At 56.8% G+C, this 115,343-nt stretch carries 103 protein-coding genes (2 of these 103 cut by a window edge); 42 read left to right on the top strand and 61 right to left on the bottom strand.

The annotated features are described in order from the left end of the window. Positions 1-735: the 3' portion of an IS481-like element ISPca3 family transposase gene (locus PCAR_RS13595; protein WP_011342260.1), read on the top strand. Its footprint begins 243 nt before the window's first position; 735 of the gene's 978 nt are visible here — the last part of the coding sequence; its start codon lies beyond the left edge, outside the window; the stop codon is at positions 733-735. 130 nt (positions 736-865) lie between these two features. On the opposite strand, the gene PCAR_RS13590 is transcribed toward PCAR_RS13595, so the two are convergent. Beyond that, on the bottom strand, positions 866-2,212 hold the full coding sequence (locus tag PCAR_RS13590; protein WP_011342259.1) for an alanine/glycine:cation symporter family protein: 1,347 nt from the start codon (positions 2,210-2,212) through the stop codon (positions 866-868). A 67-nt stretch (positions 2,213-2,279) separates the two neighbouring features. Further along, positions 2,280-2,399: a rubredoxin-like domain-containing protein gene (locus PCAR_RS19170; protein ID WP_011342258.1), complete on the bottom strand. Its 120-nt coding sequence runs from the start codon at positions 2,397-2,399 to the stop codon at positions 2,280-2,282. A gap of 432 nt (positions 2,400-2,831) precedes the next feature. On the opposite strand from PCAR_RS19170, the gene PCAR_RS13585 reads away from it, so the two are divergent. Beyond that, positions 2,832-3,644, top strand: a complete 813-nt coding sequence (locus PCAR_RS13585) for a CheR family methyltransferase (RefSeq protein ID WP_052643444.1) — start codon at positions 2,832-2,834, stop codon at positions 3,642-3,644. A gap of 5 nt (positions 3,645-3,649) precedes the next feature. Here PCAR_RS13585 and epmA read toward each other — a convergent pair whose 3' ends face one another. Together epmA and efp are read right to left on the bottom strand one after the other, a co-directional pair. Continuing rightward, positions 3,650-4,564, bottom strand: a complete 915-nt coding sequence (gene epmA / locus PCAR_RS13580; RefSeq protein ID WP_011342256.1) for an EF-P lysine aminoacylase EpmA — start codon at positions 4,562-4,564, stop codon at positions 3,650-3,652. 3 nt (positions 4,565-4,567) lie between these two features. Further along, positions 4,568-5,131, bottom strand: coding sequence for an elongation factor P (gene efp / locus PCAR_RS13575; protein WP_011342255.1), 564 nt, complete (start codon positions 5,129-5,131; stop codon positions 4,568-4,570). 273 nt (positions 5,132-5,404) lie between these two features. Here efp and PCAR_RS13570 point away from each other — a divergent pair, with 273 nt between their 5' ends. Both PCAR_RS13570 and PCAR_RS13565 read left to right on the top strand, forming a co-directional pair. Continuing rightward, positions 5,405-5,983: an OsmC family protein gene (locus tag PCAR_RS13570; protein ID WP_041531382.1), complete on the top strand. Its 579-nt coding sequence runs from the start codon at positions 5,405-5,407 to the stop codon at positions 5,981-5,983. 305 nt (positions 5,984-6,288) lie between these two features. Beyond that, a complete protein-coding gene (locus tag PCAR_RS13565) occupies positions 6,289-8,064 on the top strand; it encodes a B12-binding domain-containing radical SAM protein (protein ID WP_011342253.1) in 1,776 nt (591 codons plus the stop codon). Positions 8,065-8,073: 9 nt separating this feature from the next. On the opposite strand, the gene PCAR_RS13560 is transcribed toward PCAR_RS13565, so the two are convergent. Continuing rightward, on the bottom strand, positions 8,074-8,799 hold the full coding sequence (locus PCAR_RS13560) for a lytic transglycosylase domain-containing protein (RefSeq protein ID WP_011342252.1): 726 nt from the start codon (positions 8,797-8,799) through the stop codon (positions 8,074-8,076). A gap of 122 nt (positions 8,800-8,921) precedes the next feature. Between PCAR_RS13560 and PCAR_RS13555 the strand changes: the two genes are divergently transcribed. Continuing rightward, positions 8,922-9,275: a hypothetical protein gene (locus PCAR_RS13555; RefSeq protein WP_011342251.1), complete on the top strand. Its 354-nt coding sequence runs from the start codon at positions 8,922-8,924 to the stop codon at positions 9,273-9,275. 54 nt (positions 9,276-9,329) lie between these two features. Here PCAR_RS13555 and PCAR_RS13550 read toward each other — a convergent pair whose 3' ends face one another. The 4 genes from PCAR_RS13550 to PCAR_RS13535 form a co-directional block, all read right to left on the bottom strand. Continuing rightward, the gene (locus tag PCAR_RS13550) at positions 9,330-10,457 is read right to left on the bottom strand and encodes a metallophosphoesterase (protein WP_011342250.1); all 1,128 of its coding nucleotides are present in this window, start codon (positions 10,455-10,457) and stop codon (positions 9,330-9,332) included. 105 nt (positions 10,458-10,562) lie between these two features. Continuing rightward, positions 10,563-10,922 (bottom strand): sulfite exporter TauE/SafE family protein, encoded by a 360-nt coding sequence (locus PCAR_RS13545; protein ID WP_011342249.1) that lies wholly within the window; start codon positions 10,920-10,922, stop codon positions 10,563-10,565. Between the two features lie 15 nt (positions 10,923-10,937). After that, positions 10,938-11,219: a hypothetical protein gene (locus PCAR_RS13540; RefSeq protein ID WP_011342248.1), complete on the bottom strand. Its 282-nt coding sequence runs from the start codon at positions 11,217-11,219 to the stop codon at positions 10,938-10,940. A gap of 15 nt (positions 11,220-11,234) precedes the next feature. Further along, positions 11,235-11,894: a YigZ family protein gene (locus PCAR_RS13535; protein WP_011342247.1), complete on the bottom strand. Its 660-nt coding sequence runs from the start codon at positions 11,892-11,894 to the stop codon at positions 11,235-11,237. Positions 11,895-12,171: 277 nt separating this feature from the next. Here PCAR_RS13535 and PCAR_RS13530 point away from each other — a divergent pair, with 277 nt between their 5' ends. Further along, positions 12,172-12,501: a hypothetical protein gene (locus PCAR_RS13530; RefSeq protein ID WP_011342246.1), complete on the top strand. Its 330-nt coding sequence runs from the start codon at positions 12,172-12,174 to the stop codon at positions 12,499-12,501. A gap of 48 nt (positions 12,502-12,549) precedes the next feature. Here the strand turns inward: PCAR_RS13530 and PCAR_RS13525 are convergent, their stop codons facing one another. The 8 genes from PCAR_RS13525 to PCAR_RS13490 all read right to left on the bottom strand — a co-directional run bounded on the left by PCAR_RS13525 (position 12,550) and on the right by PCAR_RS13490 (position 19,642). Beyond that, positions 12,550-13,143 carry a hypothetical protein gene (locus tag PCAR_RS13525; RefSeq protein ID WP_011342245.1) on the bottom strand — a complete coding sequence of 198 codons (594 nt, stop codon included), beginning with the start codon at positions 13,141-13,143 and terminating at the stop codon, positions 12,550-12,552. Then, positions 13,115-13,930, bottom strand: a complete 816-nt coding sequence (locus tag PCAR_RS13520) for a ParA family protein (protein ID WP_011342244.1) — start codon at positions 13,928-13,930, stop codon at positions 13,115-13,117. Before PCAR_RS13520 ends, PCAR_RS13525 begins: the two co-directional genes overlap by 29 nt. A gap of 158 nt (positions 13,931-14,088) precedes the next feature. Next, entirely contained in the window at positions 14,089-14,667 is a 579-nt protein-coding gene (locus PCAR_RS13515) for a hypothetical protein (RefSeq protein ID WP_011342243.1), read from the bottom strand. A gap of 19 nt (positions 14,668-14,686) precedes the next feature. Then, complete coding sequence (locus PCAR_RS13510; protein WP_011342242.1) at positions 14,687-15,199, bottom strand: 4-vinyl reductase; 513 nt, start codon at positions 15,197-15,199, stop codon at positions 14,687-14,689. Positions 15,200-15,213: 14 nt separating this feature from the next. Continuing rightward, complete coding sequence (locus PCAR_RS18015; RefSeq protein WP_011342241.1) at positions 15,214-15,990, bottom strand: DUF4388 domain-containing protein; 777 nt, start codon at positions 15,988-15,990, stop codon at positions 15,214-15,216. Between the two features lie 88 nt (positions 15,991-16,078). Beyond that, positions 16,079-17,422, bottom strand: coding sequence for an FIST signal transduction protein (locus PCAR_RS13500; protein ID WP_011342240.1), 1,344 nt, complete (start codon positions 17,420-17,422; stop codon positions 16,079-16,081). A 234-nt stretch (positions 17,423-17,656) separates the two neighbouring features. Further along, on the bottom strand, positions 17,657-18,256 hold the full coding sequence (locus PCAR_RS13495) for an ACP phosphodiesterase (RefSeq protein WP_011342239.1): 600 nt from the start codon (positions 18,254-18,256) through the stop codon (positions 17,657-17,659). A gap of 60 nt (positions 18,257-18,316) precedes the next feature. Beyond that, on the bottom strand, positions 18,317-19,642 hold the full coding sequence (locus PCAR_RS13490; protein ID WP_011342238.1) for a M23 family metallopeptidase: 1,326 nt from the start codon (positions 19,640-19,642) through the stop codon (positions 18,317-18,319). A 255-nt stretch (positions 19,643-19,897) separates the two neighbouring features. On the opposite strand from PCAR_RS13490, the gene PCAR_RS13485 reads away from it, so the two are divergent. Then, positions 19,898-21,034, top strand: coding sequence for a M20/M25/M40 family metallo-hydrolase (locus PCAR_RS13485; RefSeq protein WP_011342237.1), 1,137 nt, complete (start codon positions 19,898-19,900; stop codon positions 21,032-21,034). Positions 21,035-21,047: 13 nt separating this feature from the next. Then, positions 21,048-23,582: an ATP-dependent helicase HrpB gene (gene hrpB / locus PCAR_RS13480; RefSeq protein WP_011342236.1), complete on the top strand. Its 2,535-nt coding sequence runs from the start codon at positions 21,048-21,050 to the stop codon at positions 23,580-23,582. 47 nt (positions 23,583-23,629) lie between these two features. Here hrpB and PCAR_RS13475 read toward each other — a convergent pair whose 3' ends face one another. Beyond that, the gene (locus PCAR_RS13475) at positions 23,630-24,439 is read right to left on the bottom strand and encodes a mechanosensitive ion channel family protein (RefSeq protein ID WP_011342235.1); all 810 of its coding nucleotides are present in this window, start codon (positions 24,437-24,439) and stop codon (positions 23,630-23,632) included. Positions 24,440-24,545: 106 nt separating this feature from the next. Between PCAR_RS13475 and PCAR_RS13470 the strand changes: the two genes are divergently transcribed. Next, on the top strand, positions 24,546-25,718 hold the full coding sequence (locus PCAR_RS13470; RefSeq protein WP_011342234.1) for an MFS transporter: 1,173 nt from the start codon (positions 24,546-24,548) through the stop codon (positions 25,716-25,718). Between the two features lie 62 nt (positions 25,719-25,780). Here the strand turns inward: PCAR_RS13470 and PCAR_RS13465 are convergent, their stop codons facing one another. Both PCAR_RS13465 and PCAR_RS13460 read right to left on the bottom strand, forming a co-directional pair. Next, the gene (locus PCAR_RS13465; protein WP_011342233.1) at positions 25,781-27,970 is read right to left on the bottom strand and encodes a methyl-accepting chemotaxis protein; all 2,190 of its coding nucleotides are present in this window, start codon (positions 27,968-27,970) and stop codon (positions 25,781-25,783) included. Between the two features lie 331 nt (positions 27,971-28,301). Continuing rightward, complete coding sequence (locus PCAR_RS13460; protein WP_011342232.1) at positions 28,302-29,024, bottom strand: winged helix-turn-helix domain-containing protein; 723 nt, start codon at positions 29,022-29,024, stop codon at positions 28,302-28,304. 312 nt (positions 29,025-29,336) lie between these two features. Here PCAR_RS13460 and PCAR_RS13455 point away from each other — a divergent pair, with 312 nt between their 5' ends. From PCAR_RS13455 to lspA, 13 genes are all read left to right on the top strand, one after another. Further along, positions 29,337-30,176 carry an HAD family hydrolase gene (locus PCAR_RS13455; protein ID WP_011342231.1) on the top strand — a complete coding sequence of 280 codons (840 nt, stop codon included), beginning with the start codon at positions 29,337-29,339 and terminating at the stop codon, positions 30,174-30,176. A gap of 13 nt (positions 30,177-30,189) precedes the next feature. Next, a complete protein-coding gene (locus PCAR_RS13450) occupies positions 30,190-30,729 on the top strand; it encodes a DUF2284 domain-containing protein (RefSeq protein ID WP_011342230.1) in 540 nt (179 codons plus the stop codon). 26 nt (positions 30,730-30,755) lie between these two features. After that, complete coding sequence (locus PCAR_RS13445) at positions 30,756-31,364, top strand: flavodoxin family protein (protein WP_011342229.1); 609 nt, start codon at positions 30,756-30,758, stop codon at positions 31,362-31,364. A 36-nt stretch (positions 31,365-31,400) separates the two neighbouring features. Continuing rightward, positions 31,401-32,369: a D-2-hydroxyacid dehydrogenase gene (locus PCAR_RS13440; RefSeq protein ID WP_011342228.1), complete on the top strand. Its 969-nt coding sequence runs from the start codon at positions 31,401-31,403 to the stop codon at positions 32,367-32,369. Positions 32,370-32,489: 120 nt separating this feature from the next. Continuing rightward, entirely contained in the window at positions 32,490-33,362 is an 873-nt protein-coding gene (locus tag PCAR_RS13435) for a bifunctional 5,10-methylenetetrahydrofolate dehydrogenase/5,10-methenyltetrahydrofolate cyclohydrolase (RefSeq protein WP_011342227.1), read from the top strand. A 663-nt stretch (positions 33,363-34,025) separates the two neighbouring features. Next, positions 34,026-35,531 carry an FAD-dependent oxidoreductase gene (locus PCAR_RS13430; RefSeq protein ID WP_011342226.1) on the top strand — a complete coding sequence of 502 codons (1,506 nt, stop codon included), beginning with the start codon at positions 34,026-34,028 and terminating at the stop codon, positions 35,529-35,531. A gap of 33 nt (positions 35,532-35,564) precedes the next feature. Beyond that, positions 35,565-35,987: a hypothetical protein gene (locus PCAR_RS13425; protein WP_011342225.1), complete on the top strand. Its 423-nt coding sequence runs from the start codon at positions 35,565-35,567 to the stop codon at positions 35,985-35,987. 16 nt (positions 35,988-36,003) lie between these two features. Further along, positions 36,004-37,362 carry an NlpC/P60 family N-terminal domain-containing protein gene (locus tag PCAR_RS13420; RefSeq protein WP_011342224.1) on the top strand — a complete coding sequence of 453 codons (1,359 nt, stop codon included), beginning with the start codon at positions 36,004-36,006 and terminating at the stop codon, positions 37,360-37,362. 60 nt (positions 37,363-37,422) lie between these two features. Further along, on the top strand, positions 37,423-38,166 hold the full coding sequence (gene budA, locus PCAR_RS13415; RefSeq protein ID WP_245523292.1) for an acetolactate decarboxylase: 744 nt from the start codon (positions 37,423-37,425) through the stop codon (positions 38,164-38,166). Positions 38,167-38,313: 147 nt separating this feature from the next. Beyond that, on the top strand, positions 38,314-39,630 hold the full coding sequence (gene nhaA, locus PCAR_RS13410; protein ID WP_011342222.1) for a Na+/H+ antiporter NhaA: 1,317 nt from the start codon (positions 38,314-38,316) through the stop codon (positions 39,628-39,630). A gap of 264 nt (positions 39,631-39,894) precedes the next feature. Continuing rightward, positions 39,895-40,053: a plasmid mobilization protein gene (locus PCAR_RS13405; protein ID WP_011342221.1), complete on the top strand. Its 159-nt coding sequence runs from the start codon at positions 39,895-39,897 to the stop codon at positions 40,051-40,053. 253 nt (positions 40,054-40,306) lie between these two features. Continuing rightward, a complete protein-coding gene (ileS, locus tag PCAR_RS13400) occupies positions 40,307-43,090 on the top strand; it encodes an isoleucine--tRNA ligase (RefSeq protein WP_011342220.1) in 2,784 nt (927 codons plus the stop codon). Continuing rightward, entirely contained in the window at positions 43,087-43,572 is a 486-nt protein-coding gene (lspA, locus tag PCAR_RS13395) for a signal peptidase II (protein WP_011342219.1), read from the top strand. Before ileS ends, lspA begins: the two co-directional genes overlap by 4 nt. A 124-nt stretch (positions 43,573-43,696) precedes the next feature. Here the strand turns inward: lspA and PCAR_RS13390 are convergent, their stop codons facing one another. Then, positions 43,697-44,629: a rhomboid family intramembrane serine protease gene (locus PCAR_RS13390; protein ID WP_011342218.1), complete on the bottom strand. Its 933-nt coding sequence runs from the start codon at positions 44,627-44,629 to the stop codon at positions 43,697-43,699. Between the two features lie 212 nt (positions 44,630-44,841). Between PCAR_RS13390 and PCAR_RS13385 the strand changes: the two genes are divergently transcribed. Beyond that, positions 44,842-45,075 (top strand): DUF4911 domain-containing protein, encoded by a 234-nt coding sequence (locus tag PCAR_RS13385; protein ID WP_011342217.1) that lies wholly within the window; start codon positions 44,842-44,844, stop codon positions 45,073-45,075. 48 nt (positions 45,076-45,123) lie between these two features. Here PCAR_RS13385 and PCAR_RS13380 read toward each other — a convergent pair whose 3' ends face one another. Next, a complete protein-coding gene (locus tag PCAR_RS13380) occupies positions 45,124-46,266 on the bottom strand; it encodes a mechanosensitive ion channel family protein (protein WP_011342216.1) in 1,143 nt (380 codons plus the stop codon). A gap of 276 nt (positions 46,267-46,542) precedes the next feature. Between PCAR_RS13380 and PCAR_RS13375 the strand changes: the two genes are divergently transcribed. Beyond that, positions 46,543-48,477: an aconitate hydratase gene (locus tag PCAR_RS13375; RefSeq protein ID WP_011342215.1), complete on the top strand. Its 1,935-nt coding sequence runs from the start codon at positions 46,543-46,545 to the stop codon at positions 48,475-48,477. 94 nt (positions 48,478-48,571) lie between these two features. Beyond that, the gene (locus PCAR_RS13370; RefSeq protein ID WP_011342214.1) at positions 48,572-50,068 is read left to right on the top strand and encodes a sensor domain-containing diguanylate cyclase; all 1,497 of its coding nucleotides are present in this window, start codon (positions 48,572-48,574) and stop codon (positions 50,066-50,068) included. Between the two features lie 115 nt (positions 50,069-50,183). Here PCAR_RS13370 and PCAR_RS13365 read toward each other — a convergent pair whose 3' ends face one another. Beyond that, a complete protein-coding gene (locus PCAR_RS13365; protein ID WP_011342213.1) occupies positions 50,184-51,566 on the bottom strand; it encodes an NAD(P)H-dependent oxidoreductase in 1,383 nt (460 codons plus the stop codon). A 616-nt stretch (positions 51,567-52,182) separates the two neighbouring features. Between PCAR_RS13365 and PCAR_RS13360 the strand changes: the two genes are divergently transcribed. Further along, complete coding sequence (locus PCAR_RS13360; RefSeq protein WP_011342212.1) at positions 52,183-53,520, top strand: butyryl-CoA:acetate CoA-transferase; 1,338 nt, start codon at positions 52,183-52,185, stop codon at positions 53,518-53,520. Between the two features lie 354 nt (positions 53,521-53,874). After that, positions 53,875-54,165, top strand: coding sequence for a putative quinol monooxygenase (locus PCAR_RS13355; RefSeq protein ID WP_011342211.1), 291 nt, complete (start codon positions 53,875-53,877; stop codon positions 54,163-54,165). A gap of 157 nt (positions 54,166-54,322) precedes the next feature. Here the strand turns inward: PCAR_RS13355 and flgK are convergent, their stop codons facing one another. The 3 genes from flgK to PCAR_RS13340 form a co-directional block, all read right to left on the bottom strand. Continuing rightward, positions 54,323-55,564 carry a flagellar hook-associated protein FlgK gene (flgK, locus tag PCAR_RS13350; protein WP_011342210.1) on the bottom strand — a complete coding sequence of 414 codons (1,242 nt, stop codon included), beginning with the start codon at positions 55,562-55,564 and terminating at the stop codon, positions 54,323-54,325. A gap of 2 nt (positions 55,565-55,566) precedes the next feature. Continuing rightward, the gene (locus tag PCAR_RS13345) at positions 55,567-55,923 is read right to left on the bottom strand and encodes a flagellar biogenesis chaperone FlgN (protein ID WP_011342209.1); all 357 of its coding nucleotides are present in this window, start codon (positions 55,921-55,923) and stop codon (positions 55,567-55,569) included. Positions 55,924-56,382: 459 nt separating this feature from the next. Beyond that, a complete protein-coding gene (locus tag PCAR_RS13340) occupies positions 56,383-56,769 on the bottom strand; it encodes an iron-sulfur cluster assembly scaffold protein (RefSeq protein WP_011342207.1) in 387 nt (128 codons plus the stop codon). A gap of 370 nt (positions 56,770-57,139) precedes the next feature. Here PCAR_RS13340 and lat point away from each other — a divergent pair, with 370 nt between their 5' ends. From lat to PCAR_RS13315, 5 genes are all read left to right on the top strand, one after another. Beyond that, positions 57,140-58,501, top strand: coding sequence for an L-lysine 6-transaminase (lat, locus tag PCAR_RS13335; RefSeq protein ID WP_011342206.1), 1,362 nt, complete (start codon positions 57,140-57,142; stop codon positions 58,499-58,501). After that, on the top strand, positions 58,498-60,096 hold the full coding sequence (locus PCAR_RS13330) for an FAD-binding oxidoreductase (RefSeq protein WP_011342205.1): 1,599 nt from the start codon (positions 58,498-58,500) through the stop codon (positions 60,094-60,096). Before lat ends, PCAR_RS13330 begins: the two co-directional genes overlap by 4 nt. Further along, the gene (locus tag PCAR_RS13325; protein WP_011342204.1) at positions 60,090-61,439 is read left to right on the top strand and encodes a hypothetical protein; all 1,350 of its coding nucleotides are present in this window, start codon (positions 60,090-60,092) and stop codon (positions 61,437-61,439) included. The genes PCAR_RS13330 and PCAR_RS13325 overlap by 7 nt, the downstream gene beginning before the upstream one ends. A gap of 61 nt (positions 61,440-61,500) precedes the next feature. Then, positions 61,501-62,430, top strand: coding sequence for an inositol monophosphatase family protein (locus PCAR_RS13320; protein ID WP_245523291.1), 930 nt, complete (start codon positions 61,501-61,503; stop codon positions 62,428-62,430). Between the two features lie 78 nt (positions 62,431-62,508). Continuing rightward, positions 62,509-63,315, top strand: a complete 807-nt coding sequence (locus tag PCAR_RS13315) for a pyruvate, water dikinase regulatory protein (RefSeq protein ID WP_011342202.1) — start codon at positions 62,509-62,511, stop codon at positions 63,313-63,315. A gap of 47 nt (positions 63,316-63,362) precedes the next feature. On the opposite strand, the gene PCAR_RS13310 is transcribed toward PCAR_RS13315, so the two are convergent. Next, on the bottom strand, positions 63,363-64,439 hold the full coding sequence (locus tag PCAR_RS13310) for a lytic murein transglycosylase (protein WP_158447428.1): 1,077 nt from the start codon (positions 64,437-64,439) through the stop codon (positions 63,363-63,365). Between the two features lie 335 nt (positions 64,440-64,774). On the opposite strand from PCAR_RS13310, the gene PCAR_RS13305 reads away from it, so the two are divergent. The 3 genes from PCAR_RS13305 (at position 64,775) to PCAR_RS13295 (ending at position 68,517) form a co-directional block, all read left to right on the top strand. After that, on the top strand, positions 64,775-65,140 hold the full coding sequence (locus PCAR_RS13305; RefSeq protein ID WP_041531381.1) for a hypothetical protein: 366 nt from the start codon (positions 64,775-64,777) through the stop codon (positions 65,138-65,140). A gap of 275 nt (positions 65,141-65,415) precedes the next feature. After that, positions 65,416-67,812 carry a phosphoenolpyruvate synthase gene (gene ppsA / locus PCAR_RS13300; protein ID WP_011342200.1) on the top strand — a complete coding sequence of 799 codons (2,397 nt, stop codon included), beginning with the start codon at positions 65,416-65,418 and terminating at the stop codon, positions 67,810-67,812. A gap of 117 nt (positions 67,813-67,929) precedes the next feature. Beyond that, positions 67,930-68,517: a DUF2179 domain-containing protein gene (locus PCAR_RS13295; protein ID WP_011342199.1), complete on the top strand. Its 588-nt coding sequence runs from the start codon at positions 67,930-67,932 to the stop codon at positions 68,515-68,517. 46 nt (positions 68,518-68,563) lie between these two features. On the opposite strand, the gene PCAR_RS13290 is transcribed toward PCAR_RS13295, so the two are convergent. The 4 genes from PCAR_RS13290 to cysK all read right to left on the bottom strand — a co-directional run bounded on the left by PCAR_RS13290 (position 68,564) and on the right by cysK (position 71,368). Next, a complete protein-coding gene (locus tag PCAR_RS13290; RefSeq protein WP_011342198.1) occupies positions 68,564-69,076 on the bottom strand; it encodes a thermonuclease family protein in 513 nt (170 codons plus the stop codon). Next, complete coding sequence (locus tag PCAR_RS18815) at positions 69,073-69,501, bottom strand: hypothetical protein (protein ID WP_011342197.1); 429 nt, start codon at positions 69,499-69,501, stop codon at positions 69,073-69,075. Before PCAR_RS18815 ends, PCAR_RS13290 begins: the two co-directional genes overlap by 4 nt. Before the next feature lie 87 nt (positions 69,502-69,588). Then, positions 69,589-70,410, bottom strand: coding sequence for an ATP-dependent sacrificial sulfur transferase LarE (gene larE, locus PCAR_RS13280; protein WP_011342196.1), 822 nt, complete (start codon positions 70,408-70,410; stop codon positions 69,589-69,591). Between the two features lie 37 nt (positions 70,411-70,447). Then, a complete protein-coding gene (gene cysK, locus PCAR_RS13275; RefSeq protein WP_011342195.1) occupies positions 70,448-71,368 on the bottom strand; it encodes a cysteine synthase A in 921 nt (306 codons plus the stop codon). A 243-nt stretch (positions 71,369-71,611) separates the two neighbouring features. Here cysK and PCAR_RS13270 point away from each other — a divergent pair, with 243 nt between their 5' ends. Beyond that, a complete protein-coding gene (locus PCAR_RS13270; protein ID WP_041531380.1) occupies positions 71,612-72,010 on the top strand; it encodes a hypothetical protein in 399 nt (132 codons plus the stop codon). A gap of 81 nt (positions 72,011-72,091) precedes the next feature. Here the strand turns inward: PCAR_RS13270 and PCAR_RS13265 are convergent, their stop codons facing one another. The 3 genes from PCAR_RS13265 to PCAR_RS13255 all read right to left on the bottom strand — a co-directional run bounded on the left by PCAR_RS13265 (position 72,092) and on the right by PCAR_RS13255 (position 78,178). Continuing rightward, the gene (locus tag PCAR_RS13265) at positions 72,092-72,760 is read right to left on the bottom strand and encodes an ATPase (RefSeq protein ID WP_011342193.1); all 669 of its coding nucleotides are present in this window, start codon (positions 72,758-72,760) and stop codon (positions 72,092-72,094) included. 148 nt (positions 72,761-72,908) lie between these two features. After that, on the bottom strand, positions 72,909-74,090 hold the full coding sequence (locus PCAR_RS13260) for an acetate/propionate family kinase (protein ID WP_011342192.1): 1,182 nt from the start codon (positions 74,088-74,090) through the stop codon (positions 72,909-72,911). A 476-nt stretch (positions 74,091-74,566) separates the two neighbouring features. Further along, positions 74,567-78,178: a P-loop NTPase fold protein gene (locus PCAR_RS13255; protein WP_011342191.1), complete on the bottom strand. Its 3,612-nt coding sequence runs from the start codon at positions 78,176-78,178 to the stop codon at positions 74,567-74,569. Positions 78,179-78,322: 144 nt separating this feature from the next. Between PCAR_RS13255 and PCAR_RS13250 the strand changes: the two genes are divergently transcribed. Further along, positions 78,323-79,792, top strand: coding sequence for an IS4 family transposase (locus tag PCAR_RS13250; RefSeq protein ID WP_011342190.1), 1,470 nt, complete (start codon positions 78,323-78,325; stop codon positions 79,790-79,792). Positions 79,793-80,198: 406 nt separating this feature from the next. On the opposite strand, the gene PCAR_RS13245 is transcribed toward PCAR_RS13250, so the two are convergent. The 27 genes from PCAR_RS13245 to PCAR_RS13115 form a co-directional block, all read right to left on the bottom strand. Next, positions 80,199-81,035 carry an alpha/beta hydrolase gene (locus PCAR_RS13245; protein WP_011342189.1) on the bottom strand — a complete coding sequence of 279 codons (837 nt, stop codon included), beginning with the start codon at positions 81,033-81,035 and terminating at the stop codon, positions 80,199-80,201. 218 nt (positions 81,036-81,253) lie between these two features. Beyond that, a complete protein-coding gene (locus tag PCAR_RS13240) occupies positions 81,254-82,486 on the bottom strand; it encodes an LL-diaminopimelate aminotransferase (RefSeq protein WP_011342188.1) in 1,233 nt (410 codons plus the stop codon). Positions 82,487-82,629: 143 nt separating this feature from the next. Next, positions 82,630-83,433 (bottom strand): 4-hydroxy-tetrahydrodipicolinate reductase, encoded by an 804-nt coding sequence (gene dapB, locus PCAR_RS13235; RefSeq protein WP_011342187.1) that lies wholly within the window; start codon positions 83,431-83,433, stop codon positions 82,630-82,632. 25 nt (positions 83,434-83,458) lie between these two features. After that, entirely contained in the window at positions 83,459-84,340 is an 882-nt protein-coding gene (gene dapA, locus PCAR_RS13230; protein ID WP_011342186.1) for a 4-hydroxy-tetrahydrodipicolinate synthase, read from the bottom strand. A 69-nt stretch (positions 84,341-84,409) separates the two neighbouring features. Beyond that, entirely contained in the window at positions 84,410-85,663 is a 1,254-nt protein-coding gene (gene lysA, locus PCAR_RS13225) for a diaminopimelate decarboxylase (RefSeq protein WP_011342185.1), read from the bottom strand. Positions 85,664-85,756: 93 nt separating this feature from the next. Beyond that, positions 85,757-86,545: a fibronectin type III domain-containing protein gene (locus PCAR_RS13220; RefSeq protein ID WP_011342184.1), complete on the bottom strand. Its 789-nt coding sequence runs from the start codon at positions 86,543-86,545 to the stop codon at positions 85,757-85,759. 2 nt (positions 86,546-86,547) lie between these two features. After that, positions 86,548-87,933, bottom strand: coding sequence for an argininosuccinate lyase (gene argH / locus PCAR_RS13215; protein WP_011342183.1), 1,386 nt, complete (start codon positions 87,931-87,933; stop codon positions 86,548-86,550). 208 nt (positions 87,934-88,141) lie between these two features. After that, a complete protein-coding gene (locus PCAR_RS13210; RefSeq protein WP_011342182.1) occupies positions 88,142-89,362 on the bottom strand; it encodes an argininosuccinate synthase in 1,221 nt (406 codons plus the stop codon). Positions 89,363-89,502: 140 nt separating this feature from the next. Beyond that, the gene (locus tag PCAR_RS18465) at positions 89,503-90,315 is read right to left on the bottom strand and encodes an RDD family protein (RefSeq protein WP_011342181.1); all 813 of its coding nucleotides are present in this window, start codon (positions 90,313-90,315) and stop codon (positions 89,503-89,505) included. Between the two features lie 19 nt (positions 90,316-90,334). Then, positions 90,335-91,243: an ornithine carbamoyltransferase gene (gene argF, locus PCAR_RS13200; protein ID WP_011342180.1), complete on the bottom strand. Its 909-nt coding sequence runs from the start codon at positions 91,241-91,243 to the stop codon at positions 90,335-90,337. A 57-nt stretch (positions 91,244-91,300) separates the two neighbouring features. Continuing rightward, a complete protein-coding gene (locus PCAR_RS13195) occupies positions 91,301-92,491 on the bottom strand; it encodes an acetylornithine transaminase (protein WP_011342179.1) in 1,191 nt (396 codons plus the stop codon). Next, positions 92,488-93,378, bottom strand: a complete 891-nt coding sequence (gene argB, locus PCAR_RS13190; protein ID WP_011342178.1) for an acetylglutamate kinase — start codon at positions 93,376-93,378, stop codon at positions 92,488-92,490. The genes PCAR_RS13195 and argB overlap by 4 nt, the downstream gene beginning before the upstream one ends. Before the next feature lie 184 nt (positions 93,379-93,562). Then, positions 93,563-94,900 (bottom strand): ATP-dependent protease ATPase subunit HslU, encoded by a 1,338-nt coding sequence (hslU, locus tag PCAR_RS13185; RefSeq protein ID WP_011342177.1) that lies wholly within the window; start codon positions 94,898-94,900, stop codon positions 93,563-93,565. After that, entirely contained in the window at positions 94,897-95,430 is a 534-nt protein-coding gene (gene hslV / locus PCAR_RS13180; protein WP_011342176.1) for an ATP-dependent protease subunit HslV, read from the bottom strand. The genes hslU and hslV overlap by 4 nt, the downstream gene beginning before the upstream one ends. A gap of 441 nt (positions 95,431-95,871) precedes the next feature. Then, complete coding sequence (locus tag PCAR_RS13175) at positions 95,872-96,879, bottom strand: hypothetical protein (protein ID WP_011342175.1); 1,008 nt, start codon at positions 96,877-96,879, stop codon at positions 95,872-95,874. Positions 96,880-97,240: 361 nt separating this feature from the next. Continuing rightward, positions 97,241-97,585 carry a cupin domain-containing protein gene (locus PCAR_RS13170; protein ID WP_011342174.1) on the bottom strand — a complete coding sequence of 115 codons (345 nt, stop codon included), beginning with the start codon at positions 97,583-97,585 and terminating at the stop codon, positions 97,241-97,243. Between the two features lie 24 nt (positions 97,586-97,609). After that, positions 97,610-100,258, bottom strand: coding sequence for an alanine--tRNA ligase (alaS, locus tag PCAR_RS13165; RefSeq protein WP_011342173.1), 2,649 nt, complete (start codon positions 100,256-100,258; stop codon positions 97,610-97,612). Positions 100,259-100,269: 11 nt separating this feature from the next. Continuing rightward, entirely contained in the window at positions 100,270-100,731 is a 462-nt protein-coding gene (locus PCAR_RS13160) for a regulatory protein RecX (protein WP_011342172.1), read from the bottom strand. Then, positions 100,715-101,881: a type IV pilus twitching motility protein PilT gene (locus PCAR_RS13155; protein WP_011342171.1), complete on the bottom strand. Its 1,167-nt coding sequence runs from the start codon at positions 101,879-101,881 to the stop codon at positions 100,715-100,717. The genes PCAR_RS13160 and PCAR_RS13155 overlap by 17 nt, the downstream gene beginning before the upstream one ends. A gap of 1 nt (position 101,882) precedes the next feature. Then, positions 101,883-102,908: a recombinase RecA gene (recA, locus tag PCAR_RS13150; protein WP_011342170.1), complete on the bottom strand. Its 1,026-nt coding sequence runs from the start codon at positions 102,906-102,908 to the stop codon at positions 101,883-101,885. A 45-nt stretch (positions 102,909-102,953) separates the two neighbouring features. Next, positions 102,954-103,532, bottom strand: coding sequence for an RNA 2',3'-cyclic phosphodiesterase (gene thpR / locus PCAR_RS13145; protein ID WP_011342169.1), 579 nt, complete (start codon positions 103,530-103,532; stop codon positions 102,954-102,956). A gap of 17 nt (positions 103,533-103,549) precedes the next feature. Continuing rightward, positions 103,550-104,788 (bottom strand): competence/damage-inducible protein A, encoded by a 1,239-nt coding sequence (locus PCAR_RS13140; RefSeq protein ID WP_011342168.1) that lies wholly within the window; start codon positions 104,786-104,788, stop codon positions 103,550-103,552. A gap of 102 nt (positions 104,789-104,890) precedes the next feature. Then, positions 104,891-105,343, bottom strand: a complete 453-nt coding sequence (locus PCAR_RS13135; RefSeq protein ID WP_011342167.1) for a phosphatidylglycerophosphatase A family protein — start codon at positions 105,341-105,343, stop codon at positions 104,891-104,893. A 3-nt stretch (positions 105,344-105,346) separates the two neighbouring features. Beyond that, positions 105,347-106,531, bottom strand: coding sequence for a nickel pincer cofactor biosynthesis protein LarC (gene larC / locus PCAR_RS13130; protein WP_011342166.1), 1,185 nt, complete (start codon positions 106,529-106,531; stop codon positions 105,347-105,349). Beyond that, positions 106,528-107,286: a nickel pincer cofactor biosynthesis protein LarB gene (larB, locus tag PCAR_RS13125; RefSeq protein WP_011342165.1), complete on the bottom strand. Its 759-nt coding sequence runs from the start codon at positions 107,284-107,286 to the stop codon at positions 106,528-106,530. The genes larC and larB overlap by 4 nt, the downstream gene beginning before the upstream one ends. A gap of 164 nt (positions 107,287-107,450) precedes the next feature. Then, positions 107,451-108,344, bottom strand: a complete 894-nt coding sequence (locus PCAR_RS13120) for a substrate-binding domain-containing protein (protein ID WP_011342164.1) — start codon at positions 108,342-108,344, stop codon at positions 107,451-107,453. A gap of 55 nt (positions 108,345-108,399) precedes the next feature. Further along, complete coding sequence (locus PCAR_RS13115) at positions 108,400-109,494, bottom strand: AAA family ATPase (RefSeq protein ID WP_011342163.1); 1,095 nt, start codon at positions 109,492-109,494, stop codon at positions 108,400-108,402. Positions 109,495-109,817: 323 nt separating this feature from the next. Between PCAR_RS13115 and PCAR_RS13110 the strand changes: the two genes are divergently transcribed. The 5 genes from PCAR_RS13110 to PCAR_RS13090 form a co-directional block, all read left to right on the top strand. Continuing rightward, a complete protein-coding gene (locus tag PCAR_RS13110) occupies positions 109,818-111,773 on the top strand; it encodes a TonB-dependent receptor plug domain-containing protein (RefSeq protein WP_011342162.1) in 1,956 nt (651 codons plus the stop codon). A 356-nt stretch (positions 111,774-112,129) separates the two neighbouring features. Continuing rightward, a complete protein-coding gene (locus tag PCAR_RS13105) occupies positions 112,130-113,500 on the top strand; it encodes an ABC transporter ATP-binding protein (protein WP_011342161.1) in 1,371 nt (456 codons plus the stop codon). Then, a complete protein-coding gene (locus tag PCAR_RS18010; protein WP_011342160.1) occupies positions 113,487-114,188 on the top strand; it encodes an energy-coupling factor transporter transmembrane component T family protein in 702 nt (233 codons plus the stop codon). Before PCAR_RS13105 ends, PCAR_RS18010 begins: the two co-directional genes overlap by 14 nt. Before the next feature lie 12 nt (positions 114,189-114,200). Continuing rightward, positions 114,201-114,755, top strand: coding sequence for a hypothetical protein (locus PCAR_RS13095; protein ID WP_011342159.1), 555 nt, complete (start codon positions 114,201-114,203; stop codon positions 114,753-114,755). Positions 114,756-114,845: 90 nt separating this feature from the next. Then, positions 114,846-115,343: the 5' portion of a hypothetical protein gene (locus PCAR_RS13090; RefSeq protein WP_011342158.1), read on the top strand. The gene runs 243 nt beyond the window's last position; the window shows 498 of its 741 coding nt (coding positions 1-498); the start codon lies at positions 114,846-114,848; its stop codon lies beyond the right edge, outside the window.

Genomic DNA, 115,343 nt, shown 5'->3' with positions numbered 1-115,343 from the left:
CTCGATGATCTCCTGGTCGTCACTCGGGAATTTGTCAATGCTGACGTCTCTCGTGCGGGACTTGACCGTTGTTTGCGACGACATGGGGTATCCCGATTGGCGGACCTGATCCCGAAAGAGGAAACGGCCAACAACAAGCCCAAAACATTTAAAAACTACGATCCGGGGTTCGTTCATGTCGATATCAAATATTTGCCACAGATGCCGGACGAAACCTCTCGGCGTTACCTGTTTGTAGGCATCGACCGTGCTACCCGCTGGGTTTACCTGGAAGTGTGCAAGAGCAAATCCGCCCAAGCCGCAAAGGGCTTTTTGAATCGCCTGGTAGCCAAAGCGCCATTTGTGATCAAAAAATTGCTCACCGACAACGACAAGGCATTCACGGATCGATTTTCCACTGCTGGAGAGAGAAAGCCAACAGGGAATCATGTATTCGACAAAACCTGCGTTCAGCATGGTATTGAACATCGGCTTATTCCTCCACGCCACCCTCAGACCAACGGGATGGTTGAGCGATTCAACGGTCGCATCAGCGAGGTTTTGGCAACAACCCGGTTCGATTCCGCCGAAAATTTGGAGCAGACATTGTTACGTTATGGTTATCTATACAACCAGCATATTCCTCAGCGAGCGTTGGGGCATAAAACTCCCATACAAGCTCTGAAGGATTGGCAAAAAAAGAAACCAAAACTTTTCCGTAAACAGGTCAGGAATCATGCGGGACCTGACAGCTAGCCAGCAAAAAAAGCGGCCCGCCAGAAATGCTGGCAGGGCCGTCGGTTCTTCTGGCGGGCCTTTGGCAGGCTATTGGAAAACTGCCTGTGGTAGGCATGGATATACTTTTTCGGCATTCTGCCTATTCTGTTTAATGATCCGGATACATACGGCCGGGGTCACGGAAATAGATCCGGGTCTGGCGTACCACCAGGGGACAGAGCCAGAGCAGACCGACCAGGTTGGGCCAGGCCATAAGCGCATTGAAAATATCGGAGATGATCCAGACCAGTTCGAGACGGATGGAAGCGCCTACCGGCAAAAGCAGGCAGAACAGCACCCGGTAAGGCAACACGACTTTGCCTCCGAACAGGTATTCCACGGAACGATCGCCGTAGTAGGACCAACTCAGGGAGGTGGAAAAAGCGAAAAATATAATACCGATGGCGACTATGTATCCGCCCGGCCCCGGCAAACCGGTGTCGAAGGCCCGGGCGGTCAGGTCGGCGCCGCTCAGGCCGCTGCGATAGGCGCCGGTGTGAATGATCACCAGGGCGGTCATGGTGCATATGACCAGGGTGTCGATGAAGGGGCCGAGCATGGCGACCAGGCCTTCGCGCACAGGTTCTTTGGTGCGCGCCGCGCCGTGGGCGATAGGCGCACTGCCGAGCCCCGCCTCGTTGGAGAATACGCCGCGCGCAACGCCGAAGCGCACCGCCTGCGCTACGGCCGCTCCTGCAAAACCGCCGGCCGCGGCACTGCCGGAAAAAGCATCTTGCACGATGGTGACAAGCCCGGCCGGAATCGCCTGCCAATGGCGGGCCAGTACAAAAAGAGCCCCCAGCACGTAGAATGCCGACATGAACGGCACTAGGCAACTGGCCACTTTGCCGATGCGGCGGATGCCACCGACAGTCACGGCGAAAACCAGACCGCCGATAAACAGCCCGGTAAAAAGCTTGGGCACTCCGAACAGGGTCCGTACCGGTTCGGCCACGGAATTGGCCTGGGCCATATTGCCGAGGCCGAAGGATACCAGCACGGCAAACAGGGCGAACAGGCGACCGAGCCATTTGCAGCCCAAGCCCTTTTCCAGATAATACATGGGGCCGGCACTGATCGTGCCGTCACTGTGGATGGTGCGAAAGTGAAGGGCCAGCAGACATTCGGAAAATTTGAGTGACATGCCGAATATTGCCGTGATCCACATCCAGAACACCGCACCGGGCCCGCCCATGGCAATGGCGGTTCCGACCCCGGCGATATTGCCGGTGCCGATGGTGGCCGAAAGAGCCGTACTCAACGCTTGAAAATGACTGATCTCGCCGGCATCCTCGAGGCTGTCGAAGCGGCCGGAGACAAGTTGCCAGGCATAGCGGAACCGACGCAGCTGCACCAGGCCGAGCAGCGCGGTCATGAGCGCGCCGGTACCGACCAGCAGGACGATCGTGACCGGTCCCCACACCACATCCGCCACTTGTTGCAACAGGGCATCCACGCCGCTTTTTTCCCTCCCACTCGCCGGAAATTCCGCTGCCGGAATCGGCAATGCTAACTATTTCCGTTTAATTGATCTTGATAAAGCGATTGGATCTGGCGCCACATTTGGGACACATTTTAGGGGGCGCAGGGCCTTCAACGATCAAGCCGCAGACTGTGCATTGCCATCTTGGGACAGAGCTCATTGTTTTGTCCTTTTTTGGGGTTAACGTTTTGCCACCCTTATATTTTCCCGGCTCAGGGCTAAATTTCAAGGCGAACGGTTGAGAAACGCAGAAAACCTTTTTGCCATATGAATGATTGACGGAAATCTCCATAAACGCAGCGGGGTTCGAAAACGATGCCGATACGCTTCCATCCAGGCACTTTTTTTCTCAACCTGTTTATGGCTTCGCCCGGTTAGTTTTGAGTACATCTTACAAAACCGCAAACCAATACACCGGCCAAGGTCCTATCGGGGATGGCAGGGTGGTTTTAGAGAGTTGCAACCGGAGGAATGCCCGGTCGTTTGCGCCGGCTTAGAGGTATAATAGCTGGGAATAGGTTGCATATTGGCTCGAGCAGGATCGGTCCCCAATCCACCCCGGGCATTTTGCTTTTCCCTATGGATGTCCCTTATGCATTTTGATGCGTTTTTGAAGCAGATTTGTCCGCGCCTGGGTCTGGACTGGCGCAAATATCGTCGTCGCGCCGCCCGTCATCGGGTGCAGAAGCGCATGGCGGAACTCGGCCTGGAGAGTTACGAGCAATATCTTGCCTGTCTGTATGCGGACGCTGCCGAGGCTTCTGCTCTGGCGGAGCGCATGGCGGTGAGTGTCAGTCGGTTTTTCCGTGAGGCACAGGTGTGGGAAATGCTTGAAGGGCAGGTTTTACCGAAGTTGTTGGCGGGGGTTGCCGGGAGGCGTCCACTGCATGTGTGGAGTGTCGGATGTGCCGGCGGCGAGGAGCCTTACAGTCTTGCCTTGTTGTGGCTCGAGCGGCTGCGGTTCCGTTATCCGCAGCGACGTTTGCTGATTCTGGGCAGCGACTGTGATGCCGTTTCCCTGCGGCGGGCTCGGCAGGCCTGTTATGCCCCTTCTTCTTTGCGGGAACTTTCCGGTGCTCTGCGGGGTAGGTGGTTTTCCGTCTATGGGGGGCTGTGGCGGTTGTCCCCGCGTGTGACCGGCCGAGTGCGTTTTATTCACCACAATTTTATGCGTGATCCCCCGCCCGGAAGTTTCGATCTGATCCTGGCCCGTTATCTTCCCTTCACCTATTACCGGGGTGCGCGCCGTCTGCAGGCGGCGCGGCGTCTGTGGCGTGCCTTGCGACCCGGCGGAATGTTGCTGATCGGGGCCAGGGAGTCTCTGCGAGGTGAAGAGCTGCGGCTGTTCGCTCCCTGTCACGGAATGATGGGGTTTTATCGCCGGCGATCCGCGGGTGCGGGCTAAGACAGTTAAAGCAATTCGGGCGTAAAGGCCACGATCTCGTCGATGGTTTCGGCGCCGGTGATGAGCATCACCAGACGGTCTACTCCGAGGGCAATGCCGGCGGCTTCAGGCATGGCTTCAAGTTCCCGTAGGAATTTCTCCGGAGACGGGTAGGGGGGCTTGCCGGTGTCTCTGCGCATTGCTTCTTCGGCGACAAATCGCCCGCGTTGTTCAACGGGGTCGGTCAGTTCGGAAAAGGCGTTGGCCAGTTCCAGTCCGGCGATGTAGAGCTCGAAGCGTTCCGCCACATGGGGACGCTCCGGGTGCCGACGTGCCAGGGCTGCCAGCTCGGCCGGATATTCCATCAAAAAGGTCGGTTTGCCGATGCCGAGGCGAGGTTCGATTTCAAAGGAGATGATTTCGTCAAAACGGTCTTCGTCCAGAGCCTGTCGCAAGGATAGCGAGCCGTAGCGGTCAAAGGCCTCATCGACGGTAAGACGTTCCCAGGGGGGCGTCAAATCGATGGTTTGTCCCCGATAGGTGAGATTGCCGCCGGGCAGAAGCGTTGCCAGCAGGCTTTCGCATTGCTCCATCAGAGTATGGTAGTCGCAGCCGGCGGCGTACCATTCGAGCATGGTGAATTCCGGCAGGTGCCGGGAGCCGCGTTCGGCGGCGCGCCAGCAGCGGCACAGTTGGAACAATTGCGGATAGCCGGCGGCCAGCAGCCGTTTCATGCACAGTTCGGGGCTGGTATGCAGGAACCAGTCGTCGCTTTGCACCGCATCGATATGCGCCTCGGGGGCGTTGCCGGGGATCCGGTGCGGAGTTTCGACCTCCAAAAAATCCCGTCCAACGAAAAAGGACCGGATCGTTTGAACGATCCGGGCCCTTTGTTCGAGTCTGGTACGCTTCTTTGCCAGCGTCCAGTTGCCTTGCATCATGCTTTATTCCTTAACCCGGGTGACGTACTCGCCGGTGCGGGTATCGATCTGGATCAAAGTGCCTTCTTCAACGAAGGACGGTACCTGCAGATTGTAACCGGTTTCCACGGTAGCCGGTTTGTTGTTGCCGGCAGCGGTGTCGCCCTTGACCCAGGGCTCGGCCATGGTGACGCGCAGGTTGACGAAGTTGGGCAGGGTGATGCCGATGCCGCGATCGCCGAACATCAGGATTTTGACTTCCATGTTGTCGACCAGGAAGTATTTTTGATCGCCCAGGGCTTCTTCGCCGAGGGTGGTCTGCTCGTAACTCTTCTGGTCCATGAAGACATAACCGGTTTCATCCTGGTAGAGGTACTGCATGTCGCGTTCTTCCAGGGCGGCAGGTTCGAAGGATTCGCCTGAACGGTAGGTGCGATCGAACAGGGAGCCGGTGATCATGTTGCGCAGTTTGCATTTGTACAGGGCCTGGCCTTTGCCCGGTTTGGTGAAATCGAACTGGACGATGACATGCGGTTCGCCATCGATCATCAGTTTGGTGCCTTTACGCAGGTCGGAACAGGTCAGCATGGTTCTTTCTCCTCTAAATGTATAAGCCGTGTAAACGGCGGATCATTCAAACATGGCATTAAAGCACAGGAAAACCGCTGTTGTCATGGAAAAAGTGGTCTTTGTCGTGGGGGCGTTGCCACGCCCGGGGTCTGAACCAAGAATGTTAAGTCGGCCAGGTGTTGTCTGTAAATCAATGATTTAGGGTGTTTTTTTGAACAATGGGGACGGCCGCAGAGGTATAATGAATAGGTAAACCCTTACATGGAAGCACGCAAACCACAGGAGATGGATATGAAAGGAAAACAGACCTGCATCAATGGTGTAGATATAGAGCAATTGCGGCAGAACATATCCAATATAGAAAAAGACCCTTCTCTTGCCCACTGCCAGTTCAGGGCCACCAATCGATGGCAGGGCGGAGGGCATTCCCAGACGGTTATTCATGATTTTCATGGGGCCGGGCAGGAGATCACCCACCGGCATGATTTTCGGATGGATGCCGATGAACCGCCGTTGCTGCTGGGTGAGGATATCGGCGCCAACCCTGTCGAATATGTGTTGACCGCCTTGTCCGCCTGCTTGACGACATCGCTGATCTATCTTGCCGCAGCTCAAGGCATCACCCTGCGGGAAGTCGAATCGGATCTCGAAGGGGATCTGGATATTCGCGGTTTTTTGGGATTGTCGGAGGAGGTTCGTAACGGTTACGAGCACATCCGTGTGAACTTCCGCATCAAAGCCGATGCCCCCCAGGAGAAAATCGAGGAACTCATCCGTCTGGCCGTGCAGCGTTCGCCGGTATTCGATGTGGTGAGTAATCCGATTCCCGTCAGCGTCAAAGGGGAAAAGGTGGTTGAGACGGCGCACTGACGACCCCGGTTTTTCACTTGTGATATGGTCGGTGCCGGATGCTGATCCGGCATGCGGCGTAAAGGCAGGGCTTGTGATCCGGGCATCGCAAGCCCTGCGGTCATTTGTGTCGATAGCAGGGGGGGCGATCAGCCCTTGCGGCGGTATGTCGCGCACAGGGATAACTTGCTTCGCAACCCGATTTGCCGTATAGAAAGGGCTGAAATGCTGGCTGAGCAGGTCGGCGACTATCCACTTTAAGCCGATTATTGATGTGTCGACGGGCCTTGCTTCGGTTGGGCCGGCGTTCGTTGAAAGGCGATACCATGAATCTCACCCTTGTTTCCATGCATATTGAACCCTCGGCGCGGGCCGTGCCCTTGGCCACAGCGATGTTGGCGGCCAATCTCGGGCAGGCCTTTGCAGGGCGACTGCAAACGCGGCTGGCCGATTTTTACCTGGGCCAGGACCGCGCCGAATGCGTCGCTGAGATCCTGCGGCAGGATCCCGATGTGGTGGGGCTGTCTGTTTATGTCTGGAACCGGGAGGCGTTGCTGGCGTTGGCGACCGAGCTGAAGGCGCGTCGGCCGCAGTTGGTTCTTTTTGCCGGGGGGGCGGAGGTGACGGCTGCCCCGTCCGGGATTGAGCAACATCCCGCCATCGATTTCGTGCTGCCGGGGGAGGGCGAGGAGATCGTGGTCGCAGCCCTGCGTTTGCTGCAGGAGGGCTGCCTTCCCGCGCAGGTCGGTGAGCAGCTTAATCCCTCTCCGGTAACGGATCTGGCGACCCTGCCCTCTCCCTTCCTCACAGGGCTTCTCCCCCCCGAGCGCTATCCCGGTCTTTTGTGGGAGTTATCCAGAGGCTGTCCGTTCCGCTGTGATTTCTGTTTCGAATCCCGCGGCAGCGACAAAGTACGGCGTTTTCCCCCGGAACGCCTGCGGGCGGAACTGGAGTCCTTCGCGGCCGCTGGCGTCCGGCAGCTGTTCGTGCTCGACCCGACCTTCAATTACCATCAGCCGCAGGCCAAACAGATGCTGCGCATGATGGCGGAGCTGGCCCCGGAAATCCACTATACCATCGAGGTTCGCGCCGAGTTTATCGACGAAGAAATGGCCGGTCTGTTTGCCGACATCAACTGTGCTTTGCAGATCGGTTTGCAAAGCGCCGATCCGGCGGTACTGGCCCGTGTTCACCGGCAGTTCGATGCGGAGGATTTTACCGAACGCATTCTGTTGCTGCATGAAGCCGGGGTGATTTATGGGTTCGACCTGATCTACGGATTGCCCGGCGACACGCTGCAGGGTTTTATTGACAGCCTGGACTTCGCTCTCGGCCTGCGCCCCAACCATCTCGATATCTTTCCCCTGGCGGTGCTGCCCGGTACGCGCCTGGCTGAAACCGCCAACGGTTTCGGACTGCAGTACCGGCACCAGGCCCCTTACACCCTGTTGTCGTCCCCGCATTTCAGTGCCGATGACATGGAGAGCGCGGCGGGGATCGCCCGGGCCTGCGATCTCTTTTACAATCAAGGCCGTGCCGTGCCCTGGTTCGATCTGATGCTGGATAACCTGGAGATTACACCGGGGCAATTCTTTACCAGCCTGGCGGGTCTGCTCCCGGAGCATGATCCTGCCGGTGTGGCACTCATAGACTGGCAACAGCAGGTGCTGGCCGGAAAGTTCCGGTCCCAGGACAAGATGGTGGCTGCGGCTCTTGCCGCCGATGTCGTCGCCTGGTTCGGTTATTCTTCGGCGCTCATGTGCGGCGAGTTGGGACAAGACCCTGGGCCGAAGGAAGCAGGGCGGCTTTATCTGAACCCTGACAGCTGCTTCGTCTCCTTCGAGCGGAATCCCGAGGCCTTGCTGGAAAAACTGGAGATGGGCGTCACCGATCTGGAAGTGGTGGCCATGCTGGTTGCCGAGGAACCTTGCGAAGGGTTGCTGTACGTCCACCAGGGCAGTGTCGCCCTGGGGATTTTTTCTCCACAGGAATTGTCCTGGCTAAAGAGTCTGCAGGATTGTGGCGGCGTGCGTCCATCCGACAAGGAGTTGGCCGGGTTTTGCGATGCGGCCCTGGCCGAAGGTCTTATTGTGATGGGCTGACAGGGCTATTCAGGACTGGCGGACTCGAGCCAAATAGTTGCGGGTTTCTTCGGGCAGACGCTCAAGGCCGTGGCGGTCGACATTGCCCATGCCCCAGTTGTAGGCAGCCAGGGCATGGTCGAGGTCGCCATCGTAACGGTCGAGCAGCTGCCGCAGGTAACGGGTACCGGCCATGACGTTCTGTTCCGGGTCGAAGGGGTCGGTGACGCCCAGTTCGGCGGCGGTGTCGGGCATCAGTTGCATCAGCCCCTGGGCACCGGCCGGTGACTTCGCCTTTGGGTCGAAGGCGCTTTCGGTGCGAATCACCGAGCGGATCAGTTCGGGATCCATGTCGTGACTGGCAGCTGCCTGCTGGATGATCTGTTCCATGGCAGGCGATTGGACTCGTGGTGCTGCCGTTACCGGTGAGCTTGACCCTGTCAACGCTCTGCCATGTGTTGGCGGACTGTCAAAAATCCGCCTGTCCGTCAGGCCGTCCAGGCTGTCTTGTCCGCCGATGGGGATGGTTCCCGGCATGGCGTCCAGCTCCGCACCGTCCGTTTCTTCAAACAGGCTGCGGGCCAGCTCCAGTTGGCACATATGCATTTTAAGCTGGGCCTGGCGGGCCGCCGCGGCCTGAGGGCTCTGCTCGGCCAGAACCTGTCGCAACCGACCCTCGAAGTCGGTCGAGTTTTTTTTGTCGCTGACAGTGCGGGCAGCGGGCGGCAAACCGATGGACTCAATTTTGATACTCATGGCGACCTCCGGGCAGATAAGGTTTAGCGCAGGGAATATTTTTTTTGCAGCTTGTGTGCCCAGGTTGCTGTTTGTCCGATAAATAATCAAAGGGAAGCATCTTTCCAAAGCTTGGAGGGGGTATGGAGCGTGAGGATCGCCGGCGGGGTCCCGATATCCGGGTGCGCTCATTGCGTTATCTGGCTCTGGCTGGCTGGACGGCTTTAATCATCTGCTTTTTCATCTTTGGCCGGGCCAAACCTCAAGTCGAAACCTTTTTTGATCGTTATTACGATATTCACCTGCGGTTGTATTGGGACACGGCATGGCTTCGCCCTTTACTGTGGCTGCTGGTGGCGGGACTCGTGGTGAGCCTTGCCGGCCTCCTCGTTAACAGCCGTCGTCATCGGCGACGTAGCGACGAGTGGCGCGTTTCTCTTGTGTTGCCGGCGCTGTGCTGCATTGCGGGGATTTTGGCTTTTCTCTGGGCTTTTTAAAGTGGATAAAAGCATAGGCCAGAAGGCTGTTTCCCTCGGTTTCAGTAGGAGATTTCATGGTTTCGGACTTGGCGCGACAAGCTCGAACAAGGTGATTTCCGGCGGCGCGCCGATACGCATGGGGGGGCCCCAACTGCCGGTTCCGCGACTGGCATAAAGGATGTTGCCGGCCGGCAGTCGGTAAAGACCGTTCTGCATGGGGTAGGCAAGGTGCGTCAGCAGGTTGAAGGGGAAAATCTGGCCGCGGTGGGCATGGCCGGACAGCTGCAGGTCGAATAACCCGGTGGCCGCCACGTTGATAACGGGTCGATGTTTGAGCAGTATGCTGAAACGTTCTGTGGGGCCTCCCGCGAGCAGGGGGGATGCGGGTGGCGAGGCGAGGGCCGGGTCGTCAACACCGGCCAGCAGCAGCCACCGGCCTATCGGGACGCTGGTGTTACGCAGCAGGGTAAAGCCGCTGCGCTGGAGAAAGTCGAGGGACTGCTGTACGCCGGCATAGACCTCGTGGTTGCCAAGTACGGCATATTTACCCAGCGGCGGATCGATGCTACGCCACATATCGCTCAGACCGTTGAGGTGATCCATCTGCGCATCGACCATGTCGCCGGTGACCACCAGCAGATCCGGTTGCAGACGCTGCAAAATGGCGATGACCGGCGTCAGGGCTTTATCCCGATGCATAAGGCCCAGATGCAGATCCGAAATTTGGGCCACCCGTAGCGGTGGCGTGCCGGACGGGAGTTTGTTGCAGATCAGGATAATACGTTCAACGCGAAGATACGCTGCTTCGTAAAATCCATACATTCCCACGCCCAGGGTGACGACCAGAATGATGCCCGCGCAAACCGGACCGCGCAGGGAAAAACGCGCAAGGGCGGGATACCGACGTTGCCAGGCGTGTATCAGCAACTCCCAGCAAAAAACCGGCAGCAGCATGCTGAAGGCGATAAACAGTAGTCCCATCCAGCTGTAACCGGTCCAGGCCATGTAGCGGGCCAGAGCAGGGAAGCCGTGGCGATCGAGCAGCCGAACCATGATCGGGGCTACCAGCATCAGGGCCATCCATGCCCGGCCGGCATTGATCACGTTGCGGTTGCCGGCCAGCAACGGCACTAGCCCCCAGTAGACCAGGGTGTGCATGGCACCGTACAGGCACAGGAATGTCAGCAAAAACCAAACCATGCTTATCTCCACTCCACACCCTGGCATCAGGGTTGCCTGGGTGGCCCCAAGTATAGCACCTCAAAGGGGATTGCGCAGCGAGCCGCCAGGCTATCCGGCACCGATTTATTTCTGAAAGAACAGATAACCGGCCAGACCGAGCAGGATGCAGGCAAAGACGCGCTTGAAGCTGGCCGTCGATACATGTTCCAGGACACGTGCCCCCAGCTGTGCGCCGATGATGCCGCCGACGCCGAGCAGCAGGCCGACCCGGTAATCGACATTGGCCAGTTTGTTGTGGGCGAGCAATGCCGATGCGGAAATAACCAGGATCGCAAGGAAGGACGTTCCCACCGCTTTTTGCGCCGAAAAACCCAGAAACAGCAGCAGCGGAATCATCAAAAAGCCGCCGCCCAGGCCGCTGAAGGAAGCCCCGACTCCGACCAGGATGCCCAGCAGTGCCAATAAAAAAAAGTGCAATGTCATGACGGTTATTCCTGCTTATGGGGCTTGGCCCGGTTGCCAGTCTTCATCCACGACGGTAACCCGCCCCAGGAAACCGTAAGAAACCATGCTCATTTTAGTGGTGTCCTTGGTGGCCGATGCGATCAGGAAATTGGAATAGTCCAGGTCGCTAAAACGCGCAAGATTCTGCTCTTCGGAATAATACTGCCCGCCCGGAAGCTGGTCGGAAATAGCCTGCTGATGGGCGTCGAGGTCCGGGTTGGTGTAGGCGGCATAGCCGATGGCCGCTGCAATGACGAGCATCAAAAGTTTTTTCACGATTTTTCCCTCCCCTTATGGAATTGAATCCGGATGATCCGCAGCTGCGTCTGACTGCGAGGTAGCTTTGATTCGGATACGTCCCCGACAGCGATCCTGTACCCAGGTGCAAAAATCGGATACGCGGCAGCTGGGTAAATTCACGAACATCTCCACGGTTTGAGCATAACGGATATCCGCCAGAGTAAACCCCTTGTCGGCCACCAGACGCCTTACGGCATCTTCATCGGCGAAGGGTACCAGCAGCTGCACCGTCTGCGACGGTACGAATGCCTCCAGCGGTACCTGTTCCAGGGCTTTTTGAACCACTCCCGAATAGGCGCGCACCAGTCCTCCGGTGCCAAGATGAATGCCGCCGAAATAGCGCACGACCACGGCCACCACCTCCCCGATGCCGCTGTGGCGCAGTATATTGAGAATCGGCCGGCCCGCCGTGCCCTGCGGTTCGCCGTCATCGCTCATGCCGAGATCCATGGTCGCAGCCGGGTCGCCGGCCACAAACCCCCAGCAATAGTGTTGCGCGCCGGGCCAGCGGGTTTTTGCCTCGGCGATGAAGCGGTGGGCTTCTTCACGCCCCTTGGCACGCCCGACAACAGCGGTGAATCGACTGCGCTTGACTTCCTGTTCGACGGCGATGGTTTCGGTCGGTATCAAAAAGGTTGCTGGGATCGTCATGAATCGTAGTTTTCGGGGCTTGGTGACAGACCGCCGGTTCCCTCTGCACACGTTTTGCCTGGGGTCGCCGGAATCAGATGTCACAGGAGTTTTCGCTGCGCCGGTCAAGGCGCTCGATAGTTGTAAACGCCGAATCGGTACTATGATAGGGCCTATTCATGTGTGTGACCAGAACATTTTTACGCAGAAGGGGGCCGGTGCCGCCGAGCCCGAGTCGACATGCTATAAATATCTATGAGGTCTATGCGACAAATATGATGACACAAGAGGTGATCCTATGCGGGGTTGGAACGTTCTTTTGCTGTTGGCGGTCTCTTGCCTGGGTAACGGGATTGGTTACGCCGCTACGGAAGTAACGGTTGATTGGGAGAGCGGGGAGGTGGAAGTGCGCAAAGAAGAACCCCCGGTAGTCCAAGATGTGCCTCAGAAACCGGACGACTCCGTCGCTGTCTGCGAAAAACGCAACCGGCGATTGCGTTCCGTCATCCGAACCCAGCAGGGCATTATCCTGCAACAACAGCAGAAACTACAGGAGCAACAGCGCATCATCCGACATCAGGACAATGTTATCCGGGGGCTCGATCTGTTACGGCGCCAGGGTAAGTGATGAACGGATAGCTCCTGCCGCCAGGGAAACAGGGGCTTTGCAAAAGGGCTAATTCATGTTCGCCAGATTGGCGATAATGTGTTTTGACATAACGTGCTTTGATGCATTGTAGGAAGCGTCCGGTGCGACCAGTCCCACAATGAAATATTCGGCACTTTCTCCCGGGGTGACAAAGCCGACCAGACGGCGTTTGTTAAAGTCGAGATCTATCCACAAAAGCCTGCCTGCTTCGGGGTCGATGCGCTCCAGTTGATCCATGGCGTAGATCAATTCCGCTCCCGTGCACTCGAAGCCATGGCCGGGGATACGGCCGCGCATGGCGATGACAAATCCCTGTGAATCGACCACAAAGGCGGATTCGGCACGGGTCACGCCCATACACCATGCGATGCAGCTTTCCCAATCGGCGAAGGGCTGTGACGGCGCATCGACAGACGATGTGCCTGGAGTTGTTGCATCCGGTGGCTCGGGGAGGGAAGGTTGCGCTGCTTTGGCCAGCTTTTTTTGCGCGGACAGCCGCACGAAGGAGCGGGGTTCCTGGCGAAAGGTAGCGGTGTGCTGTGCTTGTTTGCGTGGTGCCAAAGTCGACAGGATCTGTCGGGCGTACACCAGATTATATGAGTTCACGTTGCGGCCTTTCATCTTCGACTCCCATGTCGCCACCCATATCCTGGATGAGGGTTTTGATTTCGCTGGCCAACATTTCGAAGCGTTTGGCTTCCGGGGGGTATCTGCCGGGCAGGAACGCTACCGGCAGCCCTTTTTCACTGGCTACATGGAATACTTCCGCACGCGGGATGTATGTTTCCAGCACGCCATGCAGGGACGACCAGGCGGCATTCATTATGGTGAAGGAAACATCCTTGTTCAACTGCACCATGATGGCCAGAATCCCGAGTAACTCCAGATCCTGGTTTTCATTTTCCTTGACATGCTGGATGACATGCAATGCTTGCGAAATGGAGCGCAGCGCCAAGGGCTCGGCCTGTAGCGGGAGCAGGGTGTGGGTACTGACAGACAGGGCCGCGCGCGTGACGGAACCGAGGCCCGAGGGGGTGTCGATGATGATGTGGCGGAATTGATTCTCGACTGCCGATACGATGTCCTTCAAGGCATCCGAACAGCGCAGGACATTTTCGTAAATGTCTATGTCCAAAGGATCCAGACACCCCCGTGCCAGGATGGAGAGCTGTGGGAGTTTGGTTTGTATGATGACTTCATCCAGGGGCGTCTCGTCCACGATATGTTCCGCCAGGCCTCGCCATTCCGTGTCGTTACGGGCCAATGAAAACCCCACCGCCCCGAGGGGGTCAACATCGATGAGCAGGGTCGAATCTCCTGTTTCAGCCAGGGCCACTGCGAGATTCAGGGCAATGGTGGTTTTTCCCGCCCCGCCTTTGGAGCTGATAATCGAAATAATATTCGCCATAATTTTATTCACCGCATTACATGAAGCGCTGTTGGTTCGACCGGGCCTGCCTACTGGTACGGTCCTGGGATTGCCTGGTCCGCCATTGCGATTTGTGTTGCATAGTCGGAAGGGCCCCTATCGCAGCTTGGGCCCGTTTACAGAAGTGACGGCTGTGGTCACTTCAGGGTAACGATAAATTCCCCATAAGTGTCACCGGTTTCCAGGCCTTTGGTCTGTTTGCAGACAAAGGTATTCATGCCATCCGGGTAAGGGTCGGCGTAGGCCAGATCGAAGAAGGCCTGATTGAGTCCGCGCAGCATATACGCCCGCAATCCTTCTCCCTGGCTGTCCGCTTCGTAATAATCAAAGGCGCGGATAATCATTCTCTGGCCTTCTTTAAGCTGTACGATGCCCGATTTGGCCCAGCCCCAGGCGGTAAAGGCCGCATAGGCACCGCGCAGGATGTCTTTCTCGCCTTCGGTAACCATAGGCATGACGACTTCGCTGAAAATATCGGAAGTGATGATGCCGCAACCGGTGTGATAGCCGCATTCATAGGCAGCCCTGACCAGGCCCGCTTCGATTTCTTCTTTGCGCTCGGGGGCCGCGGCGAGCAGTCTTTCCGTCAAGGTATTGAGCAGGGATACCGGCAGCAGGTTGACCAGCACCTCGTATTCGGGGATCAATCCCTGTTCGTTGCTCTGCACGGTAACCTTGGCAAGGGCTTTTACCACGTTATTACGCATGACCGTCATTTGAGTCTGTTCTCCTTGTTCAGGCCGCTTTGACGACGAAGACGCTTTGTTCTTCGCCTGTGACCATGCTGGCGGTTTCAGTGACGACGTAACTTCTGGCGGGGCGATTGAAAAGCGCGGCAAAAGCGGCGGCTACATAACCGCGGGTAAAATGATTGACGGGCTTGTCGTGGTTGCCCCATTTTCTCAGCCAGCCTTCATCGATATGGGAGTGGATCAAACGGGCTTCGCCGTTTTGTTCGTCACCCTTGATACTCATTTTTCCCAAGCCGAAAGCTGAAAAGTACCGGGTGCATACAGCCGCCCTGTCCTGGGTGGAGCTGATGGCGTTTTTCTGAAAATAATCGTCAAAAATGGCGCGCATGCTGTCTTCAACCGTTTCGGCCAGGATCTGGGGCCCGCGAACATCGCCGAGATCTTCCGCCAGCTTGGTTATAAGCGCCAGGTAGTGATGCGAGTGCATGACCACCGGGTGTCCGTTGAGGTAGTGGCGGTAGGTTTTTTCATCGAGGGTAAAATCGAGGTTAAGCATCGTGATGTTTCCTCCTAGAATGACAGGCCAAGCTCCTGGAATAACTTTTTGGTCTTGTGGCGGATGATGCCCAACTTGGATGCATCGGGGGTAACGACGGCGGCGATGGCATCGCCTACCGGTTTGCACATGATGACGGCGCTGCCGTACTCGATGAACATGTCCTGGAAACAGTTGATGTTCAATTCCGTACCCATTTCCTCAATGCCGTTGATGGCGTGGGCCAGAGATGCACCGAGTTCGTCGATATTGATGCGTGCGCTGCTGCCGGTGGATTCAATGACAAAACCGTCACGACCGACGACCACCACGGCATCGATGCCGGAGATCTCCAGCAGATTATTCATGACCTCGGTAGACTCTCTCGGTTCCTGTTCCATATGCGTGCTCCCTTCTTCAATCTCTTGCTCGGTGATGGGTGAGAAACTGTTCGCCTTGTTTTCCAGCAGGACAATGGCTTCAAGGATGGCATGCTGAACGGGCAAGCCGATGGATGTTTCCAGGGGGGCGATGCCGGGCAGAAAATAGAAAGTTCCCTTTTCCCAGTTCATCATGGTGGCGAAACTGTGGAGGCCCGTCGTTTCGCCGGTCCGGGCGGAAAGGATCTCTCCTTTGGCGAAATAAATCATGCCCTCGTCATTTTCCGGTTCGCGTATGATTCTGATGGCGCCGCTTTTGGCACTGGCGGCCAGAAACTGCAAAAGATCCGTAATGGTGGTCAGGGACAGACTGCCGTGCAGACCGTTATCCTTCGGAGGTCCTGTCAGGGTGGAGCTGTTGAAACCGGTCATGGGAAACCATCCTCATTGTGAAGGTGTTCACTGCGGATTGTTGCCATTGGTATTCGGGAATCCGGTCCTGGGGCCAGGTATGTTCATGTCAGCCGAAGACCAGCATGGTTGCTGTTTGATTGATATGCCCTATGTACTGTTCGCCATAGGTACTGAATCCGACGGTTGGAATATCGGTAAAAATCCTGCCGTATTCGGTGGAAAGGTTTTTCTGCCGCAGGTCGAGTGTTCGCAAAATGCAGTCGAAATCGAGTATCCCGGATATGCGCCCCATTGTTTTCTCGGCCCGGGAAATGGCGTCACGAGTGTCGCTAAGCATGTCGGTTGACTCCAGGAGGGAGAGCTTCATGCCCTCTTTGACGCTGCAGTAAAACGCCATGGTGTCGCCCTTCAGCCTTTGCGGGCTGCGGACATAAGGCTCGCCGTCGACAATAAGGCCGATGGGGTTGCGCATAAACCGGCGGCTGACTTCTGGGGTCGGCACCCCGATGGCTTCGGCATAGGCCTGGGCTGCGGGTTTGCCGTTAAACGCAATGACTTCCCGGTTGGCTTCGTTGGCCCGGGTGACCTTGAGGGTTTTGCCCAGAAGGCGGAAGCTTTGCGTTTTTATGAACGAAAAACGAACCCCCGGTTTCAGCAGGGCAAGCAGGGCGGCATTCCGGTAACAGTTGCCGTTGGCATAAACATAGGTGCCGGTGAACTGCAGATCGTCCCCGGCGGATCCTCCGATAAAAGGCACGTTGGTCAAATCGCCGAGGGTTTCCGTCACCTTCTCTTCCACCCCGGCCAGGCCATCGATCAACAGCAGGCCCACATAGCGGGTCGGATCCATGGCGGCCACCGGTTGCCCGAAGTGTTTTTCAAAATTCCCGAATGCCTGTTCGATGCCGTGGCGTTGCCCGAGGTTCCGGATAACCTCGAGTTTAAGATCCGGTGCCATCTCGGCAGAAAAAGCCATGGCGACGACAGAGTCGTTGAGCATGGCTCCGCTGGTGATTTCCCCCGCCGAAGAACACCCGAAAACCTGCGCCTTGGGAAAGGCGTCCTGCATCTGGCGGCTTATGGCCTCGGGAGCATGGACGGTGGACGCGAAAAAAATGACAGCGGACGGATCCAGGTCTGCGATCTGGCTTTGGATTTCCCTGACGCAATCGGCCGTTGTGGTTTTGCTGGAGAAGGCTGTCTTGATTTTTCCCGCGCCGGAGCGTTGCCGTGCTGCGGGGGTGTTTTTGCCGCCGGTGCCTGTGAATGCCTGCTTCATGTTTTCAAGTTTGGCGATAATGGCGGGGTCGTCATCCGACTCGGCGGTGAATTTAGCCGGGTTGATTCCTTTGAGAATCATCTTGGTTTTGATTACACGTTCCAGTACGGGATTGTTCGTTGCCGTCTGGGCGATGATGCTGTCGATCATCTGCCGTATTTTCCCTGCCATGAAACACCTCCTGAAAAAGAAATCATCCTTCAGCTGCTCAAACCGAACAGGGTTTGTGCAGCTGAATACCTTTGTTTGTGGGGTTGATCTTGCCGAATGGTGTTGAGGGGAGTGCGAGGAGACAACCTTGGCAAATGAACTCAAGTAGCTATGATTAATATATTAAAAGCAAGGTTTGTGTCAATAGATTAAATTTTACTACAAAATGTTGTTTGATTATTGCGCTTCGGGCTGTTATCGGGATTGCATGAGATGCCGGGATGGAGGGCTCTGAAACCGGTGGCGGCATTCCACCATAAAGGCGGTAAAGTCCGCTTCAAGGCCATGACGGTTTCGCAGGATTTCCGCCTTGCCGGTGGCCAGCAGGTTCGGACGGCTGAGGCGCGATGCCAGCCGATGCAGAACGCTGTCGATATGCTCGATGTGGCGCAGGGCAACAAGCCAGTTGGCTGCCAGCATGCGTGGCAGACTCGCTTGCAGCCTTTTGGGAAGGGTGCTTTGGTGATGCTGAAGGAGACGGTAAATGGAGGTGGCGAAGTCCTCCAGAGGTTGATGGTGGTAGGTTTCCCAGTTTTGCGCCAGGAAATGGTCGTAAGCCATGTCGACCAAAATCCCGCGGCAGTGCCGCAAGGCCGGATTCAGACGTTTTCGACTGCGACGAAACACCACCGAGGTTTCGGCAAAGCTGTCGAGTCGCCGGTGGTGCATGATGCCATGGCGTATGCCGTCGGGCAGCCGTTGATCGAGTGGCCCCTTGACATAATCCCCGAATAACGCCCCCAGGCGACACTCCGGATGCGGATCGACCAGATAAAGATGCAGCAGATGGTTCAAAAAGCTTTCCCGTTGTATATCCTTGCGTCCGCCTTGCTGAGGCAGAGCGCAGGTTCGCGTTTAATTGGCGAGGGTGTTCGTGTCCTCAGAGGTCAGCTGATTGCCGACCTCAAGCTGGGCTGTCTGGATAGCGTCTATGCCGTCCAGGCGGGATGCAAGTCGATTCACCACCAGCTTGAAAGACGCCAGTCGCTGCGAGGAAACAGGCGCCGATGGCGGCGATTTGACTTTAAGGGGATTGACGGCCACGCCATTTTTATACATACGAAAATCGAGATGCGGGCCGGTTGAACGCCCCGTGGTTCCGACATAGCCGATGAACTGTCCCTGACGGACCTTGACGCCTTTTTTAATGCCGCGCCCGAAACGGCTCATATGATTGTACATGGTGACCCACCCGCCGGGGTGGCGAACCTTGACACAGTTACCGTTGTAACGCTTATACGCCGCAAAGGTAACCGTGCCGTCGGCAACCGTCTTGATCGGGGTGCCGGTCGGTGCGGCGTAATCGATGGCGGGGTGTGGTCGCACTTTTTTCGTGATGGGGTGCAAGCGCCGCATATTGAAGCCGGAAGAGATCCGTGAAAAGGACAACGGCGCTTTCAAAAAAGCCTTGCGTACGCTGCGGCCTTTTTCATCGTAGTAGGCCGGGGCCTGGTCTCCATCCTGGAACAGGTAGGCATTATATGCCTGTCCCTGATTGGTAAATCGGGCCGCCAGGATGCGCCCATAGCCGGCCTCGTTTCCTTCCCTATAGCGTTTTTCCACCAGGGCTTCGAAAGAGTCGCCAACCTGAATGTCGCGGATGAAATCGATATCCCAGGCAAAGATATCGGCCAGGTTAATGGCCAGTGCCTCTTTTTCGCCGCTTGCGACCACGGCTTCAAACAGGCTGGAGTTGATGGTGCCGGTCACCAGTTCGGTTTTGACCGCATATTCGATGGGGATTTTGCTGACGGCGAATCCGTCGCCTTCCGGTTTCACGACAAGTTGCTCTTCGCGGTCAATATCGTACACGAAGCTTTCGAACCTGCCGTCGAGCAGGCACAGCTCGTAGTTTTGCCCGGCGCACAGCCGGGAAAGGGGAAACACCGACTGGGACGACTGATTGAGAAGGTAAATCTGCCGCGGGGTGAAAATGTCTCCAAGCAGCGACGTGACGGTATCCCCTGGCTGGACGGTGCTTTTGGTCACTTTTCTGTCGATGACCGGGGCCGGGGGCTCCGCCGGTGCGGCCAGGACCGGCTTTTCCGGAGGGGCGGAGGTTTTTCCGAACCACAGCCCGAGAAAAAAGCACCCCACGGCCAGTCCTGTCGCCAAACAAAGCAAGGTGTAAAGATTTTTCGATTTTTCGAAACGCCGGGGCGGTTGTCTGTCTCGCAGCATAGGATTCTCTTGTGGTTGATGGTCGGGGGATGAAGCTCACGGGGCGGATCATAATCCGCGATTATGCTACCAGCTTCTCGCCGCCATTGTCCAGCGGTTCGCGATGATCCACAGCGACCGTTGCAAGGTCGTTGCCAAAGCATGGTCATATAGTCTATGTATGTAGTCGGCAGGGTTGTCCGCGAGAACATCCGTGCAAGCTTGTCGGGGCGGCAGATACGACAATTTAACTTCATCGCAGATGGGGGTGTGGATATGGTAAACAGCGAACGTCTGATTGCAGAATTTGCCCGGCAGGCCGGTATAGCCAGTCCGTCTTTTCGGGAAGGGGAAATCTCCCGTTACCTGGTTGAACGTTTCGAGGGACTTGGCATGACGGTGGTCATGGACGATGCGGGGCCCAAGGTCGGCAGTGAAAGCGGCAACCTGATCGCCACCTTGTCGGCCAGGGGCAAAGTTTGCGAGCCGCTGTTGCTGTCGGCGCACATGGATACGGTGGTGCCTGCCGACGGCGTCGAGCCGGTTCTTTGCGACGGCGTTTTCACCAGCGCCGGGGATACCATTCTGGGTGCCGATGACAAGGCCGGTCTGGCCGAAATTATCGAAGCGCTGGAGGTGGTCATCGAACAGGACATTCCCCATGGCCTGATTGAGGTCGTCATCACCATCTGCGAAGAGAAGGGCCTGCTGGGCGCCAAATATCTCGATTACTCCAAAGTGGTTTCCAAACGCGGGCTGGCCCTCGATACCTCCGGTACCGACCGTGTCATCAATACGGCACCGGCGGCCAATAAAATGCGCATCGTGCTGACCGGGCGCGAATCCCATGCCGGCATCGAGCCGGAAAACGGGGTCTCGGCTATCGTCGCTGCCGCCAAAGGCATAGCGGCCATGCGTCTGGGGCGTATCGACCATGAAACCACAGCCAACATCGGCACCATTCATGGCGGCCAGGCAACCAATATTATCCCCCGCCAGGTCGTTTTGGAAGGCGAAGCGCGCAGTCACGATCCTGCCAAGCTCCAGGCCCAGACCGAGCATATGCTTGCCTGCCTCAAACAGGCCACCGGCGCGACGCAGCAGATCGTTCAGGGGGACCTGGTGACGGTAAGTATCGAAACCGAGGTCCTCAGCGATTATCCCCATATGGCGGTGGCGCGAGAGGCCGGCATCCTGCAGCTGATCGAACAAGCGGCCGAACGTCTCGATCGAACCATCGAACTGCGGGATGGCGGGGGAGGCAGCGACGCCAACATTTTCAACGGTCACGGTATCGAAACGGTGATTATCGGCACCGGCATGACCGATGTACATACCATCGACGAGTCGGTGCGGGTGACGGATATGGTCCGGGTAGCCGAACTGCTGGTGGAGGTTATTCGCCTGGCCTGAGGTCCCTGTCTTTATGATTTCGAATTACGGAAAATTCCCCATCGATAGTATCCTTGGCGATGTTGCGCTGGCTTTGCGATCGAACCAGGCCGCCGTCTTGCAGGCCGAACCGGGGGCCGGCAAAACCACACGTGTTCCTCTGGCATTGTTGGATGAGCCCTGGTTGGCCGGCCAGCGTATTCTCATGCTCGAACCGCGTCGGCTGGCAGCGACCAATGCCGCGCGTTATATGGCCGGTTGCCTGGGGGAACAGGTCGGCGCGACCGTCGGTTATGCCATTCGCTTTGATCGACGAACTTCGGCGGCGACCCGTCTGGAGGTGGTCACCGAAGGCATCCTGACCCGGCGCTTGCAGGCCGATCCGACTCTTGAGGGGGTCGGTCTGGTGATTTTTGACGAGTTTCACGAACGCAATCTGAATTCCGACCTGGCCCTGGCCCTGTGCCGGGATGCGCAGCTGGGGTTGCGCGAAGATCTCAAGCTGCTGGTCATGTCGGCCACTCTTGATGGCGAACCGGTGGCGCGTCTGTTGGGGGATGCACCGTTGCTGCGCTGTCCCGGTCGCTGCCATCCTGTGGAGGTGACCTACCTGCCCCGAGAACCTCAAGGGCCGCTGGCCGAAGTGGTCGCACGGGCCGTGCGGCGGGCGGCTCGCGAAACCGAAGGCGATATGCTGGTGTTTTTGCCCGGTGCCGGGGAAATCCTTCGCTGCCGCGATCTGCTGTTGCGGGAACCGGTTGTCGACGATCCGCAGATCAACGTTTTGTATGGCGATTTGCCTTTTGCGGAGCAGGAACGCGCTTTGCGCCCCGGGCCACGGCGCAAGGTGGTGTTGGCGACCAATATTGCCGAAACCAGTCTGACCATCGAGGGGGTGCGGGTGGTTATCGACAGCGGTTTTATGCGACAGTCCCGATTCGATGCAGGCTCCGGTCTGCCGCGCCTGGTTTCGGTGCGGATTACCGCCGCCAATGCCGATCAGCGCGCCGGGCGCGCCGGGCGTCTGGGGCCCGGTCGCTGTTATCGACTCTGGACCGAAGCTACCCATGGCGGTTTGCTGCCTTTTGCCGCACCGGAAATACGCAGCGCCGACCTGACCCTCCTGGCTCTTGAACTGGCCCGCTGGGGGGTGCCGGATGCCATGTCTCTGTGCTGGCTCGATGCGCCGCCCGCCGGTGCTTTGAGCGCAGCGCGGGCATTGCTCCGGCAGTTGGGGGCTCTGGACGCCCGGCAGCGCCTGACCCGTTTGGGGCAGGCGATGGCCGAGCTGCCGGCTCATCCCCGCATCGCCGCTCTTCTGGTGGCCGGTCGTGGCAACCCCCTGGCACCGTGGGCCTGCGATCTGGCGGCTTTGCTGGAAGAGCGGGATCTGTTACGGGGCAACCGCCGCGCATCCCATGCCACGGACAGCGATCTGCTGGAACGTCTCGATATTTTGCAGGCCTGGCGAACCAAAGCGTCCTTGCCCGAGGGGGTGGATGCCTCCGCCTGTCGAACCGTGGATCGCGCGGCGCGTGCCTGGCGGCGACGTTCGCGTCTGGAGCAAGGGGCACAGACAGCCATGCCCGATGCCGACTCCATCGGTGGACTGTTGCTGGCCGCTTATCCCGACCGGCTGGCACGGCAGCGCGAGGTCGGGTCAAAACGCTATGTGCTGGCCAATGGTCAGGGAGGCTGCCTGTCGCCGCGCAGCGGCTTGCGCGGGACGGAATATCTGGTTGCGGTACATGTCAGCGGGGGGCGCACCGGGGATGCCTTTATTCACCAGGCCAGTTCCGTGGGCCTTGCCTCGATCGAGTCGTTCTATGCTGAGCGTCTTGGCTGGCAGCGCCGGGTTTTCTGGGATGCCGCCCAGCAGCGTATCGTGGCCCGGGAGGAGCGTAGCCTCGGAGCCTTGTTGCTGGCCAGCCGGCCGGTTGAAGCGAGCGGCGATGAAATGCACCAGGCCCTGCTGGAAGGTATCCGCCAGCTTGGCCTGGATGCCCTGCCCTGGGAGGACGAAGCGCGCCAGTTGCAGTATCGCGTAGCTGTGATGGCGGAGGCTTACGCTGAGCAGTCATGGCCGGATCTGTCCGATGACGCCTTGCGGGAAAGCCTTGCGGAATGGTTGTCGCCCTTTGTGGCGGGCATGCGCCGCGCGGCCGATCTGAAGCGCCTCGATCTGGTGGAGGTGTTGCGCAGTCGCCTTGACTGGTCGCACCTCCGTCTCCTGGATACGGAGGTGCCAACCCATCTCGCTGTCCCCAGCGGTCATCGGGTGCGATTGACTTACCAGCAAAACGGGCCACCGATACTGGCGGTTAAACTGCAGGAACTCTTCGGCCTGGCCGATACGCCCAGCGTGGCCGGCGGGAGGGTCGCCGTGCAGTTGCACCTGTTGTCTCCCGCGCGCAGGCCCCTTGCCGTAACCCAGGACCTGCGCCATTTCTGGGACCATGTGTATCCCGAGGTGCGCCGGGAAATGGCCGGGCGTTATCCCAAACATCCCTGGCCCGACGATCCATGGCGGGCGATCCCGACACGCTCCACAAAACGAAAAAAGCCCTGAGGAGCGGCTGCTCCCAGGGCTTTTGGCGATGTTGGCGACTCGCGGTCTCAGTCGGCATTTTCCGGTGCCGGGACGAGATGCACGTCCCGCTGCGGAAAGGGGATGCAGATGCCGGCTTCATCGAAACGCAGCTTGATCTTTTCCATGGTGTCGAAATAGGTCGGCCAGTAGTTTTTCACGCTGATCCAGGGCCGCATGACAAAGTTGAGACTGCTGTCGGCGAATTCGTGCAAGGCGACCACCGGCGCCGGGTCGGTCAGGAAGCGTTTGTCCTCGGCGATGATATCCAGCAGGGTCTGTTTGACCTGCCGGATGTCGTCTTCGTAGCTGACGCCGATGACCAGATCCATGCGCCGCGTGCCCCGTTCGGTATAGTTAATGATATTGTCGCCGAGCAACTTGGCATTGGGAACGATGACGGTGCGGTTATCGGGCGTTTTCAGTCGTGTGCTGAAGATGTGGATCAGTTCCACGGTGCCGGCTATACCGCCGCCTTCGATGAAATCGCCGGCCTTGAAGGGCCGCAGGACGATCATCATGATGCCGGCGGCGAAATTGGACAGCGAACTCTGCAAAGACAAGCCGACGGCCAGACCGGCGGCACCCAATACGGCGATCAGCGAGGCGGTTTGCACGCCCAGCTTGCTCAAGGCGGCGATGATGACAAACGTCACCAGGGACGCGTAGATCAGATTGCCGCAGAAGGCGATCAGGGTCGGATCGAGGGCGCGGGCTTTCATCAGCCTGCGTACCAGTTTTGAAATCAGTTTGCTGAGCCACAGTCCGATGGCCAGGATCAGGACAGCACCCAACAGGTTGAGTCCATAGACGGTCAGCCATGGTTTAATCTGGTTCATGAGTCCTCCCAGGCGAATAGGCAATGGTTCTACATTAATCAAATATCGAAGTTATGCAACTGTAAAATGGACGGCGCTGTCCGGCTGCGTCAAATCTGGAGCCAGCATGGTTTGTTTTTCGTCACAATTGTACAGCCGGGCCTTCTGGGCCATGTCGCTGGCCAACTTTTCCACTGCGGCCAGTTTCGGCGTGTTTTTTTTGTTTCCTCTTTTTATCGAAGCGCGTGGCGGATCCGAAGCCGATATCGGTATCATTATGGGGGTATTCGGGCTGGCGGCGACCCTCTGTCGTCCCTGGGTTTCCGGATTGGTCGATCGCATCGGCCGGCGACGCAGCTTTACCGTCGGTTCCCTGATGATGGTCGGTCTGCCCGTCGGATATATGTTGTTGTCCGGCCCGTTGGCCGGATTCTATCCGGGGTTGATGTTGTTGCGGATTCTGCATGGGGTGGGCATGGCCTTGTGCTTTACCGCGGCGTTCACTTTTGTTGCCGATATCGTGCCGCCGGAACGTCTCAACGAAGGGATCGGGATCTTTGGCATATCCGGACTGGTCGGCATGGCGGTCGGTCCGGCCCTGGCCGAGTTCGCGCTTCACCGTTACGGTTTTTTCGCCATGTTTGTGGTCGCTTCGCTGCTTGCCGGCGTCGGGCTGGTGGCCCACCTGCCACTGTCCGAGCCTGTGATCGAACGGCAAGCCCGTGACGTGGACACCTCGTTCTTAGACGTTCTCAAACGCCCTAAAATCACGACCGTGGCCTTGCTGGCCATACTGTTCGGTCTGGGACAGGCGAGCACCGGAAACTTTGTGGCACCGTTGGCCGCAGCACGCCAGGTGGTACATGTCTCGCTGTTTTTTGTCGCGTATTCGGTGGCGGCCGCACTGGTGCGGATCGGTGGGGGGCGTTTGGCTGATCGGGTGGGGGAGTTGCGGGTTATCCCCTACGCCCTGGTCATTACCGGAGGGGGATTGCTGGCTCTCAGCGTGGCTTACCAGGCCTGGTCCCTGACTCTGGCCGGCGCCGTGACCGGTTGCGGGCATGGGTTGTTGTTCCCCTCCCTGAATTCCCTGGCGGTACGCGATGAACCGGGCGGTATACGCGGCAAAATTACCGGGATTTACACCGGCGCTTTGGATGGCGGCAACTTTTGCGGCTCCATTTTGCTCGGTTATATCGGTGAATGGCTGGGGCTGCAGATATTGTTCATGGTTGCCGGACTGGCGCTTTTCAGCGGTTTGGTCGTGCTGCCCTGGGGACTACGTCGTCAAGCGCCATGAGAGGTTTTTGCCTCTCATGGCGCCGTCAATCCTGGCGTAGCATTATCAGGCTGCCGCTCGGTTCAGGTTTCCTCATCCTGCGCCGTTTCCGACGGCTTGGGGGAGCGTCGTGATTGTTTCTGCGCCTTGCGGGTTATGGCCTGGGCGCGCAGTTCCGTCCAGGCCGCAAGGTTGTTTTTCTGCATAACCTTGAAATTGCCGAGCAACTGTTTCAATCTCTGCGCCTGTTCCGCCAGGGTCTTTGCCGAGTCGGTGCTTTCCTGCGTGGCGGGTAGATGCTCGGTGGCATCATTGTCCTCTGGCTGCGTTGGCGGATACAGGGTGATGCCGAGGGATTTTTCCCGGCTGGCGACGGCGATTTCCGATGCAAGGTCGGTGATCTTTCCGATGCCGGCAACGATCTTTCGTAGTGTCTGGGCGGTATGGTCGGCCAGCTCGCTGCCGTTGCTGTCGCCGGTGCTCTCAATCAGATCTGCCGTCTCTTTGGCGGCGCGGGCACTGCGGGCGGCCAGGGTCCGCACTTCTTCGGCCACTGCCGCAAAGCCCTTGCTCTGCTGGCCGTCGCGGGTTGCCACCATCGCGGAGTTAAGGGTAAGCAGGTTGGTCTGGAAGGCGATTTCATCCACGATCTTGATGATTTTGGATATATCCTCCGCCGAGGCGTTCATCTCCGCGACGGTCTGTGCCATGCCGTCCATAAGATCATGCCCGTTGGGTTCAGACTGTCCGTCGGGGAGCGGTATGGTTATTTCCGACGAAACATCGGCGGCGCAACTGGCAACCTGGTTGGCAATATCCTGGATTTCCTGCACCAGTTCATTCAGCGCGATGTTGGCCCGGGCCAGCGGCTTGGCGATGAGGCCTTTGGCTTTGAAGGTGAAATCGCCATGCGCCAGCTTATCGAAAGCCGTATGGATTTCTTCCTGCAGGTTGTCGGCAAAATGGTCCACGGCTCCGGCGATTTCACCGATCTCGTCGGAGCGGGAGAAATTCAACCGCTGGTCCAGATTGCCTTCCTCCAAATCGAGGATCATGTCGAGGGTTTGTTTCAGTGGCTTACTGATGCTGCGGGCCATGATCAATCCCACGATAACGGCCACCACGAGCACCAGGGCCGCTACGGTCATCGTGGAACGGATAATGGCAAACAGCCCGGCCTTGACCGAATCCTGGGCCGCCTGCAGATCGTCTTCGTTGAAAATGGCGACAATCACCCAGTCCGAAGGTTCGAAATAGGTCACCGCCGCGGTACGCAGGCGGGGCGCTTTTTCCCCTTTGTGCTGAAACTCAAACCGTTCAAACGCGACAGGAATATCGGTTTCGGATTCGGTATGCAGCGCCAGCGCCTTGTCCACCAGGCTGCGGATGAAGAAACGACCGTTCCGGCTATCCTGAAAATCCCATAAACTGGTGCCTTCCAGTTTGCTTTGGCGGCTGATCTGAACGATGCCGCGATTTTTGTTCTTGCCGCCGAGGATAAAAACTTCACCCGTCTGGCCAACCTGCATGGCTTTTACGCCTTGTCGCAAACTGGCGACATTCTCCTGCTTGGCGCCATAATAAAGAACTCCGATGACTTCCTTGTGGCCCTTGTCCCAAATTGGCTGATAAGCGGTTATGTACCAGGCATTGACGACAAAAGCGCGGCCCAGAAAGGTCTCGCCGCGCATGACCGCCGTAATGACCTCGTTGGGGGTACCGTCCGGGTTTTCGGCGGGGATATAGGTGCCGATGGCCCGCATGCCGTTGTTTTGCAGAACATTGGTGGCAATGCGCAGCATATCTCCCTGTTCATTCATGCGCTGAAAAACACTGGTGGTCCCCCCGGCCAGGCGTTCGACCTCATCGACCAGGGGCGTGGGATATTCGGCATCGCGGTTCTGTCCGAACCACTGATTGCCGAGAAGCATTTTAGGCAAAAGAAGGGATTTTGTTTCTTTGGTAAATTGGTTGACCGCCACCCATCGCACCTTTTCGGAAGCGAAGGAGATGTCGCCCTCCCGATGCATAAGGGCCTCGGTGACTTTGAGATTGTGCAGAACCGTCTCGGTCACCGATTCGCGCATCACCTCGCACATCAGATGGATATTACGCGCTACTTTGGCGGTTTCCTGGCGGGCCTGGTTTTCTATGACGTTGGTGACGCTCTGACCGATGCGTTTTTCCTGGAGGTGGGTAATGCCGACGATAGCCGCTGTCGTGAGCACTACCAGAGTAACCCCCATGGCAATGATTTTGCCCTGGATCTTCATCGCTATTCTCCCCGGAAGGCAAATATCCTCTCTGCGGATCTGCTCGCCCCGGCTCTCATCGCCTGATGGAAGCTAGCGGTGAGCGGATGCCGCAGTGTAAAAAACGCCTTGGTCTTCGATGAAACCGGCCAGGGCGGGAGGATATATTGACTGACAGTGTGTGAATAAGAGGGAAATCATACCCTTCAGGTATGTCATGCCTATAGGCAAGGACAAAATATACCATTTATTGGGAATGATTAGAATAGGGGAAATGTCAAAGCACCGATTCGCCAAAAGGGGTTAGACTAGGCTCGCCAATTTTTGCTGTCGCAGACCCTGGGAAAGGTTGTCATTCCCAGGCGTCGGGTACAAACAGGTATCCTTTGCCCCAGACCGTCTTAATACGGGAATGGTGCCCTTTTTGGTCACCCAGCTTTTTACGCAGGCGCGACACAGAGACATCGATGGAGCGGTCGATTCCGTCGTACGGGATACCGCGCAATCGCCGGTTGATGGTGTCCCGGTCGAGTATGGTACCGGCATGGCCGGCCAGCAGGGTGAGCAGGTCGAACTCGGTGCTGCTCAAGGGGATGGTTTTTTTCTGGAACATGACTTTGCGGGATGGACGGTTGATCAGCAACCGGCCGAAGTGCAGTATTGGCCTTTTGGCCATGTCCGCCGAGAGATCCGATCCCCTGGAGCCGTAAAATCGTTTCAGCAGTGTCCGCATCCTGGCCAACAGGGTATGCGGTTCGATAGGTTTGCTGACATAGGCATCGGACAGCAGGGTTGTATCATCCTGCATGGGCTGAGTATCCGTCGGTTCGGTCAGCACGATCACCGGTCCCTGGTAAACCGTGCGTATATCGTGGAACAATGTATCGGCGTCGGTGGCAGAAGGTGTTGAATCGATAATCATCAGGTCCGGCTTATCGCAGGCGACGGCGGCACAAATGCCAGGTTCCTGCAATGCCGCCATGGTTTCATAGCCGTGACGGTGCAGGTAATCCGTAAGAAAGTTCGACAGACGTTGGTTTTCTCCCAGCAACATGACGCGGAAGGTTCGGTCCATGGTATTCTCCTTTCGGTTGTATCGGAGTCGAGGCGAATGTGTGGTTTTGTTTATTTTGGCGCCCCGTTCTTAGTGTAGTAAGATTAACCATGTTTCATTTTGCAAAAAGAATACCACTCCTCAGCACATTTGCGAAGAACAATCGGTTGCCCCGTTGCCGATATGGTTTTATGGGTTTTTTTGTGGTAATGGTGGTGTGGAATGTCGTTGTTTGCCGACGCCTGCAATTTTTGCCCGGCTGGTTGCCGTCGGTTGGAAGATGCTCCGGCTTGTGCATGGAGCGCGTATCGATACCCTATGAAAAGGACAGGTATGCAGGAAACCATTGCGATCGTATTCGATTTCGACGATACCCTGGCACCGGACAGTACCTCGAGTTTTCTCGATACGCGGGGCATCGATGTGCCGCACTTCTGGCAACACAAGGTGCTCCCCCGGATTGAAGCCGGCTGGGATCCGGTGCCGGCCTACCTTTACGAAATGATCGTGTTGTCCGATAGCGGTTCCCCCATCCGGCGGGACGATTTTGTCCGATGGGGCAAACGTATCAAGCCTTTTACCGGCGCCACGCGGATCTTTGATCGGGTTCGCCGACATGCCGAGTCGATCAACGAAAAGGTAGTGGTTGAATTTTATCTGATCAGCAGCGGTATCGGAGATATTCTGCGTCATACCCGTTTGGCTCGCCAATTCAGCGATATATGGGCCTGTGATTTTCACTATGGCGATGATGGCGGTATTGTCTATCCCAAGAATATTGTCAGTTTCACGGACAAAACCCGCTTTTTATTTCAGATCGCCAAGGGGATCACCGGTCCGGAATGTCGACGCGAACCCTTTGCCGTCAACCGTAAAATCAGCCAACGGCAACTGCGCGTGCCTTTCGATCAGATGATCGTGGTTGGCGACGGTCTCACCGATATCCCCTGTTTTTCCCTGGTCCGCCGCAGCGGCGGGTATGCTCTCGGTGTTTTCGACCGGGACAACAAGGCCAAATGGGGCCGCGCCTGGGGCTTTATCGAAGACGGTCGGGTGTCCAACCTGGTGCCGGCGGATTTCAGCAAGAATTCGGCATTGTCTCTGTCGCTGATGATGGCGGTGGAAAACCTGGCCCGTAAACTCAAGCTAAGAGCCCAGACCTATCAGGGTTAAGAGCGGAGGCTGTATGCTGGATCGTGCCGACGTGGAAAAATTGCTGCGGCAAAGCGGTTACGACGATTTTCGCTGGCTGGCCGGTGCGCAACTGCCGGTGCGCCAGTGGGTCCGGTTCAAATGCCGCTACGGGTGTCCCAATTTCGGCACACATGCGGCATGTCCGCCCTCTGTACCGAACCTTGACGAGTGTCGGGAATTCTTTGCCGATTACGAACATGTTGCCGTTCTTCGCCTGAGCGCATCGGTGAGCGGGCTTGAGGAGGATGAGGTCTGGAACCGTCATGTCGGCCAGGCGCTGCTTGAGCTGGAACGGTCTGTCTTTTTGGCCGGCTACGTGAAGGCACAGGTCCTGTTTCCCGGCCCTTGTCGGTTGTGCCGGACGTGCAGCGGTGAACGACGGACGTGCCACCGTCCCGCCGATATCCGTCCCAGTCCCGAGGCTCTCGGGGTCGATATCTTCGGTACCGCAAGGCTGGCTGGATTTGAGGCGGCAATAGCACAGACTGCAGGACAGCCTATGGCGCGGTATGCTTTCTTGATGGTGGCCTAACCGAAAGACACCTTTACGGAGGTTTTATGCAACAGCCAAAGAAAATCGTGGCCGTGGTCGGAAGTTACCGCAAGGGAGGTATTATCGATTCTGCTGTAGACGAAGTTCTGGCCGCGGCCGGTGAGCGTGGAGCCCGTGTCAGCAAAATCTATCTATCGGAAAAGCAGATCGGTTTCTGCGATAACTGCCGCAGCTGTACCCAGCAACAGGGCGATCGGCGCGGAGTCTGCGTGATTAAGGATGACATGGCCGCACTTCTGGATGAACTTGAAAGCGCCGACGGCATCGTGCTGGGATCCCCTATTAATTTTTTCACCGTGACGGCGCTGACCAAGCGGTTTATCGAGCGCCTGGTTTGTTATGCCTGGTGGCCCTGGGGCGCCAGGGTCCCCAGGTTACGTTCCAAAGGTCGTCCGCGCCGGGCTGTGTTGCTGTTGTCCTGCGCCATGCCGGTATTTCTGGCTCGTATGTTCTGCGGTGCGCCGCGGGAGATGAAATCGGCGGCGACGGTTCTGGGGGCACGGATTGTCGGATTGTTGATTGTCGGCCAGGTCGCGCAACAAAAGAATCAGCCACTGCCTGCTCGTGCCCGAAACAGGGCCAGACGCCTGGGATACAGGATTGCCGGCGAATAGCGGACTGGTGTGGTGTTCCGGACCGGGAGGTCTACAATGAAAATAGTTGTATTGGATGGGCATACCCTGAATCCCGGCGATCTCAGTTGGGATGCACTGGCCGCATTGGGAGAACTGACGGTTTACGATCGCACCGCCCAAGATGACATCATTTCGCGGGCCAAAGGCGCGCAACTGGTGTTGACCAATAAGATTGCTTTTGACGAAACGCGCCTTGCTCAGCTTGAAGGACTTGACTATATCGGTGTTACCGCCACCGGTTTCAATATTGTGGATATTGAAGCGGCCCGTCGGCGGGGGATCGTGGTGACCAATGTTCCGGCTTACAGTACCCGTTCTGTTTCGCAGATGGTCTTTGCCCTGCTGCTGGAAATGACCCAGCAGGTCGGTTATCACAGCCATCTGGTGCGACAGGAGAACCGATGGAGCCGCAGTCCCGATTTCAGTTTCTGGGATAAACCTCTGATCGAACTGGACGGACTTGTTTTCGGTGTGGTCGGTTTCGGACAGATCGGGCGTCAGGTGGCTGATATCGCCCGGGCTTTCGGCATGCAGGTCATCGCCCATACCGCTCATCCCGACAAATATACCGCGTATCGAAAGCGCGGAGACGTTGCCTTTGTCTCTCTCGATGAACTGTTCCGGCGCAGTGACGTTATCAGTCTGCATTGCCCCCTGACCGATGCCACCCGCCAGCTTGTCGATACCCGTCGATTATCCCTGATGAAGGATTCCGCCCTGCTCATCAACACGGCGCGGGGCGACTTGCTCGATGAGCAGGCTGTGGCCCTTGCCCTTGCTCAAAACCGTATTGCCGGGTTGGGAACCGACGTTTTGTCCTGCGAGCCGCCATCCGCCGGAAATCCTCTGCTCAAGGCTCCCAATACTTTCATTACGCCGCATATCGCCTGGGCAAGCTGTGAAGCCCGTCAGCGACTGATGGACATCGCGGTGAACAATGTGCGGGCTTTTTTAGCGGGAACGCCGCAAAACGTCGTGAACTGACCCGGTGCGCAGCAGGTGTATATGCATAATCCCTTGACATTCCGTGGGGAGAATCTATGATGAGGCCTCCTTGCGCTGTGACAAGTGACAAGTGACAAGTTTTCTATAAAAGGAGTCCAAATGTCTGCCCAATTACTCGAAGGAAAAGTCGTCGCAGCTGCCGTGCTGGAAGATGTGGCAAGGCGGGTGGCTGTTCTCAAGGACAAGGGTATTTCGCCCGGTCTCGGTACGATTCTGGTCGGTGACGACGGTCCCAGTGTCAGTTATGTCAATAAAAAGCGCGAAACCTGCAAGCAGGTTGGCATCGCTTCTTTTCATAATGAAATCCCCGCTTCGGCCACCCAGTCGGATCTTTTGGCGGCGGTTCGCGATTTCAACGACAGTCCGGATGTGGATGCCTACATTATCCAGTATCCGCTGCCCAAGGGGTTCGATTTTAACGAAGCCCTTAATCTGATGCTTCCGGAAAAAGATGCCGATGGCCTGCATCCCGTCAATCTCGGACGGCTGGTATTGCAAGAGCCCGGCCCGGTGCCCTGTACCCCGGCCGGTATTCGCGCCATGCTGCAGCATTATGACATTGCCATCGAAGGCAAGGAGGTCGTGGTCATCGGTCGAGGACCGACTCTCGGTCGCCCTCTGTCTTTGCTGCTGACCCTTAAACAGCCTTATGCCAATGCCGCCGTCACCGTGGTGCACTCCGGAATCAAGGATCTTGGCGCTTATACCCGCCGGGCCGATATCGTTATCGCCGCTGCCGGCTGTCCCGGTATCGTTCAGCCGGACATGATCCGCCCCGGCGCTGTCGTTATCAGCGGCGGCATCAGCTGGGAAGGGCGCAAATTGCTGCCCGATGTCGATGAGGCGGTTGGCGAGGTCGCCGGTTGGATTACCCCGCGTCTCGGAGGCGTTGGCCCCACAACGGTTGCCATGCTGTTGCTTAATACGGTTCAGGCGGCAGAAGAGCGCGCTCGGCGGGCGGGCAAGCTCTGATCCGCAAAACGCATAAATACTAATTCAGGGGCGTCCTCGCGATTGGCGGGTGGCGCCCTTTTTTTGTTTTTGTTTCGCTAAAACGGATTTTTCGATATGTTGGAGGTATGGGTTTTTGTTAATCTCCGGGCCTTAAGGATTAAAGCGGGTATGGAACGCATGAGGGCAACGCTATGGCCATGAATTTTTATTTATGCGTGAAAAAAAGCCCGTTTGAACATTAACCCAAGGCAACAGAAGCCAAAAGATTTGATGAAGATAACTGTATAAATCAAATTCAATAGGAGTCTTAATTTACTTTATTAAATAAAGTGCTCGGTTTACTGCAATCATGATGAGGTTTATGTAATTTTAGCATCTGGAAGGCCGACCAAGATAAGTCTTTACAAATAAAAAGAGAAATATCCACACATTAACCTGTGTCCGGGCTAATTATTGGCAAATGTGGCTGCAATTAATAAAAATGATTTATTTTTTTGAAAAACGCGGTGGCAGGGGCTCGATTGGGTCTATCTGGGGATGATGTTTGCGGAAGAAATGCCGACGTTTTTTTGAGGCTCGAGGAAGGTGAGTAAAGCCTTTTGTGATCGTTTTTGCTATAGTCTGGTCTCATAATCATATGCGGGGCAAGGCTGCCCCCAGTGTTTGAAAAGGAGAAGCAAAATGGCCGACGACCTTATGCAGTGTACCGTTTGCGGATATATTCATGTTGGAACCGATTTGCCTGACTGTTGCCCGGTCTGCGGCGTTGAGAAAGAACTTTTCGAGAAAAAACAGGCCCCGGATTCGAAGGCCGCTGAAGCCGCGCCTACGGCGTGGCGCTGTTTGATTTGCAATTATCTGCACGAGGGCCCCGTGCCGCCCGAGTCATGTCCGGTATGCGGAGCTGGTGCCGATCAGTTTGAGCCGGTATTTAAACAGGTGCAGCCGACCGGAAAAGTTGACTCCGCCGATGCCATCGTCATCGTCGGCGCGGGTATTTCCGGAATCTCCGCTGCGGAGGCAGCGCGCAAGACGGCACCGCAAGCGAAAATCAGTGTTATCAGTCGCGAAGCGGATTTGCCTTACTATCGGATTAATCTGACCCGCTACCTGGCCGGGGAATTGACCACCGAACAACTGCTCATTCATCCGGCGCAGTGGTACGAAGATAACGCCATCGAATTACATCTCGGTGTCGAAGTTACGGCTGTTGATGTCCGGAACAAGACCCTCGGCCTCAGCAGCCGGGATACCATCAGTTATGACAAGCTGATTCTTTCCATGGGGGCCCATTCGTTCGTGCCACCTGTAGGCGGGGCCACCAAAGCCCATGTCAAAACCCTGCGCACGCAGAAAGACGCCGCGGAGATTCTCGAAGCGGCCAGACCCGAAAAGTCGTGTGTGGTCATCGGCGGCGGAGTGCTGGGGTTGGAAACGGGCGCCGCTCTGGCGCGACGAGGTGTCTCTGTGACCATCATCGAGGGTTTTGACTGGTTACTGCCGCGGCAGCTGAACCGGGCTGCCGGAGAACGTCTGGCCGGGTATGTCGAAGCTCTGGGGGTGCGCCTGATTTGCGGCGGTCGGGTCAGGGAGCTAGCGGGCGAACAGGCCGTATCCGGTGTCGTGCTGGAGTCGGGGGAAGTCGTGCCGGCGGACATGGTTATTTTTGCCGCGGGGGTTCGCTGCAATAGCGCCTTGGCGCGCCAGGCCGAGCTGGAAGTGAACAACGGCATCCTGGTGGACAACAGCATGCGTACCTCCAATGCGGATATTTTCGCCGTCGGCGACGTGGCCGAACATCAGGGGGTGATTTACGGAACCTGGATGCCGGCGCAACATCAGGGAAAGGTTGCCGGTATCAATGCCGCAGGAGGTCAGGCCCGTTTTACCGGCATTCCGCGTTCCAGTATTCTTAAGGTGCTCGATGTCGATCTGTTCAGTGTTGGGGAGGTTCATCCCGACGATGGCAGTTTTCAGCTGTTTGAAGACCATGACGACGACCGCTATGCCTTTTTTGTCTTTCGCAATGCCCGCCTTGTCGGGGCAATCCTGATGGGTGACACAGGTTTGTCCGCCCGGCTTAAGGAGTTGATCGAAAGCCAGGCCAGCTGCGCGGAAATTCTGGCCGAGGCCGCTACTGCGGCGGATATCCGGCAGGGCCTCCTGTCCGGCCCCCGGGTTTCCTGAGCTGAAGATCGGCTTTTTATAAAGGATAGTTGGATGATGGGTTTTACGGTACGATATTTAGCAATTCTCTCATTGCTGTTGACTCTGACCGCCTGCAGCGAGCCTGTGCCTCAGGACTTCGCCGATTATGTCGGGGAATGGACCTCGCCCGACATGTATCTCCTTATCCAGGCGAACGGGTCCGTAAAGTATAAACGACGCAAGCCTGGAGGCCAGGTATCCCTGACCGGTTCCATCAAAGGTTTCAAGGGGCACGATTTTACCGTCGGATTCTGGATGTTCTCCACAACCTTCGAGGTGTCGGTGCCTCCCCATGAACAAGACGGCGAATGGCTTATGGTCGTCGATGACGAAGAACTGGTGCGTTCCCGACGTATGCCGCAGTCTACGCCCCAAAAGGGCGATACCCGATCGTTGCAGGTGCGTTTAGGGGCATCGGCGTTAACCTGCACCTAGTGCAAGGAGTGCGGTCGTGGCCAGGTGGGTACAAAACATAACAGTATGGATAACATGGATGTTGTTGACGGCCTGCGGCGAGCAGGTCGTGCAACACAGGCCGGGCGCGCTGCAGTTGCCGCCACAGAACCTCTATGCCTATGTCGCTTCTGAAACAGCGGATGTCAGGTTGCTTTCGGAGGCTCGCCAGCAACGTCTGGCGGAGGATTATCGCTGTCGTTTTGCGGCTCCATGGCAGGCTGGGTGGAGCGGGCGCTCTGCCGAAGAACTGTTTGGAAACCGCCAATGGCTTATGGAAAATGCCCTATATGGCGGGAATCGCCAGCCTGTCCCCATGCCGCGACGGCAGCGATGGCTGGCCCAATGCGCCATCGAAACCTTTCCCAATGCCGATTACCCAGCCATCACTTTACGCCCCTCGAATCTCCGGGGCCTGCCGACGCGGCAGCCGGCATTTTATGCTTTCAGTCAGCCCGGAGAAGGCTTTCCTTTCGATTATCTGCAGTATTCCTCGATCCCGGCCAGTACCCCGGTGCGCGTTCGTCACCGTTCTGCCGACGGTTGCTGGGTTTTGGTGGAGACCGAGGCCATGTTCGGCTGGTTGCCGGCCATGGATGTGGCTGCTGTCGACACCCGGCTGCAACAGCAGTACGAGGCCGCATCCTGGTACGTTGCGGTCAAGGACGATGTGCCGCTGACCGATGCGGCCGGTAATGTGCTGGCGGTGGCCGGTCTCGGCAGCCTCTGGGCACAACCCGAGTCCGGCGTGGTGTGGGTGGCGGTGCGGGGCGAAGACGGTCGCGCCAAATTACGGCGGGCAAACTATCATGCCGACTCGGTGCGCCGCTTCCCCGTGCTTTGCACGCCGGCGAATATGGCGATCATCGGCAATCGCCTGCTTGGCAAGCCCTACGACTGGGGCGACCAGTTCGGTGAACGCGACTGCTCCTCCACTCTGCGTGATCTTTTTGCCTGTTTCGGACTCTATCTACCGCGCAATTCCGCTGCGCAGGCCGTTGTGGCGCAGCGTCTCGGCTTGAGCGAGGTTGCCGTGACGGACCGGCCGCAGGTTATCCGCAGTCAGGCACAGCCTTGGTTGACACTGGCGTATATGCCCGGGCATATTATGTTGTATGTAGGAGAGTTCAGGGATCAGCCCGTGTTTTTGCATGCCATGTGGGGGATCAAAGTCGAGGACCGCCAGGGGCGGGAAGGTCGCTATCTGGTGGGGAAAACCGTCGTCACCGGACTGCGTGTTGGTGAGGAACTGATCGGGATAAAACGACCCGGCGGGTTGCTTCAGGAACGGATTCAGCAGCTGGTTTTGCTCACGACCTTTGGTGAGGCCGACCCGGTCGGGGAACAACGACAATAGCGTGAGACAGGAGCTGTCTCGGAAAGATTTTAGATGATGAAAAAGTTGGTGTTAAGTTGCATGTCTCTGTTGATGTTTTGTTCGCCGGTCTGGGCCGGCCGCGATACCCTGGTGCAGGTATCGACCATCGATGCGTTGCTGGGCGGACTGTACGACGGTACCCTGTCTATCGAAGAGCTGCGTCGTGACGGTGATTTCGGCATCGGTACCTTTGATCGCCTCAACGGAGAAATGATGCTGGTCGATGGTGTGGTCTACCGTATCCGCAGTGACGGAGGGGTGGATGTCGTATCCGGTACGGAGACCACTCCGTTTGCCGCGGTAACCTTCTTTGACGCCGAACTCCAGCGGCAGATCCCCGCGAATACCGATTTTAAAGGGTTTCAGCAATGGCTCGATGACTTGCTGCCCAATCCCAATCTGTTTTATGCGATACGGATCGAAGGACGCTTTCGTTTCATGAAAACGCGTAGCGTTCCTGCGCAGACCAAACCCTATCCGGCTTTGGCGGAGGTTGCCCGGCATCAGCCGGAATTCGAGTTCAAGGATGTCGAAGGGGTGATCGTCGGTTACCGCAGCCCGGCTTTTGTCAAAGGCATCGGGGTGCCCGGCTATCATCTGCATTTCCTTACCTCCGACCATCGTGCCGGCGGACACATCCTCGCCTTCACTGTTCAGCAGGCCAGCGTTCGAACCGACCAGACCAACGAAATATTGTTGCGCCTGCCGGATTCATCGGCGTTTTCCGGCGCCGACCTTGGTAAAGACCGTAGCGTTGAATTAAAACAGGTCGAGCAGCATTAACCTGGTGGATTGCGATCTGCCAAGGTGCGGTATCTAGAGAGGGGTTTTTAGGTTGGCGGCGGGAATGTTATGGCGGATTGACCCGACTGCAGTCTTCTGTCGGAGCGCTGCGGATAAACGCTTCCTTGTAAGTCATCGAGGATTATCATGCCTTTTCGAATCGCTTTTCTGAAGCAGCCGTTCGAGGACTTTTTCAAACACCAGGCGTCCGGCGGTATCGTCTTGCTCGGGGCCACGGTTTTAGCTCTGGTCCTGGCCAATTCCCCCTGGAGCGGTCAGTATTTCCATTTCTGGGAAATCAAGCTGACCATCGGATTTGATCATTTCGGTCTGACCCAGACGTTACACCATTGGATCAACGATGGCTTGATGGCCGTGTTTTTTTTCCTGGTCGGTCTGGAACTCAAACGAGAATTCATGGACGGCGAACTGGCCAGTTTCCGCCAGGCTATGCTGCCCATTGCGGCGGCGTTTGGCGGTATGCTGGTGCCTGCCCTGATTTTTCATTTCATCAACCCGATGGTACCTGAAGCCAAGGGCTGGGGGATCCCCATGGCGACGGATATCGCTTTTGCCCTGGGGGTTCTGGCGCTGCTCCGGGGCAAGATTTCCAGGTCGCTTGCCATCTTTTTAACGGCCCTGGCTATTGTTGACGATCTCGGCGCGGTGCTGGTGATCGCCCTGTTTTATAGCGGCGAATTGGCCGTTGGAAAATTGCTTGTGGCCCTGGTGTTGCTGCTGATTCTGATCGCCGGCAACCGCCTGGGGGTGCAGTCCCTCAATTTTTACGGTTTGCTCGGATTCTGTCTGTGGGTGGTGTTGTTGAAATCCGGGTTGCATGCGTCCATTGCCGGGGTGTTGATAGGGATGGTCATTCCTGCGAGGCCGCGCCTTTGCCACGAGGAGTTCGTGGATCAGACGGAAAAATACATGGCACGTTATAAGGAAATCGGAGAAGTTCCCGGGCCTTTTCATCATGAGGAACGGCTCGGCGCGCTGCTCGCGCTCGAGCACATTTGCCATGACGCCATGAGTTCCTTGCAGCGCATGGAGCACGAGTTGCACCACTGGGTGATTTTCGGCGTCATACCGATCTTCGCCCTTGCAAACGCCGGTCTGGTGCTGCAACTGGGAAATCTGGTTACCGCGGTGACCCATCCGGTCACCCTCGGGGTGGCCCTGGGATTGCTGCTGGGCAAGCCCCTTGGCATTCTGTTTTTTTCATGGATTTCGGTTCGTGTCGGACTCTGTGCTCTGCCACGGGGAACCTCCTGGATGGATGTTTTTGGGGTCGGCATCCTTGGTGGCATCGGGTTTACCATGTCGTTATTTATCAGTAATCTGGCGTTTATGAATATCGTCATGTCCAATAACGCCAAGCTTGGCATTTTTATCGCGTCCATGCTGGCCGGTGCGGCAGGTTTCACTGTTCTTTCGCGTGCTTCTGCCCGCAAGGCCCATTGACCATTAAAAATTGGACATTTGTTGCGCTACGTGTCTCTCTGTCCTCTTTTGGATCACCCCGGCAGTGTGGAGGGCTGCTTCGGATTTTCTTTGGTGTCTTTCTAACATCTCGGAATTAAAACGAAAATTCAAAAATAAAAAAACAATAAAAGATGGCAGACCCTTTGCAATACTGTATACAGTAGCCATTATGTTTTTGCATAGGCATGTTATCGGTTTTTCGTTTGCTGTGATGTGGATTGGGACTCACAAAGGAGACACAAAATGGGTAAAAGCGTAGAGAATCCGAAAAAGAACATCATTTCCTGTCGCGTCAACGACCGGGAAATGCAGGCTCTGCAGGATCTGGCTAAAAAGGCCGGCACCAACATTTCTGATCTGATGCGCCAGAGTATTTTGTCCATGGCGCAGGGTCATACCTGATCCTGACGATTTTTACCGCTAAATCCGCGGTGTTGCCGTATTAAAGGCAGACGTAGCATTTGTTTATTTTTTGAAGGCAGTTTACCGTACTTCCGGGGGAGGAAGGGATGAAGGGCTGCCTGGCGTGTGCTGAAGCGCGCCAGGCAGCCCTTTGTCGTGCAGTAAACCCCCTTTTTGCTTGACTTATATGGGGGTTTTGCTACCTTATCAGACTTGTTTTTTTGCCACCCAGAAGACCTTCGGGAGGAGAACGATGGACTACAAACAGACCCTGAATCTGCCAGATACCCAGTTTCCCATGCGTGGCAACTTGCCTAAGCGGGAACCTGAGATCCTCGAAAAATGGCAGTCCATGGGGCTTTATGAAAAGATGGAGGAGGCCGGTCGCACCCGGCCCAATTTCACTCTGCATGATGGCCCCCCTTATGCCAACGGCCACATTCACATCGGCCATGCCCTGAATAAAATTCTCAAGGATATTGTCCTTAAAAGCCGTCGCATGAAGGGGTTCTACGCTCCTTATGTACCGGGCTGGGACTGCCACGGTCTGCCCATCGAGTTGATGGTGGATAAAAAACTCGGCAAAAAAAAACGGGACATGACCAAGGTCGAAATCCGCAAGGAATGCCGTGTTTATGCCGACCAGTGGGTCAAGATCCAGAGTGAGGAGTTCGAACGTCTGGGCGTTATGGGGGAGTGGGATCGTCCCTACCTGACCATGACTCACCACTACGAAGCGGTGACGGCCCGCGAATTGGCGCGCTTTGTGGAAAAAGGCGGTCTGTTTAAAGGTAAAAAACCGATTCACTGGTGCTCCTCCTGCGTTACCGCCCTGGCGGAAGCGGAGGTGGAATACGCCGATCATAAGTCGCCGTCTATCTACGTTAAATTCCCCTTTGACGGGGAACTGCCTGCGGAGTTGAACGATCTTGCCGGGCGTAAATTATCGTTTGTCATCTGGACCACGACTCCCTGGACCATTCCCGCCAATCTCGCAGTATGCCTGAATCCGAACCTGCCGTATGCCGTCGTCGAAACCGGTGACGAACTGCTGGTTATGGCCGAAGGGCTGGTTTCCGGTGTCATGCAGGAGCTGGGGCTGGAAAACTACCGGGTACTGAAAACCTTCGAAGCGCCGATATTCGAGCGCAAGACCTGCCGCCACCCGTTTTACGATCGGCCGTCGCTGCTTATTCTGGGTGACCATGTCACGCTGGAAGCCGGTACCGGTTGTGTTCACACCGCGCCTGGCCATGGCCAGGATGACTATGTGGTCGGGCTGGCTTATGGCCTGGATGTTTACAATCCGGTCGACAATTACGGTCGCTACTACGAGGACGTCGAATTCTTCGGCGGTATGAAAATCAACCAGGCCAACGGCGCGGTGAACGCCAAGCTGACCGAGGTGGGCGCATTGCTCAAAGAATCCGAGGTCAGTCACAGCTACCCGCATTGCTGGCGCTGTAAAAAGCCCATAATTTTCCGTGCCACCGAGCAATGGTTTATCTCCATGGAGGCCAACGGGCTGCGGGAAAAAGCCCTGGGGCACATCAATGACGTGAACTGGGTTCCGCGTTGGGGCCGCGATCGTATTTACAATATGGTTGAAAACCGCCCCGACTGGTGTATCAGCCGCCAGCGTAGCTGGGGGGTCCCTATCACCATCTTCTATTGCGCCAAATGCGGCGAAGCCCTGGAAGACAGCAAGGTGATGGACTACGTGGCTGACCTGTTCGAGGAAGGCGGCAGCGACCTTTGGTTCGACAAACCGGCGAAGGAGTTGATGCCGGCCGGCACGACCTGCCCCGGCTGCGGTCACGACGAGTTTACCAAGGAGACCGATATTCTCGACGTCTGGTTCGATTCCGGCGTGTCCCATGCCGCCGTACTCGATAACCGTGATTATCTCAGCTGGCCTGCCGATCTGTATCTGGAAGGCAGCGATCAGCACCGGGGCTGGTTTCATTCCAGTCTGCTCGCTTCGGTGGGAACCCGCGAACTCACGCCCTATAAGTCGGTGCTGACGCATGGCTTTGTGGTCGACGGCAAGGGCAAAAAGATGTCCAAGTCGGTGGGCAACGTGGTCGCGCCGGAGGAAGTGATCAAGAAGTACGGTGCGGAAATCCTGCGTTTGTGGGTAGCGGCCCAGGACTATCGGGATGATATTCGTATCAGCAACGAAATCCTGCAGCGGCTTTCCGACGCTTATCGTCGTATCCGCAATACCGCCCGTTATATCCTCGGCAACCTGAGCGGTTTCGACCCGTCACGGGATATGGTGGCCGACGATCAGTTGCTGGAACTCGACCGCTGGGCCCTGGCCAAGCTCGAGGACCTGGCCGGACGGGTGGAGAAGGCTTACGAAGATTACGAGTTCCATATCATTTATCACGCGGTGCATAATTTCTGCAGTGTCGAAATGAGTTCGTTTTATCTCGATGTGCTTAAAGACCGTCTTTACGTTTCCGGAACCGACAGTATCGCACGTCGCAGTGCGCAGACGGCCATGTACCGGATTCTGGATTGTATCACGCGCCTGATCGCACCGGTGCTGTCCTTCACCGCTGAGGAAATCTGGGCGTTTATGCCCGGTGAGCGTTCGGAAAGTGTGCATCTGGGAGAATTTGTTCAATTCCCCACCAGTTTCCGCGATGCCGCACTGGAAGAGCGTTACGATAACCTGCTCGAAATTCGCTCCGATGTCTCCAAGGCTCTGGAGCTGGCGCGTAATGAAAAGGTTATCGGACACTCTCTCGATGCCCGGGTACTGCTGAGCGCGCCGGCCGGAGCGACCCTGGAATTGCTGGAAAAATACCGGGATCAGCTGGCCTCGTTATTCATTGTTTCCCAGGTTGAACTGGTCGATGATCTGGCGGATGGTCTGACGGGCGAAAACCTTCCCGATCTCAAGGTCAAGGTGGAGAAAGCCCTGGGCGAGAAGTGCGAGCGATGCTGGAACTATGCAACCTCCGTCGGTGACAGCGCCGAACATCCGGCCTTGTGTCATCGTTGCGTTGCGGTACTTACCGATCGATGAAACTGGCCCAATTTCGTATATTGCTGCTGATCGCCACCCTGGTGGTGGCCGTTGACCAGCTTACGAAGGGACTCATCGTGCGCTGCCTGAAATTGCACGAGGCCCTGCCGGTGGTGCCGAATTTTTTCGATCTGGTGTACGTGCGCAATAAGGGTGCGGCCTTCGGCATCCTGGCCAATACCGAATACCGGGTGCCCTTTTTTATCATCACCACCTCGGTGGCCGTGGTTTTCCTGGCGTGGTTTTATCGCCAGTATCGGCCCGATCAGGTGCTGGGGCGATGCGCCGTAAGTCTGGTGCTCGGTGGCGCGATCGGCAATCTCATCGACCGGGTACGGTTTGGAGAAGTTGTCGATTTTCTCGATGTCCACTGGTATCAGTACCACTGGCCGGCTTTCAACGTGGCGGACTCGGCCATCTGTGTCGGTGTGGGTATGTTACTGCTGGCCCAGTGGCGGGATGGCATTCGGCACCAGGCCTAGGAAAAGTGCGAAACGCTAAACATAAAAGCCGGTACGATGGAAGCATCGTGCCGGCTTTTTTATTCTGCAGGGTCGTTTCAGGGGCTGCACGGTGAAAAATGATGGACAATTAAGTGAGCGTTGCTTACCTGATGGTCTGCAAGGCTAACAACCATGCCAGCACTATAATCAAGGCCGCCAGCAGCCCCAGCCAGCGATTGAGGCGGGGACCGGCCTGCGGCAGCGGCGCGATGAACCAGCCTGACAGCAGGCCGCACAGAAATCCGAACAGGTGCGCCAGCAGGTCGGTGCGGCGTTCACCGGTACCGAGCAGGGCCAGAAGCGCCAGGCCGGCGGCCAGCGGTAGGGTCCATTTCCTTGTCAGCCGCAAACGGTGACGCCGGGCGTTCAGGGCCGCCAGGACGCCGATGGCGCCAAAAATGGCCGTCGAGGCTCCCACCGACTGGTGATAGCCGGGTTGAATCAGGCTGTTGAGAAAATTGCCGGCCATGCCGACCAGCAACAACAGAAACCACCCGACGCCCGAGCCGAGTTCGCGGCACAGGCGGATCACGAATATCCCGCCGATGAGGATGTTGCTTGCAAGGTGCAATGGGCCGGAATGCAGCGTCAGGGCGGTGGCCAGACGCCACCATTGGCCGCTGCGGATCGCGGCGACATGGGCGTTGCCTGCATGCAGCCAATCCTCGGTTCGCAGGCTGAAGGGGGTGTTTGGCAGACGCGTGATATTGTGAAATAATGCCAGCGCGGCCAAAAGGCAGGCGTTGAACCAGGCGTTGTCGAATCCGGTGGCTGTTGGCGGCAGGGGCGGCCAATCCCGATTTTCCGCGGTAAAGAGTTGCAACTCGTGTACGGCTTTTTCCAGCTCCGGCGCGGGCACGGCCAGTTGCCAGCCCCCCAGGAGCGGCTGCAGGCGGGAATCGATGCCCTGTGCCGTCAGCACCAGGTGCCAATCGCGGGCCACATCGGCATCCAGCGGTTGTCGCATGGAAGCCTCGATGCGGGTCGGATCGATGGTGCGCCAGAGGGTGGGGTCATGCTCGACGGTCGGGGCCATGGCGGTTCCGTTTCAACGATAAATTGTTTATCACGACGCGCACAAAGTTCTGCCCCTGAAACATTTTTATCGCGCGGTCGTTGCGGCTGAAAACGAGCTGCTTGAACGTACCTTCGATTTTAACTTAAACACTGCGATTGAACTTTGCCTGGTACTCCTAACCCCTTTGCGGTGGGAAGCATTCTGTAGCAAAAAAACATGCGAGGCGGATCATGCTGGAAAAGCTTTATTTTATCGTATCCCGCAAGGATATCGGTTATATGCGGTTCATTCTCGAAAGCTATGACGGGCTGCTGTTTATGCGTACCATCGATGCGGCAAAAGGGCTCATTGAAGTAGGCTTTCACCCGTCGCGGCGTCAGGATGCCTTGGCGTTGTTGCAATCCCTGACTGTAGAAGTCGGCCTGGAGCCAGCGGACCCTCCCGCGGATCTGGCGGAGCTGTAGTGACAGCCCGGAACGCGACTACGTGGTTTACGGGCATGTGAACCCATCTCAAACCGGTGCCGTCGGTGTCTGCAACGCTGCGGCTCCGTTCTCATCGTCTTGTGTTTCACGCAGGTAGATCGAGCGACTGGGAAAGGCGATTTCGAGATCGAGGCTTTCCAGAATATCCATGATCTTCAGGCAGACATCTTCACGTGCATCGAGGTATTCGCCCCAAACGGTCGTGGTGGTAAAGCAGTAGACCATGATGTCGAGGGACGAGGCGCCGAAATCGGTAAAATTGACCAGGAAAAAATCCTGCTGGATTGCGGGATGTGCAGTCAACATTTCACGGATCATGGAGACGGCCCGGCGCATTTGTGCCGGGCTTGTTTCGTAAGTGACCCCGACATTAAGCTTGATACGTCGTTTGGGCATGCGGCTGAAATTGTCGATGGACAGATTGGCGATAATGTTGTTGGGGACGGTGATAAGGGTCTTGGCAAATGTGCGGATCTTGGTCGAACGAAAACCGACCTCTTCGACCACCCCCTCCATATCCCCGGCCTTGACCCAGTCGCCGATAAGAAACGGCCGGTCGAGAATGATCATGAACGAGCCGAAAATATTGGACAGGGTGTCCTTGGCCGCCAAAGCTACGGCCAGACCGCCGATCCCCAGGGACGCCAGCAGCCCGGAGATGGAATAGCCGAGGTTCTGAATGGTCATGATCGCCGCCAGGAAGATGATGAACGCCCGCAGACTCTTGCGGATGAAGGGCAGCAGGTGATCATCGAGGGTCGATTCGGTTTTGGCGACCCAGGAGGATAAAAAAATGTCGAGCAGGCTGACCAGGTTAAACAGGGCCCAGCCGATATCGAAGGTTACCAATACCTTGAGGACGGCATGGGCACCGCGACGGGTATCGACCGGCGTGGTCGGCAGCTGCAATACCTGCACGGCGATGAAAAGACCGATGATGACCACCAGAAATTCGGACGGTTTACGGATACAATTAAGAAATTCGTCGTCATAGCGGCTCTTGGTACGTGTAGCCAAGGGGAAGATGACATTGACAAAGATATGGCCGAAAACCTTTTTCAGGATCAGGGCGGCGATCACGATGCCGAAGGCTGCGGCAAATCGCCCGGCGCTGATACCGAGAAAGGTTTCGTGGAAAATGGCATCCAGTGTCGCCAGAAAGTCACTCATGGTGGTTCCTCCTTGGAAATTGTATGCATGATGTTTAACAGAAGGTGTTTTCCAATGCAAGGGGGAGGGTGCCCATGGGATGTAGGACAGGATCTATCTGTTACAGTGAGAGAATCGGAATTCGGTGACTGGTTGCCAACGATTCGCAATGAGTCAAAGATCTGCCAAGCAGCGGGTTTTATCCAGCACCTCCGCCGGCAAATGTTGGCATGAAATACATTCGAAGCCCTATTGCAGCAATGCCGGTCATACTTCTCTGTTATGAAGGAGCCCTCCATGCCGAGCAATGTCACCCGTAAAGTTCTGGAAAACCACCTCGTCGAAGGCCGCTTGCTTCCCGGTGAGGAGATCGCTGTTCGCATCGATCATACCCTGCTGCAAGACGCAACCGGAACCATGGCCATGCTGGAGTTCGAAGCCTTGGGTCTGGAGAAGGTAAGGACGCAGTTGGCGGCGCAATATGTCGATCATAACCTGTTGCAGACGGATTTTAAAAACGCCGACGATCACCGCTATCTGCAAACGGCTTGCGCACGTTACGGTATCCATTTCAGCCGCCCCGGCAACGGCATTTCTCACCAGGTGCATCTGGAAAATTTCGGTCGCCCGGGATTGACCATGCTTGGTGCCGATAGTCATACCCCGGCTGCCGCCGGCCTTTCGATGCTGGCCATGGGGGCCGGGGGCCTCGATGTGGCGTTGGCCATGGCCGGCCGGGCCTATTATCTGCCCTGCCCAGAGGTGCTGGGGGTGAAACTGGTCGGTAAACTGCCCGATTGGGTCAGCGCCAAGGATATCATTCTCGAGATGCTGCGACGCTACGACGTCAAGGGCTGTCTGGGCAAGGTCGTCGAATATTACGGCCCCGGTGTCGCGACCCTGTCGGTGGAAGATCGCGCCGTGATCGGTAACATGGGTACCGAACTCGGCGCAACCAGTTCCATTTTTCCCTCCGACGATCAGACCCGCGCCTACCTGCAGTCCCAGGCGCGCGGTGATGTTTGGGTGGAGCTGCAGGCCGACCCCGGATCGACCTACGACGCCTACGACGAGATCGATCTGTCGACCCTAGAGCCTCTGATCGCCTGCCCGTCGTCGCCGGGCAAGGTTGTGACGGTGCGCGAGGTGGCCGGTATCCCCGTCGATCAGGTTATCGTCGGTTCCAGCGCCAACAGCGGTCTCAAGGATCTGTTGCGGGTGGTGCGTATCGTCGACGGGCGCCACAGCGCAGCCCATACCGATTTCCACATCAACCCCGGCAGCCGCCAGGTGCTGGAAAACGTGGCCGAAGCCGACGGCATTTTGCCGCTGATGCTGGCCGGAGCCAAGATCCACCAGTCCGGTTGTCTCGGCTGTATCGGCATGGGGCAGGCGCCAGGGACCGGCCAGGTCAGTCTGCGCACTTTCCCGCGCAATTTCCCGGGCCGCTCCGGTACCAGGGACGATCAGGTGTATCTCTGCTCACCGGAAACCGCCGCCGCGGCAGCGCTGCACGGGCGTATCACCGATCCGCGCGATCTCGGTCTCGATATGCCTTATCCTCGGATCGAAGAGCCCAAACAGCGGGTGGTCGACCGCTCGTCCATCGTTTATCCCAACGCGGAGGATACTGCGGCCGAGGTGTTGCGCGGTCCCAATATCAAACCCTTCCCACAGTTGGATGCCTTGCCCGAAAACCTGCGCGTGACAGTAGCGATCAAGGTCGGCGACAATATCTCCACCGACGGCATTATGCCCGCCGGCAACCAGGTGCTGCCGCTGCGTTCCAACATCGAGGCCATCAGCGCATACGTTTTTTATCAGCTCGATCCGGATTTTCCTGCCCGCTGCCGTGAACTGGGCGCGGCTGCGGTGGTCGCCGGCGATAACTACGGTCAGGGCTCCAGTCGCGAACATGCCGCCCTGGCGCCGCGTTATCTCGGCGTAAGACTGAAGCTGGCCAAGAGCTTCGCCCGTATTCACAAGGCCAATCTGTGCAATTTCGGTATATTGCCGCTGACCTTTAAAAATCCTGCCGATTATGATCGCTTGACAGAGGGCGCGGTTCTCGAGATTGACGGGGTGCGGCAACGTATCGAACGGGGCGATACCGAGATTCCCGTACGCGTGAACGGCACTGAACTTCTTGCTGTGCTGTCGGTATCGGAACGCCAGCGGGCCTGTCTGTTGGCAGGGGGAACGCTGAATCTGGTGCGCAAAGAATTGGGCTGAGGGCTATATATGTGCTTGGCTATGGACGATTGTTCTGATAGGAATAAGACTTCGATTTTCAGGATGATATTTTTCGGCGTGGAGACGGTGGTAAATGCGGCGGCTTACCCTCAAGACAAAATTTATAGTTTCTTTAAGTACCATTCTGCTTTTAGGGTTTGTCCTGACCAATCTCAATAATTACCGGGTGTCGATCCGCTCGGTGCGTAAAAACATCGTCGAGCATGCGCTGCCACTGACCCGTGACAATATCTATTCCGAGATTCAATCCGATCTGATGCGCCCCATCTTTATCTCCTCGTTGATGGCCAACGACACCTTTCTCAAGGATTGGGCTCTTGGCGGTGAGCAGGATGTCGATAAAATCACCCGCTATCTGCAGGAGATCGAGGAGAAGTACGGATTTTTTTCCACCTTTTTTGTTTCGGAAAAGACCGGTTTCTACTATCACTTCAACGGCATCCTCAAAAAAATAAGTCCAGCAGACCCTCACGACGTGTGGTATCCCGAATTCAAGGCTTTGAATAAGTCTTACGATCTGGTGGTCGATACCAACGAGGCGGCCGAAAATGGTCTGACCATTTTTATCAATCACCGCCTCAACGATTATCAGGGCAATCTGCTTGGCGTGACCGGCGTGGGATTGAACATGGAGATGGTGGCCAATCTTCTCAAATCCTACCGGCAGCGCTATGGGCGGGATATCTACCTGGTGGATCAAAACGGCCTTATCAAGGTGCATAAGGACCAGACCCTGGTGGACCGGGAAAATATTTCGGACCAGGAAGGACTCAAAGAGATCGCGCGGCAGGCCCTGGTGGTCAAGCCGGAACCCGACTGTTTTGATTTCTGGCGCGATGGGCGGCACATTCTTCTGACCTCCCGTTATATTCCCGAATTTGAATGGTTTTTGTTCGTTGAGCAGGATGAAACGCAGGCCATCGCCGGAATCCGTCGCAATTTTTACGAAAGCCTTATTTTCGACCTTCTTATCATCGTTGTCGTTCTTGGCATCACCATCTATACCGTCAACCGCTTCCAGAACACGCTCGAGGAGATGGCCACCACCGACAAATTGACAGGGGCCTGGAACCGGAGGGAGTTCGATCGATGCTTCGACATGGCCTGTTACCTCAGCAAACGGCAGGGGCGGCCGTTTTCCGTGGTTTTGTTCGATGTTGATGATTTCAAAACCATCAACGATGAACTTGGGCATATGGCCGGGGACCAGGTTCTTAAAGAGGTTGTCCGGCTTGCCGATGAGCACATCCGTCAGGATGATCTGGTGGTGCGTTGGGGGGGCGACGAGTTTGTGCTGCTGGTTCACAATGACTTGGCCCATGCCCGGCAGGTGGCTGAACGGTTGCGGGAGGAAATTTGCAACCGGGACCTGTTAAACGGAGTTTCCGGCAGCTGCGACGAGGTTGCGGTCACCATCAGTTGCGGTGTCGTGATGTATGACGAGGGTGAGACGCTGGATCATCTCATGATGCGGGCCGATGCCGCCCTGTACGAGTCCAAAAAACAGGGGAAGAATCAGACCGTGACCCTGCCGGCGGTTTCTGTGAAACCGGCCCCCAGTGCTATTTAGCTTTTCCCCCTGTTTTCCAATTGCTCAGCCGTGCCCGGCATAACTTTCTGCGACGATGGCTGAGCTTGTCACCTCTCCTTCAGCACAGGCAACGTGCAGTTATTCAACCAGAGATTCATGCCTCATCAACCACCTTCTGTAGCGATTTGATCATCTCCCCTTTCAAGTGCTGTCGGTAAATTTTTTTCCGGATCGGGGGCATCCTTGCCAATAACAGCAAAAGACCGTTTTTAAGTCGGACGCGCCAGTTTCGGTGTGGGAAATCGTAGCCCTTGTGGTGCTTGAAAAACCGGTGGTCTGCTACGAAAGGAAAACGCAGGCGCCCCCATATTTCATCTCGCAGGAGTTTGCTGCCGGCAATGCCGAGGAAGGTCCTGGGCTTTATATAATCCTGTTCTTTATACGCGATCAATCGTTGCGCCAGCAGATCAAGCAGTATATCAAGGGGCGTTGTGCCGTCGCTTTCGTCCCCGACAATCCCCACCAGGTTTGCCTGCATCATTTCAAAATAGCCTTCGAGAATCTCCCGTAAGTGTCCATTCTGGCTTAATGGTCCGGCCAGGATGATGCCGACCTGCTTGTTGCGTACCGTTGGCGTGTGGCCCATGAAGAAGCTGCGGTCAAAAAAGCTTTTCCAGCGTGCTGACAGATAACGATCCTTTATGGTGCCGGCATAGATCAGTATGTCGGCGGTCATGACCTTGTCACGATAAAAAGGGATAAAGTCATCGAGGTCTTCCAGCGGACAACGGTTGTCATAGCCGCATTGAATACAGCCCATGCAACTGCTCTTGATATTCAGGTCGTGAAGGTTGACGACTTCGGCCCGGTTGCCGAAATTGGCCAGTAACCGTTTGACCATTCTTGACTGATTGTCCTCGGGGTCTACGGCGTCCGTGATGATCAGAATGGTCCGGTCGTGGGTATCGAGTGGTGCCGGGTCCGCACCCGGTAGATAGATCGGTGGGGTGGAGGCCGCCGGGAGCGGTGTCGTGAAGGTCGGCCCATGTTGCTCGATGGTCCGGAAGGCGTTTTCGGCAAAGATCAACAGCTGTCGACGGTGTTGTTCTTTGAGTAAATCCTGCATGTCGGCGGAAAAGGCATCGATAAAGCACATCTGCAGGTCCGCGCATACGGTCCGCATATACTGCAGGGCGGTGTGGTCGTAGAAGTGTACCGAGGTCGCTATGGCAAGAGCGTATTTACCTTTGAAGACGTCGGTCACCTGGCGCTCCCAGAGGAGCTCGATAAAGCGTTTCAAGTGGGCATGCACCATTAGGTAGTAAAGAGGCATCCCCCAGAGGACGCCGTCAGCTTCCGCAATACTTTCGAGAATCTCTTTGAACCGTTGTGGATTGCCTTCGATTTGTTGGATATCGCGGGCAATATGCAGAATGGGGAACTCGTGCTGGGGAAACTTTTTGCCGAGGTAGCGGACATATTGCATGGTGATACTCTGCTCGCCCTTGGGGCTGCCGTTTAATACGATGATCTTCATTGGTTACTCCCCGAAGTAATGCTGTGTGGTGCATTCCCTGTATGGTGCCTGACTACTATACCAGGCTGCAATCATTGGAGAAATCCTGCCCCGTTGTTTCGTAAGTGTAGCTAGCCGGAAGTGCTTGTCAAAGCTGTAACTGCAACGGTGGAAATCCGTGCGGGGACAGGGCAAGGCCCTTTGAACGAGGGCCACCAGGCATAGGGGGATATCTATTCACGCTATCCACAGAGGCTGTGTAAAACTCCCGGCACAACTCGGTTAATACATCTGGTGTTGCTTGATTTTTCGAAGAAATCACCTGTTTGCCTATTCTTTAGACAGCGTGGAAAAGACGAAATATGCGGGATGCTTTGCATCCGGTTCGGTTGCAAAAAAGCCCGTTTAGGGGCTCATTGGTTTATAGCGAAGCGGCCTGGTCGTTTATCCCTAGAATGCGGGACAAAATTGCATATTTCGGGCGATAGCGTGTTGCATGCATTTTTTGTAAAACAAAACTATCTCCCGAACCGTCCCGGGAAAATCCGGAAGAGGCCGGATTGTCTGGTTGCTGCAAACTGTCGGCAACCCGGCTTTGCACGCATGTAAGCGAAATTACATTTAAGAAGGAAAAACGATGGCGCATAGCGACCTATATGCAAAAAAGCGGACAACGGCAGAGAAGGCCGTCAGCATTATCAAGTCGGGTGATTGGGTGGACTATGGCTGGTGCCTTGGTCATCCCGTGGCTACGGACAAGGCGTTGGCAGCCCGTGCCAAAGAGTTGTCGGATGTCAAAGTGCGAGGGGGGATATCTCTATGGATGCCGGAAATCTGCGCTGTCCCGAATCCGAAGAAACACTTTACCTGGAACGCCTGGCATTGCTCTGGCATCGACCGCAGAATTATCGACATGGGTTGCGGCTACTACGGTCCCATGCGTTATTCGGAGTTGCCCCGTTTTTATCGGGAAAGTATTGGCCCCATTGACGTGGCCATGTTTCAAGTCGCGCCGATGGACGAACACGGTTATTTCAATTTCGGCCCTCAGGCTTCACACATGATGGCGGTCTGCGAACAGGCCAGGGTCATCATTGTGGAGGTCAATCAAAATATGCCGCGCTGTCTGGGCGGCATCGAGGAAGCCATCCATATCTCCCAGGTGGATTTTATCGTCGAGGGGGACAATCCACCGTTGGCGCAACTGAACTCCGCTCCTCTCACCGAGGTGGACAAGAAGGTCGCGGAACTTATCGTGGAGGAAATCCCCAACGGCGCCTGTCTGCAGCTCGGCATCGGCGGCATGCCCAATGCCGTCGGTAGGCTGATCGCGGAGTCCGATCTGAAGGATTTGGGCGTACACACGGAGATGTACGTCGATGCTTTCGTCGATATGTCCCTGCAAGGCAAGATCAACGGTTCGCGCAAATCCATAGATCGCTTTCGCCAGGTCTTCGCTTTCGCCGCCGGTACCCGGAAGATGTACGACTTCCTCCATAACAATCCGGAAATCATGAGCTGCCCGGTGGATTATTGCAACGATGTCCGCAAAGTGGCCGTCATCGACAATTTCATTTCCATCAACAACGCCGTGGAGATCGATCTGTTCGGTCAGGTCTCTTCCGAGTCGGCCGGTACTCGGCATATCAGCGGGACCGGCGGCCAACTTGATTTTGTCATGGGCGCTTATGTATCCAATGGGGGCAAAAGTTTCATCTGCCTTTCCTCGACCTGTATCAGGGACGGAGAGGTCAAGTCCCGCATCGTGCCGACATTGGCTTCCGGCAGTATCGTCACCGACAGTCGTACCTGCGTTCAGTGGGTGGTCACCGAGTTCGGCAAGGTCAACCTGAAAGGAAAAAGCACCTGGGAGCGCACCGAGGCTCTCATTTCCATCGCCCATCCCGATTTTCGCGAGGAGCTGATCAGGCAGGCGCAGCACATGAAAATCTGGAGAAACAGCCATCGCATCTAAGCGAGGTATCGCAGGAGGATGTGTTTCTTCTAAAAAAAATATACACATGGATGGGAAAATATGGGATAACAGTTAAAGCGGTATACGCTATGTCGCAACGTAATCTTATTATTTGCAGTGGTTTGTCACGGACCGCACATTCCGGCAGCGGAAGGCGTGCTTAAGGGGCGCAAGGCTTTCGGCCTATTTGGCCCGGCCAGCCCATCCCGCCTGCTGAAGGGATTCGCCTCCATGCCGGGGGCATAATACGGGCTATTTCATTATTTAAGCGCATCAGTTACATGGCGCCCCGGGATGGGGGAATCCATCAGGCTGGTGCATTCCGTCACTCTGACTTTTCTAAGGAGGCATCACATGGCATTAACCGTTGTCGCGAAATTCGTCGCAAAGGCCGGCAAGGAAGAGGAACTGAAAAAAGAATTTCTGGAGCGTATCGAACCGACCCGTGCCGAACCGGGTTGCATTTCCTACGAGTTGCATCAGGATATCGATAACCCCGCCATCATGGTTTTCCTCGAAAATTGGAAAAGCAAAGAGGATCTGGAAAAACATCTGGCGATGCCTTACTTGCAATCTCTGTTGGGGTTGGTCGGTGATATGTGCGCAGAACCGCCGGAAATCCGCATGGCCACCAAAATCGCCTGAAATCGGCCGTAAGCCGGTTCCCTGGCGTTCCGGTTTTATGCCGGCAGCTGGATATACGTATGACAAAAATGCCCTCCCGGATAAAGGGAAGGGCATTTTTGTATCCGCAAGGTTGTTTTTGCTTCTGTTTTTCGGAGCGTCAGCCGGGGTATGTCCTTTAATCCCTGGCCAGCAAGGAGTCGAGCATGCCCTGCACCAGGGAAAGGCTCTTCACCGCGGTTTGGTAGCCGCCCTGGTATTGTGAAAGCAACATCATTTCCTCCTCCGGAGAAGCTCCGGCGATGGTGTCCTGCAGGTTTTGCAGTTGGATCAGGGAGTCTTCGTCGCTTTCCAAAGCGGTAGTGTTGCGGCTCACTTCGATGCGGATGCCGGCGGCCAACTGCCGGTACCGTTCCAGCAAGGTGGTACTGCCGTTCGAGGAGGTCGCGCCATTAAAAAAATCCTGGCCGGTGTTGCCATCCATAACCACCTGGGATGAATCTATGGTGTCGACCCTTGCCGCGATTTCCTCGGCCAATTGGTCGAGGGCGGTACGCGTTTTTTCAATGGTTTCGTCCCGGACGGTCATCAATCCCCCGATTTTACCGCCCAGGTCGTTGGTGCTCAAGTCGGTGGAGGTTGCGCCATGGCTCAGGCTGAGCAGGACCTTGCCTTCGCGGCACTCGCTGGAGAAACAGCCGACGTCGCCGGACATGACCAGCGGTGCGCCGGAGGGCAGTTGCACCGACACGCCGCCAGTGTCCATCTCGTTATACTGGATGCCGACGGTTTCGGCGACCGTTTGCAGTAACCGGTTTCGTTCGTCACGCAGGGTGTCGGCCGGGTTTCCGCCCGCTTCCCTGGTGACGATCCGGGTATCGACGTCGCCGATCTGCATGAGTTGTTTGTTGAGGTCATCGACCGCGGAGGCTATATCCTGGTCGATCTCCGCTTGAACTTCGGCAAGTTCCCGATCCATCTGCCGGAAGGTGTCCGTCAGTTGCTTGCCTGTCGCCAGTACCTTTTCCCGTTCGCGGCCTGGTTCGGGGGGAGAGGCGAAGGCCTGCCGGCCATCGAAAAGAGCAGCCATGGTCGAGCAGAGGTCGCTTGCGGGGGCACAGATGATGCCCTCCAGTTTTGCCAGGGCACCGGCCTGTGCCGATGCTTCACCGTAACCGGAACGTCTGCTCACCAGCTGGTTGGTGATGAGGTTGTTTTCGGCGCGGGCAATGCCGCTGCCAACAGCTGCTCGAGCCGTGAAATCGCCGTGCGCGGCCAGGGAGGGAGGCTGTGAAATCTGTGCCGGTTGCCGGGAGCCGTTCTTGGCGTTGGCGACATCGTTGTCCGTTATCTCGCGTCCGGTCCGGTTGACCGATGGGACACTCTGCCCGGACTGGAGAGAAGAGATAAGGTCGCTCATTATTAAATCTTTCCGGACAACAGGTGTCGTTGCGGGCGATTGACGGCTTTTTGTCCTGCCGGACCGTAACCCTGGCTGCCGGCATCCCGGCAATGGACCGTCCAGAGGCCGAGAATGGTATGCATGGCAAAGTGGTAAAGACGGGTGTTGCGGCGTATGTCGAAGCGGATGTCATAGATCAGTTGACGGGTTGCCGCAGGCAGGTCGGTAACGGCACAGGCATCGATCCTGGCCATCAGATCATTTTTTTCCACCAGAAGGGCTTCCAAACCCTGCATGTCGAGTTCTCTGGCGCACTTGCGTTCGCTGGCCAGCAGATGCTTGAGGGATGTCAATTGTGCATGCAGTGTTTGGTCCATGGAAGGGAAGCTCCTTGATCCCTATCGTTTGGTTTCAGGCGATGATCCGACATTCCCCCAGTGTCGTATGCTCTCGGGAATCGGATGAAAACCAGTGTAAAACATTATCCGTGCGTTGTGGCCATCTTTTCGGTATTTGTTAAGTCTTTTTTTATAACATTTTTGCAACACTTTTTGTTCGCATTGTAAATGGAAAGGCTTTAACCGAAAAAACAACTTGGATGTTACCGTGTCGTCTTGAATTTTTTATGAATGTTTTCACGGCGCATATTGCGGCCGAGATGGACAGGTTATGGCATGCGGAAATATATGTATCCATCAGGCATTTTTCAATGTAAAAGCCCGCCCGCTATATCGGACGAGCTTTTATGATTTATCGAGGGTTCTCAATATCTTTTATTAGGACGGTTTCGCTGGACGCCAATCGTTTCGGAACGCTCCCCATGCCCGATGTCTTTTTTACGGCTCCTGATTATTTCCGTCGCCGGACGCCATGAAGTTCTTTATGCCGGCATGCACCGCACCGACGGCCAGGGACGAACAGTGTATTTTCTCTTCCGGCAAGCCGCCCAGAGCATCGGCGACTTGCTGGTCGGTCAGCTCAAGGGCTTTTTCCAGCGTCATCCCTTTGACCATTTCGGTGGTCATGGAGGAGGTTGCGATGGCGGCGGGGCATCCTTTGATCATAAATTTCGCATCGTTGATGACGCCGTTGCCGAATTTGAGAAAAAGCAGAAGGCTATCGCCACACTTTGGATCGCCCACCTTAATGATGGATTGAGCGCCATCAATGGTTCCGATATTGCGCGGATTCATAGCATGATCCATTACCAGTTCGGTATACACGACAATTGCCTCCTTTTGCTGATGATGTGTGAAGCCCGGGGCTCGACACATCCGACACTCTGTTTATCAGAAGTCAGGTATTGATTCATCTCATTTGCCATTTCCGTTTTGCTCTTTGGCGCTTCATTTAAATGAAAACGATATTCATAAATACTTGCAACGAATGTCATCTGTCAAATATTTTAATGTTTGATTTGTCCGAATTATCCATCGATACAGCCAGTTTCCCATTGCCGCATGCCACGGGATTCAAAGCGATTAAATAGAGAGTCGCTGGTACCGATACCCCATTGCCCAAACCTTCGACGCTGCTAAACTTAATAGCAAACCATGCGGAATCCGAAACATCTTGTTGATACCGGAGGGAGCCGTGATCCGACCTCAGAACGTCAAACAGGTATTATCCCGCCATTTGCTGACCGAAGGGTTTGACATCATCCTTGACATGGATCGCTCGCAGGGCAGCTGGTTTGTCGACGCGCGCACCGGCGAGCGTTATCTCGATTTTTTCTCCATGTATGCGTCCATGGCGGTGGGCTACAACCATCCGGGCTTGCTGCGGGTGCGTGATCGGTTGGGACAGCTGGCGGTCAACAAGCCTTCCAATTCCGATGTCTATACCACCGCCATGGCGGAATTCGTCGATACCTTTGCCCGTATCGCCGTGCCGCCGGAGATGCCGCACATGTTTTTCATCGATGGCGGCGCGCTGGCGGTGGAGAACGCTTTGAAAACCGCCTTTGACTGGAAGGTGCGCAAAAATCTGGCTGCGCAGCCGGGCAACGATGCCGGCAGCCAGGTCATTCATTTCCGTCAGGCATTTCATGGGCGAACCGGCTATACCTTGTCGCTGACCAATACCTTTGATCCGCGCAAGACGCGGTTTTTCCCGAAATTCGACTGGCCGCGTATCGTCAATCCGAAGCTCACCTTTCCCCTGGATGCGGAGAACCTGGCGCAGGTTAAGACCTTGGAAAACGAGGCGCTCGGAGCGATCGAAGGGGCCATCGGCGAGTGGAGCGAGGATATCGCGGCGCTGATTATCGAACCGATCCAGGGGGAGGGGGGCGATAATCATTTCCGTGCGGAGTTTCTGCAGGCCCTGCGGCAGTTGTGCGACCGCCACGATATCCTGCTGATCTTCGACGAGGTGCAGACCGGTGTGGGGCTGACCGGTAAATTCTGGGCGTTTGAGCATTTCGGCGTGCAGCCGGACCTGCTGGCGTTCGGCAAAAAGACCCAGGTGTGCGGCATACTGGCTTCGCGGAGGATCGACGAGATCTGCTGCCACGTGTTTCAGGAGCGCAGCCGCATCAACTCGACCTTTGGCGGCAACCTGATCGATATGGTGCGCTGTACTCACATTCTGCGCATCATCGAGGAGCAGCGACTGGTGGACAATGCCCGCGTGCAGGGCGAGTTGCTGCTGGCCGAACTGCAGAAGATGGCTGCCGAGTTCCCGCACCTCGTCAGCAATCCGCGCGGACGGGGTTTGATGTGCGCTTTCGATGCGCCCGACAGCCATACGCGGGATCAGCTGGTGAAGGCGTTTTTCCAGAAGAAACTGTTGCTGGTCGGCTGCGGGTCGCACAGTATCCGGTTTCGTCCGCACCTGGTCGTGACGTCCGCCGAGATCGCGCAGGCCTTGGATATTATCCGCACGGTGCTGCGCAAGGGGGATTTCGCGCAACTGAAAATAAGGCAGGATCCCTGCCTGGGGAGCGGTACATGAGGGCCGATTATCGGAAGTTGCTGGCGGATAAATTGCGCGGCCGGATCGCCGGGCGGGTACTGGCCGACGGTGAGAGTTTGCGGCCTTACACGCGCGATCAGAGCATTTATCGTATCGAACCGCTGGCGGCGGCGTTGCCCGAGCATCTGGACGATGTGTTGGAAGTGGTGCGCCTGGCCGCCGAAGAGGGCCTGCCGCTGACCGCCCGGGGCGGCGGTTCGGGTACGGCGGGCAGTGCCCTGGGCGAAGGGATCGTCATGGCCTTGCCCCGCAACGATTTCTGGGGGCGGCTTGACGGGTTTGCCGCCAGCGGCAGTCAGGCTACGGTGCATTGCGCGGCGGGGGTACTCCACAACGATCTGCAGACCTATCTCAAACAGCGGGGGTATTTTCTGCCGGCGGATGTGTCGAGTGCCGATATCAGCCGCATCGGCGGCAATATCGCCACCAAGGCGAGCGGCCCTCATGCCCTCAAGTACGGTTCCATCGATCGTTTTCTGGAGCGGGTGGTGTTCGTCAGCGACCGTGGCGAACTGGTCGATAGCGCCGATCCCGCGACCATTCCGCTACGCTTTACACGGCAACTGGCCGATCTGCAAAGTCGCATTCGCAGCGATGCCGGGGCGGTGTCGATGCTGCGCCAGCGTCAGGGGCGCAAAATTGCCAGCGGCTATAACCTTTTCGCTTTTTTGGCGGATGTGTCGCCCGGCCAGTTGATTGCCCAGTTGCTGGCCGGCAGCGTCGGCAGCCTCGGTGTGCTGGTTGGTGCGACCTTGCGCGGCGAAATTTTTGAGCGGCAGCGCGCGGCGGTGCTGCTTTACTTCTCCAGCATGGTCGAAGCGGGGCGTGCGGTAACTGCCTTGCGCAATCTGCCGGTGGCCGCCATCGAAATCATCAGCCGCGAAACCGTGGAGGTCTTGCAACAGCATACCGAGCTGCCCTCCTCGTTGGCCATGAAAGCCCACCTGCTGCTGGTGGAATTGAACGGCCCCGACTGCATGGAGCAGGTGGCCAGGGTTGAGCAGGTGCTGCAGCGCGGCGGTTTTCGCATGCGTGCGCCGTTGCAGGTAGCCCGTGCCGAGGCCGGCATCGAGCAGTTGTGGACGCTGCGCAAGCAGATCCTGTGGCTGATCCGCCATCCCGAACCGCACCTGCGGGCCTTGTCGGTGGTCAACGATGTGGGGGTGCCGCCCGAGCACCTGTCCGAATTTATCCACGATGTGCAAAACGTGTTTGCCCGGCAGCAGCTGGTGGCCCTGATTTACGGTCACGCCGGCAGCGGTAATCTTCATCTGCGGCCGCTGTTCGATGTCACGCTGCCGGACCTGCCGGGGCGCATCCGACAGACCGCCGAAGCGGTCTACGAGGTGGTGTTCCGCTATGGCGGCACCATCTCCGCCGAACACGGCATGGGGCGCCTGCGGGCGCCGTACCTGCAGCGCGAATGGGGCCCGGCGCTATACGGGTACATGCGTGAACTCAAGGAGATTTTCGATCCGCAGGGGTTGTTCAATCCCGGTGTGGTATTCAGCGAACGTCCGATCACCGAACACCTGCGTGACGATTTGGCCGATACGGGAGGCGAGTCATGGTAGAGGCAACGGGGTTTTTCTGGCAGCAGCATGCAGCGGCGGAGCAACTTTTTGTCGATGCCCTCGACGATCTCACCCGGAAGAACAGGACCCTTGCGAATTTTCGCCGGCGACTGGCCGAGCAGGCCAGTTGCCGGTTGATCGACTGGGTCGATTATCTGCAACTGCCCGATACGCCGGCGCTGCAGGAGCGGTTGGAAACCCTGGGTTTCCTCCGGCAGCCCTTTGGAGGACATGCGGCCTATTATCATCCGGGTGCCCTGCTGCCGGCGATGCTGCTGGCCCCTAACGCCATGAACGTCCACAGCGCGGTGGCCCTGCGTGTCGACAGTGCCGCGGATTTTCTGCAGGCCAATCATTTTGATGCTGTTATCGAGGGCAGCCCTTCGAGTCCACTGCGGCGTGCCAGGTGCCATTGCGAAGGCGGAGTCGAACTGTGCGTGGTGGAGAGGCGTGGGAACCTGGGGTTCGATCCCGCCACACGACCTGCACACTGGCTGCAGAATTATCTGGCGGCGGTGGAATTATGGCAGACGCGGCCGCGTCTCGGGGTTGACGAGGATCGTTTATGGCTGGAAACCTTCCGTCGCGCCGAACAGTTGGTGGCCAGGTTGGGGGTGGATCTGGCTGCGCACGTGGTTTGCCTGGGCGAGCGACGTTACTGGCAGACGCGCAATGCTGCCGGGCAAATGCAGAAAAGCCGACAGGATGCGCTGGGATTGGGCTGGGGCAACCATGACCACCATACCTTTCGCAGTTCGCGGCGGCACTTCGCCCGGTTGGTCAAGCTGTTTACCCGACTTGGTTTTGTCGCGCGGGAGCGGTTCTATGCCGGCGACCAGGCTGGCTGGGGAGCCCAGGTCATGGAGAACCGGGCTGCGGGGCTGAGCCTGTTTCTCGATGTCGACCTGGCGCCGGAGGAAGTGGAGACCGATTTTTCCCGGGAAGAGCTGCCGGAGAGGGAAACTCTCGGCACGGTGGGGTTGTGGTGCGCTTTGCACGGCGACTCCATCTTCGCGGCGGGGATGCACCATATCGCGGCGCGCTGCGATTTTCATCGCCTTAGCGCCGATCTTGCTCGGCTTGGCATACCGTTCATGGCCCCATTCAGTGATTTTCCCTGGCTCAAGCAGGCTTTCAGCGTTGTCGAGCGGTGGCCGGTTGATGCGGATCGATTGGAGACCCTGGTGATCAAAAAGCTGTTGAGCCGCGAACAGGCGGATAAATTTCTCGCTGAGGGCGCTATCGGCAGTCATCTGGAAAATATCCAGCGCGACGAAGGTTATAAAGGCTTCAACAAAAACAACGTGAGCGCTATTATCCGCAAGACCGACCCGCGCATCTGACGGGGCGGGTCGGTGTTTTTCGGCAAGACCTAACCCGTGGAATATGTTAAGGTTTGAGGGCGTGATAAAAGTGCGCCTGACGGCGTTACGCCTTTTAGGTTCAGGCGCTGAATATCGCGGACGGTCGATCCCGGAGGCTGAAAACCAAGGCGTATCCAACTGGATTCCTGCCATTTTCCCCAACTCTAACCAAAGACACCCCTTCGCCATGGAAACGATTCTCAAAACTGCCGAAGCTGCGGCTCGCAAAGCCGGGGCCTATATTGTCGAAGCCCTGTCCGAGCTACGCCAGGTCGATTACAAGGGGCGTGTCGACATGGTGACCGACGTCGATCGCGGCTCCGAGGCCATCATTCTCGATTGTGTTCGCGAGGCCTGGCCGGAGCACGCCATTCTGGCCGAGGAAACCGGTGCCAATCAGTTGCGCAGCGATTGGCGCTGGATTATCGATCCTATCGATGGCACCACCAATTTTGTGCACGGTTACCCGTTCTTCTGTATTTCCATCGCCGTGCAGTATCGCCGTCAGACGGTGGTGGCGGTGGTGTACGATCCGGTGCATGACGAAATGTTCACCGCGGTGCGCGGCCAGGGGGCGTTGCTCAACGGGAAGGTGATACAGGTTTCGCAAACAGCCGAGCTGTCCAAAGCTTTGCTGGCGACAGGGTTTCCTTACGAACTCGGCGATCGCTGGCATCGCGCCATGGATTATTTCAAACTGTTTTACTACCGCACCCATGGTGTGCGACGCGACGGTGCCGCGGCGCTCGACCTGTGCTATGTTGCGGCCGGACGTTTCGACGGTTTCTGGGAATTCGATTTGAAACCCTGGGACGTGGCGGCCGGACTTTTGCTGGTGGAAGAAGCCGGCGGCCGGGTTTCCGACCTTAAAGGCAATCCCAGCGGTCTGGATGACGGTCAGGTGCTGGTCAGCAACGGCGGCCTTCATGCACAGATGCTCGAAGTGCTCTCCGGTCTTCCGCTGGAATAGCCGGGGCGCCTGATTGCCGGCACACGCTTTTCCCGGCCCAACGAATTTGAACCCATCTGCAATTTTTCAGGAGAATATATGACCGTTCCGCAAATGATCTATCTGCTTTCCGATGCCACCGGCGAGACGGCCGAAAAAATCGTCAATGCGGTGCTGACGCAGTTTCGCGACAAACCGGTGCGCCTCAGGCGCATCAGCAACGTGCGCAACAGGCCCGCCGCGTTGGAGGGCTTGCAGGAAGCTATCAAGAATCAGGGGATGGTGGTGTATACCGTCGTGAACCGGGAACTGGCCCAATATATAAAGGACGAGTGCGAGGTGCGCGGGCTGATGGCATTCGACCTGGTGACGCCGTTGCTTTCCCAGTTCTCCCAATTTTTCGGACGCACACCGGGGCAGACGCCAGGGCTTTTGCACGACATGGACGAGGAATACTTCCGTCGTATCGAAGCCGTGGAGTTCACGGTCAAGCACGATGACGGACAGGAGGTCAGTCATCTGAGGCATGCCGACATCGTGCTGGTGGGGGTTTCCCGTACCAGCAAGACGCCGTTGTCGACCTATCTGGCCCACCATGGGTGGAAGGTCGCCAACGTGCCGCTGGTGCTGGGAATCGATCCTCCGAAGGAACTGTTTCAGATCGATCCGAAGCGGGTTGTCGGGCTGTATATCGATTCGCAGCGGCTGGTGGAGTTGCGAGTGGCGCGCCTCAAGCATCTCGGCCAGGACCCACGAGCAGCTTATGCCGACATCGAGGAGATTGAAGAGGAGCTGCGCTATGCCAAGCTTCTTTTTCGGAAACAGCGCTGGGTGTCGGTCAATGTGTCGGGCAAGGCGCTCGAAGAAACCGCCAACGAGGTGCTGGTCAAGCTGAATCTGAAATAACAGGGCGGTGCTTTAGCCGGTCCCGGTATGCGGCTCGTCCAAGGAGCCTATTGCCGCCCGGCAGCCGCGGTGCGGCTTGTTTTTTCGAATCGGTCTGCCAGATGGCCGACAGCCAGGCCGAAGGCGACGGAGCGATTCCAGCGCATCAGTGCCCGGAAATTGTCGGTCACCAGATAAGCCTGCCCCCCGGGGCCATCGGGCAGGATCAGAGAGGCCGTCAGGTCGTCGGCTCCCGACACCGCCGGCAGGCCCAGCTTGCGCCAGTCGCCCAGACTTTTTTTGTTTTTCAGATCGGCCAGGGATACGTCGAATCCCTGGGGAACCGAGACCTGCCATCCCCATCCCCGGTCTTTCTTCCATCCCGCCCGGACCAGATAACTGGCCGCGGAGGCCAATGCATCGCCCACATCGGTCCAGATATTGCGGTGCCCGTCGCCATCGAAATCGACGGCATAATCGCGATAGGTGGTGGGAATGAACTGGAAATGCCCCATGGCTCCCGCCCAGGAACCCCGCAACGCGGAGCTGGGCATGTGCTCCTGGTCGAGAATGGTCAGGGCTGCCAGCAACTGCTTGCGAAAAAAGTTTCGCCGCTGGCTCTGCCAGGCCTGCGTCACCAGCGCGCCAATCACCGAATGGCGGCTGCCTCCTTTACCGAAGTCGCTTTCGATAGCCCACAGTGCCAGCAGATAAGATTCCGGGACGCCATAGGTTTCCGCTACTTTCCGCAGTAATACGCGGTGCTGCGCCATCTGCCGCAAGCCTTCGCGAAAACGTGTCTCCGAAGCGAGCCGCCGTACGTATTCGCTTTTGCTCAGGACAAATTCGGCCTGCTTGTGTCGGGGTTTGAGAACGGCCGGCGCCGGCTGTTGCCCCTCCAGGGCTTCCTGCACCACTTCCGGCCGAATCCCCTGTTGCAACGCTTCTGTTTTAAGTTCCGCCAGCCATGTTTGAAAATCCGCGGACGACTGTTCGGCAGAGTTCTGCCGGTTGTCCGGATCGGCAGGCGCTGCCGATTTCGGCTCCGGTATGGTTTCCACTATGCGAGGCGTTGGGGCACAGGCGGTAATAAGCAGCAACAGGGTTGCGGGTAACAGAACGACACTACGTTGTATGTGAATCACGACACTCTCCCCCATCGGGTCCTGTCCGAAAACAGACATCAACATAATACGACGGTCTTCTCTATGTAACATAAAGCGTAATGATAATCCCGCGAATACGCATATTCTCAAATATGTATCTTGGTTTGTGGCTGCCATCGCGTTCGAGCAGGCAAGGATACATGAAAATCGGTTTGAAACCACCGGTTTTAGATGCGAATTTTGCGCCATCCCGAGTTCTGCCGGATTTTGAATCGGTTCAGATTATGGACACGATGAGGTTGTAGCAAGCCCCTTAAATCTGGTATGATGCAAATGGTTTCATGAAGTCACTGAAATGCAGGAGGGATTGTCGCATGCCTGGTTTCAAACTCTACGACTACAAGCGAACCGTCATGTTGCCGGTGGATTCCGAACAGCAGAATCGGCCCGACGATAACCGTCTTCACTTCACCACCATCGCCGATCCCGGTTTTCGTGCCCGCGATCCCCGTTTCAAGACCACACCCGTCACAAAATCAGAACTTCCGCGAGCCCCAAAGTTCACTCCAAACAACGCTTCAGCGTTACCGAATTTCAGTTCGATCCTACCCTTACGACCGGTGTCTGTCCGGCCGGCGAACCCGTGGTTCAAATGTGCCAACGCCTGTGGGCTGCGACGGTTTCGCCTGCGCGGCTTATTTGAAGGATCATACGTCGAGGGTCGCTGGAAAAAGCGCTAAACAAACCCCGGAACCGACCAAACTGCCTGGCAGGATATACCTGCCTCAAAAAGGGTTTACTACAGGCCCGATATCGCTGGTGACCGCTTTAGGGGTGCTAATGGCCGCTACGCGGTATGGTCATTGGACCTTTGTGGGGAGTTGCAGTGCTCCAATCTCTCTATGACCACGGCGGCAGCCGCGATATCTGGTAAAATCACAACGTAGGTTAGCGCGTGGCAAAGGGGCCACCGCCGTTTAGTTTTCCATATTACGGCTTGAAAAGGGAGGAGCCGATGACAACAGAGTACACGCATATCATGTGGTTCAGGGATGTCGGTCTTAACGATCTGCCGCTGGTGGGGGGCAAGAACGCCTCGCTGGGGGAAATGATCGGCAATCTGTCCAATCTTGGCATCAAGGTGCCCGATGGTTTTGCGGTGACGGCGGAAGCTTACCGGTTTTTTTTGCGTGAAACCGGTCTCGACAAGGAAATCGAGGAACTGCTGAAGGATCTCGATGCCGACGATATCGAGAGCCTGACCTCCGTGGGGCACAAGGTGCGTCGGGCGATTCGCCATGCCGAGTTGCCGGACGGGTTGGAACAGGCTATCCGCACGGCTTACGCGCAGATGGAGCAGCAGTATGGCACGGACTGTGACGTGGCGGTACGGTCGAGCGCCACGGCCGAGGATCTGCCCGATGCTTCCTTTGCCGGGCAACAGGAAACCTATCTCAATATCTGCGGGGCGGAGGAACTGCTGGACGCTTGCCGCAATTGCATCGCTTCTCTGTTCACCAACCGGGCGATTTCCTATCGCGAGCACCACGGTTTCGATCATTTGTCGGTGGCCTTGTCCGTCGGGGTGCAGAAGATGGTCCGTTCCGATCTGGCCAGCGCCGGGGTGATGTTCACCATTTCGACGGAGACCGGGTTTCGCGATGTGGTGCTGATCAACGGTGCCTGGGGACTCGGTGAAAACGTGGTGCGCGGTGCGGTCAATCCGGACGAATTTTTTGTTTTCAAGCCGACTCTCAAACAGGACTATCGGCCCATCCTCAGCAAACATATCGGCAGCAAGCAGAAAAAAATCATTTACAGCGTCAACAACGGTCCCCAGGCCACACGCGAAATCGCCGTGCCCAAGGAAGATCAGAAACGTTTGTGTCTGGAGGACGACGAGGTGCTGAGCCTGGCGCGCATGGCCTGTACCATCGAGGATCACTACGGGCGTCCTATGGATATCGAGTGGGCCAAGGATGGCAAAACCGGCGAGCTGTTCATTGTCCAGGCCCGCCCGGAGACCGTGCAGTCGGCGCTGCAGGGTAACGTGCTGGAAGAGTATCATCTGCAGCAGCGCGGTGAAATCCTCGCGCGGGGGCGAGCTGTCGGCAGCAAGATCGGCGCTGGCCGTGCCATGGTGATCAAGGGCGCTTCCGAAATCAGCCGTTTCCAGAGCGGGTCGGTATTGGTGACGGACATGACCGACCCCGACTGGGAGCCGGTGATGAAAAAGGCCGCCGCCATCGTGACCAATCGCGGTGGCCGCACCTGCCATGCGGCCATCGTCAGTCGAGAACTCGGCATCCCCTGCGTGATCGGAACCGGCGACGCCACTTCCGTGGTCACCGACGGCAGCCCGGTGACGGTGTGCTGCGCCGAGGGCGAAACCGGGTTCGTCTATCACGACGAGTTGCCCTTTGAGATCAAGAAAACCAACCTTGAAACGCTGCAGCGGCCTCGCACCAAAATCATGATGAATCTCGGTAATCCCGAACAGGCTCTTGGCCTGCGGCGCATACCGAATGACGGTGTCGGCCTGGCACGACTGGAATTCATCATCAATACGGCCATAAAGGCCCATCCCATGGCCCTGTTGCACCCCGAGCGGGTAACCCGGGAGGATGAGCGTGACAAGATTGCGGAACTGATCGCCGGGTATCCTGACGGCAGCGAATTTTTCGTCGATCAGCTCTCTCAGGGGGTGGCGACTCTGGCAGGGGCTTTTTATCCCAACGACGTTATCGTGCGTATGAGCGATTTCAAGAGCAACGAATACGCAAACCTGCTGGGCGGCAGGGATTTCGAGCCGGAAGAATCCAATCCCATGATCGGTTTTCGCGGTGCCTCGCGCTATTACGACGAGCGCTATCGTGAGGGGTTCATGCTGGAGTGCCGCGCCATGAAGCGGGTGCGTGAGGATATGGGACTCAAAAACGTCAAGTTGATGATTCCTTTCTGCCGGACGGTCGAAGAGGGCCGCCGGGTGGTGGACGTCATGGCCCACGCCGGTCTGGAAAGAGGCAAGGACGGGCTGGAGTTGTACGTGATGTGCGAAATCCCTTCCAACGTGGTGCTGGCCGAGGAATTCGCCGAGGTGTTCGACGGTTTTTCCATCGGCTCCAACGACCTGACCCAGCTGTTGCTGGGGCTGGATCGCGATTCGGAGATCGTGGCGCATCTTTATGACGAACGTAATGAAGCGGTCAAGCGCATGATTGCCGATGTCATTCGGCGGGTCAAGGCGGCCGGTTGCAAGATCGGGATCTGCGGTCAGGCGCCGAGCGATTACCCGGAGTTTGCCGAATTTCTGGTTGAGTGCGGCATCGACAGTATCTCCCTCAACCCGGATACGGTGCTGACCACCACATTGAGTATCCTGGAACTGGAAGAGAAGCTGGGCAGAAGTTAGGAGACGGGATCAGCAATGGGGCAGTGGATTTCCCTTGCTTTTGTTGTCGCGATCGGTTACAAGCCACAGCCTTAAATCGACGGTAGGTTTTACGGCATTGAACCATGGAGAAATATCGTGACTTTTGCCCTCCCCGATAACGCGACATTAAGCTTGTTTCTGCTGCCCCTGCTGGTGTTTTTCGCGCGCATCATCGATGTGAGCATAGGCACCCTGCGCATCATTTTCGTGGCCCGTTCCCTGAAGGGGTGGGCGGGGGTGCTGGGGTTTTTCGAATCGCTGATCTGGGTGCTGGCCATCAGCCAGGTCATGCAGAATTTGACCAATGTTTGGACCTACATCGCCTTTGCCCTGGGGTTCGCCACCGGCAACTACGTTGGCGTGCTGATCGAGGAACGTATCGCCATCGGCAGTCTGATTGTGCGTATCATCACCCGCAAGGATGCCACGGTGCTGACCGAACATCTGTGGAAGGCCGGCTACGGGGTCACCAATCTGCAGGCACACGGTGAAACCGGGCCGGTGCGGCTGATCTTTACCGTCTGTCGTCGTCGTGACGTGAAGGATGTGTTGCGGATGGTCAAACAGTTCAATCCCCGCGCTTTTTATACGATTGAGGATGTGCGGTTCGTGCAGGATAATCTGCCGGTGGTTCCCCGTCGCCACGGCATAATGTCGCGTTTGGCATTACGTAATCGGAAGTGATAGCAAATCGGCTTCAAGCTGTAAGCCTGGTCCTTGCAGCTTGAAGCTAATCTTCCCACATCCCCCTGCCGGCCTGACGGGCCTGCTTTTCCGCCAGCAGAAAATCCTTTTTGAGAGTAAAATCGAAACGTCGGTAGACCACGGCGAGGCCCCGCTCAAGCAGCAGTCGGTTGAGCAGGCGTCCGTCGGGCAAGACGACGTATGCCAGCAGACGTCCGTACCTGTCGTGGGCGGGCTGTCCGGTCCGGAGGGAGACGGTTTGGCCATAGCTGCGCTCGCGAACCAGGCGGCGTGCCTGGGCGTGCACCCTGCGCAAGGTGGCAGGGCTTATGCCCTGTCGCGTAAAATAGCGATCGCGTGGTGAGCCTTCCCGTTCGGGTACATCGATGCCGAGCAGCCGAACCTTGCCTATTCCTGCGATCTTGATGGTGTCGCCGTCGTAGACCCAGGTGACTTTTCCCTGCTGTTGGGGGGCGGCACAAGCATATCCGGCCAGCAGAAGCACACAGGCCAGAGCGGCGAGTAGGATGCCCGGCGCTTTGCGAAGGCTGTGTTTCACCGGTTGCGGCCCCAGAAGGCGCGTGCGAAAAACCCGGTAAAGCCGCCCCAGATCAGATTGTAGAAGAGGATGAAAAGCGGCGTCAGCGTTCCCAGGCCCAGTCCGAGTACGCCGAATGCGGTGCGGTTGGGATAGATGTAAAACAGCTGCCATGCGCTAAGGAGTACGCTGACCCAGAGCCCCTTGCGTACCCATTGAGTGCGACTGCGGGGAGATCCGACGGTCATGAAGAAAACCAGCCCCCACAGGCCGCCCCACAACAGGCGGGGATAGATCCACGCCGCGGTCCACTGAGGTACGAGGTCGACGCCGCACCATTGGGGAAGTCCGAGTTTGGCAGCCAGCCAGGTCACGCTGCTGTTGGCAAGCGCACCAAGCAGGCCGGCACAGAAACAGACACACAACAGGCTTCGGGAATTATTCATCGCATCCTCGTCAAATGGCTAAGCGGAAAAGGGAAAACAGGAAGCATCGCAGAGAACCTGGCCCACAGTCAGGATCGCCCGGACAAGTTACGGGTCTGGACGCCGCAAGGTTTCGTTGAGGCTGCCGGTGCGATAGCCTTCCAGGTCGAGGGATACGTAGGCAAAGCTGGCGGCTTTGGCCCTTTCGATGATGGTCAGGCGGGTCGTCGGGTCGAGCAGGGCGGGAAATAAGGCAGGATCGATTTCGATGCGCACCGTATCGCCGTGGTGACGTGCGCGTGCGCCGTCAAATCCTAGGCTGCGCAGTGCCGTCTCGCATGTCTCTATCTGTGCAAGCCGGCTGGCCTCGATGCGGGTACCGTAAGGAATCCGCGAAGCCAGACAGGCAAACGCCGGTCGGTTCCAGGTCGGCAGGTCGTAGTGCCGGCTGAGACGGCGAATATCCTCCTTGTTCAGGCCGACTTCGGCCAGGGGCGAACGTACCCCCAATTCGAGAGCGGCCTTGTGGCCGGGTCGATAATCGTCTTCGTCGTCAAGGTTGGTCCCATCCAGCATCAGGTTGAAACCCTGCTGCCGGGCCGTTTTCAGGCAAAGTCCGAAAAGCGCTTTTTTACAATGGTAGCAGCGTAGCGCATCGTTGCGGACGACCTCCGGCAGGCTCAATAGGTCGCATGGGACGAGGATCTGGCATGCGCCCATTTGCCGGGCGAAGCGCTGGCTGTCGCGTTGCTCCCAGGCAGGGAAAAAGGGCGAGGTGACGGTGATGGCAAGAACGTTGTCGCTACCGAGGGCCTCCAGGGCGGCGTGCAGCAGCAAGGTCGAGTCGACACCGCCCGAAAAGGCGACCGCTGCGGTGCCGAGGTTTTTCAGAAGCTCTAAAAGTTTCGCATAGCGGGCATCTGGAGGCATACAACGGTCCGGTTCTTCAGTTGCAAAAGGGACAAAGTCAGTCAAACAGGCCGACGGAAAGGTAGCGTTCGCCGGTATCGCATAAAACCGTGACCACGTTTTTGCCGGGACCGAGGCGCTCGGCGAGCTGCAGGGCGGCGAAGACATTGGCGCCTGCGGAAATCCCCACGAACAGACCTTCTTCCCGCGCCAGCCGGCGCGTGGTGTTGTAGGCATCCTCATCGCTGACAGTCATGACTTCCTGGTAAATGGCCGTATCGAGGACCTCGGGGATAAAGCCGGCACCGATCCCCTGGATTTTGTGCAGGCCGGGGGTGCCGCCGGACAATACCGGTGATGCAGCTGGTTCCACGGCGACGATCTGCGCCTGGGGATTATGACTGCGAAGCGCCCGTCCGACTCCGGTAATGGTGCCGCCGGTACCGACGCCGGCGACAAAGCCGTCGACCTGACCTTCCAGGGCGGCAATGATCTCGGGGCCGGTGGTTTTTTCATGTATCCGTGGATTGGCGGGGTTGCTGAACTGCATGGGCATATAATAGCCGTGTTGCGCGGACAGTTCCTCGGCGCGGGAAACGGCGCCGCGCATCCCCTGACCACCCGGCGTCAGAACCAGTTCGGCACCGTAGGCCGTAAGCAGCCGGCGGCGTTCGATACTCATGGTTTCGGGCATGGTCAGAACCAGCTTGTATCCCTTGACTGCGCATACCAGCGCCAGGCCGATACCGGTATTGCCGCTGGTCGGTTCGATCAGGGTGGCGCCGGGCTTGAGCTGGCCGCGTTGTTCGGCATCCTCAACCATGGCCAGGGCGATACGGTCTTTAACGCTGCCTCCGGGGTTGGAGGCTTCCATTTTGCCCCAGACGGCGGCACTGTTCGGACCGGTCAGGCGGTTGAGACGAACCAGGGGGGTGTGATGAATCTGTCCAAGGGGGTTTTGGCTGATAACGGCCGGCATGGCATCCTCCGGGGATCCGTGAAGGTCATAAAAACGAACGGGCAGCAATGCGTTCCCGGCACCGCCGTGTAGCGTCGGCAGGCGTGGGGGCGGTGCGGATATTCTTAATTGCTTATCATATCAGCCATTTGGGTCGATTAAAAGGTTTCTTTTGTCGTGTCGGCAAAGCTTGCGCCGACGCGCAAAGATGCTTTACTTGAAACTCACGCAGGCGGGGACGATGGATTCATGCAAGGAGGTAGGATGAACCGAAACAAACATCGGAGTTTGTGGCCCAAGACCCTGGCCTGGGTCGAAAGGGCCGATGGCGGGAACGTACTGCCCGTGGTCTGGTTCGGTTGTTTACATGGTTCGCCAACCCGGTTGCTGATCGGACTGCGCTCCGAGGCGACGTATCCGGATGCCGGTGCGCCGGTCTCGCAGTTTTCTTTATGTTGGGTGCCGAATGGGGGCGAGGAGGCGAGTGTTGCGCAGCGCAACATGCTGCGTCTGCATTGTCTCCACGGCCAGTTGAGTGATGAATACGGTACTGTTACCCTTTGTGGGCAATTGTCTGGGTTGACGGTCGGCGATCGAACCCTGTCTCTAAGTCAGGTCGACGTTATGCGTTTGCTGGCGCCTACCGGCAAAGCGGATGCCTGATCGCTGTTCTGCCAAATCGGATCGCGACCGGACTATGTTTGTTGAACTCAGAGTGTTTAAAGGGGCACTTGCAGGATTCTGTCAGGGAGCGGGCAAAACATCCGCAAATGCGAAGCCTTCATGATCGCTGGTATCGCCCATGACAATGTCTACAGGCCTTTTGAACATGGGGTCGTCGAAAACAAAACTATGAAATTCCCCATTTTCGCCGCAGGGGTCTACGGTCGCCGGCAGGGCGGCCAGGAAGCGGTCGTCAAATTCTCTGCCGACAAAATCTTTTGAAATTTGCTTGGGATCGACGCAGGTAATGACGGCCTTGATGCCGCTGGCGATGATCGCTCTGGCCAGCTCATCCGTCGGTATACCCCAAATGGGAAAAGAGGCTTCGATGCCGGAATCTTTCAACTTTTCTTCTCGATAGCTGCGAATATCCTCAAGAAACAGATCGCCGAATGCAAAATCCGTGATTTGGTTATTTCGAGCGCGCTCAACGAATTGCTTCATGATGGTTTCGTAGTCGGCATTGCTGCAGGGATAAGGAATCTCGATGATCTCCAGCGGCAGTCCGATATTGCGTGCCTGCTCCTTTAAAAGCTCCAGTCTGACTCCATGCATGGCCACCCGGTCGAATTCCTTGTTCACCGTGCAAAACAGGCCCGCCAGATCGACTTCCGGATTCTGTTGGAGCTTGTATAGGGCGTAGGCACAGTCTTTTCCGCTGCTCCAGGACAGGAGCGTTTTTCTTTTCATATTCCGTGTTTCCTTATACTCATCAATGTTCCTCTGGTTTTTCAGAGGAATCTCGCTACTGGGTGTTTTCAGGACGATGTTACGGCTCGTCGTTATAAACATTAAGGAAAAAATCAGGGGAGTGTCCCTGTTCTCCTTCCGCACGTGCCTATTTCAGCAAGGCGTACGTATCCTCGGCGATCATCTTTTCTTCGCTTGCGTTCACGACGAGCACCTGGACGCGCCCTGTGCTGATGACGCGCTCGCCTGTGCCGTTATGATTCGCGTCCGCGTCGAGTGCGACACCGAGAAATCCCAGAGATTCGCAAACCTTTTCGCGCATGTCGCTGTCGTTTTCGCCGACGCCTCCGGCAAAGATGAGCACGTCGATACCGCCCATGGCCGCGGCGTAGGCGCCGATGTATTTGCGGAAACGATGAGCGACCGCGTCAATGGTGAGTTGGGCGCGTTGGTCACCCGCTTTGGCAGCCTGTTTGATGTCGTACATATCGACCCCGATGCCACTCAGGCCGCTCCAACCGCTTTGCTTGTTCAAAATCTCATCCGCTTCGGCCGTGCCGATGCCAAGCTGATTCATCATGTACAGTACGGAGGTTGTATCCATGTCGCCTGCCCGCGTGGACTGGATCAGTCCTTCCTGCGGCGTGAAACCGGTGCTGACCTCGAACGATTTACCATTGAGCGTGGCGTTGGCGGTCGTGCCGCTGCCCAGCATCATGTTGACAATTTTTTTGTCGCCGAGTGACTCGCCGAGCAGCTTCTCAGCCGCTTCGATCATGTTGCGGAAGGCGATGCCGTGGAATCCGTACTTGCGGATGCCAAGCTTTTGGGCGATATCGTAATTGAGGGCGTAGGTATAGACGTGGGCCGGTATGCTGGTATGGTAGCCGTTATCGAAAGCCGCAACCTGCGGTAGATCGGGCAGCAGCTTCTGTACCGCGCGAATGCCTTTAAGGTGGTTCGGGTTATGCAGCGGCGCCATGTGACAGATGCTTTCGATGTACGCGACGATCTCTTCCGTGATAATGCGCGAATCGCTCATTTCGCTGCCACCGTGCACAACACGATGCCCGGCAGCGTCGATGTCACTCAGGCCGATGCCGGTCTGCCCTTTCTGTGCCTCGATGGTTTTTAAAATCAGGTCGATGCCCTGTTCGTGATTTGCTACCGGGAGGGTTTTCTTGGTTTCGCTGTCTGCCTTAAACGTGAATTTAGCGTCATCGTAGCCGATACGGGTGACACCACCTTGAATGCGGACTTGTCCACCGGGCATGTCAATGATCTGATATTTGATAGACGAGCTACCGCAGTTGAGTACAAAAATGATCATGAGGCTGTCCTTTGCTGGTAGGGGAAGGTAAAAGGGCACCCTTGACGTTTACATCTTTTTCATGATCGTCTCAACCCTTTATTCAGCAGGTATTCTGTCCCCCGCAATATGTATCGGAGCAGGAAGGATGCTGGGTGCAGGGATTGTGCAGATCGGGCGGGCCGGCTTCTTGACCAAACATTTCCTATCGCAGCATTATGCCATTGTACCGTACAAAGCTAAATTTGCTGCGTTTTCCAGGGTGAGATAAGGGACTCTCCCCAGTTTTCTTTAAATCTTGAAAGAAAAACAGGGGAGTGTCCCTAGTTTTTCTAGTTTTTCCTAGTTTTTCCTAGTTTTTTTCCTGTTGCTCTGTGCGCCAAGCCGCTTCAATTACCAGCATTGCAGGAGTTGGCCCGAAGCGGTCGTTCGGTGTGTGGCTCTCCTGGCGGGGTACCGTTGATGCCGAGACGGTGCGGAATTTTGGAAGCCGCTTATCAGCGCCTATAGAGATTCACTTTTATATCGTCAGTGAAGAAACGACTCTCACTCCATGACGAGATAATATTTCTTGCATCAAGCCATCTGACCAGATCCTGGTTCTCGGGAGTGTTTTTCAGTTTCGGCGTATTGTACCCAGTTTTTATTTCGGAAAATGGTTTCGGTAGATTGTCCAAGACATGACGCACTTCGTCATCCGTCATAAGAGAGTGATATTTGTTAAAGAGCGAAATTTGTGTCGCTATGGGCGTCGAATACGTTATCAGGGATTGCGCAATACTCCCATTAAGGTTGGATATGTTCGCGTCGGTATTGCCAAGAATCGGGCCGATAAGTGCTGATCGTTTGGGAAGGTCCACGAGCGCTTCTAGGTCCATCAATTCGACTATCCCGAGCTTGGCTACATTATCAATTTCAGCCCGAAGTAGTTCCTCGCGAAAGTCATCGTCGAGTGCAAAGTTGTCTGGATCCTCCAGATATGTGTCGATGTTGGCCGCGACGAATCGTACCTGCAAATCCCTGTTGTCAGCGAGCGCGTCAAGACTCTCCTTAGTGAATGTGATTTTTCCTTCATCGATCAGGATTCGAAGCTTAGTTGGTTCAAGTCCTTCGGGTTGTTTATTGAACGGCTTGGGGAGGGCGTGAGCATATTCTCTGTAGGCGACATCAGACAGCGCGCCCGCATTGAGGAGAAACTGACGCAGTTGCAGTGAATCCGGACCGCTCGGTATGGGATGTTCCAAGATAGCCGCTCGGACATCAACTCGATCAAGATACCCAACCAGGCTCTCCGCCTCGAACCCTTCACCTTTCATAAAAGCAAGACAATTCACCCAAGTTGGTTCGATCACACTTAACTTGAACAGCATTGCGTGTAATCTCTCTGGTACGTCCTCTAGAGTTGGAAGCGGGGTCGTCTGCCGTTCAAGAAACTCCCGAAGATCACCTTGATCAAGCGTATCGTGACGAATCACGGCGAGAATAGCAGGCGCATCCTCCTTTGAATTCCCTTGAAGCTCCAAAAGGATATCATGTAGGTAGCGGTCGAAATCGCGCTCGACCCTCTTCATCAAGGTAGCGTTATTCGTCGAACGTATGGCAGTGAAGTTCCTCTCGCGCATTGGCTCGAGATCGTTCTCTCCCAAAATCGCTTGGTAGACGTATTCTAGGTTCGCGATCGTGAGTTCGAAAAGCTCCTCCTCGAACATGAAGCGTACAATTTCAGCGTGCTCTTTGATTGCAGCCAGATCTTTGACCTCAAAGTCGAGGCATGCAAGGCGTTCCGGAGCGAGTTCGGGTGAATCTACCAGAATCTCTGGAAGGTTCTCCGAAACAAATTCCGGTAGTTCCTCGAAATCCCTTGCGAGCGTTTTGAGCTCGCTTTCCGGCAGGTTCGAGACTAGTTGGGTAACGTGAGAGATATTGTTGGGGCTGGCAATAGCAGCTGGGATAAGACCTTTCCAAGCGTTGGCCAGTCCCGAAAGGAGCCCTACAATATCGCGGCCGCTGGTGTAATAGGCATCGAAAAAGTCCTCGCATCTCTTGAATTCGGACGAAAGGAACTCGAAAAGCTTCTGCAATTGGCCGAGATAACGGCTCCGGTCGCTCAGGAGACTATCGACGAGCTTGACGTTCAAGACATAGCTTTGCCGGAAGTCCTCATCTCGCATCGCTGCGATGACCTCTTTGGGGTTGTCGATCAGAAAACCTGGCACAGGCGTGACGAATGCCCGTATCTGGATCAGAAACTTGTTGTCATTGGGCGACAAACGGCCCGAGTGAAAGAGCGAGGTGTATTGGTAGTAGGTATCGTCGAGATAGCCTTCCAGGATCAGAAAACGGGCTAGCTCTCCGTTTTCCCCGAAGTTCTCAAAAAGATCCTGTACGCGGTCGTCGTTCAAACGCAATAGCTCGTTGAGCTTTATCCTGCGAAGCGCTGCAATCTTTGATCTTAGGTCGCGTATTTTGCGCAAGCTCTTATTCTTATTTTCAGCCGCCTTGCTTTCGATCTCTTCCTTGCGTTGCTGGTAGGATTTCTGAGAATCCACCTCGCTTTGCAATTTGGAAACATCGACCTGCTGTTGCTGACCATAGACGCTGTGGCCGGTAAGACGGGGAATCTCTATAAGTTGCTCAAACGCATCGTGGGTGACCAGCTGTGGAAGGTGAATCCATTGTGACCCATCAATACGAACGCTATTAACATTCTCTGGAAGCTTCTCAATCAGAGCCATAGCGTAGATTTGCCGCAACTCCCTCAGGTCCGTAGGTATCTGTCGCTCAGCGACTTCAAGCCGTTTTTCGATTTCCGCGATCTCGGTCCTATACTTGGCTTCACCATGCCCAATGAGATCGTCTTGGAGGTTCAATATTTCGGCGAGAGTACCCGCGCCGCGGTGCAGTTGCTCAAAGTCCCTTGGATAGACATTTTTATAGATCAGGATCGCAAGGAGCTTGTTGGCGTCGAGCAGAGTCTCTCCATCAGTTTCCAAATTAGCCGCATAAATGGCGTATTCATTAAAGATGTTCTGAATCAACCTCAGGTCGTTCAGGTATCGTGAGACCTCTCTCAGAAACTGTCGGTCAAGGCGCCCGTCGAGCTCAAGTCTCCTTCCCTGTTCCAATACCATGTCGATCGAATTCGATGTGTTGATGATCGGTATGACGGGAATGATGAATTCGAAGAACTTGGTTCGATCAGTGTTGACAAACATGTCGTCGCGCAGGGCGTAGAGGAATCTGATGGTGCGTTTTACTCCTGCATTTTCGTTCACGAGGCTATTAATTTCGCGCAGTGTGACGAAAATTTCGGTATCGTTAAATCGATCTAGATCCTCAATGATTACAAGATCGTAATTAGTTGATTGGAAGAAGTAGGCTATTTCGTCTAGGTGACGATTCAGTATGGACGTCTGATCATCATGTGCAGGCTTTATCTCAACATCTTTTAACGAGATGCTCTTGAGTGACAGACCGAAGCTCGCGACATAAAAGTGATGCAGTGTCACCCAGAGGAATGTCGCCGCGAGCACGAAGCTCCCCAGGTTGAGCCAATTGGTGAGCGAGAGCGGAACGAAAAAGGGGCCGCTAATGATGTCTTCTCGCTGATGAAACACGTACCAAAGCGCAAGAATTCCAAGCATTATGTAAAGAGATTTAAAAATCGACCAAACACCGGGCGACTGAATTCTTTTGAACCGCGATAACGGAAGTTTGTTTGCGTCAGCACCATACAACATCTGCTGCAGAATACTTCTCTCAATCTCTTGACGACTCACCTTCTCGCCGCCCGAATCGGCCTCGGGAACGAACGCAGCCAGAGATATATGAAGCGCACGCCGCTTATACTTCTTCAAGAAAGATTGGATTATGCTGCTCTTTCCTGACCCATAGGGACCCGTTAGAGCAATGTTGGAGACCTTCGCATTGTTCGTCGCGAACAGAATCGCTTCGGAATATACTCCAACCTTGTCTGCCTCATCAGTTGGCGCGAGGTCAACGAACTTCGATTGCATGTTGGCGGAGCGGTCTTTGCTTTCCAGCCAAGACACGATGCTATAGATGCTATTGGCAAGCCAGCGTGTTAGTGAGGTGATGGTTTTTATCATACGATACTAAAAACTAGGGACACTCCCCCATTTTCTTTGAAGGTTAAGGAAAAAGCCAGGGGAGTGTCCCGAATGGCGCTAGCTTAAGGTCCTTTTGCATGAGAAAGCACCTGAAAATATTAGTTGAAGTTGGCATAATGATCTATGCGAAATTCAACGCCAATATTCCCAGGTTTCCATCTACAGACGCTGCGTCGAAAGCCCCGCTCAGCCCAGCAAAAACTGGCCGAAAAGATGGCTGTTCTCCAACAAAAATCTTTCAAGCAAATCGGGGAGGTCTTTGAAAAGTTCATCCCACTTGCGCTTCTTAAGCCTGAGCTGTCAGGGGCCATGAGTCGCAGGAGATTGTTTTCCAAGGAGAACACGTTCTGGGCCTTCTTCAGCCAGGTCCTGGACGCCGATGGCGGTTGCAAAGAAGTGATTCGCAAGCTTCAGTCCTATGCCTCCATCAAGGGGATCAAGGTTCCTTCATCTTCAACCGCTTCGTATTGCACGGCCCGCAAGAAGCTGGCGGAGCCAATGCTTGCTGATATTCTTGCACACACGGCGGAACAGCTGGAGAAGATGCCGGCCACGGGCATGCTGAACAACCGACGCGTCATTGTGGCCGACGGAACGGGTGTCAGTATGCCGGACACGCCGGAAAATCAGGCTGCCTGGCCGCAGTCCTCCGCTCTGAAGCCAGGGTGCGGTTTCCCCTCGGCACGGATCTGCGCCTGTTTTTCATTGGACAGCGGCGCCCTGCTCAGTTACGCCATCGGCAATAAGAAGAACAATGAGCTGCCGCTGTTCCGCCAGCAGTGGGAGACGTTCAACCCAGGCGACATCTTCCTCGGAGACAAAGGTTTCTGTAGTTATTTCGATATCGCGAAGCTGCAAGACAGGGGCGTTGACAGTGTCGTCACCCTTGCCAAAAGAGCACCAGTCCGAGCCGCCAGCAGTCTCAAAAAGCTTGGGCCTGATGATTTGTTGATTACTTGGGAGCGTCCTAAGTATGCTCAGATTCTATCGTATTCCAAAGACGCCTGGGCAAACCTCCCGAAAAAGCTGACTCTGCGCCAGATTAAGGTCAAGGTGCCGCATCCCGGGTTCAGAACCAGAGGGTTTTACATTGTCACCACTTTAATTGATGCCGCGCGATATCCGGCGGAGGATCTGGCCGAACTCTATTTCAAGCGGTGGGATGTCGAGCTGTTTTTTCGCGACATCAAGACGACCATGGGCATGGACGTTTTGCGTTGTCTCACCCCGGACATGATTCGCAAAGAGATATTGATGCATTTCATTGCCTACAACTGTGTTCGGCGATTGATCTATGAGGCGGCAGAAGAAGCGGATCTCGAGGTTCGCCTTGTGAGTTTCAAGGGCAGCTTACAGGCCCTTCGCAATTGGGAGCCCCATCTAAATCAAGCGAAGATCAGCAAGGCGGAGCGTTTCAGACTGATCAGCGATTTGTATGAGTCAATGACCAACACACCGATCCGACAACGACCAGGGCGAAGTGAACCTCGATGCCGGAAACGACGACCCAAGAATTATCAGTTGTTGACCTCGCCCAGACAGGTAATGAAGGAGGTCCCACATCGGAACAGATACCATGCTGGAACCGCTTAAACTAGCGCCATTCGGGACACTCCCCAGTTTTATTTAAAGTTTGGAGGAAAAACCAGAGAAGTGCCCTGTTTTTCCAGCCCCCGAGTATTCCCCAATAAGCCGCGCGCCATATCTGTTTCGGCTGGCGACATTGGTAATCTTCTGTCGGAATTATGTTTACCCGGTAGCCCACCGGTTATAGAAAATGGAAAGGACTTTCATAAATACCGACAAATACAACGATTTGTCAAATATTCTAATGTTAGTGCTGGGATTAAGAGCATGCCAGTGCGCCCTCAAACCCTTCAGGGATATGGCACAGGCAAAGCTTGCATAGGGCCATGATGTAAATTATTGCGGGACATCGCATCGGTGCCGCATGCGTCGTCATACCGATGTCGAAACGCGAGGCAGGTATGTAATTGGTCTATCGAGGGGGAAAAGTCAGGCTGTTTAAAAAGCTCCGCCACTGCTCCCAATAGGGCTTCCCTCCTACATCGTAGGTATTGTTGTGGCCGGCATCGGGGATCAAATAAAGGGTCTTCGGCTCAGGCGCCCGGTCGAAAAGCTGCTGGGCCATTTTCGGCGGGACGATGGTGTCGCGGGTGCCTTGAAACATGAGCAGGGGGCACTGCAGTTGGCCGATCTTCGCAAGGTTGTCGTAGCGGGAGGAGAGGGCCCACCAGCCGAGCAGGGCATACGTGATAGGTTGATGATGCCAGCCCATGCGGGGCACGGAAGTGAAGGCGGATTCCAGTACCAGACCGGCCGGCGGTTCTTCCAGGGCCAGTTGCAGGGCCACCGCCGCTCCCAGCGAGCGCCCGAAGTAAAGCATCTGCTTGGGTGTCCATCCCTTACTCTTCAGCCAGGCCAGCGCTCCGCGGATGTCCTCGTAACTGCCCACTTCGGATATCTGGCCCTCACTCTGTCCATATCCCCGATAATCGAAGATAAACACGGACAGTCCGAGGCGATGGAAATGGGCCAGGTTGTCTATGCGATGGGAGATGTTGCCGGCATTGCCGTGGGCAAAGAGCAACAGCGGGCGGCCGGTTTTCCCGGGGAGAAACCAGCCGTGCAGGCGCACGCCGTCGGCGGCGGGGAAATACACCTCCTCAAAGGTGAGACCGGCTGCATTTGGGTTGGCGTGCAAAGTGGGGTCGGGGAAGAAGATGTATTTTCGATCCATGGCATGCATTGGGGTCACGCTTCCTGTCAGTATCAGCACCGCAATAATGGTGGCTATCCATTGCCATTGCCTCATGCTGTCTCCAGTCGAAGGTCGATGGGTGGTCCTTCTCGGCGGTATGAAATGCCTGCTGGATATATTATGACCTGTAATCGTGAAGAAGCACGAGGGTCGTTCGTTTCTCCGAACCTTTCAGGGGGCGCAGGGCGGGATAGGCACTTAAGGAGTTGAAAACAAAAAATCCCCTCCGTAACGGGAGGGGATTTTTTGTTTAGATCTATTTGGTGAAGCGATTATGCGAGATTTTTCTTGATGCGGTCGATGGCTGTCAGGACGTTTTCCCGGTCGCCGAAGGCCGACAGGCGGTAGAAGCCTTCGCCGCTGGGGCCGAAACCGCTGCCGGGGGTGCCGACCACGTGGCATTCGGACAGCAGCTTGTCGAAGAAATCCCAGCTGCTCATGCCGTTCGGGGTTTTGAGCCAGATGTAGGGGGCGTTGACGCCGCCGTACACGGTCAGGCCGGCTTCCTGCAGACCCTCGCGGATCAGGCGGGCGTTTTCCATGTAGTAGTCGATGGTTTCCTTGATCTGAGCCCAGCCTTCGTCGGAATAGACCGCGGCGGCGGCTTTCTGTACCGGGTAGGAGACGCCGTTGAATTTGGTCGACTGGCGGCGGTTCCACAACTTGTTGAGGGAGACCTTTTCACCGTTGCCGGTAGCGGCCAGCAGTTCTTCAGGGACCACCGTCAGGGCGCAGCGAACGCCGGTGAACCCGGCGGTTTTGGAGAAGCTGCGGAATTCAATGGCGCAGCGATTGGCACCCTCGATTTCATAGATGGAGTGGGGGATGCCCGGTTCGGTGATGAACGCTTCGTAGGCTGCGTCGAAGAAAATCACCGCATCGTTGGCCAGGGCGTAATCGACCCATGCTTTAAGAACCTCTTTGGTCGCCACGGTACCGGTGGGATTGTTGGGGTAGCACAGGTAGATGATGTCGACCTTTTCTTTGGGGATGGCCGGGGTGAAGCCGTTCTCTTCCGTGCACGCCAGATAGGTCAGACCCTCGTAATATCCCTTGTCGTCAGCTTCGCCGGTGCGGCCGACCATGACGTTGGTGTCGTTGTAGACCGGGTAGACGGGATCGCAGATGGCGACCTTGTTGTCCAGGGCGAAGATGTCGAGAATATTGGCGCAATCGCATTTGCTGCCGTCGGAGATGAAAATCTCGGAGGTTTTCAGCTCGACGCCGAGGGGTTTGTAGGCTTTTTCGATCAGGGTATCAATGAGGAACTCGTAGCCCTGCTCCGGACCGTAACCCATGAACTTGTCTTTGTTGGCCAGATCGTCAACGCCATCGTGGAAGGCCTTGAGAACGGCCGGGGCCAAAGGTTGGGTGACGTCGCCGATGCCGAGGCGGATGATTTTCGCTTCGGGATTGGCCTGGCTGAAAGCTTTGACCCGGCGGCCGATTTCGGGGAACAGATAGCCGGCCTTGAGTTTCAGATAGTTATCGTTAAGTTGTGCCACAGAAGAACTCCTCTAATATACGGTTTGGTTTTGTAGTCTATAGAAACAGTGTATTTCTTTTCGCCACAGCGGTTTTCTCAGCGTTCTCTGCGTGCTCGAGAGAGCCGGGCGAACGGGCGGTGAAAAAAGTCGGGATGCCCTGACTATTTCAGTCCCAGAATATCCTGCATATCGTAAAGTCCGGGCGCTTTTCCGGCCAGCCAGGAGGCGGCGCGAACCGCACCGCGCGCAAACATGTCGCGGCTCATGGCCCGGTGGGTGATTTCAATGCGCTCGCCCATGCCGATGAAATAGACGGTATGCTCGCCGACGATGTCGCCGCCGCGCACGGTCTGCATGCCGATTTCTTCCGGGGTGCGGGCGCCGCACATGCCTTCGCGGTGGTAGACCGCGGATTTGTTGTAATCACGCCCGAGCGCATCGGCCACGATTTCCCCCATGCGTACGGCTGTGCCGCTGGGCGAATCTTTCTTTTTATTGTGGTGCAGTTCGACGATTTCGACGTCAAACCCGTCACCCAGAATCTGCGCGGCCTCTTTGAGCAGCTTGAAACAGGCATTGACGCCGACGCTCATGTTGGGTGCCAGAACAACGGGGATGTTTTGCGCCATTTCGTCGACACGGGCCCGTTGTTCGGGGGTGAAGCCGGTGGAGCCGATGACGATACTTTTGTCGTGTCGGACGCAGGCTTCGAGATTACGCAGGGAAACCTCGGGAAAGGTGAAGTCGATCAGTACGTCGGTTGCCTTGAGAACCTCGTCCAGATCGCTGCTTATCAGCACATCCAGGGGGCCGCATCCGGCGGTGAGTCCCGCGTCCTGTCCCAGCATGGGGCTTTCCGCGTGTTCCAGGGCGCCGGTCAGTTGCAGGCCCTCGGTTTCCTTGATCGCGGTGATCAGGCGACCGCCCATACGTCCGGCGGCACCGTTTACAGCTACTTTGATCATGGTTTCTCCTCTGGAAAACAGTGGGTCAGGCCTGGATCAGGCCATAACCCGACAGTACTTTTTTAAGGCTGGCGAGATTTTCAGGCAGCAGCTCGACCAGCGGCAGGCGCAGGTGGTCTCCACAGAGCCCCATCAGTGCCGCGGCGACTTTTACCGGTACCGGATTGGTTTCGATGAACATCGCCTGGTGCAGATTGAGCAGATTCAGGTGGATCTTCTTCGCATCTGCATAACGGTTTTCATTGACGGCGGTAACCATGGCTTTGACTTCGCCCGGCAGGATGTTGGCGGTCACCGAGATGACGCCTTTGCCTCCGCATGCCATCATCGGCAGGGTCAGGAAATCATCGCCGGAGATGACGTTAATCTGATCGCCGGCTTCAGCGATGATAGTGCTGGCCTGGGTCAGATCGCCGGAAGCTTCCTTGATGCCGACCACGTTGGGGTGGCTGGCAAGACGGATGGTGGTCGCGGCGGTCATATTCATGCCGGTGCGGCCCGGGACATTATACAGTACCTGGGGCAGGGCGACATTGTCGGCGATAGCTTTGAAATGCCGATAGACCCCTTCCTGGGAAGGCTTGTTGTAATAGGGCGAAATCAGCAATGCCCCGTCGGCCCCCATCTTTTTGGCATCCCGGGTTAACTCTATGGCTTCGCTGGTGGCGTTGGAGCCTGTGCCGGCCAGGACCGGTACGCGTTTATTGACCTGCTCGATGCAGGTTTTGATGACCTTTTTGTGCTCGGCATGGTCGAGCGTGGCGGATTCGCCGGTGGTGCCACAGGGAACGATAACGTCGGTCCCGTTTTCGATCTGGAAATCGATAAGTTTTCTGAAGGTCTCTTCATCGAAGCGCCCTTCGCGGTCGAAAGGCGTGATGATAGCGACCATGGATCCTGTAAACATGGGGTTCCTCCCTTTAAGATGGAAGCGGTTGCGCGCCAGACCCATGGGAGCTGGCGGCGCGGTCGACCATTACAGTCCTTCCGGGATGCTTTCGCCTTTGATCAGGTCGTCGTAGGTTTCACGTTTGCGGATGACCATGACCTGGTCACCTTTCACCATGATCTCCGGTACCCGCCGGCGGCTGTTGTAATTCGAACTCATGGTAAAGCCGTAGGCTCCAGCCGAAGCGACCGCCAGCAAGTCGCCCTGGGAAAATGCGGTGATCTCCCGATCCTGGGCGAGAAAGTCTCCCGATTCGCAGATCGGGCCGACCACGTCGGCGACGATGGTGTCGGAAGTGGAACGATCCACCGCCTGAATGCCCTGGTACGAGCCATACAGCGCCGGGCGGGTGAGATCATTCATGGCGGCATCGACGATCACGAAGTTTTTGGCTTCGCCTTCTTTGACATACAGGACTTTGGAAACCAGCATGCCGGCATTGCCGACCATGACGCGGCCCGGTTCAAAAACCAGGGTAACGCCCAGGCCTTTGGTGCCTTCGATGATGACTTCGGCATAATCGGCGGGGCTGGGGGGCTCTTCTTCCTCGTAGGTGATGCCGAGGCCGCCGCCCAGATCGAGGTATTTGATGCCGAAACCTTCGTTCTGCAGGGTCTGCACCAGTTCGCGAATTTTTGCGATGGCATCGACGAAGGGCGACAGCTTGGTCAACTGGCTGCCGATGTGGCAGTCCACGCCAATGACCTCGAGGTTCGGCAGGCTGGCCGCAAGGCGGTAATCGTCCAGGGCCTGGGAGATGTTGATGCCGAACTTGGCCTTTTTCATACCCGTGGAGATGTAGGGGTGGGTCTGCGGATCGACGTCGGGGTTGACGCGGATGGCGATGCCGGCTTTTTTGCCGAGCCGTCCGGCCACGGCATTGATGGTATCGAGCTCCTGTCGCGACTCGACATTGAACATCAGGATGCCCGCCTGCAGCGCATCGGCGATTTCCGCTTCGGTTTTACCCACGCCGGAGTAGACGATTTTGGCGGGATCGCAACCGACTTGCTGGGCACGGAACAGTTCGCCACCGGAGACGATGTCGAAGCCGGCATTGTGGCTGACGAAGGTTTTCAGCACCGCCAGGTTGCTGTTGGCCTTGATGGAATAACAGATCAGGTGAGGCACGTCGGCAAAGGCCGAGGAAAATGCTTCCAGATGGCGACTGAGGGTCGCATGGGAATAAACATAGAAGGGCGTGCCGACCTGAGCGGCGATATCCTTAAGGGCGACATCTTCACAAAAAAGGTCGTTGTCGCGGTATTGAAAGTAATTCATATGAAAAACACTCCTTACAAAATGGACGGATTTTATTTAAGGAAAACAACGCTATGAACAGGTTGAAAACCGTAACATAGCCGTTTCCGAATGTCAAAATGACGACTTTTTCACGGCCCACGGGGTAGCTATCACGGCTTTTGAAAGCCGGCTTTCCACCTCGCGTTGCTGATGCAGGACAACCGCTCGTACGGCATACAAATAGGTGCGTCCGCTTTGGAAGACGCGGTCTTCGAAGCGTGCTTCGGACAACGGTTGTGCGTTCAGCGGCGCGACGGCATAGGGCCGGCCCGGCCGGCGGCGGTAAACGTTATAACCGATCAACGCCATGTCATCCGTCAGTCCCTGCGGTTCCTGCCAGGTAAGGGTCAGAACGCCGTCGGCGGTCTCGGCCTCCACAGCCTGTGGCGCCGGCGGAATAACGCTCAAGGTTTCGCGCGCCGCTACCGGGGTGCCGTCCTGTCCCCACCGGTTGTAGGGGATGATGCGGTACTGGTATCCGCGCCCTTCCTCAAGGTCCGGGTCGGCCAGGAAGTAGTGACCATTCCTGCTTTGTACGTCACGCAGATAGTCCAACTCGACCTGCCGCAGCAGCACGGAAGTGTCACGGCAGTCCGGACAGTCTTCGGTCGGGTCGAAATCCATGCGCATGACCTTGAAACCTGCCAGGTCGGTCAACTCGGTGTCGTCCTGATTGCGCTGCGGCATGGCCCAGGACAGAAGCATCTGGGTGCCTTGCTGGCGCAGTACCAGTTGCTCCGGAGCGGCAGGCAACGGTTGCCGCTGCGGTCGTACCGGTCCCTTGCGGCCACAGCCGGCGCACAGGCCGAGGACCATCAGCAATGCAAGCAACAGAAAACCTTGATGTCGGCGGCGCATCATCTTTACATCCTCTGCAGGCGTTCCTGGCGGGCGCGACCGATTTCCCGTGCCACCGCCTCGCGGGCGGTGCCGCCCGTGGCGCGGCGGGAATCGACGGACGCTTCCAGGGTGATGAAATCGTAAATGTCGGAATCGATATGTTCGGAAAAAGCCTTGAATTCTTCCAGGGTCAATTCCTCGATCTGCTTGTCATGTTCGATGCAGTAGCGCACCGTCTTGCCGACGATTTCATGGGCATCGCGGAACGGGATCCCCTTGCGGACCACATAATCGGCCACGTCGGTAGCGGTGGAGAAGCCGCGCGCGGCTGCTTCGCGCATATTGTCGGCGCGGATGCTCATCTGGGCGATCATGTCGGCGAAAATTTTCAGGCTGCCCTTGACCGTATCGATGGTGTCGAACAGCGGTTCCTTGTCTTCCTGCATATCCTTGTTGTAGGCCAGGGGCAGAGCCTTCATGACCGTCAGCAGGCTCATGAGATTGCCGTAGACACGACCGGTCTTGCCGCGCACCAGTTCCGGCACGTCGGGATTCTTTTTCTGCGGCATGATGGAGCTGCCGGTGCAGAAAGCATCGGACAGGTCGATGAAATGGAAATCGGCGCTCGACCACAGGATCAATTCTTCGGACAGGCGCGACAGGTGCATCATGACGACGCTGGCCGCGCTGCAGAATTCGAGAGCGAAGTCACGATCCGACACCGAATCGAGGCTGTTGCGGGTTACCCCGTCGAAGCCGAGCTGCTCGGCGACATATTCCCGGTCGATGGGGAAGGTGGTGCCGGCCAGGGCACCGGCGCCCAACGGCAGCAGGTTGATGCGCTTGTAGATGTCGGCCATGCGCCAGGAGTCGCGCCGGAACATTTCGTAATAAGCCATCATGTGGTGCGAGAAAAGGATCGGCTGGGCGGTCTGCAGATGGGTATAACCGGGCATGATGACGCCCAGGTTGCGCTCGGCCTGCTCCAGCAGGGATTCCTGCACCTTCTCGAGAAACGAGCGAACCTCCTTGACTTCGTCCCGCAGGTAGAGGCGTATGTCGAGGGCGACCTGATCGTTACGCGATCGCGCCGTGTGCAGTTTGCCGCCAACGGAGCCGATGCGTTCGATGAGTCGCGCTTCGATGTTCATGTGGATATCTTCGAGGGCGACGGAAAATTCGAAATCGCCTTTTTCGATATCCGCCAGGATGCTTTCCAGCCCGGATATGATGGTCTGAGCCTCGGCCCCGGTGATGATGCCCTGGCGGGACAGCATGCGCGCATGGGCCATGGATCCTTGGATGTCGTAGCGGTACAGGCGCTGATCGAAATCGATGGAGGCGGTAAAGGCCTCGACAAAGGCATCGGTAGGTTGGGTGAAACGCCCAGCCCAGGGCTTTTTGCTCATGGTTGATTCGCTCCGTTGATGAAACTGAAAGGCAGTGACTGGTGATGCGTGATAAGTGATTGGTGAAAGGCGACAGCCCCTATTCGGTTACCAACCACCAGCCAGTGCAAATAACAATGTGTGATGGTGACTGGTGATTGGGTTTTTCATTCACCAATCACCAGTCACTATTCACTAATTACCAGTAACGAGTTACTCGTTACTGTTTTTACCCATGTTTTTTCTGCATGGCGCTGCGGATCCGCAGACGCAGTGCGTTGAGGCGGATGAAGCCTTCGGCGTCGGCCTGATTGTAGACCTCGTCGGCTTCGAAGGTCGCCACTTCGGGATCGAACAGGCTGTTGGTCTCCGACTTGCGTCCGACCACCCGGCAGTGCCCTTTGTACAGCTTGACACGGGCCACGCCGTTGACGGTTTTCTGGGTTTCGTCGATCATGGCCTGCATCGCTTCGCGTTCGGGGGCGAACCAGAAACCGTTGTAGACCATGGTGGCATAGCGGGGGATCAGGGAGTCGCGCAGGTTGAGAACCTCGCGGTCCATGGTGATCTGCTCGACGCCGCGATGGGCTTCTTCGAGGATGGTGCCACCCGGAGTTTCATAGACGCCGCGACTTTTCATGCCGACGAAGCGGTTTTCCATGATGTCGGCGCGACCGATACCGTGCTTGCCGCCCAGTTCGTTGAGGTGGGCGAGCAGCTGCGCGGGGGACAGGCTTTCGCCGTTGATGGATACCGGGTCGCCGTTGCGGAATTCGATCTCGACATATTCGGGTTTGTCGGGGGCCTGTTCGGGCGAGACCGACAGCAGGTACATATCTTCCGGCGGCTCGGCCCAGGGATCTTCCAGAACGCCGCCTTCAAAAGAGATGTGCAGCAGGTTGCGGTCGCTGCTCCAGGGGCGCTTCTTGGTGACCGGGACGGGAATGCCGTGCTTGTTGGCGTAGGCGATCAGCGACTCGCGGCTGTTGAGATCCCACTCGCGCCAGGGGGCGATGATTTTGATCTCGGGGTTGAAATGGTAGTAGGCCAGCTCGAAGCGGATCTGGTCGTTGCCTTTGCCGGTGGCGCCGTGACATACGGCTTCGGCTTCCTCGGCCAGGGCGATTTCCATCTGTTTTTTGGAAATCAGCGGCCGGGCGATGGAGGTGCCGAGGAAGTAACGACCTTCATAGATAGCGTTGGCGCGGAACATGGGGAATACGAAGTCGCGTACGAACTCTTCGCGCAAATCTTCCACATAGCATTTGCTGGCGCCGGTCTGGCGGGCTTTTTCGGGGATGCCGTCAAGCTCCTTGCCCTGGCCGACATCGGCGGCGAAAGCGATGACTTCGCAGCCGTATTCTTCGATGAGCCAACGTACGATAATGGAGGTATCGAGGCCGCCTGAATAGGCCAGAACCGCCTTTTTGACAGAACCTTTTTGAGACATGGTAAGTACTCCTTCGGACAATGTTATGGCAACGCTCGTCGAATGGTGCAACGGCGAGGTCGATTGAACAAAACTCCGTTTTTACCGTGTTTCTGTAAAAACGACGGCAGCACGGATGTTATATGATCTGATCACTGGCATTACACGCGAATCACCAGGGTGTCGGCAATTTTATCGTGCAGGCCCTGTTTGCGCGCATCAAAGGCCACCATTAGATAGCCGATGCCGAGAATAATGCCGGAAACGAATTTGCCGACAATTTCCCGCAGCGCAGCGCGGCCGTAAGTCAGAGAGCTTCCGTCGCTGCGAATCACCTTCACACGCAACAGCATCTTGCCCGGCGTCTGCCCGCAGGCACCGGTAAACACCACGTAGTAAGCGATGCTGATGGCGCAACCGAAAAGCATGAGCATGATCGCCGCGGCAACTGAATCGTCACCTGCGTTGGGAGACAGCAAACCGGCCATGGCTCCCAAAATCAGAGTCAGCACCATTTGCAGCAACCACACGGCGATGGAATCGACGATGGCCGCGGCGGTACGAATCCAGAATCCCGCATAGGCGCCGACAGCAGCGGCCGCTGTGGTTGATAACACACCGCCGCAGCGTTGGCAATAGGTGGCCGGCTGCTGAGTGTTGCCGCAGAACGGACAACTAACCTGGGCTTCCTCAGGTTCGGGTTCGATCTGTGCCTGGCGTCTCTGCCACTTGGCGTAATCGATGCCGCACGCGAGGCAGTAGGACCCTGCGGGTTGTTGATGGCCGCAAGCCGGACATGTGACGGTGTTTTCAAGGTCGTGCGTCTGCTCGGCAGGCGCTGAGTCGGCACCTTTTGGCTGCTGTATTTCAAAGGCCGCTTTGCAACGCGGACAGGTGGCTTCGGTGGCACCGGCAGGAATTTGATCCGGCGATACCTCGGCGCTGAATCCGCAGTGTGGGCAGGTGATGGTCATGCTCCCCCCTTCACTGGCATCAGGCCATCAAGGTTGCCATGATGGCTTTCTGGATGTGCAGACGGTTTTCGGCTTCGTCAAACACGACGGCGTGTGAGCTTTCGATGGCTTCATCGGTGATTTCTTCATCCCGGTGGGCCGGCAGGCAGTGCAGAAGGATGCACGCGGGGTCGGCGGCGGCGATGGTTTCGGCATTGATCTGGAAACCGGCGAAGGCCGCGGCACGTTTGGCCTGCTCCTCTTCCTGTCCCATGCTGGCCCATACGTCGGTGTTCAGCACATGGGCGCCGCGAGCAGCTTCCAGGGGGTCGTTGAGATACGTCACCCGCGCGCCGAGTTTTTTGGCCCGCTCTACGACCAGGGCATGCGGCTCATAGCCTTTGGGGGTGGCGACGCGCAGCTCAAAACCGAACATGGCCGCGGCGTTGATCCAGCTGTTGGCCATGTTGTTGCCGTCGCCGATCCAGCAGTAGGTCAGGTCCCGGTAATTCTTTTTGTGCTCGATGACGGTCAGAAGGTCCGCCATGACCTGACAGGGGTGATACATGTCGGTCAGACCGTTAATGATCGGGATGGTGGACCATTGAGCCAGTTCCTCGACCCCTTCCTGGGAGAAGGTGCGGATCATGATGCCGTCGACGTAGCGGGACATGACGCGGCCGGTGTCTTTAATCGGCTCGCCGCGTCCCATCTGGGTGCTGCCGGAGGACAGAAACAGGGCGTGACCGCCAAGTTGGTACATGCCGACTTCGAAAGAAACCCTTGTCCGGGTGGAACTTTTTTCGAACAACATCCCCAGGGTCTTGCCCTTGAGCAGATGATGCTGTTCACCGGCTTTTTGTTTGGCTTTCAGATCCGCCGCGAGGGTGAAGAGGTTTTCGAGTTCTTCAAGGCTCCAGTCGGTGAGACAGAGAAAATCTTTTTTCACGATCCGTTCTCCTAATATCTATAAGGGGCAGAGGCATGGTCTGCCGTACCTTGCATGTCAGATGTTTTGCAGAATGCCGTCGAGGATAGCCATGGCTTCGTCGATCTCTTCGGGAGTGACCACCAACGGCGGCAAAAAGCGCAGCACCGTGTTGGCGGTGCAGTTGATCAACAGACCGCGCTCGAGGGCCTGGGTAACGATATCGGCACCGGGAATGGTCAATTCCATGCCGAGGATCAGACCGCGACCGCGCACTTCCTTGATAAAGGGATAGCGGTCCTTGAACTCTTCGAGGCGACTGCGCAGATAGTCGCCCATGGCGACGCAGTTATCCAGCACGCCGTCTTCGAGCATGGTGCGCATGGCCGCCAGGGCCGTGGTGGCCATCAGCGGATTGCCGCCGAAGGTCGAACCGTGGGAGCCGGGTCCGAAAGATTCGGCGACTTTTTCCGTAGCGACCATGGCGCCGATGGGCGGTCCGCCGGCCAGGGCTTTGGCCAGGGTCATGATGTCCGGCGCCACGCCGTCCTGCTGGTAGGCGAACAGCGATCCGGTACGGCCGCAACCGACCTGCACCTCATCGAAAACCAGCAACAGATTGTTCTCGTCGCAGATTTCGCGTACCGCGGCCAGGTAGCCCGGCGGTGCCACGCGTACCCCGCCTTCACCCTGGACCGGTTCCAGCATGACGGCGCAGATGCGAGGCGTGATGGCTTTGCGCAAGGCTTCGGCATCGCCGAAGGGCACGTAGTGAAAACCGGGCAGCAGGGGGTTGAAGCCGGCTTTCACCTTGTCCTGGCCGGTGGCGCTGATGGTGCCGATGGTGCGTCCGTGAAAGGAGGACAGGGCGGTAATGACCTCGAAACGGTCCGAGCCGAAATGCTCGGCGCTGTATTTACGCACCAGCTTCATGGCGGCTTCGTTGGCTTCGGCGCCACTGTTACAGAAAAACACCCGATCGCCGAAGGAATTTTCGCAAAGCAGTTCCGCCAGTTCGATCTGGCTGGGGATATGGAAATAGTTGGAGCAGTGGATCAGTTGCGCGGCCTGCTGCTGCAGAGCCGCCACGATTTTGGGATGGCAGTGCCCGAGGTTGTTGACCGCGATCCCGGCGAGGAAGTCGAGGTAGCATTTGCCGTCCGCGTCCCACAGGCGAGAGCCCTCTCCCCGCGTTGCGACCAGCGGAAAACGGCCGTAGGTTTTGGCGACATGGGCATTGCCCCGATCGATCCATTCTTGAGATGTCATGATGTGAACCTCCCTACCGCGGTGCCGACACCGCGATCGGTGAAAATTTCCAGAAGACAGGCGTGTTCTACGCGGCCGTCGATGATATGCGCCGTGTGTACCCCTTCGTCAAGGGCATCGATGCAGCAGTTGAGTTTGGGGATCATGCCGCCGGTGATGGTGCCGTTGTTGATGAGATCCGGGACCCGTTGGGTATCGATCGTAGAAATCAATTTGCCCTGTTTGTCCTTAACGCCTTCCACATCGGTCAGCAATATCAGCTTTTCAGCGCGCAGGGCTCCGGCGATGCGGCCGGCGACAATATCGGCGTTGATGTTGTAGGTTTCGCCGGCCAGGCCCGCTCCGATGGGAGCGATGACCGGGATGAAGCCGTTATTCTCAAGGGCGGTAATGACCTCGGTGTTGATGCTTTCGACATCACCGACCAGCCCCACATCGACGATCTCGGGAGTCAGGGTGTCGGGATTGATGGCGGTCATTTCCAGCTTGCGTGCCAGGATCAGACGACCGTCCTTGCCGCTCAAGCCGACGGCTTTGCCGTCATGGCGGTTGATGTTGGCGACGATCTCTTTGTTGACCTTGCCGCCGAGCACCATTTCCGCAACGTCCATGGTTTCCTGATCGGTGACGCGCATCCCCTGGACGAAGCGCGATTCCTTGCCCATGGATTTGAGAACCTGGCCGATTTGAGGGCCACCGCCATGCACGATGACGGGATTGAGACCGATATATTTCAACAGTACCACGTCGCGCGCGAACTCGTGCTTGAGGCGTCCGTCGACCATGGCGTGGCCGCCGTATTTGATGACGATGGTTTTGTTGTTGAAGCGCTGGATGTAGGGCAGGGCCTCCATCAGCACGTTGGCTTTTCTGATCAATTCTTCCATAGGGCAGGCTCTTTCATGAAAAATCAGCTGTAAGCTTCAAGCCAGTAAAATCTTGTTTACCGCAGAGTTCGCTGAGTTCACAGAGAAAAACCATCATAAATGGTCATACTCGGTTTTCTCTGCGGGCTTTGCGGCCTCTGCGGTGAAAATTGAGGTTTGATTCGTTTGCCGTTTAATGCCCGGCTTACAAAATATACCGTGACAAATCCTCGTCGCGGGCGATGTCGGACAGTTGTTTCCGCACATAATCGACATCGATTTCGACGCTCTGTTCGCGATGCTCGGGGGCTTCGAAGGAAAGTTCCTCGAGCAGTTTTTCCATGATGGTATGCAGCCGTCGCGCGCCGATGTTTTCCGTCTGGCTGTTGACCTGGGTGGCGATGCGGGCAATTTCGCGGATCGCTTCCTCGGTAAAGTGCAGGCGAATGCCTTCGGTTTCCATCAGGGCCTCGTACTGGCGGATCAGGGCGTTTTTCGGCTCGGTCAGGATACGGAAAAACTCCTCTTCGCCGAGGCTGGTCAGTTCCACGCGGATGGGGAAGCGGCCCTGCAGTTCGGGGATCAGGTCCGACGGTTTGGCCACATGAAAGGCGCCGGCGGCAACGAACAGGATGTGGTCGGTCTTGACCGGACCGTACTTGGTGCTGACGGTACTTCCTTCGACGATGGGCAGGATATCGCGTTGCACGCCCTCGCGGGATACGTCGGGACCCTGGCGGCCGTTCTGTCCGGCGATTTTGTCGATTTCGTCGATGAAGATGATGCCGCTCTGTTCGACACGCTCGCGGGCCAGAGTGTTGACCTTCTCCATGTCGACCAGGCGTTCAGCTTCCTGCTCGATGAGTATTTCGCGCGCTTCGCTGACCTTGATCTGGCGGCGCTTGGTCTTTTTGGGGAACAGGTTGCCGAACATTTCCTTGAAGTTGATACCCATCTCTTCGGTGCCCTGGGGCGTGAAGACTTCCATCATGGGCATCTGCGCCGCCTGCACTTCCAGCTCCACCTTGCGCTCGTCGAGGGCGCCTTTGCGCAGCAGTTTGCGCAGTTTGTCGCGGGTGCCGCCCTCGCCGGCCTCTTCGCCGGAAAGGTCCGGATCCCGGGACTGGGCACCGGGCAGCAATAGGTCGAGCAGACGTTCCTCGGCCAGATCTTCGGCTTTGACCCGGACTTTACGCGCTTCCTCTTCGCGGATCATGATAATCGCCAGGTCGAGCAGGTCGCGCACCATGCTCTCCACGTCGCGGCCGACATAACCGACCTCGGTGAATTTGCTGGCTTCGACCTTGATGAAGGGCGCTTGGGCCAGGCGCGCCAGACGACGGGCGATCTCCGTTTTGCCGACCCCGGTGGGGCCGATCATGATGATGTTTTTCGGAGCGATTTCGTCACGCAATTCGTCGGCTACCTGCTGGCGGCGCCAGCGGTTGCGCAGCGCCACGGCTACGGCCCGTTTGGCTTGTTTCTGGCCGATGATGTAGCGATCCAGTTCGGAGACGATTTCGCGGGGGGTAAAGTTGGTCACGGCAGACTCTCCGACGAGATATGGTCGTTGGTGTAGATGCAGATCTCTCCGGCAATGCGTAACGCTTCGGTCGCAATCTGCTCCGACGGCAACCCGGCGTGCCGGGTCAGGGCCCGGGCCGCGGCCAGTGCGTAGGATCCGCCCGAGCCGATGGCGGCGATACCGTCATCCGGTTCGATCACATCGCCGGCGCCGGACAGCACCAGGGTGGTGTTGGTATCGGCCACGATAAGCAGCGCCTCGAGTTTGCGCAGAATCTGGTCGGTCCGCCAATCCTTGGCCAGGGCCACGGCGGCCTTGGGCAGATTGCCGTGAAATTCCTGAACCTTGGCTTCGAACTTTTCGAACAGGGTAAAGGCGTCGGCGGTGGATCCGGCAAAACCCGCCAGGATGCGACCCTCGTACATGCGACGGATTTTGCGGGCGCCATGTTTCATGACCGTGTTGCCCAGCGTGACCTGGCCGTCACCGGCCATGGTGACCTGTCCCTGGTGGCGTACGCAAATGATGGTGGTTCCGCGAATATCCATGGTTTTATCTTCAGGATAGAGAATAATGTGAGAAGTTTTTGAAAAATAGAGCGTATTTTAACACAGGCAGGCAGGCAAAAAAAGAAAAATGGCAGATTTCGCCCTGTATTTCAAACCCGGTTTGCGGGCTTGTACGAATTTTGTCGTCGTGAAAAGCGGGTGTTGTTTTAGCCGTGAATTTGCTGTTGGCTGCTTCGGTTAGGTTGCCTTATTATGGGTCCCTTTTTACTCAGGAATTTTCTTCGTAAAAAAAGCAAGAGCTTCCAGATTGTTGAGTTCTGGACGCTCTTGCTTTAGGAGGTATGCGTATTACAGGCAGAGAGGGCTTGTCAGCGCTGCATGAATTGTTTTTCCCCGTCAATTTGGCGGATGGTGCGTCATGTGAAATAGCGGCAACGTGTGTAAATAAGCTTGCCGTTGACTACCTGCTTGATAAGGCAATTACCAGAACTGAAACCCCAGTTCTACTCCAAAACGACTATTCAGGGAGGAGTCGAACTCGATGTGCGCCGGTGTTCCTGAATTATTGGCGCTTCCGTGACCAAGCGTGCTATGGCGAATCTTGGCAACATTCTCAAGGTAGTCCACTCCCGCAATAAAGCTCAGGGACAATTGCTCGTATTGCAGGGTGATCTTGCCAAGGACGCTTGCTGCAGTGGTCGTCCGGGATTTATCGTCATGGGCTGTTGATGAAATATTCGAAAAAATATCGGACACCTGCTGGGTGCCATGATATTCGGCATCGAGATGATATATGCCAACAGCCGGGGTTAGTTCCCAAGTGGCAAAATCACAAAACCGACCGGCAACTATCACTCCTGCCCGCCCACCGATATAATCGGAGTTCAAATGCTCATTCATCTGGGTTTGGGTGTCAGAAAAAACACCGGTCATGTTGGCGTGCAGGGTGAAATCCTCCTCCAGGGACATAAAGCTTGGTCCGACAAAGGGGACAAGCTTAAGGCCAGCGAAACGCACGGGATATTTCCCAAGCAACTCTATGCGGCTGTAATCGCCGGAGCGATTCATCCGGGCCTCGACGTCGCTTACATCCCCAGTTATACCCCAGGTCCACAAATCGCCACCCACGGACAGCCATCCCACTCGGTAATCTGGACCGTAGTTGTATGATTTATGGGTGGAGCCGTTCCAATCAGCCATTTCGATTCCCAGTTCGAAGATTAGGTTGAGGGCTGGGATCGGTACTCCGAGGGTCAGTCCTGGCATGACAGCATCCTCCCGACCATCACTTCCATCGAGATATTTAATGATCTGCCAGGATGTATCCTCCAAAGCGATGGGGGAATAGTCGGGAAGATCAAGTCTCAGGTATTGAGCGGAAAGATTCAGATAGACACCTCCGTCTATAGCAGATGTCTCATCCGGTGCGGCCCAGCAGACCGAGGCCATAAGCAGTAAGAAGATGCAAAACACCAACGTCTTTCTCATTTTCAATCCTCCATAATGATCGAATTTGATATTGGATTTTTAAGAGTGTCAAAAGTTTGAAAAGTGCCAAACGGCACAAAGAAACAATGGTCTAATTATAGATGGCTTCATAATGTGTAACAAAACTCCCTTTTTGTAAACAGAAAAATTTAATCTTGAAGGTTGGTTTTTGGCTGGACAGGTTTTTGTGGTTGTTCTTCGGTAGGTAAGTAACTTTGCTCGGGAAGGAGGAATGAATCCCTGCGGTGATTGCTAAACAGTGATATTACATGGAAAGGCCAGTAGCTGAGATAATACAAAACTGCCGACGGGCGCGAAGGCGGCCGTCGGCAGAATGCTGCATATGGAAATTGCGGAAGGGCTATTTGAGCGGTGGTGTGAAGATCGCCAGCAGATCTACAGGTTCGTCGCCGATGTTTTTGAGGCTGTGCTGCACGCCGGGAGGCGCCACCACGCAACAGCCGGCGCCGAAGGTGTGCTGCTCGCCGTTCATGGTGCAGAGGGCTTCGCCACCGAGGATGTAGAAAGTTTCGGTCTGCCCTTCGTGGGCATGGGGGCGAATCTCGCCGCCGGCTTCGATGCGACCGCGGTGCAGGGACAAGGCCGGATTGATTTCGGTGGTGACCACATCGCGCAGGAAAAATCGGTCATGCTGGGGATGCGGATATTCTTCCTGTTCCGCGGTACGTATAACGGTGCCTTTCATGGTTGCTCCCGGTCTATGGGCCGTTCAGGCCGCGTTAAGGGCTTCGGAGATGCGTTGCGGTACGCTGGCCAGGGCCTCGTCAAGTTGTTCGGGCTTGCTGCCGCCGGCCTGAGCCAGGTCGGGTCGCCCGCCGCCGCCACCACCGACCATGGCGGCCAGTTGTTTGACCAGTGCGCCGGCCTGCAGCCGCTTGGTCAGATCCTTGGTGACTGCTACCAGAAGCCCGGCCTTGCCTTCGTGGGCACTGCCCAGAATCAGGACGCCTGATGACAGTCGGTCACGGACCTGATCGGCAAGTTCCCGCAAAGCCTTGCCGTCGAGGTTGTCGACACGGCCGCAAACCACGCTGATGCCGTCGATCTCGGTAGCCTGCTGCAGCAGATCGCCGGCCTGGTCGGCGTTGAGCTTGCCCTGCAGGGATTCGATTTCGCGTTCCAGTTCCTTCTGGCGTTCCAGCAGCTTGCGCAGGCGTGCTTCCAGTTGGGGACGATCGGTTTTGATCAGGCTTGCCAGATCGTCGAGGGTACGTTCCTGGTCGCGTACCACCTGGAGGGCTTTGGCCCCCGTCACCGCTTCGATACGTCGTACGCCGGCGGCGATGCCGGTCTCCTGCAGGATTTTGAACAGGCCGATATCCCCGGATGCGTTGGCGTGGGTGCCGCCGCACAGTTCCATGCTGATGTCGCCGACCCGGACGACGCGGACCTTGTCGCCGTATTTTTCGCCGAACAGGGCGGTGGCGCCCTCGGCAACGGCCTGTTCGTGATCCATTTCGCGGGTGTCGACTCCGGCGTTCTCCCGGATACGGCAATTGACCAGGGTTTCGACCCGTTCCAATTCCTCGGCGCTCATGGCGGAGAAATGGATAAAGTCGAAGCGCAGACGCTCCGGGGTTACCAGCGATCCGGCCTGTTTGACATGCTCGCCGAGTACTTCGACAAGGGCCGCCTGCAGCAGATGGGTGGCCGTGTGGTTGAGGGCCGTGGCCTGGCGACGCTCCCGGTCAACCGTCAGGGTTGCGGTTTCGCCGGTCTGCAGCGTGCCGGCGGCAATTTCGCCCACGTGTACGAATAATTCCGGCAACGGTTTTTTGGTGTCTGTGATGGTGACTTCGGCATCGCCGGCGGCAAGGGTGCCGCAGTCTCCGGTCTGGCCACCCGATTCCCCGTAAAAGGGCGTGGCGGCGGTGACGATTTCGACTTTGGCTCCGGCCGGTGCGCTGGACACCGGTTGGCCGTCGAGGAGGATGGCGAGAATCTCGCTCTGGCCGGTCAGTTCGCCGTAGCCGGTAAAGTCGGTGCGGGCGCCTTCCTCGGCAAGCTGCCGGTAGATGCCGGAAATGGCTTCTTCGCCGGAGCCTTTCCAGTGCTCGCGGGCTTTCTGGCGCTGTTCCTCCATGCAGGCTTCGAAACCGTCTTCGTCGATGGTGACGTTTTCGCCGCGTAAAATATCCGCGGTAAGGTCAAGGGGAAAGCCGAAAGTGTCGTAGAGTTTAAACGCTACATCGCCCGGCAGCACGGTGGCGTTGGCCGCTTTGAGGCGCTCGACCTCCTCGGTAAGGATGCGCAGGCCGTTGTCCAGGGTCTGGATAAAACGCTCTTCCTCGATCTTGACGATCTTGGCGACGTAGTCAGCACGCTGGGCCGGTTCGGGGTACGCTTCGGCCATCGATTGCAGTACGAAGGTTGCCGTGCGGTACAGTACCGGATCGGCGAACCCGAGCATTTTGGCGTGACGGGCGGCCCGGCGCATGATGCGCCGCAATACGTAGCCGCGGCCTTCGTTGCTGGGCAGCACGCCGTCGGCAATGAGAAACGCTGTGGCGCGGCTGTGGTCTGCGATGACCCGCATGGACATGTCGTGCTCGGCATTGTCGCCGTAGCGCTTGCCCGAGAGTTCTTCCACATGGGCGATGATGCCGCGCAGCAGGTCGCAGTCGTAATTGCTTTGCACGCCCTGCATGACGGCGGTGATGCGCTCCAGCCCCATGCCGGTGTCGATGGACGGCTTGGGCAGGGGGGTCATGGTGCCGTCGGCGTCGCGATTGAACTGCATGAACACCAGGTTCCACAGTTCCAGGTAGCGGTCGCAGTCGCATTTGCCGATACCGCACTCGTCGCCGCAGGACATGGATTCGCCCTGGTCGATGAGGATTTCCGAACAGGGTCCGCAGGGGCCGGTGTCGCCCATGGACCAGAAGTTGTCCTTTTCGCCCATGCGGATCAGGCGCTCTTCGGGGATACCTTGCTGGTCGCGCCAGATATCGTATGCTTCGTCGTCCTCGCGAAAGACGGTGACCCACAATTTGTCCTTGGGCAGGCCCATCTCTTCAGTGAGAAACTTCCAGGCATGGTCGATGGCCTCTTTCTTGAAGTAGTCGCCGAAAGAGAAGTTGCCGAGCATTTCAAAAAAGGTGTGATGACGGGCGGTCTGACCGACGTTTTCCAGGTCGTTATGTTTGCCGCCGGCGCGCACGCATTTCTGGGCCGAGGTGGCGCGCACATAGTCGCGTTTTTCCCGACCGAGAAACACATCCTTGAACTGGTTCATGCCCGCATTGATGAACAGCAGCGTCGGGTCGTTGTGCGGGATCAACGCCGAAGAGGGGACTACCGTGTGTCCATGGTCCTGGAAAAACTTCAAAAAACGGGATCGTATTTCGTTGCCGGTCATGAGCTTGGTGACTACCTCTCTTCGCTGAAATATTGAAACAGAACTGCCGAGGCAAAGCCGCGCCGCCTCAGGTAATTGAATACCCTGCGTCGCGAACGGTCATCGGCTGTTTGAAAATCGAAATCTGGAAAACGGCGCTGGCACAGGTCTTTTAAAATCTCGGCCTGGCTGAATTCCTCCTCCAAATCGTTGATAGCCTTGCGGGCGATGCTGTCGCCGATACGCTGATGTCTCAGGTCGGCCATCAGGGCGGGGCCGACGGCACGGCCGGAGGCCAGCAACTGACGGGCCCGTATCCGGGCAAAGCGTTCGTCGTTTACGTAGTTGTAACTGCGGCAGCGTTCCAGCGCATGTTCGATCTGGTCACTGTCGAAGCCTTTACGCTGCAATCGCTCGCGCAGCATGGCTTCGGAGTATTCCCTGCGCGAAAGCAGGCGCAGGGCGCTGCTCCAGGCATCAGTTCGAGGTGCCATGGTTGCGCAGGATGTCCGAATCTTCTTCTTCCGATTCTTCACTCTTCTTGTCAAAGTCTTCCCAGCTGAGGTCGGATGCCGAGGAAATACCGGAAGCTTTGAGTTTGAAGTCGTCGGGATTGGAGCTTTGTCGGACCGCTTCTTCGAAAGTGATCAGTTCGTTGCGGTACAGCGACATCAGCGACTGGTCGAAGGTCTGCATGCCGTACGATACGAAGCCTTGCTGTATGGCGTCGCCAAGCAGTTTGGTTTTTTCCTTGTCGTCGATCAGGTCACGGGTACGAGCGGTGGAAATCATGACTTCCACCGCCGGTACGCGGCCCTTTCCGTCGGCACGCGGCACCAGGCGCTGCGAAACCACCGCTTTGAGGACGCCCGAAAGCTGCGATCGGATCTGGCGGTGCTGATGGGGCGGAAATACCGAGACGATACGGTTGATCGATTCCGGTGCATCGATGGTGTGCAGGGTGGCCAGTACCAGATGGCCGGTTTCAGACGCATGCAGGGCAGTTTCCACCGTCTCCAAGTCGCGCATCTCGCCGACCAGGATGATGTCCGGATCCTGGCGCAAAGAATGCTTAAGTGCCGCGGCGAAGCTTTCGGTGTCGCTGCCGACTTCGCGCTGGTTGACGATGCACTTTTTGTCGCGATGCAAAAACTCGATGGGATCTTCGACGGTGATGACGTGTTCGGTACGGTGCGTATTGATGTAATCGATCATGGCCGCCAGGGTGGTGGACTTTCCCGAACCGGTGGCCCCGGTCACCAACACCAGACCACGCGATTCCATGGCGATTTTTTTGATAACCGGTGGCAGATACAGATCATCCAGTGCCGGGCAGGTAAAGGGAATAACACGGAAAACCATGCTGATCGTGCCGCGCTGGGTGAAGACGTTGACGCGAAATCGACCGAGTCCGGCCACACCGTAGGCCATGTCGACCTCGTGGTGTTCCTCGAAGAATTCCTGCCGGTGTTTGTTCATGATGCCGTAGGCCATTTTGTGCACGCCCTCGGCATCGAGGCGCGGGGCCTTGGGCAACGGTCGCAATGCACCGTCGATGCGGTAGATCGGCGGCAATCCCGCTTTAATATGGATATCCGAGGCTTTGGCTTTGAGGGCGACGGCCAGAATATTGTTCAGTTCCATGTTATTCAGCCTCTTCAGCCGCTACGGGGAGCTGTTTCAAACCGTAATGTTCAAGCAGCCGATCCTCAATGGTCTGGCAGGTCTCGGGATGCTCGCGCAGGAACTGCTTGGCGTTTTCCCGACCCTGGCCGATGCGTTCGCTGTCAAAGGAATACCAGGCTCCGCTTTTGTCGACAATTTCGGCGGCGGCACCGAGATCAAGAACGTCCCCTTCCCGGGAGATGCCCTGACCGTACATGATGTCGAATTCGGCTTCCTTGAAGGGCGGCGCGATTTTGTTTTTGACCACCTTGACCCGGGTACGGCTGCCGATAACATCCTGGCCCTGCTTGAGGGTGGCGATTTTGCGGATATCCATGCGTACCGAGGAGTAAAATTTGAGGGCATTACCACCGGTGGTGGTTTCAGGATTGCCGAACATGACGCCGATTTTCATACGGATCTGGTTGATAAAGATCACGCAACAGTTCGATTTGTTGATGGTGCCGGTCAGTTTCCGCAGGGCCTGGGACATGAGGCGTGCCTGCAGGCCGACATGGGCATCGCCCATTTCGCCTTCAATCTCGGCGCGCGGTACCAGGGCGGCTACGGAGTCGATGACCAGGACGTCAATGGCGCCGCTGCGTACCAGCACCTCGGTGATTTCCAGGGCCTGCTCACCGGTGTCGGGCTGGGATACCAGCAGGTCATCGGTGCGCACGCCGAGTTTGCGCGCATAATGGATGTCGAGGGCATGCTCGGCATCGACAAATGCGGCAATGCCGCCTTTTTTCTGCGCCTCGGCAACGATGTGCAGGGCGAGGGTGGTTTTGCCCGACGATTCCGGCCCGTATATTTCGATAATGCGGCCGCGCGGTACGCCACCTACACCCAGGGCGATATCGAGGCTCAGGGCTCCGGTCGGGATGGTGGCGACGTCCGGCACGATGGCGTCTTCGCCAAGACGCATGATGCTGCCTTTGCCGAACTGTTTTTCGATCTGGCCCATGGCCAGGTCGATGGCGCGTTCACGATTGTCGGTCGTCATGATCCGGATATCCTCCAGGGGTAATGTGTTGGTAATATCTATTGTTTAGTGGCGGCCGCCGGATGGACCGGTCAGCGGTGTTTCGTAGCGCGGCAGATGTATGGCGCCGCGCGCCGTTAGCTGGCTTTCGTACAGTACCAGACGAGAAATCCGCAGATGGCCGCACTGTCTTTCCATAAACGGTGCCAGCCGCTGGTCGATGGCCGGAACGGGTTGCCGGCAGCGTCCAAGGGTCAAGTGGGGTTTGAAGGGTTTGTCATCCCAGGACACCTGCAGCTGGCGCAACATATCTGTGATCGTCATCTGCAGGTCGCATAGTGTATTTGCGTTTTGCAGCCCCAGCCATACGACCCTCGGTCGTTTCAGAGACGGAAAGGCGCCAAGCCCGCCGACATCTACGGTCACGGGTGCGAAAACACTTCCTATCGATAGCATAGACCCGCCGATTTTTTCAAGCGATTCTTCGGAGATATCGCCCAGGAACGCCAGGGTGAGATGCATGGTTTCCGGCCGCACCCAGCGTACGGATGGCAGGGCGGCGGACAACTCCTGCTGCAGTCGCACTATTTTCTCGAAAACGGGCCCGTCAAGGGGGGCTGCGATAAAGGCGCGAACCGTTTTCATGAATCCTCCAATATCGATCAGTAGAGATTGCCCAGATAACGGCGCAGCCATTCCAGGGCCATGCAGGCGGATATGTGCCGGATCTGCTCGCGATCACCGCTGAAACGGTAACCCTGGACGCGTTCTTCCCCGGTCGTGCTCAACGCCAGGAAAACCGTGCCGACCGGTTTGTCCGGTGTGCCGCCGTCGGGACCCGCGATGCCGGTGATGGCCAGTCCCAGATCGGTGCCCGCGGCCTGGCGGATACCCTGTGCCATGGCCTGGGCGCAGGCTTTGCTGACGGCACCTTCCTGATTCAGGATATCCTCGGAGACCTGCAGCCAATCCTGCTTGGCCGCGTTGGAATAGGTCACTCCGCCTCGCTCCAGAAACCGGGACGCGCCGGGAATGTCGGTCAACATCTGCGAGATCATGCCGCCGGTGCAGGATTCAGCCAGAGCCAGGGTCAGGCCGGTATCGGTCAGCATGCGGGCGACATTGCCGGCCAGGGTCTCCTGGCCAACGGCGAAGACAAACGGTTGCAGCACTTTGCGGGTGTGCATTTCGGCCCGATCGAGCAGCGCTCCGGCCTGGTCGCCGCAAGCGCGCAGCTTGACGTAAACAAAGGGAAACTCGACGCCGAAAGCCAGTTCCACGCCCTCGGGCAGGGGGGCCTGGCTGAAATGTTCTTCGACTTTGGGTTCCGACAAACCGAAAACCTTAAGAATGCGCTCCTGCCGCGGGGCCTGGCCGCCGCTGCGCTCATGCAGGCGCGGCAGGACCTGTTCTTTAAGCATGTCCACCATTTCCCGGGGTACGCCGGGTAGGAAAAACATGTCGCACTGTTCGTGGCACAGGTGAAAACCGGGGGCGGTGCCGAGGCGATTGGGCAGAATCACGGTCTTTTGCGGCAACAGCGCCTGCTTTTCGTTACGCGGATGCATCTCCTTGTTCTTTTCGGCGAAAAACCGGCGAATCTGTGCCAGCGCTTCCTCGTTGAGCACCAGGCGGCGGCCGAAGGCCCGGGCGGCGATTCGGGCCGTCAGGTCATCGTCTGTGGGGCCGAGGCCGCCGGTGCTGATGATGACATCGCGCCGGCCTGACATATCTTTCAGGGCGGTTTCGATTTCGACCTCGTCGTCGCCTATGGCGCGGGATTCCCTGACAATATAACCCCAGGATCCAAGCAGCTGGGCAATGCGGGCAGTATTGGTGTCGGACATCTCTCCGTTGACCAACTCGTCACCGGTGGTCAGTATCGCGATATTCAGACTCATGTTTTTTTCTCCTGCAGGGGGAGGCTTGCGCCACCAAAGGATCCGTGGGCCAATCGGATGCTATGGATCCATTTATCCCGAATTAAGTTTCTCCGTGACCGTCTATCCCAGCCAGTAAAGGGTCAGCCGTAGGGCTGCAGCGCCGTAAAGGCCGGCCACCACATCGTCCATCACCACGCCGATGCCGTTTTTCAGGTGGCGGTCGAACTGATGTGCCGGTGGTAATTTGAAGATGTCGAACAACCGGAAAAAAGCGAAGCCGAGCAGGGCGTTCTGCCAGGTAAAGGGCAGCAGAGCGACCGTCACGAGGTAGCCGACCAGTTCGTCCAGGACAATGCGCCCGTCATCCGCCACTCCGTAGATGTTGCCTGCCGCATCGCAGATCCAGAACGACAGAAACAGCAGGGCCGTCCATGTGGTAAGGTACAGCCCCGCGGGCAGTGGTGCCAACAGGTAGAATGCCAGTATGCCGGCCAGCGTGCCGAAGGTGCCGGAGGCCACGGGCGCATAGCCCAGTCCGGCGTTACTGGATAAAAACAGAAGGAATCGGCGCATGGCTCAACCTTTCTTGCGGAAAAAGTCGTAGGCGGTCTGTTCCGCCAGACGGTAGATCTCGGGTAGTGGCAGCCCGCTGCTTTGTGCCAGTTTCTGGCAGCTGTCGAATTCGGGAGCCAGCCGTAACAGTTTGTCGCCCTCGTAAAAAAGCTTGATGTGTACCTCGCCTAGAGGCGTGGTCAGACGCTCGATCTGGCGGCGCAGTTTGAACCGGGTGGCTTCCTGGTAGCGCAGGCCGCCGGCCGTGCTCTCGCGCAGAATGCGGCGGGCGAGAGCAACCGTTTTATCCTGCGGTGCCAGTACCGTCAGGTGTACACCGGGCCGGTTCTTCTTCATCTGCAAAGGGGCGAAGGCGACGTCCAGTGCCCCTTCTTCGAGCAAATGTTCCATCAGTGCGCCGAGCCACTCCGGATTGGCATCGTCAAGGTGGCACTCCAGAATGGTGATGCGGTCCGTTTCGCCTTCCCAGGGATCGTCGGCTGTTCCCAACAGGCCGCGCAGCAGATTGGGGCGGTCGCTGAGCTGGCGGTCACCGGCGCCATAACCGACGCGTTCCAGGGTCATGGCGGGCAGGTCGCCGAACTCGGCGGTTTCGGCGGCAATGGCCGCGCCGGTCGGGGTGACCAGTTCCACTTCGGCTGTATCGCCGACGGTGGGCAGTCCACGCAAGATTTCCAGGGTGGCCGGAGCCGGCAGCGGAAAACTGCCGTGCGCACAGTGCACGGTGCCGCGGGTCAGGGGCAGGGGGGCGCAAACGATCCGGTCGGGATGCAGGTAGTCGAGGCCGACGGCGGCGCCGACGATATCGACAATGGAGTCGATGGCGCCGACTTCATGGAAATGCACTTCGTCCAGGGCGCGGCCGTGGATTTTCGCCTCAGCTTCGCCGATGCGGCGAAAGATACGGCGGGCAAGATCGACCACGGTTGGTTTAAGGGAACTTTCGGCCAGCATGCGGTCGATGTCTCGCCAGGTGCGGTGATGGTGTTGTTCCTCGTGTTCAACAATGATTTTGCACGCGGCCACGTGCTGGCGCTCGGTGCGCTGCTGGTGCAGTTGGTAGCCCGTCACCGGCAGCCTGTCCAATCCCTCTTGAATAGAGGGTAGCGGAACGCCCAGATCGACCAGCAGGCCGAGAAACATGTCGCCGGAAATGCCTGCGAAGGTATCCAGAAACAACAAGCTCATGGCTGCTCCTGTCGGTTGATGCGGGCGGCGGCGCAGGCTGCGCCGAAGCCGTTGTCGATATTGACCACCGTGACGCCGCTGGCACAGGAATTGAGCATGCCGAGCAGCGCCGCTACGCCGCCCAGGGACGCGCCGTAGCCGACAGAGGTGGGCACGGCGATGACCGGGGCCGCCACCAGGCCTCCGATGACGGAGGGCAGCGCCCCTTCCATGCCGGCGACTGCAATGATGACCGAGGCACGGCGCAGCTGATCGAGATGCGCCAGCAGACGGTGGAGGCCGGCGACGCCGACATCGGCCAGTTCCTCAACGCGGTTGCCCAGCATGCGTGCCGCCGTGGAGGCTTCCCGTGCTACCGGCAGGTCGGACGTGCCGGCGCAGATCACCAGGATCGGGCCGCGGCCGGTTGTCGCAACAGCATGCCGGACAATGGTCAGGGTGCGGCCCAGGGGGTCGTATGCGGCTTCCGGCCAGCGTTCTACAAGTGGGGCGGCCTTGTCGGCATCGAGGCGGGTTACAAGTACGTTGTTGTTGCCGTTCAGCAGGCCCTCGGCTATGCGCAGAATCTGCTCGGACGTTTTGCCCTGGCCGAAAATCACCTCGGGAGCGCCCTGCCGCAGGCCCCGGTGGTGGTCGATCAGTGCTTCGCCGACATCCTCGAAAGGCAAGGTGGCCAGGCGCGACAGACCCTCTTCCACCGACACTTGGCCGGAACGGATAGCGCTAAGCAGCTTATGTAGTTCGCTGGGGTTCATAATTTTTTAGCGATCCGGAGTTATGAGTGTTGGTGCGGGTCTAGAAAGATAACAATTCAGCAGGGAAAATCAAAGCGGAAAGTGGTTGAAGATAGGGGCTTGACAGGTGTTTGACTGCTGGGATCGAACTACCGGGCGGCGCGTCGCCGCCCGGTGATGGTTTGTCATTGGCCGGGGTGCATGGCGGGACCGACAGGCCAGACCGGGTAGAAAAACGGAACCCCGCCGTTTTGCTCCTTGCCGTAACCGGCCATGAAGGTCTGGATTCGCTCCGATAATATGAAATCGCCCAGGGCCTTTGCTCCCGCCTGATTGACATGGGGCGATCGGGCAGGGTTGGCCTCCATAAACACATAAGGCCGGCGCATGGTAGGGTCCTGGTCAACCAGGATCACAACCTTGCCACTGGGGTGTTTGTCTTGGGTAATAGGCATGCGGCCAAAGATGAAATAAGCGTTTTTTTTGTCGGCATATAAAGGAATATCGTCAGACCGGAGCGCTTCGTCCTGGATGAACCAGTCGCCCTTTGGGCGGATGCCGGCCCTTTTCCAGAGGGTGTGACCGATTTCCCGGGGGCCGTTGCTGTTCACGTCGAGAAAGGTACTTTTTGTTTCGGCGATGCGCTGGAGCGCTTTGGCGCCGTCCTTGAACCCCCGGATGCCGGCCGGATCGGAAGCCGGCCCGAGCAATACGAGGTCGTTGCGGGCGCAGGCGCGCATGTTGATGCCGTAACCGTCTGCCACCAGGTCCGTGGTGATGTCCCCGGAATGCATGACCAGAAAATCGGCCTCGCCGCGGCGAAAAGCGGGGGATATCTTCGGCCGGGCCCCTGTGGCGACCAATTTCACCTTGTAAGGATGCTCGGCCTCGAAGCGTTGCACGATTTCGTTCCACAGGCCGGTCATGGTCATGCCGCCGATAACGCAGGCACGCACGATACCGGGCTCGGCGGGCCCTTTGGTTGTGGATTGTAGTTGGTCGTTGGCCAGTGCCGGTGTGCTTGCCAGGATCAGCAGGGTTATTCCAACCATGAAACGGCGCATTGTCACAAAAAACATAAAATTACTCCAACGTCTAATGAATGACAGGCGTTGCTCGATTTGGCGACAATTCTCAGAATAAGCTGTCGATGGCGTCGAAGTCGATAGCCGTTTCGGCGAGCTTTTGCAACAGACTGATTTTTTCCCTGTCCTCGGGGTGAATTTTGGTGGTGTCGTTGGCAATGGCGGAGAAGACCTCGGCGCTGCTGAGGTCTTCCGCGCGCATGTAAGGGATGTTGCTGCGGTCGAGAATCTGCTGGGTGACTTTGGATATGGGATACAGTCCGGGGATAACCAGTCCGGCGATTTTGGAGTGGTATTCCGGAATGTTGTACAGGGATGCGAGGGTTACCAGCAATTCGTTGCGGGTGCTGGTGACGATGATAAGGGTCGATTCTTCCAGTAGATCGGCAACGCGCTGCGTCGAGGCCGCACCGAGATGGACATGGTGGATGATGTGCTGCTGGGCGTCCAGGTCGCCTTTGAGTAAGACATTCAGCAAGCTGGCGACGTGCTTGACGGTCGGGTCGGCGAGGATCGGCGAATAATTGAATCCCCCCATGATGTCGAACGGCATGCCGTCGAAGGCGATATTCAGATATTTTAGGGTATTTTCCCGTTTGGAGGGTAATAACTTGTTGACCAGAACCAGGCGCAGATCCGCCTGTTTCTGCTGGCACAAAGCATGGTTCAGGTGCACGTTGTCGATGACTCTGCCGATACCGGCATCGGTGACCATCAGCATGGGGGCGTCGAGTAAATACGCCATATCCGGATTGCTGAGCCCTGCAACAGAGCCGACACCGACATGCCCGGCGCCCTCGATGACCAGAAAATCGCAGCGTCTGGAAAGCTCTTCCGCCGCCGCAACGATTTTGCTCCTCAGTGCTTCGGCGGATATTTTGCCGTCCAGCAACTGGCGGGTCGATTCGGGTTGCAACACCACCGGCGACATCAGATCGAGATCGTCTTCGAGATCGAAAATTTCGGCGATAAGCGCCGCATCCAGGTCGACCCAGCGGCCCTTGTGAAGGGTTGGCTTGGGGCCCAACGGTTTGATGAAGCCGACGCGTTGATATTTTTTGCGTGCCATATGCAGCAGGGAGATGCTGGTGGTGGTTTTACCGCATTCCTGCCCGGTCGCGGCAACAAAAATCCTTTTGGTCACAATGCGTTCCTTGCGTGGTGGAGTGCTGAAGTGTAACGGGCTGACGCTGCGGGCCTTATTATAGGCCACCCGTTCCCTGCTTTCAAAAGTTAAAAGTAGATTTGGGGATTTTTGTCAAACAGGTTGTAATAAAGTCAAGACAATGGGCAATTTATCATGATGCGTTGGGTAAACGAGTTGACAACGCTGCAACAGCTTCGCTATATTGCGGCGATGATAACGATTAAATGATAAAAATGCTATTTTCAAAGGGGTTAGCCGCAATTTTTTCGGCGGCTTTGTTGGTTGTAGTTAATTCTTGTTTGAGATGGAGGGACTCGGAAATGAAACTAATGAAAGCGCAATTGGTCACGATCCTGATCGGGGCCATGATGGTCGGTGGCGCGGCAAGTTCGTACGCGGCCACAACCGACGACGGCGTTTATCGCCTCGGCGAGGTCGTGGTGGCCGGTGAGGAGTCGATAGTCGAATCGGTCGGTACGACCCACAAGGTAACGGCAGAAGAGATCGAGAAACGCGGAGTGCGTAGTCTCGACGAGGCCATCGACATGCTGCCCGGCGTACATGTCCGTACTGCCGCCGATGGTGCGCCGCGTATCGATATCCGCGGCTTCCGTACCCGTCATGTCAAGTTGCTGCTCAATGGTACTCCCTTCAACAGTACCTACGACGGTCAGTTCGATCCGGCGTTGATTTCCGTTGAAAATATCGCCGAGATTACCGTCACTACAGGCGGCGGCTCCGAACTCTATGGGTCGGGCGGCAATGCCGGGGTTATCAACATCGTGACCAAAAAAGCCACCAAGGGGGTGCACGGTTCTGTTGGTGCCGAGTTGGCCGAAGTCGATGCGACTTTGCTGCGTGCCACCGGAGCTTACGGCACGGATAAATATGACCTGTTTATCAGCGGCAGTATTTACGAACGCGATGCCTATCGTCTTTCCAACCATTATGGTGAGGAAAAATACGAAGACGGAGGCGACCGGGAAAACAGCGACCGCGAGCGGGACAACTTGTTTGTAAACCTCGGCTATCAGCCGACGGATGCCACTTTGCTTGGTTTGACCTTCAGCTATTTGAATGGCAAGAGGGGTAAGCCGCCGATCGCCCTTGAAGGCGATAAAAAGAAATCGGGATATGATCCTTTTGCCAAAAAAATAAAATACGAGCGGCAGGAGGACGAGGAATTCAATGTGCAGCTGGCTGCCAGTCACGATTTTGCCGGGCCGTTGAGTGTCAAAGGATGGGCTTATTTCAACACGCTGGACGTGGAGGAAACCCAGTACAAGAACTCGGACTACGATGAGATCAAATCACAGCTTGATTCCGAAACCGAAATCTCCGGCGCCAACCTGCAATTGGCGTATGATCTGAAGAATTACGGCCACGTGACCCTTGGGGTGATGGCGGAGAATGACGATTATGAGGCGGTTGATGACGACGGTGTAAAATCTGATGGGGATTTCCAACTTTATTCGGCCAGTCTCGAATATGAAGTCACTCCGCTGAATAAACTCGGCGTGGTTGTCGGTGCGGGCGCCCATTGGCAGGATCGCGAAAACGACAACGAAGAGGATTTTTCCTATCTTGTCGGTCTGACCTACGATCTGTTTGAGGGCACCCGTCTGAAGGCTTCTCATTCTCGCAAGGTGCGGTTTCCCACCATTCGCGATCTTTACGATACCGATGATGGCAAAATTAACGAAGATTTGTCGGCTGAGATCTCCTGGCATTACGAAATGGGTATCGAGCAGATGCTTCCGGCCAGCACTATGCTTTCGGTGACGGGTTTCTATATCGATATCGAAGATTACATCGAGAAAAATGAAGACGATGTTCGTGAGAACTACGAGGAGTACGAGTTTTACGGTGTGGAAGTCGCGGCGGAGAACCGGTATTTCGATAGCCTGTTTCTGCGCGCCAGCTATACCTACATGCACACCGAGGATAAATCTGACGATAGCGACCGGGATGAGCTGCAGAACCGGCCTGAGCACAAGGTTACTCTCGAATCCACCTATACCCTGCCCTGGGGCCTGACCGCTTATGCGGGTGCTCAATACATCACCGATAATTACTATTACAGCAGTGACGGTACCCAGCAGGACCGGTTGCCGAGTACTTTCCTTGTCGACTTAAAGCTTAACAAGTCGGCGGCTAACGGTGCTATCGATCTTTACGTGGGCGTCGATAACCTGTTCGACGAGGATTATGAGCAGAGCTATGGATTCCCCCTGGCCGGTCGTACCATTTACGGCGGCGCGACCTGGAAATTCTGAGTTGATGGGTTGCGTTACGCGTGACATTGCCTTTAGATGAAAATCGGCCGGTACCTTCGTGGGTGCCGGCCGTCTTTTTGTAACTTACGGGCAGGATGCCTGGATTCTCTTTTATGCTTATTCATGGATAGGGGGGGGGCGGCAGGTGATTGGCGCATCCAAGGTGGGGGGGGTGGATTAACGCGTTCACCTTAGGTCCGTTAAACTGTAAATCTGACGTATAGCGAACTATTTGACTTCGTTTCCCAGGTTCGCTATATTCCGCGATTAACAACGTATCGGTGGTTTTTCCGTAGATGTCGGATTGCTGTTATGCCAGGCACATGGCCTTGCGCCTGCAGGCTGGATGAAAAAGGATGGATATCCTGTTGCAGCTGAAGAACTTTTCGTACTTTTATCCGGATACAAAAACAGCCGTTTTGCAGGATATCGACCTGCAGATCGAGGCCGGCTGCTGTTATTGCCTGACGGGGCCGACCGGTTCCGGCAAGACCACGTTGGCGCTGGCATTGAAAGGGTTGTTGGACAGCGAAGGGTGTCGCGGGGAGATTGTCTGTTCCGGAGAATCTGAAACCGGTGATTTTCGTGTCGGCCTGGTTCTGCAAAACCCCGAAACCCAGCTTCTGGCTACCACCGTTGGCGCCGAGGTGGCTTTCGGTCTTGAAAACCTCTGCGTTGAGCCGGAGCTTATGCCGGCCCGGGTCGAAGCCGCTCTCTCCCTGGTCGATCTTCGCAAACCCCTCGATTATCCTGTTTCCAGACTGTCCATGGGGCAGAAATACCGTTTGCTGGTTGCCGCGTTGCTGGTTATGGAACCGCAATTATTGATCCTCGATGAACCGGCGGCACAACTCGATCCCGAAGGGTTGGCGGCTCTGTGTCGGGTTCTGTCGGACTTGAAGGCCAAGGGGGTCGCTGTGGTGTTATGCGAACACCATCCCGGGCCGTTGCTGGATCTGGTGGATCGTTTCTGGCAAATCGACGGTGAAGGCAGACTCTCTTCCGGCCGTTGGCAGGCGCAGGGAGAGCCTTTGGAGACATGTGGCGATCAGGGCACTGCGAATTTTTCCGTGGCGCCGGTTTTGCTGGAAGTCAGGGACCTGTCCTTTATGGGGCATGGGGATGTGCCCGTCTGGGATAATGTTTCCTTCGATATCCGACGTGGACAATGTGTCGCCGTGACGGGCATGAACGGAACGGGCAAGACCACCCTGCTGAGGGTGCTGGCCGGGTTTCTCAAGCCGGGCAGCGGCAACATAAAGGTCTTCGACGCCGAACCTGACCCCCGCCTTTTACGCCGCCGACTCGGATGCCTGTTCCAGAATCCCCATAAGCAGATCTTTGAAAACACCGTGCGCGAAGAGATTGCCTTCCCTCTGAAAAGACTGGGCTGGCCTTCTGAAGAACGCGCTGCCCGTATCGAAGAAACCCTGCGTTTGTGCGGTATTGACCATCTCATCGACGATTCGCCCCATAAGCTCAGTTACGGGCAAAAGCATCTTGTGGCTATCGCTTCGGTGTTGGCTCCCGCGCCGGAGATGCTTTTTTTGGATGATCCTTTTGCCGGTCTCGACGGTGCACGGCAGCGGGATGTGATGGAGGTTTTGGGTAATTGGAACAGGGAAAGGGGCATCACCCTTGTGATGACGTTCCATGATCCTGCCCAGGTTCCGTCCCTGGCCGATGGCCATTTGCATATCGAAGGGGGAGACATTGGCTGGCGATAGTTTTTCGCGTCTGCATGCCGCCCTGGCTCGCGGACACCGACGCGACGACGGCCCCGTCAAACCCGACAGGGGGCTTGCGTTGCCGGTGGGCGTAAAAATGCTGTTGGCCCTGACCCTTTCGTGTCTGGCTTTCCTGGCTCGCAGCTGGCCGTTTCTCGGGGCCATTACCGCCGTCAACGCCCTGGTGTTTTTGCTGCTCCGCCCGCAGGGCGTGTCCTGGTGGCGGCAGGGACGTTATTTTGTGTTTCAGAGTTCCACCATCGTGGTGCTTTATATTATCCGGTTCGGTTCTCTGGATGGGGTCACGGACGGCTTGCTGATTTCATGGCAGCTTTTTTTGGCCTTCTGGCCGACCATGGTGTTTGCCAAGACCACCTCGCAGACCAAAATGGTGCGCGCCATGAACCGTATTATGCCGGGACATGTTTCTTTTGTGCTGGCGACATGCCTCAAATTCGCTCCGCATCTGCTCGAAGAAGTCCGGGATATCTATGAAGGCCAGGTGTTGCGCGGGGCCAGGATTTTGCCGAAGGATCTGGTTAAACCCTGGAACTGGCCTGACCTGGTACATTGCGTTGTGGTCCCGGCGGTGGTGCAGGGTATGGCGCTGGCGGGGAATATCGCCCTGGCCGCCCGTGCCCGGGATTTCGGACTTTACGCCCGGCGTACCTGCTGGCCGGGGGAGTAGGAGTAGCGTTGCATGATGAAGCAAGTAGCCGAAAGGCTTTCCGATCGTTTTCGTCTGCCTCTCAAAGATGCCCTGTTCCTCGGTTTTTGCGCCGTGTTTGCGGTACTGGTGCGGCTGGTGTTGCGATTGCACCTGCATATTTCCGGTCATGCCATGATCATCAAGGTGTTTTTTCTGATGTTGGGCAGGGGAAGCACCCCGTGTCGATACGGGGCAAGCTTTACCGGGTTGCTGGCGGGGACCGCGGCCATGTTTCTGGGCTTTGCCAAGGCCGGTCCACTTATCATTTTCAAGTATCTGATCGCCGGAATGGTTATTGACGTTGCCGCCCTGTTTCTGCCCATGCTGTTCAGCAGCTATATACTGTGTGCCCTGGTTGCGGCAGCTGCGGCGTCGACCAAGTTTTTTACCGCCTATGGCATCAATGCCATAGCCGGCATGGATAAGGTGGTGAATATGCAACGCTCTTTACTGGAGGCCGCAGGCGCTATTGTTTTCGGCATGCTGGGCGGTTTAATGGTGCCGATGGTCGTACGCCGTCTCAGGGCTTACGGGGTGGTGCGTTGATTGCGCTCCGGTGAGAATGTTTTTTTGTTGTCTGTTCGGCAACTTTTCAGGGGAATGGGGCAGCCGAAGAGCTGTCGGGAGTGAAGAATTATGAAGATTTTGGTTTGTATCGATGACACCGACAACCTTGAATCCCGCGGTACCGGTGACCTGGCGACGGAACTCGCCGAAGAAATCGAAAAGCGCGGTTGGGGTAGCAGCCAGTTTGTAACCCGTCATCAGCTGCTGGTGCATCCCGACGTACCGTACACCTCGCATAACAGTTCCATGTGTTTTGAGGCGGATATCGATCCGGATTATCTGCAGCCGCTCATCGATTACGCCAGTGAATACCTCAAAAGGGAAAGCGCGCCCGGTTCCGATCCCGGTTTGTGCGTTGCCGTGGTAGATCGACTAACGGACACCGGGGCAGTGATGGCTTTCGGTCGCAAGGCCAAGGAAGAAGTTCTCAACAAGGGGATGGCTTACGACCTTGCGGCAGAGTTGGACGTTCACCTCTCCGAACATGGTGGAACCGGACAGGGCGTGGTCGGTGCCCTTGCAGGCATTGGTTTGCGGATGAGCGGCAAAGACGGGCGCATGAAAGGC

This window comes from Syntrophotalea carbinolica DSM 2380, assembly GCF_000012885.1.
GTDB classification, from domain to species: domain Bacteria; phylum Desulfobacterota; class Desulfuromonadia; order Desulfuromonadales; family Syntrophotaleaceae; genus Syntrophotalea; species Syntrophotalea carbinolica.
Note: the sequence above shows the minus strand (reverse complement) of the source record. Positions and strands in the feature narration are given on the sequence as shown.

Excerpts from the sequence above, each read along its gene's own strand:
- PCAR_RS19170 (WP_011342258.1), bottom strand. The coding sequence starts at position 2,399 with ATGAGCTCTGTCCCAAGATGGCAATGCACAGTCTGCGGCTTGATCGTT.
- PCAR_RS13585 (WP_052643444.1), top strand. The coding sequence starts at position 2,832 with ATGCATTTTGATGCGTTTTTGAAGCAGATTTGTCCGCGCCTGGGTCTG.
- epmA (WP_011342256.1), bottom strand. The coding sequence starts at position 4,564 with ATGATGCAAGGCAACTGGACGCTGGCAAAGAAGCGTACCAGACTCGAA.
- efp (WP_011342255.1), bottom strand. The coding sequence starts at position 5,131 with ATGCTGACCTGTTCCGACCTGCGTAAAGGCACCAAACTGATGATCGAT.
- PCAR_RS13570 (WP_041531382.1), top strand. The coding sequence starts at position 5,405 with ATGAAAGGAAAACAGACCTGCATCAATGGTGTAGATATAGAGCAATTG.
- PCAR_RS13565 (WP_011342253.1), top strand. The coding sequence starts at position 6,289 with ATGAATCTCACCCTTGTTTCCATGCATATTGAACCCTCGGCGCGGGCC.
- PCAR_RS13560 (WP_011342252.1), bottom strand. The coding sequence starts at position 8,799 with ATGAGTATCAAAATTGAGTCCATCGGTTTGCCGCCCGCTGCCCGCACT.
- PCAR_RS13555 (WP_011342251.1), top strand. The coding sequence starts at position 8,922 with ATGGAGCGTGAGGATCGCCGGCGGGGTCCCGATATCCGGGTGCGCTCA.
- PCAR_RS13550 (WP_011342250.1), bottom strand. The coding sequence starts at position 10,457 with ATGGTTTGGTTTTTGCTGACATTCCTGTGCCTGTACGGTGCCATGCAC.
- PCAR_RS13545 (WP_011342249.1), bottom strand. The coding sequence starts at position 10,922 with ATGACATTGCACTTTTTTTTATTGGCACTGCTGGGCATCCTGGTCGGA.
- PCAR_RS13535 (WP_011342247.1), bottom strand. The coding sequence starts at position 11,894 with ATGACGATCCCAGCAACCTTTTTGATACCGACCGAAACCATCGCCGTC.
- PCAR_RS13530 (WP_011342246.1), top strand. The coding sequence starts at position 12,172 with ATGCGGGGTTGGAACGTTCTTTTGCTGTTGGCGGTCTCTTGCCTGGGT.
- PCAR_RS13525 (WP_011342245.1), bottom strand. The coding sequence starts at position 13,143 with ATGAAAGGCCGCAACGTGAACTCATATAATCTGGTGTACGCCCGACAG.
- PCAR_RS13520 (WP_011342244.1), bottom strand. The coding sequence starts at position 13,930 with ATGGCGAATATTATTTCGATTATCAGCTCCAAAGGCGGGGCGGGAAAA.
- PCAR_RS13515 (WP_011342243.1), bottom strand. The coding sequence starts at position 14,667 with ATGACGGTCATGCGTAATAACGTGGTAAAAGCCCTTGCCAAGGTTACC.
- PCAR_RS13510 (WP_011342242.1), bottom strand. The coding sequence starts at position 15,199 with ATGCTTAACCTCGATTTTACCCTCGATGAAAAAACCTACCGCCACTAC.
- PCAR_RS18015 (WP_011342241.1), bottom strand. The coding sequence starts at position 15,990 with ATGACCGGTTTCAACAGCTCCACCCTGACAGGACCTCCGAAGGATAAC.
- PCAR_RS13500 (WP_011342240.1), bottom strand. The coding sequence starts at position 17,422 with ATGGCAGGGAAAATACGGCAGATGATCGACAGCATCATCGCCCAGACG.
- PCAR_RS13490 (WP_011342238.1), bottom strand. The coding sequence starts at position 19,642 with ATGCTGCGAGACAGACAACCGCCCCGGCGTTTCGAAAAATCGAAAAAT.
- PCAR_RS13485 (WP_011342237.1), top strand. The coding sequence starts at position 19,898 with ATGGTAAACAGCGAACGTCTGATTGCAGAATTTGCCCGGCAGGCCGGT.
- hrpB (WP_011342236.1), top strand. The coding sequence starts at position 21,048 with ATGATTTCGAATTACGGAAAATTCCCCATCGATAGTATCCTTGGCGAT.
- PCAR_RS13475 (WP_011342235.1), bottom strand. The coding sequence starts at position 24,439 with ATGAACCAGATTAAACCATGGCTGACCGTCTATGGACTCAACCTGTTG.
- PCAR_RS13470 (WP_011342234.1), top strand. The coding sequence starts at position 24,546 with ATGGTTTGTTTTTCGTCACAATTGTACAGCCGGGCCTTCTGGGCCATG.
- PCAR_RS13465 (WP_011342233.1), bottom strand. The coding sequence starts at position 27,970 with ATGAAGATCCAGGGCAAAATCATTGCCATGGGGGTTACTCTGGTAGTG.
- PCAR_RS13460 (WP_011342232.1), bottom strand. The coding sequence starts at position 29,024 with ATGGACCGAACCTTCCGCGTCATGTTGCTGGGAGAAAACCAACGTCTG.
- PCAR_RS13455 (WP_011342231.1), top strand. The coding sequence starts at position 29,337 with ATGCAGGAAACCATTGCGATCGTATTCGATTTCGACGATACCCTGGCA.
- PCAR_RS13450 (WP_011342230.1), top strand. The coding sequence starts at position 30,190 with ATGCTGGATCGTGCCGACGTGGAAAAATTGCTGCGGCAAAGCGGTTAC.
- PCAR_RS13445 (WP_011342229.1), top strand. The coding sequence starts at position 30,756 with ATGCAACAGCCAAAGAAAATCGTGGCCGTGGTCGGAAGTTACCGCAAG.
- PCAR_RS13440 (WP_011342228.1), top strand. The coding sequence starts at position 31,401 with ATGAAAATAGTTGTATTGGATGGGCATACCCTGAATCCCGGCGATCTC.
- PCAR_RS13435 (WP_011342227.1), top strand. The coding sequence starts at position 32,490 with ATGTCTGCCCAATTACTCGAAGGAAAAGTCGTCGCAGCTGCCGTGCTG.
- PCAR_RS13430 (WP_011342226.1), top strand. The coding sequence starts at position 34,026 with ATGGCCGACGACCTTATGCAGTGTACCGTTTGCGGATATATTCATGTT.
- PCAR_RS13425 (WP_011342225.1), top strand. The coding sequence starts at position 35,565 with ATGATGGGTTTTACGGTACGATATTTAGCAATTCTCTCATTGCTGTTG.
- budA (WP_245523292.1), top strand. The coding sequence starts at position 37,423 with ATGTCTCTGTTGATGTTTTGTTCGCCGGTCTGGGCCGGCCGCGATACC.
- nhaA (WP_011342222.1), top strand. The coding sequence starts at position 38,314 with ATGCCTTTTCGAATCGCTTTTCTGAAGCAGCCGTTCGAGGACTTTTTC.
- PCAR_RS13405 (WP_011342221.1), top strand. The coding sequence starts at position 39,895 with ATGGGTAAAAGCGTAGAGAATCCGAAAAAGAACATCATTTCCTGTCGC.
- ileS (WP_011342220.1), top strand. The coding sequence starts at position 40,307 with ATGGACTACAAACAGACCCTGAATCTGCCAGATACCCAGTTTCCCATG.
- lspA (WP_011342219.1), top strand. The coding sequence starts at position 43,087 with ATGAAACTGGCCCAATTTCGTATATTGCTGCTGATCGCCACCCTGGTG.
- PCAR_RS13390 (WP_011342218.1), bottom strand. The coding sequence starts at position 44,629 with ATGGCCCCGACCGTCGAGCATGACCCCACCCTCTGGCGCACCATCGAT.
- PCAR_RS13385 (WP_011342217.1), top strand. The coding sequence starts at position 44,842 with ATGCTGGAAAAGCTTTATTTTATCGTATCCCGCAAGGATATCGGTTAT.
- PCAR_RS13380 (WP_011342216.1), bottom strand. The coding sequence starts at position 46,266 with ATGAGTGACTTTCTGGCGACACTGGATGCCATTTTCCACGAAACCTTT.
- PCAR_RS13375 (WP_011342215.1), top strand. The coding sequence starts at position 46,543 with ATGCCGAGCAATGTCACCCGTAAAGTTCTGGAAAACCACCTCGTCGAA.
- PCAR_RS13370 (WP_011342214.1), top strand. The coding sequence starts at position 48,572 with ATGCGGCGGCTTACCCTCAAGACAAAATTTATAGTTTCTTTAAGTACC.
- PCAR_RS13365 (WP_011342213.1), bottom strand. The coding sequence starts at position 51,566 with ATGAAGATCATCGTATTAAACGGCAGCCCCAAGGGCGAGCAGAGTATC.
- PCAR_RS13360 (WP_011342212.1), top strand. The coding sequence starts at position 52,183 with ATGGCGCATAGCGACCTATATGCAAAAAAGCGGACAACGGCAGAGAAG.
- PCAR_RS13355 (WP_011342211.1), top strand. The coding sequence starts at position 53,875 with ATGGCATTAACCGTTGTCGCGAAATTCGTCGCAAAGGCCGGCAAGGAA.
- flgK (WP_011342210.1), bottom strand. The coding sequence starts at position 55,564 with ATGAGCGACCTTATCTCTTCTCTCCAGTCCGGGCAGAGTGTCCCATCG.
- PCAR_RS13345 (WP_011342209.1), bottom strand. The coding sequence starts at position 55,923 with ATGGACCAAACACTGCATGCACAATTGACATCCCTCAAGCATCTGCTG.
- PCAR_RS13330 (WP_011342205.1), top strand. The coding sequence starts at position 58,498 with ATGAGGGCCGATTATCGGAAGTTGCTGGCGGATAAATTGCGCGGCCGG.
- PCAR_RS13325 (WP_011342204.1), top strand. The coding sequence starts at position 60,090 with ATGGTAGAGGCAACGGGGTTTTTCTGGCAGCAGCATGCAGCGGCGGAG.
- PCAR_RS13315 (WP_011342202.1), top strand. The coding sequence starts at position 62,509 with ATGACCGTTCCGCAAATGATCTATCTGCTTTCCGATGCCACCGGCGAG.
- PCAR_RS13305 (WP_041531381.1), top strand. The coding sequence starts at position 64,775 with ATGCCTGGTTTCAAACTCTACGACTACAAGCGAACCGTCATGTTGCCG.
- ppsA (WP_011342200.1), top strand. The coding sequence starts at position 65,416 with ATGACAACAGAGTACACGCATATCATGTGGTTCAGGGATGTCGGTCTT.
- PCAR_RS18815 (WP_011342197.1), bottom strand. The coding sequence starts at position 69,501 with ATGAATAATTCCCGAAGCCTGTTGTGTGTCTGTTTCTGTGCCGGCCTG.
- larE (WP_011342196.1), bottom strand. The coding sequence starts at position 70,410 with ATGCCTCCAGATGCCCGCTATGCGAAACTTTTAGAGCTTCTGAAAAAC.
- cysK (WP_011342195.1), bottom strand. The coding sequence starts at position 71,368 with ATGCCGGCCGTTATCAGCCAAAACCCCCTTGGACAGATTCATCACACC.
- PCAR_RS13270 (WP_041531380.1), top strand. The coding sequence starts at position 71,612 with ATGAACCGAAACAAACATCGGAGTTTGTGGCCCAAGACCCTGGCCTGG.
- PCAR_RS13265 (WP_011342193.1), bottom strand. The coding sequence starts at position 72,760 with ATGAAAAGAAAAACGCTCCTGTCCTGGAGCAGCGGAAAAGACTGTGCC.
- PCAR_RS13260 (WP_011342192.1), bottom strand. The coding sequence starts at position 74,090 with ATGATCATTTTTGTACTCAACTGCGGTAGCTCGTCTATCAAATATCAG.
- PCAR_RS13255 (WP_011342191.1), bottom strand. The coding sequence starts at position 78,178 with ATGATAAAAACCATCACCTCACTAACACGCTGGCTTGCCAATAGCATC.
- PCAR_RS13250 (WP_011342190.1), top strand. The coding sequence starts at position 78,323 with ATGCGAAATTCAACGCCAATATTCCCAGGTTTCCATCTACAGACGCTG.
- PCAR_RS13245 (WP_011342189.1), bottom strand. The coding sequence starts at position 81,035 with ATGAGGCAATGGCAATGGATAGCCACCATTATTGCGGTGCTGATACTG.
- dapB (WP_011342187.1), bottom strand. The coding sequence starts at position 83,433 with ATGATCAAAGTAGCTGTAAACGGTGCCGCCGGACGTATGGGCGGTCGC.
- dapA (WP_011342186.1), bottom strand. The coding sequence starts at position 84,340 with ATGTTTACAGGATCCATGGTCGCTATCATCACGCCTTTCGACCGCGAA.
- lysA (WP_011342185.1), bottom strand. The coding sequence starts at position 85,663 with ATGAATTACTTTCAATACCGCGACAACGACCTTTTTTGTGAAGATGTC.
- PCAR_RS13220 (WP_011342184.1), bottom strand. The coding sequence starts at position 86,545 with ATGATGCGCCGCCGACATCAAGGTTTTCTGTTGCTTGCATTGCTGATG.
- argH (WP_011342183.1), bottom strand. The coding sequence starts at position 87,933 with ATGAGCAAAAAGCCCTGGGCTGGGCGTTTCACCCAACCTACCGATGCC.
- PCAR_RS13210 (WP_011342182.1), bottom strand. The coding sequence starts at position 89,362 with ATGTCTCAAAAAGGTTCTGTCAAAAAGGCGGTTCTGGCCTATTCAGGC.
- PCAR_RS18465 (WP_011342181.1), bottom strand. The coding sequence starts at position 90,315 with ATGACCATCACCTGCCCACACTGCGGATTCAGCGCCGAGGTATCGCCG.
- PCAR_RS13195 (WP_011342179.1), bottom strand. The coding sequence starts at position 92,491 with ATGACATCTCAAGAATGGATCGATCGGGGCAATGCCCATGTCGCCAAA.
- argB (WP_011342178.1), bottom strand. The coding sequence starts at position 93,378 with ATGGAAGAATTGATCAGAAAAGCCAACGTGCTGATGGAGGCCCTGCCC.
- hslV (WP_011342176.1), bottom strand. The coding sequence starts at position 95,430 with ATGGATATTCGCGGAACCACCATCATTTGCGTACGCCACCAGGGACAG.
- PCAR_RS13175 (WP_011342175.1), bottom strand. The coding sequence starts at position 96,879 with ATGAGAAAGACGTTGGTGTTTTGCATCTTCTTACTGCTTATGGCCTCG.
- PCAR_RS13170 (WP_011342174.1), bottom strand. The coding sequence starts at position 97,585 with ATGAAAGGCACCGTTATACGTACCGCGGAACAGGAAGAATATCCGCAT.
- alaS (WP_011342173.1), bottom strand. The coding sequence starts at position 100,258 with ATGACCGGCAACGAAATACGATCCCGTTTTTTGAAGTTTTTCCAGGAC.
- PCAR_RS13160 (WP_011342172.1), bottom strand. The coding sequence starts at position 100,731 with ATGGCACCTCGAACTGATGCCTGGAGCAGCGCCCTGCGCCTGCTTTCG.
- PCAR_RS13155 (WP_011342171.1), bottom strand. The coding sequence starts at position 101,881 with ATGGAACTGAACAATATTCTGGCCGTCGCCCTCAAAGCCAAAGCCTCG.
- recA (WP_011342170.1), bottom strand. The coding sequence starts at position 102,908 with ATGACGACCGACAATCGTGAACGCGCCATCGACCTGGCCATGGGCCAG.
- thpR (WP_011342169.1), bottom strand. The coding sequence starts at position 103,532 with ATGAAAACGGTTCGCGCCTTTATCGCAGCCCCCCTTGACGGGCCCGTT.
- PCAR_RS13140 (WP_011342168.1), bottom strand. The coding sequence starts at position 104,788 with ATGAGTCTGAATATCGCGATACTGACCACCGGTGACGAGTTGGTCAAC.
- PCAR_RS13135 (WP_011342167.1), bottom strand. The coding sequence starts at position 105,343 with ATGCGCCGATTCCTTCTGTTTTTATCCAGTAACGCCGGACTGGGCTAT.
- larC (WP_011342166.1), bottom strand. The coding sequence starts at position 106,531 with ATGAGCTTGTTGTTTCTGGATACCTTCGCAGGCATTTCCGGCGACATG.
- larB (WP_011342165.1), bottom strand. The coding sequence starts at position 107,286 with ATGAACCCCAGCGAACTACATAAGCTGCTTAGCGCTATCCGTTCCGGC.
- PCAR_RS13120 (WP_011342164.1), bottom strand. The coding sequence starts at position 108,344 with ATGTTTTTTGTGACAATGCGCCGTTTCATGGTTGGAATAACCCTGCTG.
- PCAR_RS13110 (WP_011342162.1), top strand. The coding sequence starts at position 109,818 with ATGAAACTAATGAAAGCGCAATTGGTCACGATCCTGATCGGGGCCATG.
- PCAR_RS13105 (WP_011342161.1), top strand. The coding sequence starts at position 112,130 with ATGGATATCCTGTTGCAGCTGAAGAACTTTTCGTACTTTTATCCGGAT.
- PCAR_RS13095 (WP_011342159.1), top strand. The coding sequence starts at position 114,201 with ATGATGAAGCAAGTAGCCGAAAGGCTTTCCGATCGTTTTCGTCTGCCT.